The following is a 115,343-nucleotide window of genomic DNA, read 5'->3' as shown; positions in this document are numbered from 1 at the left end:
TGCGAAATAATAAATAGAAACCATAAACCTGTTTTTTACGTAGTAATCATATTTCTACCGAGGGGAGATCAAATTTCTATGAATTTAGCCGTCAAGCTGATGCAAAAATTCAAAGACCGCGATACTCAGAATAAGCTGAAAGTCTATCAGGATAAAGCGGAGCTCATCAGGAAACGGAATTTGGAAGCATGGGACGACGGGCAGCTTCAAGCGGAATCCCTCCGGCTGCAAAAAGAAGCACGATCGGGCACGCCTTTGGATGAGCTGCTTGTTGATGCTTATGCGTTAGTCTGCGAGGCAGCGAAAAGAAAGCTCGGATTACAGCCTTACAATGTCCAGATTATGGCTGCTATCGCCCTGCACGAGAGATTGTTGATCGAGCAGCATACCGGTGAAGGAAAAACACTCTCTGCTGTTATGCCAGCTTATCTAAATGCGCTGACCGGCAAAGGCGTTCATGTGCTGACATTTAACGACTATTTGGCAAAGCGGGATGCGGAGTGGATGGGCCCGATCTATCGGTTCCTCGGGTTAACCGTAAACTCGGTTCAAGCGGGTATGAGCCTGTCCGAGAAACGGGAAGCTTACGCCAAGGATATCACCTATGTTACAGCTAAAGAAGCGGGATTCGATTATTTGCGCGATACAATCGCACTAAGCGAAGCCGATACCGTGCATCGACCTTTCCACTACGTCATCGTCGACGAAGCGGATTCGCTGCTCCTCGACGAAGCGCGGGTGCCGCTGGTCATCAGCGGCGATTCGGCCTCTTCCAGAAGTGACGGCTTTCGTTTCGCAGAAGTGGCCCGGCAGCTCAAGCAAGCAGAGCATTACGACTTCGACGAGTTCCAGCGGAACGTATACTTAAATGAAGCAGGTGCTGCGAAAGCGGAATCGCTGCTGGGATGCGGCAATTTGTACGATAGCCATAACAGTCACTTGCTGACATCATTAAATTGCGCGCTGCATGCGGAATCGTTATTAAAGAAAGACGTCGATTACATCGTCCGGGACGGCAAAATCGAGCTGATCGAAGAATATACCGGCCGCGTGGCGGAGAACCGGTATTTGCCGGATGGGCTGCAAGCCGCGCTTACGGCCAAAGAAGGGCTGTACTCCGTAGCGGGCGGGAAAATTCTCGGGACGATTACCATTCAACACTTCATCAGCCTGTATCCGCAGATTTGCGGAATGACGGCTACCGCGCATGCTTCCGCAATGGACTTCGAAGATATTTATGCGCTGCAGGTCGTGCAAATCCCGCCGAACCGGCCGAACATCCGGATCGACCACCCGCACCGGATTTACACCCATAAAGAAGCCAAACTCAAGGCGCTCGTACAAGAAATCACGTCCGTCCATAGGTCGGGACGTCCCATTCTCATTGGTACGTCAAGCGTCGAGGAGTCTGCCATGCTGGCAGAGGCGCTAGCGGCTGCCGGCGTACCTTGCCATGTTCTGAATGCGAAAAACGACGCGGAAGAAGCCGACATCATCACCAAAGCGGGAGAAACCGGCGCCGTGACGGTATCTACAAACATGGCGGGACGCGGCGTCGACATCCGGCTCGGCGGCGGCGACCCCGCGCAAGCAGAGGCAGTCGCCAAGCTGGGCGGGTTGTACGTGATTGGCACCCATGTGAACGAAAGCGTGCGGATTGACGACCAGCTGCGCGGACGTTCCGGCCGCCAGGGCGACCCGGGTGCTTCCGTTTTTTATGTAAGCTTGGAAGACGAGTTGCTGCTTCGCTTCGGCATCCATACAGCAGTTCGCGTTCCCAGACAGGATGAGGCACTTGAAGAGCCGGTGCTCAGCAGCAAAATCACAAGTATTCAGCGTATTGTTATGGGCCAAAACTTCGATATCCACAAGGAACTGAACTGTTATTCGGATATGGTGGAAGATCAGAGGCGAATTCTATACGCGGAGCGGCTCCGAATTTTGACAGGCGAGCAGCCCCTCCGCCCTGCGGAGCAGAGGGTACGGCTTTTTTATATCGACGAGTTCTGGGCTGACCATCTTGCATACGTTTCTTACCTTCGCGAAGGTATTCACTTGGAGAGCCTTGCCAGCCGCAATCCGATCGACGAATTTCATGCGCAAATCACCGAAGCCTACGAGCAAATTCCTTCTAAAATAAACAGCGCGGCGGAGAAGATGCTTGAAAGGCTCGGAGGTTCGAATGACCCGGCAGAGTGGGAAAAGTTCGGTCTGAAGAGCCCTGCTTCCACCCGGACTTATATTATCAGCGATCAATACCTACAGAATAAGCGCAGCTCATGGACCGCAGCGACCGTAATGGCTTATTGGATTCGCAAGATTTTGAGGCCGGTACTCAAGTTGTCAAATTATTGATGCAGCGCAGCTTTTTCAAGGGTATCCGCGTTGCCGCCCGTTTACTGCACGAAAAAACGGCTGTCGTTTGTGGCATTCCACTAACCTAGACAAAAGGTTTCAGATAAGTTTCTAAGATGACTATAAAAATATGACGATATATCTTCAATTTTTGGTATATTTAATTTGTGTAAGTAATAACATTAATGAAGGGAGTTGTTTGAGGAAGTGAAGAATGAAGAGGTAACTGCTTTTATTGAGGGTATGGGTGCACCTTGGCAAGCTGAACTTTCGGATCGGCTGCGGGAGATGATTCACCAGACCATTCCCTCGGTTGAAGAGCGCATTCAATACAAAAAACCCCATTTTCTTAAAAACGGCCACTATGCCGCGGTGATTTCCCCGTCGAAGGATGCAATTGCATTTATGATCATGAATGCGACTGGACTGGATTTTCCAAAGGGCTTTGAAGGTCCACCGGAACGCAAGTGGATCAAGATTAGAAAAGGAGATTCTCCGGATTACACATTGCTCTCCTCTCTGCTCTCTCAGTCCTCCGAATCGCTCTAACGCAGAGCAGCGATCCTCCAATAACAGGAGAATCGCTGCTCTCTTCTTTTACTGTTTCAGCATTACCTACGAATCCAGCAATACGTTTCATTAAATTTAATACTGCTGTCCTTCATCGTAGGATACGAACAGCATTCTACGTTGTATATCCATAAGCTTGCGAATTACCCAATTTGCGATCAAGGCAACTACAAATCCTGCTACGACATAAGAAATATATTGCTGAGATAATGTCCAGTCGATTTGGAACAAGGCAAACACACTATTCTCCAGAATATTCAAATCCATGGTTTGCAGAAAAACCTGATGTAGCACAGGCAGTGTAATCAGGCCGAGTGCAGCCGCTACCACAGTTATCATAAGTGAAAAGAAAACAATGCTGGACACGAACCGGCCCATGATCAGCATGATGTTACGTGCAAACTTCCCAGCATGAAAACCTAACTTCATTCGTTGCATGAAGCCCGCTCCCTCCACCTGCATATTCGATCGGTGTTCTTCACTTGGTTCAGGAATATCCAGCAACGATCTTACCAGCTCTTGCTCAAATTGTACGATGTAATCCATTCCCTTTGCTACTGCAAAAAATAAGGGGATTCCGATGAAAACAGGTGTTAACCCAATGGACAACGCCAGCCCTGTCACCATAAATACGAAATATACAATGGTTAGCGGCACAGATATTATAAAATACATAATGCTCCGGAATACCTTGGGATTTGTTCCACCTTTGCGAGGTTTAGATTGGGATTGTGCTGGAATCTGCACCGATTCTTGCGCTCCAATCGGCATAGTATACACTTTATTGTTCATATTGTCCTTCCTCTCACGTTTTTCACTTAATCATCATTATACGTGGTAAAGAGAAGGTTCAAAACAGTCTTCGGACTGGAGCCATACCAGACCAAAGGCTAGGATTTGTTTCGGTATTTGTCACGCTATCATATTTTATTGCCTAACGATCATTTTCTATGTCATACAACTGGGTGATCCCTTGATATGTAACTTCAATACGCAAGTCTTCATGCTTCAAAAAGGTCACTTTCCCTGATGGATCCACCTGTCCAACCTCAGGATTCAGCACCTTGTATGAGGCTGCGGAGGGGACAGAATAATCCATTCCATTGTCCATGGTTGCTACCGGATTGACGCGGAGATAAGAATCTCCCATCCCTGAAATTGACAAATAGTCGCTTACTTCCAGCTTCACCGCCTGACCGGGTGCCTTCCCGGCGAACATGATCAGTGGACTATGTACTCGTCTGGACCAGGAGATCTCGTCATGCTCGCCAATAGGATCCATCTGAAAAAATAAATCCTGCCCATATTTAAATCCCTTCGACAAAAGTAAATCTACCAGTGGATCAATTACCATTCCTTCCTCAGCTCCCATGTCCAGCCAAATCTTCACATCCGGCTTCCCGGTTTCTTGCACCCAATCGTCATACGCTTGTCCGTTAGCTACCCATGTGGAGGCGGACAGCGCACCGATCATCGAGAAAGTCTCGGGATGGTGATAGCCCATCCAGAACGCCTGCACTCCGCCAAATGACGATCCCATGATCATCCGGTGGTCCCTGTCTGGGATCGTTCTGTATGTTGAATCCGCAAAGGGAATGACGGTTTCAATAAAATAGCTGGTAAATTCCTCCGCCCCGGTTCCATCCGTAGGAATAGAATCATTAGGGAAAGGGACATACTCCTTCCCCCGGTCTGAGCCTTCGCTTGCATCGACTGCAATTACAATGACCTTCTCCATCTTGCCGTCGTTAACAAGCTGGTCTACCTTCTTGTCAACCAGCCACTCTTTATTAAAAGAACTGGTGCCTGTATTGAACACACTCCGCCCGTCGTTCATATACACTACAGGATAACGGTCTTTGCCGGTTTCATAACCAGGCGGCAGGTAAACAAAGATTCTCCGTTCCCCGAGCTTCTCTATGCTCACTGTACCTTTGGTTTCATCAGGAGCAGGATTTCCCTCAAGGGTTGGTGCAGGCTGAACAGCGGTTGGCTCCTTTTCTTTCATACAACCCGTGAGCGCTAACATTAATAATGTTATAAGTCCCCAGCAACTGCACTTGTAAATCCAATTCTTGATCATCTAATCTCCTCCGTTTAATTGTTCAAACGCTTTCATCAAATACAGGGGCTTCAAACTCACAGTATCCGGGCTGTACATTTGCGCCAGACTTTACGACCAGTTCCGCGTACTTGTCCAGCAATTGTTCAAAAATCTTTCATAGCTTCTCTTCCTCTACATTGTGGATGACTTCTCTCAAACCAATTTTGTATCTCTTATTTTAGCGCAAACGATTCCATCTGCCTATAGTTTATCTCCTTGCAGCAATGTGACGGTCTTTAAAGAACAGGTATGCCTGATTTTGTCGTCCGATATTACGTTCAGCTTGATCAAGCTTGCAATCTTCGCCGGTATTCTTGCCTGTCGTTGTTTACATTTCGTGTAATGTCTATATACTTATAATTTAGACAGAGACTCATTACATTCTGGAGATCAGCTCCGGCGAAGGAGGATAATTGTGAACACAACAATAAAAGTAGGCATTTCAGGGTATGGCAATTTGGGCAGAGGGGTACACCAGGCGATCGCACAAAATCCGGACATGGAACTTGTGGCGATATTCACGCGCAGAGACCCGCAGCAGCTTCAAACTCCCCCCGGCGTTCACTTTGAGCATATTTCTGCGGCAGATCAATACATAGGCCGTATTGACGTAATGATTCTGTGCGGCGGTTCAGCAACTGACCTGCCGGAACAGACTCCGCAGCTGGCGGCAATGTTCAATACGGTTGACAGCTTCGACACGCATGCCAAAATTCCGGAATTTTTCCAATCTGTAAATCAGGCAGCTCTTGGCGGAGGACGCTTAAGTGTGATCTCAACAGGCTGGGACCCAGGCCTGTTCTCCATGAACCGGCTTCTGATGGAAGCTGTGCTGCCCGAAGGACAGGAATATACATTCTGGGGGCCCGGTGTCAGCCAAGGCCACTCCGATGCGATCCGCCGCGTGCCGGGGGTGAAGGCCGGCGTTCAATACACCGTGCCGGTACAAGCTGTAACTGACGGCATCCGGGCCGGAGACACTCCGAAGCTGGAAACCCGCCAGAAACACCGCAGAGATTGTTTTGTTGTGGCACAGGAAGACGCCGACCGGGAACAAATCCGGGAAGCCATTGTGAACATGCCAAATTACTTCGCTGACTATGATACGACAGTAACCTTTATCACCCAAGAACAGCTTGAAGCGGAGCATTCCGGCATGCCGCATGGCGGGTTTGTGATCCGCAGCGGTGTATCCGGCAATGGAAGCAAACAAATCGCTGAATTCGGTCTGAAGCTGGAGAGCAATCCTGAGTTTACGGCCAGCGTTCTGGTTGCTTACGCTAGAGCAGCATTCCGTTTAAGCCAGGAAGGTCAGCGGGGCGCTAAGACGGTATTCGATATTCCGCTCGGTTATTTATCGCCTAAATCGGCAGAAGAGCTTCGCCGCGAGCTGCTGTAGGCTTTTGGTAGAAGCAGGTACTGCCAGCATATGAAAGTCATATGAACAACAACAGACCCGCAGGAGAGCCGCTTCGATTGAATAGAAGCGGTACTCCTGCGGGTCGTATTTTTGTAATGGCTATGTACCAAGACAGGTTTTAGACGATTCCCTGAGCCAGCATGGCATCAGCAACCCGCAGGAATCCGGCAATATTTGCACCGGCGAGAAGGTTGCCGGGAACCTCATATTCCTCAGCGGCCTCTACTGCACTGCGGTATATATTTTTCATGATGGACTGGAGCTTCTCGTCAACCTCTTCAAACGTCCAGTCGATACGCATGCTGTTCTGGCTCATCTCCAACGCTGAGACGGCCACCCCCGGCATTAGCAGCTTTAGCCGGTGCGAATAACACATCATTGTCAAGGAACAGCTGGATGGCTTGGAGCGTAGAAGGCATGTTAGCTCCTTCACCGATTGCCTTGACTCCGTTATTAATCAGTTTCCGGGCGGAGTCCTCGTCCAACTCGTTCTGAGTTGCACAGGGAAGCGCGATATCGCAGGGCAGGTTCCAAATACCGGCGGATCCTTCAATATACTCCGCATGAGGGTGTTCTTTGACATATTCGCTGATTCGCAGCCGCTGTGATTCTTTCAGTCTTTTTACCGTTTCCAGATTAATGCCCAGCGGGTCATGAACATATCCGCCCGAATCACTGCAGGCTACAACCCGCGCTCCCATTTGCTGTGCTTTCTCGATGGCATATATGGACACGTTGCCTGAACCGGATACGACAACCTGACTGTCCCGGAATCCGAGTTCTTTTACTGCCAGCATCTCTTGGACGAAGTATACACAGCCGTAGCCTGTAGCTTCTTTCCGTACTAAACTTCCGCCGTACTGGAGACCTTTTCCGGTGAGCACACCTGATTCATGCCCTCCGCGTATACGTTTGTATTGTCCAAACATATATCCAATCTCGCGTGCACCGACTCCGATGTCGCCAGCGGGAACGTCGGTATCCGGTCCGATATGCCGGTAAAGCTCGGTCATGAAGCTTTGGGTAAAGCGCATGATTTCCTGATTCGACTTTCCTTTGGGATCAAAATCCGAGCCACCCTTGCCGCCGCCGATGGACAGGCCTGTGAGTGCGTTTTTGAAGATTTGCTCAAAGCCAAGAAACTTAACGATACCGGAATACACCGAAGGATGGAAACGGATACCGCCTTTGTAAGGACCAATGGCACTGTTGAACTGAATGCGAAAACCTCGGTTGACCTGTATGCTGCCGGAATCGTCCACCCATGGCACGCGGAAGGTTACGCTGCGTTCCGGTTCGACAAGACGCTCAAGAATACCATTCTCCATATAGCGGGAATGCCGGGCCAATACGGGAACGAGTGTATCCAGGATTTCTTTGACAGCTTGATGGAACTCGCGTTCATGAGGATCCCGGGCGATAACCTGATTGTATATCCCTTGTACATAATCAGCTGCCGCTGTGGATGATCCTGAAATAACAATTGACACTTCTTTACACTCCCTTTAACTAAAGTTTAGCTTACCAATAAAATTATTTACAAATTTATAGAAAAAATTTAATAAGAATTTTAAAGAGAATTCTATAGAACCTGACATCATTTTGCCAATCAAATATTTTTTAGCGGGTAATTAAATAATTCTATAAATCTTACACCCGATGTAAAGAAAGAAGTCTGTTGCAGGAGTGATACGGGAAGTACTTCAGAATTTAAAAGAGGAGCTGGAATCTTGAGGGAAAAGGAAAACAAGACGCATAAACACGTTATTATTTTCTCCATCATTGCGTTAAGCTGTGGATGGATTGGACGTCTGGTGGACCAACAAGTCGGAACAGATCAGAATGGCAGCCTAGGACAGCTGTTATGGATTGTGTCTCCCCTTTTGACGATGGTGATTATGCGCAGCTGGATGGGTGACGGATGGAAAGATTTCGGCTTAAAGCCCCGATTCAAGGGAAACCTGCTATTGTATGGATTCAGTGTACTGTTTTATCCCTTGATGACTGTCGCGATTGTCGGAATCGGCTTAGGACTGGGGTGGACAGAAATATCTCCTTCGTTCTCCACCTTCTTAACAGCATTTGGCATGGCTCTCCTGCCGGGTTTTATCAAAAATATATTCGAAGAGTTTGCCTGGAGAGGTTATCTGGCTCCTAAGCTGTTCACACTTGGAATCAATCGCTTCCTCGTCCATATTACTGTTGGAATAGTATGGGGGGCGTGGCATTTCCCTTTTTTGCACCTGTTTCTCGATACCACAGAAAGCATGATTACCTATATCCCCCGTTTGATGATCGGCATGATCGCCATGGCGATACTGTATGGCGAAATTTTGTTAATGACCAAAAGCGTATGGCCAGCCGTTCTTATGCACACGATGGGAAATGCCTTCATTGATACATTGATTCTGAAAAAATACATTCAGGTACATGAGAGTTACAACGTAGTAGGCATGCCCAGCCCGGAAGGAATCCTCGCTATTGCTTTGACGGGGCTTGCCGGTCTATGGATGTATAAGAGAAGAAAAAAAATGACGACCTGATACTCTCATCCTGAATTTCCAACCCAATTATTCTAACTTGTACAACGACTCAAGCTGATGATTGAATGTAAAGAAGCCCGCGTCTCAACGCGGGCTTTCTTGTTGTGTAGTGTAAAAACGGACGGAAGCGGGTTTATTTCGTCCTGTAACGGAACAAAAGCATGCATATTATTGGGCCGATTTTGCCAGGAATTCATCGATCTGACGCTGAACCTCCGCGATTATTTTGTCTATGCCGGCGGCCTTTATCTGTTTTTGAAGATTTGACAGCCCCTTGTCTACATCCTTCACCGTGCCATATTCCAGCGGAATGCCGTATTGCAGCATCACATTGCCGACGTTCGCGACTTCCGTCTTCACCTTGCTGTTATCGAACACGAAGGTTTCCAGCGGATAGTGGAAAACCTCCCCCTCCCATTTTTCGGTCAGCGCGTTCGCTTCATCCGGGAAGGAAGCATTGTCCCGGTTCAGCGGCGAGTTAAAGCACCAGTTGGAGAAGCCGGTGTAATTAGCGTTCTTCTCCGCGTTCGTGTACTTATCATCTCCGACTGGATTGTAATGCACACCGGAGATGCCGCTCATGATCAGATCGTGCAGTTCCTTGTCGTTCTGCAGAAGATCAAGCATCATCAGAGCCCGCTCGGGATTCTTGGAGGTGGCGTGGATAGCAACCCCGTTCTGCGTGGAGACGGCTACCGACTTCTTCTTGTCCGGTGTTATGTCAGCCAGCGCCAATTCATATGTCGAATTCTTCTCCCGCATGTCGGTCATCAAAGAACCGAGTGTGCCCACATTGTGTGTAATCGACGCCGTCTTGCCTTCCCGGAACTCCTGCTGGTGATCCAGCTTACTATTTAGCGCGCTCTTCGACCAGGTGTTGTGCTCTGCCAGATCTTTATAATAGTAAACCAATTCCTTGAATTCCGGTGTTTCGTAGACATTGAACACTTTACCGGCGGGATCAGTCAGCTTGAAGCCTATCGGCAGATCCAAGTCAAGCATGTTCCATTCGTTCTGCTGCTTCAGCAGCACCCGGTCCAGATTGTGGAACTTCCAGTCTCCGGTCTCCGGTGTGAACGGAATTACACCCTTCTCCTTCTCGGCGATGGTCTTTAGATAGGTAGCGTAGGTTTCCGGGCTGTTGATGTCCGGAAGGTTGTATTTCTTCCGAAGGTCCTCCCGGTATAAAATCAGCTTCTCGACCGTTTCCCGCGGTTCTGTGGCACCATATAGAGCTTGCCGTTCACCTTCGCCTGGCCCCAGCTTACCTGAGGCATCGCTTCCCAGGTCATCGGAGCGTACTTCTTCAGCATGTCGTCGGTCAGTTCCAGGAAGCCGCCTTTGATTGCCTGATCGTTGTAGCCTGCCCAGTTGGCCGCGTAAATGAGGTCAAAATCCTCGTTGGCAGCGAGTTTGAGCGGATATTTCTGCGCCCAGTCTGACCAGTCCAAAAACTCGCCTTCAAGGGTCGTGTTAATTTTCTCCTTCAGCTTCTTGTTGATCTCCCCAAATACTGCATCATAGTCGACCGGCTTTGGCCCCACAAAGATCATCTTCAGCGTGACAGGCTGGGATGTATCCACTGTGCCGGAATCTCCGGTAGCCTGCTTATTGTCTCCCGCCCCCTGCGCCTCAGCTGCCGAAACCTGCGGCTCCGTCTGGCTCCCTCCGGCGTTACTATTGTTGTTGCCGCACGCATTGAGCAGCGACAGCATTAGAATACCGGACAGCAGTGTCAATCCTCTTTTCTTATTCAATCGATTAAGCCCCCCACGAAATGTAATCGCTTTCAAATATAGTATAGAGAAAATCCGCTTCGCTTCTAATATAGGCCATCAACGATTATACATACTTTTGCAACGACTTTTACGGCGTTTTATTGTTCTGTTTCCTTCATTAACCATAATTTTACTATCCGGGGCGTTCACATTATCATATAATTATCATTTAATAATTTGAACCTTACCTACTCTTATAACAATCTGGAGGATTACGTAATGGCAAGACCTTTATTTGCCCGGCTGCAAGGGAACAGCCGGGGCTGCCTGGCCTTCGAGCCCTTTTTCCTGATCCCTTTCAGCATGTTCTCCACCTATGCCACCCTTTATATGTACGAGCTGGGGCTGACGGAGCTGAATATCGGCTGGATTACCACCATTGGATTGATTGTGCAGGTGTTTTCTTCTTTGCTCAGCGGATATTTAACTGACCGCCTGGGACGCAAGCGGGCTATTTTATATTTTGACCTGCTTAGCTGGAGCCTGGCTACATTATTATGGGCCTTTTCGCAGAACCTGTGGTTTTTTGTGGCGGCTGCGGTCATAAACGGCTTCCAGCGTGTGCCGCATATCGCCTTTTACTGTCTGATTGTTGAAGACACAAGGCCCGCCGACCGGACTTATGTGTTCACATTGCTGCAGATCATCAGTGTGATCGGCGGGTTGTTCGCACCGCTGGGCGGACTGCTGGTGAACCATTACGGAATGGTCCAGGGCATGCGGATCATGTATGTGCTCGCGTTTCTTTTCATGACCTTTCAATTCGTGGGCCGTCATTTAACCACCCGTGAAACCGAAGCCGGGATCAAAAAACGTCTGGAAACGCGTGAACTGGGACTCAAGCAGAGTATGGTCGAATATGGCGGCGCTTTCCGTGAGCTGTGGGCGGACAGCAATCTGCTGCTCATCTTTGGTGTGTACATCCTGTTTAACTTTCAGGCGACGCTGAAGACCACCTATCTGTCGCTGTATCTGGCAGATTATTTACGGCTGGACAGCGGCATCATTTCCCTGTTTCCGGCAGTTTCCTCCGTAATCATGCTGCTGACACTTTGGCTTCTTATGCCCAAAATCCCGGACCAAAGTGCCAATCGCTCCATGATGGCAGGGTTTGGTCTCTCCGCTCTATCGAATATAATGCTGGTGTTATACCCTTCGTCCAGTCTTCTTTGGATAGGGTTCAGCACCATACTGGCAGCAGTGGGACTCATGATCAGCTCACCTTATTTGGAAGCTGCCGTGCAGAATGCCATCGACGACGATAAACGGGCCAAAGTTTTTTCCATGCTCTCCGTGCTGATCCTGCTCTTTACTGCACCTGCAGGCATCATCGGCGGCTGGGCGTACAAGCTGGACCCGCGTATCCCCTTATGGCTGGTTACAGCAGCATTTGCCGTCTCCTATCTGCTGCTGCATCTTTACCGTAGACGGACTGACCGGAATGGCCATCATCCGCAGCAGCCCCAAACTGGAGGCTAAAAAGAATGATTACCTACCGTTTAACCGCCAAGCAATAATTCACATTATCGAATGCCGTGATTGGGTGGGCAGGCTGGCTGTCATTGTAGGCTTGAAACAGCTGACCGGTAATTTCGGCTGGTGTCAAATGCTGATAGATCAACATATTGACGTCTTCCAGCATGTGTTCCAGCTCCTCATAGGAATAGCTGGCCTGCATCGGTTCACCTGCGCGCGCGGCCATCATCACCTGCTTCTGCGTGCGTTCCCCTGCATGTGGAGTGAATGTATGCTCATCGGGATAATCAAAGACAATACTGCTGCCGCTTGGAAGCAGCTTCGTTACGGCTGACAAGAATTGCTTAAACACATCTTTGGGCAAATAGTAGGTGATGCCCAGCAAGCTGCTGAAGCTGATTACACTCGGGTCAAAAGCACGGCAGTCCAGCATCCGGCTCGTCCAGTCCCGTTCACTGAAGTCTACTGGAACATAGTGCAGATTGGACGGCTTATTGGGGTTCAGAGCCGATACGCGTCTGCGTTTGTCCTCAGCTGTGGCAGGATGATCCATCTCAAAAATTTGCAGCTTCGATGCCCACTCCGGCTGCCGGTAAGCGAAGGTATCATACCCGGCGGCAAATATCAGATACTGCCTTGCACCGTGCAAAGTGGCAACCTCAAGGGCCTGTTCGGCAAATGCAGCCCTGCCAAGCGGTGATGGGGACAGCTGGTGGTCAACGACTCTGCGCAGCGCCTGCTCCTGTGTGCCCTCAAATTCCGGCAGAAAGAACGCAATCCCTTGTGACATGTTGCTGGCAATACCCTCGTATTCCTCATCGGTTAACAGTTGTCTGGCAAGTGAATCATCAAAAACTTTGATCTGATTATGCTCCGCGTGATACGCTCTGGAGAATGCGCTGACGAGTGCAGTTAAACTTTCTTTTTTCACTATTCTTCACCTCATTTCTGTTGTACCATTCAGCCTGCTCATGAAACAATACTTGATTTTTTTGTTATTTTATGGTATAATAAGAGCTATGAAAATATAAGTTTCACACTTCCGCCACATTGTAGGCGTTTTTTTATGTCTTTCAAAATGTCAATATCAAAGAAGCCCCCAGCACCACTTTAACAGTAGTTTTGGAGGCCGAATATCTATAGAAAACTCTCCACAATGAACTTGAGCTGTGCCTCCAATGAAATCGGATCATTATAATAGGAGCCCTTCTCATCAATGAAGTAAACCTGTTTATTTTTCACTGCCGGGAGCGATTTCCATATACTGCTTCCATACACGACATTTGCATCTCCGTCATCCCATCCCCAATTGCTTGTGAAGATGTAATCTCCTGCATACTCAGGCAGCAATTCAAGCGATAAATTTCCGCCGAATCCCTCGCCGTCAATCAGTGTCTTCTGGATAATATCTGGGGCCTTTAGCCCAAGATCTCCGTAGAGGATCTCGCCGCCTCTTCCGCCCTTGTCTCCCCAGGCATAGATGCCTTTTGCATAAGGCTGAAGAATCGATACGGTTTTATCGCCGACAACCTTGGTGATTTGGGGCTTAACCTCAGCAATTTTGGCATCCCACTCTTCAATCCACTGCTGTGCCGCGTCTTCCTTGCCAGTGATTTTTCCAAATTCCAATAATAATTCCTGTGGAGTGCCCGCCCCATACTTAAGTCTGACCACTGGAGCGATTTGCGCCAGCTGCTCATATTGAGACTCTTCGATGTAGTCAAAAGTGATGATCAGATCCGGGTCAAGCTCCAGAATGGCTTCAGCATTCGGCTCTGTGCCAATATTGATGATATTATCCAGGCGGCCTTCATGGAACGGATTTTTTAATGAATCGTCGGCTGCAGCAATCGGTTTGACATCCAACACGAGCAAATTACCAATCGCACTTCCTGTCAGATCAATAATCCGCTCTGGGTTCATTGGAATCGTTACCTCTCCTTTACTGTCCACATAGGTCTTGGTTGCTGCAGCAGCATTGCCTGCGTTGGAGCTCTCTTTGGCTGTGCCTGCCTCCTGATTGATTGTATTCACTGCCTGTGTGCTGTTGCTGTCTGTACCGCGGATTGCCTGATTCGGTGTATTGGAGCATGCACTAATCAACAATGTAAAACATAACATTAACGCCGCTGTGGCAATCGACGCCGGTTTCGTTCCTCTTTTCACTGGTAATCCCCCTCTTTTGCGTAAATGATAATAATTCTCATTGCTTTTGATACTATAGCACTGGGAATTATCCGCTACAAGGGCAGATTTCGGATGATAAACAGGCGATTTTGGTACAGGCCCTTCTCCCTTAAATTGCAATTTGAATTGTGCCGGAGGCAGTCCGTAATGCTTTTTAAAATTCCGGCTGAAGGTATGCGCATCAGGATATCCTACCCGCTCAGACAGCTCCTGCAGGGGATAATTACTGTGCAATAAAAGGTTCGCGGCAGCCTCCATGCGAATTTGCGTTAATACACGAATCGGACTTTCATTCATCCGGCTCTTGAACAGCTTGCTTAAATAACTGACACTGCAGTCAAACAGCTCTGCCAAAATTTCCAGCGTGACCGGCTCCATATAGTGCTCCTGCATGTAACGAAGCACCTGGGCCAGCAAATCAGGCGGGACCGGTGCAAGTCCTTGATGCTGCATCTGCCATAACAGCTCATGAATGAATTGAAGAAACAGCGTCCTTGCATGTAAAGAATGCAGCGGATCGAATGTCACCCAGTTTTCATACATTTGCTCCAGCCTGCTCAGCAGCGGCAAAGGATAGAGCGGATCAAAGCTATATTGGCACTTAAACGGATCATCCCGTTCGAGCTGAAGCAGCAGTTTGCTGGACGAGGGCAGTAGCAGAACCGCCTTATACAAAATAAGAAAATATTCAAATGATTCCTCTGCTTTAATATGAAGTACGGCACCACGGCCTCCATGCATAATCTGATTCCTTCTCAATGTGAGCCGCATATCATCCATCTGCACACAGGCATGTCCCTGATAAGCATATACAAAAGCGCTGGCCGGCAGTTGGTAGTGTGGAATTTCTGTTCCCGGCTCCAGGCTATTGCTACGGATATCCAGCACTTTAATCGACGCATGATTCCACAGCTTAATATGATCGTTCAAGTTCATCTCAGCACTCCGTTTATCAGTTATTACTCAAAGTATAATTGATAAACATTCTCATTCACAAGAGTTATCAGTAAATCATCCGGACGTGTTCCTCTTCATTTCTCCCCCTTTCCTGTCGATAAATGTAGAATACACATGGAAAAGTATGGAGGGCATATGAATAATAACCGCAGAACCGAACCTTTTCGATACACTCTTAAAGAACCTGCCACCTTTGATCTTCATATCCTTACGATTAACGGAATTCCGGTTCCTCCAAAACCCGTCAGTGCCGTACTGTATGACATTAGCCGTTCGGGGTGCCATTTGGCGTTTCCTCTGAATGTTAATCCTGAAACTAACCTGGTACGTGTCGGCATGGAGATGGTCCTAGCCTCAGAGTCTATGTACATAGAAGGAACCTTGAAATGGAACAGAGAGCAGAATGGCACTTTTCATTACGGTATTCAATTGGATATTCCTGAAGAGGACCGTGATCGTCTTCCAGGCGTACTGCGCAGGCTGGCCGGGGAAGGCAAGATATTGGTTCGTTGATTGTCAGCAAAAAAGGAGCATTCCCTTAATGGGAATACTCCTTTTTTCATTCTTATTTAAACGATAGAGATTCCACAATCTTATCCGTTTCAGCCTTTGACTTCTCATCTACGTATGTAAGAATAAGGTTGAATGCATACCCGTCAATAATCGTGCTGTAATATTCCTGGTTGACTACCCCGGCTCCAGCATCGATCGAAGCCTTCATCAGGTCCATATCTTTGCCGCCGACTTTAACCGTCTTGATGTCTTCGAATTTATAAGGAAGCTTGCTGTCTACCATCAGCTTTTTCGAAGATTCCAGGTAGTCCTTGCCGTTTTTAATCCCTTGGAGCATGCTTACCTTCTCGGCAACAGCGATAGCGGAAGGCCCGTTTTTACCTGAGTCTAACGGAAATTCTGAAGCCATCAGCAGATTTAGGGTTTTGGTTTTCGCCAGATCAAGCATTTTACTCTTGGCTTTATTGCCTCCGGCAACAACTTCCTGTCCTGCCTCCATAAGCTTCATCATTTGGTCTGCGTCCTGATACACCCATTCTTTGGGGAATTTAAGGGACAAACCGAAATAATCATTCGTATAAGAACCACTTTCAGTCACACCTAAGCTGACCTCTTTGTCTTTCCCTCCGCATGCTGTAACCAACATTAACATTAACAGCATTGCCATTGATAACAAACCAATTTTCTTCTTCATAATACCCTCCTGATGATTCTCTCTTTGTAAACACCAGAAAAGTTTAACATGTAATGTTAACATTTCCACCTATATAAAACTATAGGGAAGCTACAACAAAAACATGCGGGTTGCAACTGAAACCGCTTCCGAGCTGGATTGAACCCCTAATTTTTCAAAAATGATTTTTTTATGGTGGTTCACGGTGCACTCTTTTATTTTTAATTTGGAGGCAATCGCTTTTCCTGTCAGCCCTTGAGAAATCAGTTCAAGAACCTTTAATTGCCGCTCACTCAGCGGCTTGGAAAGCTGTTCAGCAGCCTGGTTAGCGAGTTGGCCCTGGTAACTGATCATCATATCGGCCGGAATCAGCTTGGCAATTGCGATCAGTTCGCTTTTCATATCGGCATTAATCGTTGAAACATCAAGGTAACCTAACGTTTCATTTCCTACATTTAAGGGAACCGAAAAACAATGCCAATTTTGAAAAAGGGGGCTTTCATGCTCTTCAGGGGTAAATATACGGGACAGCCCTTCGCAATGGCCTCTGATATCGCATTAACCCCACAACTATTTTCAGCAAAATACATTCCCAAACAGATTGGGGATTGGCTGACAATGGCTTCCAGATTACGGCTGTAATCCATCGCAAGAAGAACGCCCTCCTCATCTGTAAGAAGAAATAAAAATGTACCGGAAAGATGATCCTTAATATTGAATATACAGTCCTGAAAAACTTCAATTAACAGTTGATTCGGGGCGCTTGGCCGGTTAGATTGCTGCATATTCGATAACAAGTAGTCTTCTTTATCAAGCCGGCTAGATGCATCGATGGTTGTAATCATTACTCTATTTCTCCTTCCATTAAAACTGATCCAGATTAAGGCGGATTTTTTATAATTATCGGATCAACTAATGGAAAAATTGAATTTTCTGAATTTTGCTTTGTACATATATAACTTTGAACATACGACTTTTGGCATATTCAGCATCTCTGGCAGACTCTTTTAGTCATCAACCAGGAAATATCCACCTATATATCAGGTCATTAAGTCCATGAAATAAGTTCTGGAAACCCCGGATTTCTATTAAATATTACTTTTAGACTATTTTTTCATGACCTCTGAACTGTCCTATTTCCAAAAGCTTCGTATGCCCCGTTTGTTTTCAGAGCAGCACCACAGAATTGACCGCCCCCCGTGCGCATTGCACCAGTGTTTCGTATAACCGGGCGGACAGTAAAGTATAATCCTGCTCCCGCTCATGCAAGTAGGCGGAATACGGGGGATTGTCATTCCAGGAGCCCATGCCCCCGAATACCCAGGCTTTGTAGACCGCATTCAGCAGAATGCGCGCCTGATCCTTGTAAACCGCCGGTAATTGGAACGGTGGCTGAGCTGCGGGAGCTTTTCCCTTCAGAATGTCCCTGGCAGGTTCAAAAAAGTTATTCGTCCAGAACTGCTCCCCGATCCCATCGGCCAAAGCTCCAATCTCACGCAGCACTTCTTCCAAATGCGCCGATATATCAGCCAAAGGAAGGAACTCGCGGGAACCCTGTTGTCCGTCAGCAATCTTCTGTTCAGTATAGGTCACTTTCCATTTCGTACGTGAGCGGTACTGATCCATCCGCCACTCAGCCTTCCAGAGAGATTCCCCGCAGGCTCCGAGTGAAGTAACTCCACCTGGTGCTCCATTGCCGCTAAACCCGCTGCTGTTCCAGGCAGCTGTTGAAGCCGTACCGTTTAACATCAGCCGCTGGCAGCCGTTGTTTTTCAGCTCTGCTAGCCACTCCGGCCAGTTCCAGCTCTGCCCGCCTCCTTCCGCAAGGAAGCGTACATCTAAAAAACCGGTATGCTCCAGTTCACTATTGGATGCATCCGCTCCACTCATCAGATTTCCATTGCCCAATGCTGTAATCAATAACAGCTGATGCAGTTCTCCATTCATATTCTTCTCCCCGTTCTGTACACAGCCCGTTGAATGAATCAGCCGCAAGCGTGCAATCCTCAACATCCAAATTGCCGGAATGCACTTAAAGATGCTGCTCCACATCTAAATTCCTCCTGCTGTATACGTTACGATTTTAACCTATTTGGTGTTCATTATTAAAGGGTGTACCGCGGCTATGCCTGAGAAGCTGGGGTATCGGCCATCCGCCACCTGAGCTTATACAGTTCGGGCAGCACTACGCCGAGCAGCACCAGGACAACCCCGATCCACTGCAGCCCGCTGACCTGCTCATGCAGTACGAATGAGGACAGCAATACGGCAACGGGCAGCTCAGCGGCACCGAGAATGCCCGCCATGCCCCCGCCGATATGCGGGACCCCAATCGCAAACAAAACCGGCGGAATAAATGCCCCAAACAACCCCAGCAAGAACCCAAACAGCAGCAGCTGTCCCCACAAAAGACCGTTAAAGAGGAAATACGGCGGGAAGAGAATGCATAACAGCAGCAAGCCGCCGGTAACCATCCAGGCACTCCGGTACGCCGGATGCGCGGAAGGAACGGCTTTGCCGCTGAAAATAATGAACATGGAATAGCTTACCGCAGACAACAATCCAAGCGTCAGCCCAAGAACGTTGAAATGCGATGCGCCCTTCTCTATGATTCCTGCCGCGAGCAAAGTTCCGCCAAAGAGCAGCAGCAAGGTCAGCAGCGTCACCTTATCGGGGCGCTGGCGTTTGCTGATGGCCTGAATCAGCACGCTGATCCAGGTGAACTGGAACAGCAGAATGATGGCCAGAGAAGCCGGAATATACCGCAGTGACTGGTAATAGACCAGGCCTGTTACAACCGTTGGCGCTCCTGCCAGCATGAGCAGAATTCTCTGCTTCCAGGTAAGAGCCGGTGATGCCTGCCGCGCAGCAGCAGGTGTGACACCTTGGCTGCGCTGTTTGCGCGTCTGCCTAACCTTTGTATATAAGGCCAGCAGCCAGGCCAGAATGCAGCCGGTCAACAGCTGCGTACCGACCACTTCCCCAAGCTGGTACCCCTCTCCGTATGCCAAGACGACGATGGTCGATAATATGCCGTAGCTCATGGCACCTGCTAATACAGATAATAAATATTTCAAATCTTTCATTTAAATATGCCTCCTGAATCACTTGAATAAGCCATTACACGCAAATAATCCTAACTCCGGGGACGAGGACCATAAGCATGGCCCTTGTCATCGTAGTTAGGAAGAAAAGGCTTCCTGTAGAAACCCTCGCCCTGTTGACGCCTGACGGCTGCGAGGTTATACGAGAACAGTATGTAATTGTACGCATAACGACTGTACATATGTTACATGGCAAGTAAGCTGCTGTCAACCTTTAACTTCTTTAAATTTGTGTATTTTGATTTAGAAGCTCTAGCAGCTTCTTCAGCTCCTTAAAGGCCTGCGGCCTATCGCGCTGCGGATTTATTGCTGCAATCAGGCCATCCGTCACCGGACTACCGCCAAATAGATCACGGACAGCCCCAAGCGGCAATTGCTGAAGTCCGCTGAAGTAATCCATCGCCCATTCTATGTAGTCTTCAGGTGTCTCATAAAGATAGCTGAGCAGGAAATCGGCCCCTCCGCTCTCCGCTTGCCTTTTGTCCAGACGGTCCAGCTCTCTCCATTCCCCGCACATCCACTCCGGACTGCCGTTCTCTTGCCACAGACAAAAGGTTACATCTTCTGCTTCAAGTGTATCACCGCTGCTGCGCAGGGCGGATTGCAGGTTGTCTGGTAATCCCTCATACATCCCTGGCCAAACCTCATATTCATCCTGCGCGTGCGGACTGAGTGGAGATTCATGGTCAAATCCTTTAATCACGCAACCATCGGCCGTAAATAGTACGTACAGATGATCCCCGGCTCCATTCTCGACAATGCCAAGCTGCACTCCCGGCTGAAAGTCAGGGTCGTAACGATGCACGCGCAGCCACTCCTCCTCGCAGCAAATAACGTCCATCACCGCCAGCAGAATCATCTGTCTGCGCAGATTTTCCGGATCAGGCAGCTTTGTAAGTGTCCAAGGCTTCATTATATCTCCTCCTCGTTCATTGTTACGTTTCCTGATCATATACGATTGCTAAAATTGAACTTGCGGATATTGGCCCGTGATAACTTTTCAGCGAACCGGCCGACAATGGCGAGCAGCAGATCCAAAGACTGGAGCGGGGCAACGCGCTGGGACTCTAGCACCATCCATTTGAGTCTGCGAATCTAACATGATAAACTAGTTCCCGACCACATTCTGGGAGGGAAATCATATGAGCGAAGAAGAATTGAACGCAGACGGCTGGGCGGCCATAGATGAAGCCCTGGAGCAGCTCTATGGAGAACAGGAGCAGAAGCATTACGGGACCGCGATACCCTACATGCTTGGTGGGCCGGATCCGCTGAATGGAATCAGCGTATACGAAGTACGGGAACCCCTTCCGCATTGGCACTTTGTAACCTATGGCTTCTCGGAGCTCTATGAAAAAGAGTCGGAAGATCCTGAGCACAGCGGCTACGGTTTTGAGCTGACCTTCCGGCTGTTCAAGCCCGCGACCGAGGATGAGCCTCCGGCCTGGGCGCTGAATCTGCTGCAGAACCTGGGCCGTTATGTGTTTAACAGCGGGAACGTGTTCCGTTCCGGGGATTACATGGATGCCAATGGCCCTATCGCTCTCGAAGCGGATACGCTGCTGACCGCGCTGGCTTTTATTGCAGACCCGCTGCTGCCGGCAATAGACACTCCTAATGGAAGGCTAGAGTTCATACAGCTGGTGGGCATTACTAACGACGAACTGCTGGCTATGCAGGTCTGGAATACCCTTGGCGTCCTGGCGGAGATGACGGAACACCTTCCGCTCTATATGACCGATCTGCAGCGGGATTCACTGCTGAAGCTGCCGGCAATCGCTGAGGCTGTACGGCTGGGCAGCGAAAACGAAGGTTCCAACACGGGAGCCTTGTATGTGGACCAGTTGGCTTGGGAGAACCCGGCAGACGGTTCTGTCCATACCTTGCAGCTGGGAGCCAAGCAAGCCGAAATCGTCGGAAAACTGCTGCGGGGCAGACTGCTTAAGGGGCGCACCCTAACCTTGGCCGGTCCTGAGATCTCGGTCAGCTTCGAGACTGGCGACACGCCCGGCTTCGAAATTCGCGGAGAACTGATTATCCTTAAGCTGGATGAGGCTGCAGGAGCAGCTCTTTCGGAAATTTTCCGGCCGTCAGCAGGACTTTATCCACTTCCCGGCTGGCCAGAGCTCGCAGTCCGGATCGTTCCCACGCATATCACTGACAGTGAAGGAACAATCGTCAAGACGATTGGCTGAGCAGGTTGATAGGACTCCTTAGCGTAAATGGCCGACTCTTGTATTGAAATTAAGCTAAGTTCATAAGTGACTTGGAACTCCGCTCTCCCCCAACCGGGAGAGCTTTTCTGTTGTTAAGGAGAGACGGCAAATTCCGAGACACAAGTGTCGTCATACTTAGAGCCTGGAGTGACTTCTAATATAGTGAACGTAATGCTGGTTGTTACTTTATCTTTTGGCAGTTCTAATGCAGTTTCCTTCGTAAAATCAGCAATGAAGGAGCTTCCGTCAGAGAAGGTTATTTTTGCTTTGCGCACACTGTTGTTTTCGAGATAGGCGGAGACAGACTTTCCATAGCCCGGCAAAATTTTAAAGCTGCTGACTTTAGTCTTTTTGGGGAAGCTAACGGTGAAGCTTTGTCCGATTCCGCTCCCCTTCACCCCTTCGCACCAGCAAGTGGCCGTATCGCCGTCGATGATTTGACTTGCAGTATAGGAGCCTGCTTTCGATTTTGGCAAGGTGGAGGATGCCGTAATTTTTGACACCTCCATTTTGTCGGCAAAATGATAGGCTTCCGACCATACATCCTTGATTTCTGTTACCTTATAGGTGTGCAAATTCACCTTATATTCGGTCAAAAAGATCCCCCTTACATGTATACTCACATAAACAATCCAACTTTTTTGGCTTTCATTGTCTGCAGCGGGGAAATCGAATTTCACCAGATTGGATTCTTTGCATTTGCAGTATTGGGATACAACAGCTAAGGCATCCTCAGGCTCGTGAACCCGGTTCCCGTAAGGATCACGGATAAAAATCCGCTGCTGAGCAAAAATCTTGTTCATTTCGGAGGGAAGCACTCCCATACGAAGATTGATTGTGCCGGATTTGAATTCGATGATCCCCTCGCCATGAGCGGTCTTTGGATTTTCATGGCCGCTATAGTCCAGATATGTATACTTGAATTTCACGGGTTTCTGTTCTTCCACTGTAATCGGTCCCGCCGATTGAAAGCTGTAGTTTTCAAAGTCATCCCAGACTGAATACTCCAAAGCAGCCTTGCCCGTATTCTTGTCAAAGGTAAGATTAAGCGTACCGTCGAGATCCTCGGACTCAACAAATGCTTTGTCCACCCACTCGCCTCCGTAAGACTGACTCGATGAACCGGCAGCTGGAGACGCCGCATACAAACTGAAGTTGAAAAGGGAATAAAACGCCACTACGGTAATCAAGACTTTAATCATCATTTGTTTTCGAATTTTCATCGCCATCCTCGTTTCTTTTCTCAAGAAGTAAAGATTCGACAACCTGCAGCAAATCCCTTCCGGTTCTTGATCAGGCCTTACAGCCTGCCGCAAGCTCAGCGGTTATCCCCCCTTGGGCTTTGATTTACAGCTTTTGGGGCATTTTTGTATTTGCATAATTATGCATGTCTTTCGGCTCTTTCCAAATGCACAAAGCAATTAGTATGAGCGTAAAATAATGGTTCTTTCGCTTCATATATTTTCCACTCCCAAATCCGATATCTTTATTAGGTATTGTTTTAGTTCCACCATATCATCTACAGAGGAGTCGTCAAATGAAGAAGATTCAAAGGTTAATCACAAGAATAGGGCTTACGCTGCTTGCAGGTGTATTGATTGGCGGCGGAGTTCTAGGGTCAGGAAAGATGACTCCGCATGCTACGGCAGCTGCTGCCGGGAATGGGTATGTTTATTACAATTCGGAAGATGCTTTATACCGTGTACCGACCGCTGGCGGGACTGCCCAGAAGCTCTCCGAGAATTTCTCGGGAGACTATTTGGAGGCAACAAGCAAATACTTGTATTTTTTTGAAAGTGATGACTTATCCAAACTGCAGCGCCTGTCTCTGACGGAAAATAATGCGCTGATCAGCAGCTTTGCAGGGGATAAGAACATATTGTTTTACCAGATTGAGGGAGATTACCTGTATTTCCTGGATGATAAAGGCGTGATCTACCGCTCACCGGCCAATGCGGCAGATGACAGCCAGATCAAGCAAATCGCCAATAATGCAGATACGGAATTCCCGGATTCTTTGTAGTGAACGGGCGCATTTACTATAATGTATTGAAGAATGGAACCAACACCTGGGCAGCCTCGAAGTCCCGGGACGGCAGCGGAAACGTGCAATTTATTGCCCAAGGCGCCATTCCATCTTCTGATTATATCTATTCAACTCCTACAGGAACCTCTGTAATGGTCGATATTAAGCCGGCAGAAACTTATTACTCCCTCAACTCTATGGTTCTGTACACCCTTCCGCTGAACGGCGGAAATCCCAAAGCAGTAAATGCCAATAACCCGCTGGATGCGAACGCCACCTACTCAGGTTTTTGGACCAATAACTACTATATTTACAATAAAGGCATCACGGTAGATGACGATGATAATTACGTATACTCCAAGAGCAAAGGGTATGCAATTGATAAATCCGGAAAGATTTTTCAACTGAGCCAGACTGGGATTGTTGGTATTACAGAAATGGGCGGAAACAAATTTGCCTATGTCGATGGCAATGGAAAAGCCTCCATCAGCACTGTAGCAAACGGTAAAGTAACCAGCACGAAACCGATCGCATTAACAAATGTGACGAATCTGTTTAAGGTACAGAATGGCACAGCCGCCGGTCAAGTCGTGCTTTTTGCAGCAAGCGGAACTTTCGCTCTGAATGCAGATCTCACCTTAACCAAATTGAACGGTGTGACTTGGGATAACAGCGCTATCTATGAAAGTGCAACAGGCATTTACTATTTTAATGGAGAAGATAACGAGTGCCTTTATAAGATGAGCGCCGACGGCAAAACGAAGTTGAAGCTCTCTGATGGACCTGTGACTGAGATTTATACCATTTCCAGCAACTAAAATCATCCAAATCCTCATAACACGTAACATCCCGTCAGCCGGAGCTTCGATTGAAGCTTCGGCTTTTTTCATCCTTGACGAACCCGGCTTCATAAGGTAACATTCCCCATATAGCAGAACAACGCTGAAAAAGGGTAAGTAGACATATTACGCTTGGACTTGCAGAGAGCCGGTGGTTGCTGTGAACCGGTGTCCGGGATATGCTCGAATGGCCTTTGGAGTTGCTTTTCCGAACCACCTTTAGAGGGTGTAGTAGGGAAATGCCGGGAGTCCCGCCGTTATCACGGGAACGGTCTCGAGATGTTGAGTTACAGTATCTCCGCACCGTAATGCGAAGGCTGGAAAGTCTGCACCTGTGTGCAGCTTAACGGTCATTTAAGGTGGCACAGCGACAACCTCGTCCTTATCGGACGGGGTTATTTTGTTTTTAAGGGGGTGATGGCCATGGAGGATGGCTGGTGGCGGCGGATCACAGCTCAATTTCACAAGCTTCTCAGGAAGGTATACAACGAATTTAGGAGGATGTTCACTTATGACAGAACGTGTATTGACAGGAGACCGGGTGACCGGAAAGCTCCACCTTGGCCATTATGTCGGCAGTCTGCAGAACCGGGTGCTTTTACAGGAGGAGTATGAATCCTTTGTATTTCTGGCCGATGTCCAGGTGCTGACGACCCACTTTGAACAAAAGGACTTGATCCGCAGCCACATCCGCGAAATGACCCTTGATTATTTATCCGCAGGGATTGACCCGGAGAAGTCCACCATCTTTATTCAGTCGATGATTCCCGAAATCGCTGAGCTGACTATATATTTCTCGATGTTTGTATCCGTCAATTCGCTGCGCCACAACCCTACGATTAAGGCTGAAGCCAAAGGCCGGGGACTTGACGAACTGTATTACGGGTTCCTGGGGTATCCGGTCAGCCAGGCTGCAGACATCACCTTCTGCAAGGCAACGATTATTCCTGTGGGAGACGATCAGCTGCCGCATCTGGAGCTGGCCCGCAGAATTGTGCGCCGATTCAACGAGCTGTACCAGCCTATACTGGTAGAACCCCAGGCTTTGATCAGCAATACCCCAAGACTTGTAGGTACAGATGGAAATGCAAAGATGAGTAAAAGTCTGGGCAATGCCATCGCGCTTGATTCTACTGCGGAGGATATCGCCTATAAAATAAAAAGAGCGCTCACTGACCCCGCCCGTGTGCATAAAAATGATCCGGGACACCCGGAGATTTGCCCGATTTATGCTTATCACAGCGCCTTCCAGCCGGGACATCTTCCCGAGATACGCGAAGGCTGTGAACGCGGAACCATGGGCTGCTCAGCCTGCAAGGAGCGCATCACTATGGCATTGGAGCAGCTGATTGCGCCCATGCGTGAGCGCCGGGCCTATTATGCCGCGCGGCCGCAGCTCGTGGACGAAATACTGATCACCGGAACAAAGCACGCCCAGGGGATCGCCAAAGAGACGATGAAGGAAGTCCGTGAAGCGATGAAGCTCGATTATTTCAGCCCCTCAGCTATGTAAGGAGGTGTCCTCTGATGCTGACTCTGCCGGGGCACTTATTCTTAAAGAGAAAATAAAACGATAAAAAGCGGCCAGTGAGCGCCTGGCATCCTACCTGAGGATGTCCGCATCACTGACCGCTTTTTTTGCAATTGCGGTGCTTATGGTTTATCTAAGCTTACATATAAATGTCTACAACCGTGCCCTCTGCGCTGCGCAGCCGGTCAAATTCGGCCCGCTTGATCCGCAGTCCGCCCAAGCGGTATGGATTGTTCAGCCGTTCTGCCTGAACCTCCTGGCCGTTCACCTTGACGTGGCTAAGGACGCCTTGGGAGCAATGGTAGACAAACGCCGCAGGCGCACCGGCGTAATCGAAGTCCAGACGGGTACCGTCCAGTTCGTCCGGCAATACCGGATCAATAATCAGATCCCCGCCGTCCTCGCGGATGCCCAGCACATTCGAGATCAGCTGGTTCATGTAGATCCCCGGACCGCTGGAATATATTCTCCAGCCGCCTTTGACCGGAACGGAACCGTCACGCAGCCCGGCAAAGCGCTCCTGCGCCTCATACCGGTTGGCGAATTTACCGTCCGAGCTGCTGAAATAAGCATTGCTCTGCCGCAGTTCCGCATTTGGTACCGCATCACGGATGCCGATCGGGTTAATGACGGCCAACCCTTTCCATACCTGATCCCGTTTGCCGGTCTTGGCCATCGCTTCTACAAAGCGGATATGGGCATGCACATATTGCAGGCCAATCTCACGGCCAAAATTCGCCGCCTGTTCCGCACGTTTGAAGTGCAGGCTGACACCTCCGGCATACTGTGCCGGGTGATTCATCAGACGCACACCGTCCGGACAGAGGAACTGCTCCTGGATCAGCTTGTAGTGCTCTTCCATCTGCTCCGGAGTCAGCAGCTCGCCAATCATGCTGCGGGTCATCGGCAGCAGGCGGTACTGGATGCCGGTCTCCTTATCTTCAGGATGCAGCAGCAGCTTGGCAGCAGCCGGATCTTCGAAATACAGGAAGCCGGGAATCACATCCGTACCCAGCATATAGCGGTTGAAGTCTCCCTTGATTCCTTCCGCCAGCTGACGCAGCTCTCCAGACCATGCGGCGTCTACATTCTCCAGAACATTTGACAGCCCCAGCACAGTCTGATACGTCAAGGCAACTGTCCAGCTGCTGACCATGTACTGCTTAAGCTGGGCATTGGCCGGCTGCAGCGTATCGTCCCAGTCCCCGTCGCCGTAGGAAGACAGATAGGTATCATGCAGGAAGTTAGTTTTGATATAATTCAGTTCCTTGAGCGCATGTTCACGCAGCGAAGCGGTTTGTTCCGTAAAATCGAAACTGTGCTTGCGCGTATACGGAAGCTGCACATCCAGAACAGCGTAATCTTGAGTCGCCCGCAGATAGTCGCCCAGCACTTTCAGCGGCCAAACGATGATATCCCCGTGGCTCTCCTCCTGTTGGATGTGCGTATACTTGTCGAACATAAACCATTGCGGCCAGCTGCCGTCATCCTCATACTGATGGGCAAATACCGTCAGCAGGATTTCCCGCACCTGCTCATATTTGTGGGTGGCCAGGAAGTATTCCACAGGACCCTGGCAGACATCACGGGTTCCCCATGCCGCACCGCCGTACTGTTCCAGACCATGAGGCACTGAATAGTGAACTAGCATGTTGTGGGTATACCACCAGGCCAGCGCGTTCACCTTGAAGAGCTCGCCTTCTCCCCCGCCGGGCTGCGTCAGCTTGAAGCCATTCATCACTCCGGCAAAAAATTCACGGTACCGCGTAACCTCTGTTTCAAAAGAAACCGGATTAAGCGGACGTTCTTTGCCCTCCAGCAGCCCCTGCAGAGTCAGAGTCCATTCCTTGCTCGCCTCCAGCTCCATAACCACGAGCGATGCGCTGCCCTGAGCGGGACCATCCACCAGGAAGGACTCATCTCCCAGCCGGTAAACTGCACCGTTCAGTTGCATCCGGTAGGCCAGTTCAGGGTAGACTTCCGCACTTGTTCCCGACTTCGCCGCACGGAAGGTCAGTGTTCCCTCCGCTGCATCCTGAACTGCTTCATAGGGAACCTCATATTCCGCTACATTCATGGTAATCTGATTAGTGATCAGGAAGCGGTAAGCGATGCCGCCGGCAGAACGGACATGCAGTCTGATCTCCGGCTCATCCATGGTAGTGTAATTGGTAATTACCAGGGTGTCCGAGGCCGTTTTGTAATACCAGCGTACATAATTGAAGCCGATCTCGTACAGGGAAGGCATGGTCAGCAGATGATATTGATCATCTGTATATACATAAATGCGCTGTCCCGAAGTTTTGAAGATATTCAATGCACTGCGGGCATTGGACATCATTTTATTGAAGTTGGTATTGCCGATAACCACTTGTGAATTGAAGATACCATACATATAAGAGGTTGTCGTAATAACTTCGGGGTTCAAACGGGCATTATCCCCGCTCATCAGAATATGGCCGTGCGGACGCTCCACAAGCAGCTCTTTATCTTTGAGCACCACATGCTCATAGCCTTCGGTGAAGAAGGCCAGAAGCTTGCCGCCTGCCCGTTCCTCCTGGAACTTGTGCGGGAACAGTGCATCCAGCTCGGCATCGGTCAGAGGCAGGGTCTGCAGCGGAGCACCGATCCGGGAATTTACGGATACACGGTTCAGCCATTCCCCCTCAGCAGAGATGCTGCCGAAAGACTGGACTTGCTGCCAAGCCTCCTGCACAGACGCTTTATACTCCAATTCCGTAATTGCAGCCGGGTGATCCTCCCGGAACAGTCCGTAGAATGTGAACCGGGCCTGCCCGTCCAGCTGGACCTGCGGAGACTGCAGCGCGGTGAAGGCAAATTCATACTGGTACACTTCATTTGCAAGCTTGGCCCGGGACAAAGCCTCCGGCTCATTGGTCGCTTTGTAGGACAAGCCGAAAAACTGGAAGCCATCGGTGGAAAAACCCGCAGCGCCGTTCAGCAGTCCCTGCTGAAGATACGGAAACTTCCCGTCCTGCGGCTGGTTCTGGCGGGAGCATACCACATAGCCTTTTGTTGTATCTTCAAAAACGCTATGGTCAATATATTGGGACAGATAAGCCTCATTGCTGGTAACAGCGCCGGGGGATGCTATCCCTACATCCTGGGTATAGATCACATCCAGAGGCACTCCGGCCCCGTCGATGGTGACATCCCAGAACCATACCCCGTTATCCGCCATCGAAAAAACAACCTGATAACGGATCGCGTTGTCCAGGCCTGTACCAGCCTGATCCGCTGCGATCTCCCCCTGCCACAGCAGGCGTTCGCCGTCCTGGCGGAACCTGCTGGCAGATTTCACGCCGAGCAGCGGAAACGCCTGGATTCCACCGGACAGATGAAGCCTTGCATATAGATTGCCCGGTGCTCCGTCCACGCTGCTGGACAACAGCTGGTTGATCATCATTTTGCCGCCGAAAGCCTGGTACAGGTCACCGCTCTCCAAAAATGTAAAAGTTAAATCTCCCTTTTGAATCGACAGCTTGGTACTTGGTGCAGTTGTCAATTTCTATTCACTTCCTTATCTGCTGCGGTAATAGTCCGCTGTTATATTTGAAGTTCACAGTCTTATCTAGGTCACGGTTATTATGCTAAGCGGAACGTGGCTGACTGGGTGTCACGGCTATTGGCACCGACATATACGGTGAACATACCGGGATCACTGCTGAATGTCAGATCACTGTGGTGATAGCGGAGCTGGGACTCTTCAATTTGGAAGACAACCTCCCTGCTCTCTCCAGGATGCAGCTGCACCTGTCTGAAGTCCTTAAGCTCCTTGACCGGGCGTACGGTCTCGCCGGACGTATCGCGGATGTATAGCTGTACAGTCTCGGTTCCCGCCATGCTTCCGGTATTCGTTACGGTTACTCTCGCTTCAAGCGGACGGTCCGCGGACATAAGGTCTGAAGACAGTGAGAAGCCTTCAAAGGCAAAGGATGTATAGCTTAAGCCAAAACCGAAGGGCAGCAGCGGTTCGTTAGGAATATCGATATATTGTGAAATATATCGGTTGTCCGTGTGTTCAACAGGTTTCGGCCGGCCCGTATTGTAAGCATTGTAGTACACAGGAATCTGACCTGCCGAATACGGGAAAGACATAGACAGACGTCCGGATGGATTCACCTTGCCATATAAAATATCCGCCAGCGCCGCCCCGCCTTCACTTCCCGGGAACCAGGCCTCCAGCACCGCGTCCGCCGCATCATACACGCCGTGCAGATCCAGCGGACGCCCGTTGAACAGAACGGCCACAACGGGCTTACCAAGCTTCTTCATCTCACGGACCAGCTCAAGCTGCGCTTCCGGCAGCCGGATATCACTGCGGCTGCCGCCTTCTCCGCTCATTTCGGATGATTCACCCAGCGCCAGCACAATGATCTCAGCAGCCGCAGCAGCCTTAACTGCCTCTGCCAGTCCTGCTTCAGTAATCGTGTCAATGCTGCAGCCTTCAGAAATCACCACATGGCCGGGATCACCGCTGACCTTTTGCATGGATTCGCCAAGCTGCACCGCAGTTTCTTGGGAACCCTGCCAGGACCACCAGCCGAGAATATCGCCGCTGGCAGCGAACGGGCCAATCAATGCTACCCGCTGCCCGGCCTGAAGCGGCAGAACTCCGTCATTCTTGAGCAGTACGCTTGATTTCTCAGCCAGTCTCTGAGAGACTTTCCGGTGTTCTTGGCTGTACACAATTTGCTGCTCCAGCTCAGGGTCTGCTCCGCGCATCGGATTCTCGAACAAGCCCAGCTTTTCTTTCAACGCCAGAATCCGCAGCACAGCTTCATCGATCAGCGCTTCATCCACCAGCCCCTCCGCCACAAGCTCAGGCAAATGGTTCACATAGCTGGTGGTCATCATATCAATGTCGACACCGCTGGATATTGCTTTGAAGGCAGCTTCTTTTTCATCTTCTGCTGCACCATGGGCAATGATCTCCTTGATCGCTGCCCAGTCGGAGATCACGACACCGTCGAAGCCCCATTCATCACGCAGCAAGCCGCGCATTAGGCTGCGGTTGCCGGTAGCCGGAATGCCATTCACGGTATTAAAGGAGGTCATTACCATTTCAACGCCTGCGTCGACCGCTGCCTTGTATGCGGGCAAATAATATTCCCGCAGCTGGCGCTCCGAGAGATCAACCGTATTGTACTCACGGCCGCCTTCGACCAGTCCATACGCCGCAAAGTGCTTCACACAGGCCGCTACACGGGATACATCATCCTTAAGATTATCCCCTGAAACCCTTGGACAAACGCCTTCGCAAACACAGCATTCAAATAGGGATCTTCTCCCGTGGATTCCATCACACGGCCCCAGCGGGCATCGCGGACCAGATCAACCATCGGGGCAAAGGTCACATGAAGCCCGGATACCGCTGACTCACGCGCTGCAATCCCGGCGCTTTGTTCTGCGAGCTCAGGATCCCATGAGCAGCCAATCGCCAGCGGAATCGGAAAAATCGTTTTGAAGCCGTGCACAATATCGGCCATGAACAGCAGCGGAATACCGAGTCTGCTGCCGGCCAGGTGTTCTTTCTGCACAGCCATCATTTTCCTGGCGCCTGCGATACCCAGTACAGAGCCAACTGCACGTTTGGTGTCATACTTGATGCCCAGCTCTTCCATGGGTCCCGTAATCTCCGATTCATCCCCCGGTTCATCATAAAAAGGGGCAGCCAGCTGCAGCAGCTGGGCAATTTTCTCTTCAAGGGTCATATGTTTCACATATTTATGGTACAGATGTTCAGTCATGGGTTTCCCCCTCCAATGAAACGAAACGTTTCTCTTTCTCTATCTCTTTTATAATATGGCGTTATATCTTATATCATCGAAATAAATCATAAACGTTTCGCTTTGTTTCGATAACCCGCCGCTTTTAGCGGGAAACCTGGAAATATTACTTCTGAGGCAGGACGGATTGGCGTTCCACCAGTTCAATCTTAAGCTTATAGAAATCGTTCACGGTATCTCCGTTCAGCATTTGAAACAGCAGATGGCTGGCCAGAGAACCGGATTCGTACATCGGCTGACGGATGGTGGTCAGCGGGGGCTGGATGTATTCAGCCAACTGGATATCGTCAAAACCGATCACCGAAATATCCTCCGGCACGGAAATTCCGCCTTCCTCCAGAGCTTTCATTCCTCCCACTGCCATTTCATCATTCGCGTAAAAGATGGCTGACGGCAGTTCCCCCTGCATCAGCATCATCTTAGTGGACTTATATCCGCCTTCACGGATAAATCCGCCGTTCAGCTTCCACTTGGCTTTCTCCTCAAGCCCGGCTTCGCGCATCGCACGTACAAACCCCTTATACCGCAGCGCATTGTCATAGGAATTGGCCGGGCCGCTGATGTAGGCGATATGCTGATGACCTTTATCGATCAGATAACGGGTAGCACTATAGCCTCCCAGCTCTCCGTCGACCACAACATTGATCAGTCCTTCACCGGCAATCAGCCTGTCCATCACCACAATCGGAAACCTTGAGCTTCCGGCAGCCTGAAGAATTTCATCGGTAATATTATGAGCCAGCACTATAGCTCCATCCACTCTTTTTTCCAGAAGAAACCTTACTGCCGTAGAGTCTTTCCCGCCCATAGAGCTGCAGGCTATAAGATCATAGGAATTGGATAAAGCCACATCCTGAATGCTGCGGATAAGTTCTGAATAATACGGCCCGGATAAATCCGTCAATATGAGGGCAATCGTGTTCGTGCGGCTTCTTTTCAAATCCATGGCAAAACCATTTTTCTGATAATTCAGCTGCCTTGCGGCCTCAAGCACTTTTTCTCTGGTCTTGGCGCTCACCTTGCTGTCGCCGCTCATTGCGTATGATGCGGTTGACAAAGCTACCCCTGCCAGCTTGGCCACATCCTTGATCGTTGCCATTTCATTCAATCCTTCCCGAGACATGCAAATATGCTTCTCTATATTATTTTATGCCGGAGATGGTATATCCTTCTATGATATGCTTTTGGAAGAAGATAAATATAATAATAATCGGCACGACCATGAACGCGGCTCCGGCCATCTGCAGTCCGAACTCGGTTCCGTATTGGCCTTTGAGCAGCGACAGCCCTACGGATAAGGTATACAGTCTCTCATCATTGGCAATAATCAACGGCCAGAGGAAGCTGTTCCACGCCCCAATAAAGGTAAGGATACCCTGTACGGCAAAAACCGGCTTCACGATCGGCACCATCAGCTGGAAGAAAATCCGCAGCTCGCCCGCCCCGTCCAATCTTGCCGCCTCCAATAAATCGATAGGAATCGTCGTCATGAACTGCCGGAACAGGAAAATTGCGAACGCCCCCACCAGACCAGGCAATACAATCCCCGCCATCGTATTCACCAAATGCAGCTGGTTAATGATCAGATAGGTTGGAATCATCGTCACCTGTCCAGGGATCATCATCGTCGCCAGAATAATATAGAAAAACTTGTTTTTACCGGGAAAATCAAATTTAGCAAAAGCATAACCGGCCATCGCGTTCAGAAACAGCCCCACAAAGGAGCAGAGCACGATAATCAGTGTATTTTTCAAATAGATCACAAAGTCCATTTTCACGAACAAATCCCGGTAGTTGGAGAATGTCGGGTGGCTCGGAAAAAGTGTTGGCGGAATTACAGTAAATTCATTCTCAGGTTTAAAGGACGAGCCGATCATCCAGATGAACGGCACCATCATCAGCAGACCTCCGATAATGAGCAGCGCGATCATCAGGCCCTTTTCGATATGTTTCATTCTTAATGCCATGCCTGTTCCCTCCTTCTTAAGCTGGCAGCCCGCAAGCTGATGCTTAATATTCCACTTCTTTCTTTTTGACCGCGAATTGAATGAGCGTCACAATAATGATGATGATGAACAGCACAAACGAGCCGGCAGCCGCATAACCAAACTTGCTGAGCTGGAAGCCGTTGTTGTAAATGAAGAGTGCCATCGACATCGTTGCATTGAGCGGTCCGCCCTTGGTCATTACCAGCGGTTCTTCGAAGAACTGAATCCAGCCAATCAAAGTCGTAATGGTCACAAAGAAAGTAGCAAATCCCAGCAAAGGAACCGTGATGAAGCGCAGCTTCTTCCAGCCGGTCGCCCCGTCAATCTCAGCCGCTTCATAATAAGAGCGGGGAATGCCCTGCAGTGCCGCCAGAAAAATAATCATATTAAGCCCGATGGATTTCCAGAACGCCAGCAGGATCAGCGATAATTTCGCCAGTGTCGGGTCCTGGAGCCATTGCTGCGCCGGAAGTCCAAATATAGACAGAATATAGTTGAAAAGACCATAGCTGCCGTTATACAAGTATCCCCATACTACCGCCACGGCCACAATGTTGGTGATGGACGGCATATAGTAGATGACACGGAAGCTTTTGAACAGCCAGCCCGTTCCGTAATTGAGCAGCAGGGCGACTCCCATGGAGGCGGCCACCACGAGCGGTACCCCGATCACTACATAAATCATCGTGTTGTACATAGACTTCAAGAAGACCGGGTCTTTGAAAATATTGATATAATTCGCAAAACCCGCACCGCTGATACTCGAATAATCCGCAAGCCCGACCAAATCCATATCGGTAAAGCTGATGAACAGCGCGATAATAATTGGAATAATGGAAAATAAGGTCAGCAGGATTACGGCAGGTGCGATAAACATATACGGGTATTTATTTTTATGCCACTGCTTCACAAATGAACTCACAATTGCTCACATCCCTTCGCTTTCTTGCACTTCTTCGCTGGATAAGAATGAACGCACACACTGCCGGGACCTCTTATCGGGAGATTCCGGCAGTATGTCTGGCAAGGTTAATGCTGTACGGTCACTTACTTGTTGCCGAGCAGTTCATTAGCTTTGGCGTTCAACTTGTCGAGTTCGGTTTGCGTATCCGCACCGCCCACCGTAATCTGTTCGAAAGAGGCCATAGCCGCTTTTGCAATTTCTTCATATTCGGTGACCATTGGAGCAGGACGGCTGTTCTCAAGCTGTTTGCCGAAGGCTTGGATCATCGGGTCCTTCAGAGCATCATTCTCCCAAGCAGCCTTAAGTGCAGGCATGGAGTTGGAGGTTTCATAGAATTTCAGCTGTGCATCCTGTTCAGCCATGAAGGCAATGAACTTCGCGGCTTCATCCGGATTCTTGCTGTAGTTGAAGATGGACAGGTCCGCACCGCCAATAGAGGAGGTGTTGGTTTTCTTCGCAGGCAATGTGGTTACAGCCCACTTGCCGTCAATCTCCGGCGCTTTTTCTTTCACGGTCTGAATCATCCAAGGACCGCTGATGAACATTCCCATGGTGCCATCCTTAAATGCGGCAACGGTATCCAGATCAGTGCCTTTAGGGGACAGGCCTTCATCATAGAAGCTCTTCAGAAAATTAATAGTTTCCACATATGCCGGCTGATTGAACTGCGGCTTACGGTTGCTGTCAATCAGCTCGCTTCCGTTCTGCCAGGCAAAGATTGCGGTATAGATCGAATCCTTCGCTTCGATTGGAAGTGCATAATGTCCGGCTCCGCCTTTGGCTACCAGCTTCTTGCTCGCATCCTTCAGTTCATCCCAAGTCTTGGGACCTTCAGGATAGCCAACCTCACCCAGCAGGTCCGTGCGGTAGAACATTGCCCGGGTTTCAACATAGAAAGGAATAGCTACTGTCTTGTCTTGATATTTGGTCGTTTGAACAGCTCCGTCGAAGAAGTTTTCCGCTTTCATGCTTGGGTATTTTTCGATATAAGGTGCCATATCCTTCAGCGCACCGGCAGCTGCAAATTCAGGAATCCAGGTTGTGCCCATTTGAACTACGTCCGGACCGTTCTTGGAAGCTACGGCGGTCAGCAGTTTGTCATGTGCATTATCCCAAGGGATAGCTTGTACTTCCACTTTGATGCCGGGATTCTTTTCTTCATACATCTTGGCAATTGGTGTCACGGTGTCGGCAGTACCCATGAACCACACCTTCAATGTTTTGCTGTCGCTTGATGCGGATTCATTATTGGAGCTCCCGCAACCTGCTGCAACCAACGAGAATCCCAATAATGCTGAAGTAATCACTAAACCTGTTTTTTTCTTCATTCTCTTTCACCCCTGTTTTAGTGTGTGCGTAATTTCAAAAACTATGAATTAAGCCCTTACATCGAAACGTTTCGATTAATTTCGAAAAAAAATTCGAGTTCAGCTGTGAAATTAAGGATGGAATACAGAGCCCACAGTCTTAAATTACCCAGATTAGGAGACCTGAAACCACTTTTTCTACAATTTTCCTCGAAAAGGAATAACTTTTCTAAAAATAATCGGTTGTTCGTGAAATCTGTTATCGAATCGTTTCGATAGCCCTATTATATGACTTGTTGTTAGCGATTTCAAGTAGGCCGCCAAAAAATTTTTTTGTGGACACATGTTATCAACGATAGACCAAACTCTTTTTATACTGGAATTCTCTATTCTGCAGCAATACATGCAGCTATAAAGTTGAAATATATATTTCAGACATAAAAAGAAAGTTGGAATGAGATGAACATCGAAACAGCCCTTACCACACTGGAAGAAGCGTATATCATCAAGAATATGTATCCGTTATACCTGCATGATTTGTCCGGGCATTACGGGCTTACTGACGGGCCTGTTCTTAATGGGCATGGCATTTTTGAGGACAGCCCTGAGGTGCGGACGCTGGCTGAACAATATGATGTACAGAACATATGGTGGGAGAAGCCGGGCTGCCTATATCCGTTTCTGATCCGGGCTGACGGTCTTCCTGCGGGCTTCGCCCTGGTGGCTACACCGCCCCACTGCGCCAAGGGAGTTGATTATTTTATGAATGATTTCTTTGTGCTGCGGCCTTACAGAGGCCAAGGTTATGCGCAGCAGGCCGCACTCCAGGTCTTCAGGCGTTTTGCAGGCGTCTGGGAGCTGTTCACCAATCCCGCAGCCAAAAATGTTATCGGCCAGAAATTCTGGCGCAAAACCGTTTCTGGTTATACAAACGGAATTTATGAGGAAAAAGCCGGTGATACCTTCGATGGATATAAGCTTTCGTTCCGGTTTAACAATGCGAAAATAAAATAATAGCCGCCATTTCTGGCGGCAGAACATTAACCTGGGCTGGAACGAGCGGCTGCCCGCAGCCCTTACTTTTTATTGTAAATTTTAAGCTGAATATCCGGTTTGTCAAAGGAATTGCGCTCTTTGATCTTCAGCTCAAGCGACTCCGGGTCATTCAGCCAATTGCTGGCGAACGAATATTCAAAACCGTCCTCCGTACCATTGCCTGAAACCGGACTAAGCTGTACGGACTCCCCCTGAACCTTCGATGTTATTCCCTGAAAAAGAGTATTCTCAAGGATGCCCTCCCTCGTTTCCCAACCGTTCTCTGCCGGATTCTTCAAGGTTACTCTTGCCCGTATAAGGAGCGGAGACATTTCCACCTGACTGAGCACCACATCATGCCCGTTCAAGGTGAACGGCAGGTTGGGCTTCACGATCCGGGTCTTGTATTCCTGAAATTTGGGATCAAGCGCAAAACGGACCTTCAAAACCGGAGAATAATGCATGTCTGCCATGATTGTCCCCGTTCTCCGGTCGGCCAGCTTGCCGGGATTCACTGAAGCGATTCTGAATTCTGCCTCCAGCTGCTGCGGAAAAGGTTCCGTACGATCCAGCTCCACAACGCCGCGCCCGTAAAATACATGGTTTTTCTCCGGTTCCGGGATCGTCACATTACCGCCTACCTGCCCTGTTGTGTTCAGATAACGGTCCGTGGCACTGTCTTTCAGCTTTGCACTGTTAATGCTGTAAATCTCCTGCTTGTCATCGGTAGCTGCCGTGTATAAGTACATGATCTTATTTTCGTCTGCCGTAATGGCATTTAATGTAACCGAATATCCTTCAGCTTCTGCTTTTTGATTCACCATCTGAATGTACTTGTTTTGAATTGCCGAATCCAGCGTAGGCTGGTCCAGACTGGATATGGCGTTCTCTTTGAACACTTCAAGCTCACCCCAGTCCACTGACTGGCGGGTGCTGACAGGCTGCGGAGAATGTAAATAAGGAAGGATAAAAAGTACGGCTGCGGCAACCACGGCTGCAATGACACTGAATCCCATACCTCTGGAGAATACACGGTTTTTCATTCTCTGCTGCCCCCGCTCCATCCCCGCCTGGATTGCCGATCTTAAGGCGGCACTACCAACATCCTTATCCGGCTCTCCCTGCATATACACGGCATCGGCCAGCAAAGCTTGCTCTTCGCTGCTACTGGTCATTCCATTCACCCCGGTTCTTCATAATCGTTCTAAGCTGCTTCAGTCCTTTATGCTGCCAGGTTTTGATTGTTCCTTCCGGCTTTCCGAGCAAGTCTGCGATTTCTGTCAGGGTCATATCGTTGTAGTACTTCAGCAGCAGCACATGACGGTATTTCGGCTTCACCTGCTCCACAGCCCACAGCATTTCCAGCTTGCTGCTGCTGTCCTGCATGACGGGTTCCCGCATTGCTGCTTCGGGTGTCGGGACAGATCTTCTCCGCCTTCTTTGCTCGTCGATGCAGACATAGATCAGAATCCGGATTATCCACGGTTTGAACGCCTGCGGGTCCTTCAGCGTAGCCCGTTTGATCCAGGCCCGGCAGGTTGCCTCCTGCACCGCCTCCAGCGCATCACTCCGGTTCCGCAAATAACTGTAGGCGATGCGGTACAACTGATCGCTGTGCTCCATTACCGCATCATAAAAGGCGTTATCCTCCCGCAGTACAGCGCCCGTGAGCTTTTTCATTTCAGCGTTGGGACTGATCATTCATTCCCCTCCTTGCTTCTCTGTATATATTTAAGACGGGGAACCGGGCCAAACCGTTTTGGCAAATTAAATTTTCCGTAAAAAAAGCTGCAAAGCCCACCCTCAGGTGAGTTTGCAGCCTTGGCCCCGCACTAAAAATATTACATGTACTCTACAGCACCCAGTTCCCTTTGCGGAAGACCGGCTCGATCGTGCCATCGGCCAATTCGCCGTCGATATCGAGCTCAGCGGAACCGACCATAAAGTCAACATGCGTTAGGCTTACATTGGCTCCCCGTTCCAGCAGCTCTTCGCTGCTGAGTGAGGTTCCGCCTTCGATGTTTGAAGGATATGCGCTGCCGAGCGCAAAGTGGCATGAAGCATTTTCGTCGATTCCGGTGTTATAAAAAACTGTATTCAGACGTGAAATAGGAGAATCATGCGGCACCAGCGCCACTTCACCCAGATAAGAAGCTCCTTCATCCGTTTCCAGCAGCGAAGTCAGGTGCTCGCGCCCGGATTCAGCATCATAAGCCGTGACCTTGCCATCAGTAAAAGTAATTGTAATGCCATCCACCAGCCGTCCGTTCAAATTAAGCGGAAGTGTACTGCTGACGGTGCCATTAACTCCCTTGCGGTGCGGCATCGTATAGATTTCTTCGGTCGGCATGTTGGCTACAAAATACACTCCGCTTGCATTCTCGCCGCCGCCTCCGCGCCAGAGATGCCCTTCCGGAAGCTCCACATGCAGATCTGTTCCCGGAGCGCGGTAGTGCAGACTTTTATAGCGTTTGGCATTCATCCGGTCTTGGGATTTCTTAAGGTCGGCAATATGTTCGCGCCAGGCGGCTACAGGGTCCCCGCTGCCTACACGGTTCATCTGGAATACAGCTTCCCACATCGCGGCTACCCGCTCCTCCTCCGGAAGACCGGCATACACCTTATCCGCCCAGGCTTTTGTCGGCGCCTTGATCAGCGACCAGCTGATTTTGTTATTGCGGGTGTAGTTCTGGTACTTCTTGCGGGCAACGGCTGCAGCTTTTACTGCAGTGGACACCTTGGAGGAATCAATGCCCCGGAACAGTTCCGGATCTGGCACCTTAATATGTAAAATAGCCCCGCCCTCTTCGGCGAAGCCCTCCAGCATATCGGCCTGCCACTGCGGGTAATATCCAAAAGAATCGTCCGCCGCCTTCTCATACCGAATTCTTGTGACTTTTTCGTCGTCCCAATCTACAAGCACATATTTGGCTCCTGCTTCATAGGCTTTGCCCACAATCAGGCGGGTAAGCTCTGCCGTCTCCAGCGGCGAATGAATCATCAGCACTTGGCCCGGCTGCACATTCACTCCGACCCGGACAACCAGGTCCGCATATTTCTCAAGCATCACATCAAAATCCATCATCGCTTCATGTCCTCCGTATCTATAATTGCTGTTGCCCCATGCGAAACATCCCCGTTGCCTGAAGCAGTCGGGGATTTCGTATCCATTGCCATTTTAACGCAAAATTCACAGGGTTGCGAGTCCAATCCGGAGCTTCTCTATCCGCCTGTACCGGATAACCGTCCGGCATACTTAATGAAACTGAACCGGGCGCCGCCGAGCGGGGAGCTGGAATAGGTTAATTCACCATCCAAATTCGCGGCAATCTGCCGGCAAATCGTCAGGCCGAGGCCTGTAACCCCGTTGGGGCCGGTGTAAAACCGCTGAAATACCGCTTCCCGCTCCGTTTCGCTCAATCCATTACCGTCATCGTCAATATGTATTGCCCAGCAGGCACCGGGGTAACCGGATTCGATTTGCACACGGATGTGACTTTAGAATAACAATTGGATACGGATATTCTGTGAGATAACTATGAAAAAAGTATATGATTGCACACATCTGCCCAGCATTGATCCTCCGCTACTTCTTATCCACCTGCAAAAGAGTAATGGTCTTAAGTACATACGTATGGGCGATTTTGTCTTCATCAATAATGTTCAGCTTGGCCAGGCTGGCGATCTTGGCCGGGTCAGCTTTGGAGAGCAGCCGCCAGACCTCAGGATCGGCTAACGTCTGAAACAGCTTCTCGTCATCGTATTCTTTGCGGTTTTGCGTAATCAGCTTCACTCTGTAGCCGCCGATTTCACTGTCCGCCTCCCCTTTTTCCGTGCAATAGGCCAGGATGTCTTGCCGAAGCCCGCTGAGTTCCTTTTCCATTTCCTTATGTTTGGCTTTTAGTTTGTAATATTGCTGAACCTTCTTCTCCATACTGCTTCACGCTCCTCTCCTGACATATGTATGCCGGATCGGTCCAAATCATTAGTTGCACTCCGGTTCTATGAACATTATAATGTGAGAATTGTGCTGTTTTGCAGTGATTCCGGCGATAAGCATCGTCTAACTCCCAGAAGGGGTCTGCGGCGCGAAGCAAGGATCACCTGAAGCTCAATATTTGCAACAATTATCTCATTCACGGCAGGTGGACCATGTTTCAATCCTATCTTTTCCCAATCTCATATGCATTCATGTCTTTTCCGGTGGCAGCTCTCGTGTTCACACTTCCCTTCCTTGTGGTTCAATACAGGCGGCATGGCTATATCAACAAGGTTCGGGCGGTTGTCCTGTATCTGCTGCTGCTCTATTTGCTGAACGCCTTCTATCTGATTATGCTTCCGATGCCGGCTTCAAGGCACAATGCAGCGCCTGTCGGCAGTATTATTCAGCATGTCCCGCTGCAATTCATCCAGGAAATCAGACGGAATTCCAATATCGATCCGGGGAATTTCCTTTCGTATTTCAGTATTTTCCGTCAGCCTGATTTCCTTCTGGCTGCGTTCAACGTGGTGCTGACTGTTCCGTTCGGCTTGTTCTTGGGCTATTATTTCCGGACACGGTGGGTGGTGTGCATCCTGCTCTCCTTTGGGCTTTCCCTGCTCTTCGAGGTGACACAGATTACAGGGATATACGGATTTTTTGACCACCCTTACCGGATCTTCGATGTTGACGACTTGATTACCAACACCCTTGGGGGAATTTTAGGTTACCGGATCGCGCTCTGGATCTCCGCACTGCTGCCGCGTATCGAACAGCTTGACTCCAAGGTGGACTACTCTGCCAAAAGAGTCACGTATACACGCAGAGGCATTGCCTGGATGCTGGACCTGCCCATCTGGATGATACCGTTCCTGACGCTTCATTCGTGGGGGCTGCAAGGGGCTTACTGGATTGCGACAGCTGTGTATTTTGTTCTGCTGCCCTGTTGTACGGGCGGGCGGACCTTCGGCAAGTGGGTCGTGCGCATCAGCATCAGCAGTCAAGACGGCCGCAGCCGCTTATGGGGCCTGATCGTAAGATATGTTCTGCAGTACGGGGTTCTGATCGGAGCAAATGTCTTTCTGACTACACCTTCCACGCTGACCAGCCTGCCCAGTCCATGGACAGGAATACCGTACAGCCTGGTAATGCTTCTGGACTTTATGTTCCTCGTTCACCTCATCATCCGCATCTTCAAGCGAAATCCGGTGCTGCTGTATGAACAATTGAGCAAGACGCAAAACCGGATTACCTGGCCCGGCAAGCAGCAGACATCAGCAGAGAATCTTGTGGAGGATTCCATCTAAGCTGAAAGGGAGCCTCATGAAGGCTCCCTTTTCCATGTCCGGTGCTGGTATAATATAGTAGATCTAGTTCTTATACTTGCTATCAAGGGAGAAGTGATTATGGAAAATATGCTAATTACCAGACCATTGCCAAGAAGCCTGCCGGAAGCGCAAGGGATTTCGTCAGCAGCCATTTCTGCTTTTCTCAAGCACATGGAGGAACAGCGATTGGGGCTGCACAGCTTCATGCTGCTGCGCCATGGGTCTGTCGTAGCGGAAGCCTGGTGGTCACCATATCGGCCGGAGCTGCCGCATTCATTGTTTTCACTCAGCAAAAGCTTCACCTCGACAGCTATAGGCCTGGCGGTGGCAGAGGGGCTTTTGACGGTGGAAGATAAAGTGGTGGCCTTTTTTCCTGAAGATGCGCCAGCCGACATCAGTCCCCATCTCGCAAACATGAATATCAGCCACCTGCTGATGATGGGAACCGGCCATACGGAGGATACCACCCCATATATGGTGAACAGCGAAGACGGCAACTGGGTCAGAGCGTTCCTGCAGCTTCCGGTCGGGAAGACACCGGGGACCCATTTCCTTTACAACACTGGTGCTACGTATATGCTGTCTGCTATCCTGCAACAAGTAAGCGGTCTCACTTTGCTCGAATACCTGGAACCCCGCTTGTTTGCACCTCTGGGCATCCATAATCCGGCCTGGGAATCCTGTCCCCGCGGAGTCAATAAAGGCGGATTTGGATTAAGTGTCACTACCGAAGATATTGCAGCATTTGGTCAGCTGTATTTGCAGCAGGGTGTGTGGAATAACCGGCAGCTGCTGCCCAAAGAATGGGTGGCCGCCGCTGCCTCCAAGCAAATCGACAATAATGACGGCAGCCCGGGGGCAAGCAGCAGCGATTGGTCTAAGGGCTATGGCTACCAGTTCTGGAGATGCCGCCATAATGCATACCGTGGTGACGGAGCTTTTGGCCAGTTCTGCATTGTCATGCCGGAACAGGATGCTGTAGTTGCCATAACCAGCGGCAGCAGCGACATGCAGAGTATTATAAACGGAGTATGGGATATTCTGCTTCCTGGCATGAGCATGGAACCGGAGGCTGTGGAGAGTGATCCCGCTGCACATGCGGAGCTTGCTCAGCTCCTTGCCCATTTTAGCATACAGCCTGTGCAGCTGCAGAAGGCTTCAGCGCTTGAGGAAGTCCTGAACGGAAAAGTATACCGGTTGAAAGATCATCCGCAGCAACTCGCTTCCCTGGCGCTTTCTTTTACCGCTACTGAGGCTGTGTTAACCTTACAAGGCAAGTACGGTGAACAGACGGTCACGCTTGGCAGGGGCGAATGGGCAGAAAGCTCTGCCAAAATATTGGATCACAATAATAACCTGATCATGGCAAGCTTCACCTGGACGGATGAGAATAAACTCCAGATGACTCTGCTGCTCGTGGAAACTCCCTTCTGTCTTACTTTTGAAGTGGCTGTCAGAGAAGCTACCATTGTCCTTAAACAGCAGTTTAATGTTTCCATGTCCGCTGAGGATTTGGAAGCAGAATTCGTTGGCCGCTTGGCATAGGATGAGACAGCAGCGGAAATGCAAAGGACCATGCACCGTTTTACGGGTTGCATGGTCCTCTTTTTTATCAATTTACACAGATAATTGCGGTATATCCTCAAGCTGCAAAACCACCGGACAATGATCGCTGCCCATTACATTGCACTCGATTCCCGCCATCTTAAGCTGCGGTGCGAGACGCGATGAGGCCAGGAAGTAGTCAATGCGCCAGCCCACGTTCCGCTCCCTGATCTTCGGCATATAGGACCACCAGGTATAAGCCCCTTCCTGATCGGGGTGCAAATGTCTGAACGAATCAATGAAGCCTGACTCCAGGAGTTCGGTCATCCTTCCCCGCTCTTCATCCGTGAAGCCTGAATTGCCACGGTTGGCCTTGGCATTCTTCAGATCGATCTCCTGGTGGGCCACATTCAAATCTCCGCAGACCAGCACAGGTTTGCGCTTATCCAGCTCCTGCAGGTAGCTGCGGAAGCGGTCCTCCCATTCCATTCTGTAATCCAGTCTCGTCAAATCGCGTTTCGCGTTCGGAGTATAGACATTGACCAGATAGAAATCGGCGAATTCCAGGGTAATCATCCGCCCCTCAGGCTCCGAATCCACTTCCATCCCGTATCTTACGGAGAGCGGCTTAATTTTTGTGAAAACAGCCGTTCCCGAATACCCTTTTTTCACCGCATAATTCCAGTACTGTTCATACGCTTCTCCCAGATCCAGAAGAATCTGCCCCTCCTGAAGCTTAGTCTCCTGCACACAAAAAATATCTGCCGCAGCCTCTTTGAAGTAATTCATAAAGCCTTTGCTAACGCAGGCTCTCAGCCCATTCACATTCCAGGACACCAGCTTAGTCATCTAGATTCTCCTTACTATTTACAGAATTACTTCCAGTGTAACATATTACAAGCTTCCGGATGCCTGCCTGTATGCTATTAAATTGTGCTAATCTCCTATGATATTTGTCAAAGCAATCATAGAGTAACCGAATAGAATATTCTATCAAATGAAAAGGAGGTCGTTACCATGGCTATCTTGTTACCGCAACAATTCTTCAACCTGGCACCCTCTGTAGGTAAATCCTACTACGAGAATCTGGATGGCATTCTTAACGGTTCTGTAACTGTAAACAATGCATCGGCATTCCCTGTGAATCTTGTCATTTACCGGGTCAATGCGCCAACCGTAACTTATGTTATTCCTGGATTGAACAGTCTCACAATTACCGTTAACGCTTTGCAGGTTGCCGCTCTTCTGAGCACAGCTGCCGGTGCAGTCTTCGGCACGATTGAAATTGCAACATCCGATTTCTAAGAGAACGCAGAGTATCCCCCTCATACTCTCTCATTATCATTCCTCCGCTCAAACATCCCCGTCCGCTTGCCGGACGGGGATGTTTTTATGAATAGTAAATTAAGCTTCCTAGAATTCATTCCGGGGCATAGCTCCCGTGTAGATGGATTGCGGACGGAAAATCCGGTTATTGGCGGCCTGTTCCATAATATGAGCGGTCCAGCCGATGATTCTGCCGGCAGTGAAGGTAGGTGTGAAAATATCAGGCGAAAGCTCAAGTGCCTTCAGAATAGCGGCGGCATAAAATTCGACATTGGTGAACAGCCGGCGTCCAGGCTTATATTCTTCAAGGAGACGGATAGCAGCAGCCTCCACATGCAGTGCCAGATCAAAGGAAGGATCTGTACCGATCATTTCCTGTGTTGCAATCTGAAGCGCTTCTGCGCGCGGATCTTTGGTCTTATAGATCCGGTGGCCGAAGCCCATAAGCTTGTTTCCGTTCTCCAGAGCATTGCGCAGCCACGGCTCTGCCCGCTCCTTGCTTCCGATAGCCTCAAGCATGGAGATCACCTCATAAGGCGCTCCGCCGTGCAGCGGGCCTTTCATCGCTCCGATCGCTCCGGCGACTGATGCATACATATCCGATTCGGTAGACAGCACCACGCGGGCAGCGAAGGTTGAAGCATTCATGCCGTGCTCCATGCACAAAATCTGATAAGCACTGAGTGCCTTCACATGGGCCTCCGTTGGTTTTTCTCCGGTCAGCATGTATAAGTAATTGGCGGCATGGCCTAGTTCCGGCAACGGTTCCAGAGGTGTTAAGCCGTTCAGTGTACGGTATCTGTAAGCAATAATGGTCGGCAGGATAGCTGCAAGTCTTACCGCCTCCCTTTGTGCCGGCGGCCAAGCAGTATTCCCCTGTTCTCCCAGGGCGGCAACCGTACTTTGCAGCACCAGCATCATCGGAACGGAAGCGGGCAGCAGTTCAATGATCCGCCGGATATACTCAGGCAGCTTACGGGAGGCGGCCATTTCGTTCTTCAACTGCTCCAGCTCCACCGCTGATGGCAAGTACCCGTTCCACAGTAAAAAGGCCACTTCTTCGTAGCAACGTGTCACTGCAAGCTCTTTAGCCCAATACCCCCGGTATACCAGATACCCCCTCTCCCCATCGACCAATCCGATGTCGGTTTCTCCTGCAACTACGCCTTCTAATCCGGTCACTTTTGCCATTATTTTGAGCTCCTTTTCCGATTCCATAGAAGTAATCATCATATTAGGAGTATAAACGTCAAATTCAATATTGCATATTTATAGTTTTTTATGAATACATAAATAATTTTTATTGGCCCTAAACCTGCTGTTCCATCAGCTGCCTGAGCTTGGCTTCGGTATTGGAATCCCCTGCCGGGGTATAGATGCTGCACCGCAGATCCGTACTGCCGTGAACTTGAAGCGAGGTCAAATGGAACAGCATTTTTCCTGCTTTGGCATGACGGAATTCAAGGACCACATCCGGGGCAGAACTGACCCGGCTCTCCTCCCACAGCGGATGGAACTCCGGATGCCGCTCCTTCATCTCTGCGATGAAGTCATCATACCAGCGATCCTCCACATATTGGCCGTAATAGGCCCGAAATATGGATAGATATCCTCTGACGAACTGCTGCCAGTTCACAGCCAGGCGCTTGAACTCCTTCCGCACGAACAATAGGGAGATCATATTCCGCTCCTCCGGCGGCAGCTTGGCGAAATCCAAAAAAACATGCGCCGCAGCGTCATTCCAGCCTACAATGTTGCAGCGGCGGTCGGAAATAATGGTCGGGCAGTTGGTCAGCTCGTGGAGGATTTTCTGCAGGGAAGAATTGATTACGGAGTGCTCCGCCTGGGGCGGATAAGGAGCCGCCCCGGACCCGTTCTCCAGCGCAAGGGCAAATAAATAGCTGCGTTCATCTTTGGTCAGCTGCAATGCGCCAGCAATACAATCCAGGACAGATGGCGATACCTTAATATCCCGGCCTTGCTCCAGCCAGGTGTACCAGGTATTGCTCACTCCGGCCAGCTGTGCCACCTCTTCCCTCCGCAAGCCCGGTGTCCGCCTGCGCGTGCCCTGGGGCAATCCGGCGGAAGCTGGAGAAATCGCTGCACGCCGGGCTTTTAAAAAATCCGATAACGCCTGAAGCCTTGTCTGGGTAGACATAATCTATACGCCTCTTTCTGATCCGATGTTTAGAATAGTAGTAATTATACTATGATAAACGACAACTTGTAATAGGATAAATTAAGTGGAAAAATAAACACGTAAACAAACTGCATTCGGAGTCAAGAATACTGGCTTCATATACATGTTAAGGAGGATAATTATGGAACGCGTTGTGATTACCGGCATGGGCTTAACCTCGCCGCTCGGCAATACAGTAAATCAATTCTGGAGCCGCTTGGTTGCAGGTGAATCAGGGATCTCTCCCATTACCACATTCGATACCACACATTTCAAGGCAAAAATCGCCGGAGCTGTACAGGATTTCGATTCTGAGGGCCGGTTCGGCCGCAAGGAGGCCCGGCGGATGGACCGGTTCAGCCAATTCGCATTAGCTGCTGCAGAAGATGCGTGGGCCCAGTCCGGGCTCCGGTTGGACAAAATTAACCGCGAACGTCTGGGCGTGTATGTAGGCTCCGGGGTCGGAGGGATTCAGACCTTGATGGAGCAAAATGATGTGCTGCGCTCCCGCGGACCGGAAAGGATCAGCCCCACGCTGATCCCGATGCTCATCTCCAATATGGCCGCAGCGGTGATCAGCATCAAGCTGGGGGCGCTCGGCCCTACACTCTCTCCGGTGACTGCCTGCTCCATTGGCAATACGGCAATTGGCGAAGCGTTCCGGCTGATCCGCTACGGCGGTGCCGATGTGGTGATTGCCGGAGGGGCCGAAGCGGCCATTACCGAAATATCGCTGGCCAGCTTTGGAAATGCGACTGCACTGTCTACGAACAATGACAACCCGCACAAGGCAAGCCGCCCTTTTGATATGAACCGTGACGGATTTGTTATCGGGGAAGGCAGCGGCATAGTCATTCTGGAGGCATTATCCCATGCTGTGCGGCGGAATGCCGTAATTTACGGTGAGGTAACCGGCTATGGCGCCAGCTCGGATGCCTACCATATGGTAGCAACCCATCCGGAAGGTATCGGAGCCTATCAGGCGATGAAACTCGCATTGAATGAGGCTGGGGTGACGCCGGGGGAAGTGGATGTGATCAGCGCCCATGCCACGAGCACGCTTGTCGGTGACCGGTCCGAGACACAGGCGATCAAAAAACTGTTCGGAGACCAGGCCTACCGGATTCCCGTAACAGCCAATAAATCTATGACCGGACATGCCCTGGGTGGAGCAGGGGGCCTGGAAGCCATCGCCCTGGTTAAGAGTATTCAAGAAGGCATCATCCCTCCTACTATTAATCTGGAGGAGCCGGATGAAGAATGTGACCTGGATTATGTGCCGAACACCGCCCGCCAGGCGGACATTAACCTCGGGATCAGCAATTCCTTTGGCTTCGGCGGCCATAATGCTGTTATTGTGCTGCGGAAGTATACAGAAGGATAAACAGACAAGGCGAAAAAACAAGATTTTGGGCAAAATAAGGGCTCCTCAGTCCGCTTCAATCCGCGGATGGAGCCCCATCCTCCTGCATCGCTTATATCCTCGGAGGCATCCAGGATCTACGCATTTTTTGACATTGTATAATTTCCTACTCTTGGCTTCCCCAGAGAGACACCTTCTGCCGAAGCTGCTGTAAATGTCATTACCTGACTGCCGGCGGCTTCACTCCATTCCCGCAGGAATACTCCGCTGTACATGACTCCGTCAATAGTCAGCTCAGCTGAATGATCCCCGGCCAGCTTCCAGGTTCCGGCAACCGCACCCGTGATCTTCCCGTCAACGGTGAGTTCAATTGGCTCTGATCCCGCAATGTCAGCCGTGATATCCTTGCCGTGATTAATGAAGGCATACCCGCCGCTGATTTCCTTAGCCGTGTACTTTCCGATTTTATCCCCGCTGTAGCGGTGCGGAGCGACAACCGGCCATCCTTCCTTATTCATGAACATTTGATGAACACGCACTTCATGCTCCTCTCCCCTGTCTGGAAAACGGGTATGGAAAATAAGATAATATTGTCCGCTCTTATCATCGTAATAGGCCGAATTGTGGCCTGGGGAGACATATCCTGTACCGCTGGCCTCCGGGTCATCCTCTGTATTCATGAATTGGAAGCTGCCCATCAGCTTCATTCCGTATGGAGAGTACGCCGGATCATCGAACAGTTTACCTGGTGTGCCTTGCGCATCGATCATAGCTTTGCCTTCCGAGTCTTCGAACGGCCCATCCGGATTCTTGGAGCGGGCAACACGGATATTATATCCGCCGTTCGCATCAAGTCCGCCATAAGAAAGGAACAAATAGTAGTAACCGGTTTCAGGACTGTACAGCATATACGGGCCTTCAATCCTCGCATGGTTGCCGCCAAGCAGCTTCTTGCCATAACCCTGATCCGGCAGCGGGAACCCTGTCCTCGGGTCCAGCCCAAGAATAAAAATCCCCCCGGAATAGGAGCCGTAGACCATCCACAGCTTGCCGCCCTTATCAAAAAACACATCAGGGTCCACCACATTCGGCTTCACTGCGGCATCATATATTTCTCCGTCATCCCCGGTGCCAGCCATGCCGGATCTGAGAATAATTCCCTTGTCCTTGTACGGCCCTTCAATCTTGTCGGAAACAGCAATCCCCATCGCCGACAGCGGGGAATCTCCTCTGCAGGCATCATAATACATATAGAATTTTCCGTCAGAGAGCTGAATGACATCAGGCGCCCACAGCGTGTCAGACTGGGCCCAGCTAAGGGTTTCGCTTAATTCCTCAGTTACGTTGGGGATAAGCACATTCCCGTCGTCCACACCTGAAGAGAGCCGGGTCCAGGACATCAGATCTTTGGATTTGGCGGAGGCCAGGTGGGAGCCGAACACATAATAAGTTTCAGCAACCTTGATTACAGACGGATCATGAACGGAGACATTACGGAATTCCGGAGTATTGCTGCTGCATGCAGTGATCAGGGATAACGAGACCAATGATATAAAAGTTCTGTTTTTCATCCTTCAACCTCCTTGTATACCCTTACATTCTGCTCATAAACTGTAAAATAGTCAATACTTTTATTTAGAAATATTCGTTTTATTTTATATTTATTTAAAATTATTACACATCCGCAGCCGAATCATCAGCGCTTAAGTAATCCAAGTTTTATATTTTGTCTGCTTTCTTATAAAACAAAAAAGCGCCAAGCCGGCTAAACGGCTTGACGCGATTAATCTATTACAGCGTATTAATACTCGCTGGGATTGTTAACCAGTACCGGCTCAGCATATGCATTGCTCAGTACGCGATGTCTCTTTTTGACCACTTCCGGCGGTTCCACTGCAGGTGCCAGCGGGTGCATCAGCCAGGATTTCACCATATGCGTATCCGACACCTTGTACATTGGAGGCTCTTTCTCCATGTCGATTTGCATTGCATACGTGCTGCGGAGTGCAAAAGCATCGCCCTTCGGCGGCTTGATCAGATCCGGCGGCGTTCCCGGAATGGCAGTCAGCAAAGAGCCTTTGCTCTCCAGACTCGGCATAGAAGCCAGCAACCCCCAGGTATACGGATGTCTCGGATCATAGAAAATTTCTTCAGCTGTCCCCATTTCAACAATTTGGCCGGCATACATAACTGCTACACGGTCTGCCATTCGGGCCACAACCCCAAGGTCATGGGTAATGAAGATAATCGCGGTGTCGATTTTCTTCTGAATATCCTTCATCAGATCCAGGATTTGCGCCTGAATAGTCACGTCGAGCGCCGTAGTCGGCTCATCGGCAATCAGCAGCTTGGGATTCGCTGCCAGCGCCATAGCGATAACTACACGTTGGCGCATCCCGCCGCTGAACTCATGCGGATACTGCTGGAAGCGCCGCTCCGGTGAAGGAATACCCACCAGATTAAGCAGCTCGATAGCCCGTTTGTATGCCGCATCTTTGGAGATTTTTTCATGCTTGAACAGCACTTCAGTAATTTGCTTGCCGACCTTCATCATCGGATTCAGCGAGGTCATCGGGTCCTGGAAAATCATCCCGATCTCTTTCCCGCGGATCTTCTGCATTTGCTTCTCATTTTTACCGATCAGATCCTGCCCTTCGAAGAGAATCTGTCCGCGTTTGTATTCACCCATCGGCTGGGGAACCAGCTTCATTACAGCCTGCGAAGTTACGCTCTTACCGGAACCGGATTCGCCCACGATCGCCAGTGTTTCCCCTTTATTGACATGAAAGCTTACACCACGGATCGCTTGAACCTCGCCTCCGCGTGTTCTGAATGATATAGCCAGATCTTTTACCTCTAAAAGGCGCTCCATCCTGTCACCCTCTCAATTTCTTTTCAAATGCCGATAACAATTCTCAATACTCAAAAAAACACGCAATAAGTATTATATTATCTATCTTTGTATCCATACGTCAAGAATTTTCTGAAAACCGGAGCTTCGGCAGCAAGCGTGTTCATTCCGGCTGATGGCGCTGCCTGCTCTTCACCAACCTCCAGACGATTGCCGGGGCCAGCAGCGCCATCAGCAGCAGAGACCAGCAGACATCCACCCAGCTCACAGTATTTTCTTTTAGCAGGCGGTAGAAAGCATACGAGGAGTAAGGGAGTGCGATCAGCACCGCCGTAACCACACCTGGTGTGTAAATTTTCAGAATCATACTTTGTCCCAAATGCGTAAACACATGCAGCAGAAAAACGGCTAGCACAGCCAGATACAGCCAGTAAAATGAAAAAAGACTGCGGTACAGGTGACCGCAACCACCACAATATACACAAACAGCACGTCTGCCGCAAAATTTCTGGTTGTCATACGCAGCATAGAACGATATGGGTTCCACTTTCCAGGAGGAAGAGCCGCCTCCACTTTCGGGCCATACTTGATCCCCCAGGACTCTACCGTAAGGATTTCTTCGAAGTCATGAAACATGAACAAAATGGGCAGCAGCCATAATAAGCTAACTTGATCGATATGCAGATTCAACCAGTGGATCACCGTTGCACCACGCCTCCCTTCACCATTACAGCCTGTTAAGCGGCAGATTCACTGCTGCAAAGTACAGGCAAGAAGACCGGCGTCTCCACGGAGAACCGGCCTTCGACTCTAATCATTATACTTTTATATTATCGTGGCCCACAAACTCCTTCAAAGTCTCCTGCAGGTTCTCGAAGGCCCAGCGGATATGATTCTCATCTTTATATTGCCGGGAGTAGCACTCGATAACCAGAATCAGGTCAAGATACAAGTCATACAGCCTGATGCGAAGCCGCTCATTCGGACTGTCAAACGTGGCCCCGTATCCCTCAAAAAACGCCGGAGAATTCTCAAAGTGCCGGAAGTAGTACTCCATCAGCACATCCCCCCACAGCGCACGTTCCCAGTCAATGATTGAAACGATCACACCATCTTTGACAAAAATATTCCCATTCCACAGATCCCAATGAATCAGACGCGGTTCGGTCACCTCTTCGAGAGCCGGTAAAAATTTCTCCAGGCCCTGCTTGATCTCGTCATAAGAAGCTGGCAGTACAGCCCCCAGTCTCTGGCCATCGTCCAGCACATTATGAATCATCGCGGTGAAGGTCTCGCGCCATGTTCTTGCAGCGGTATCCGGCGGCTGTCCAAAAAGACCAAAGCGCTCTCCCTTAATCCCGTTGATCAGGCGCTGATAACGTCCCAGTTCCCGTTCAATGGAGACTCTTACTTCGTCCTGGAGACTTTCTTTGACTTCAATGTAAGGATATCCTTCAACCTTTTCCATGAAAAAAAACGGGCTTGGAATCAATTTCAGACTCTCATCAAAGCCGTAAACCGCCGGAACGGGCACAGTGCCCGCAGCCAGAACCAGGCGCAGTGCCTCTACCTCGGCGCGCATGATGTCTTTTTCGTAGCTCAGTGTTTCCGTCTCTGCTGCGGGCGCAACCTTCAATATTACAGATCTGCCGTCCGATAGTTCAAGATCATAAGCTGCATTAAAAAAGCCGCCCGTCAGCTCCTTGCTGCTGATGATGTCTGTGTCTGTTCCAAAAGTGCTTGCTGCTAAGGCTCTAAGCTGCCGATCATCCAATTTGACCTTGGTGAAGCTTTCCATTGACTCTAGACCCACCACATATCGGCGAGCGGTTCTTCAATCAGCACCTGGCGCAAATTATGCACAGCCTTGGAGAAGCCTTCCTCGACCGACATCAGCCCGTCCTCATGCTCAATGCTGACCACATAGTCGTAGCCGACAAGCCGCAGTGCGCTGATAATATCTGCCCATACCTTCACATCATGTCCGTAGCCCACCGAACGGAACTGCCACGCACGGTCCAGCATATTGGTGTAGGACTGCATGTCGGTCAATCCGTACATATTCACATTTACCGGATCAATTACGGTATCCTTGGCATGGAAGTGATGAATCGCGCCTTGGCGTCCAAGGATATGAATCGCCTGAACCGGATCAATCCCCTGCCACCACATATGGCTCGGGTCCAGATTCGCACCGATCACTTCGCCCGCAGCCTCTCTAAGGCGGAGCAGAGTAGCCGGTGTATGCACCGAAAAGCCTCCATGCAGCTCAAGGCCAATTTTCACATCATGCTGCGCTGCGAATGCGCCCCACTCCGTCCAATATGGAATCACTTTATTCTCCCATTGCCAAGCCAGAATTTCCTGGTAGTCGTTAGGCCAGGGAGCTACCGGCCAGTTCGGGTATTTGGCATCTTCATGGTCGCCCGGGCAGCCGGAGAATGTGTTAACTACCGGAACACCAAGCTTCTGCGCCAATTTTACCGAGTTTACAAAATCCTCATGATCCTTGCGGGCAAGCTCTTTCTGCGGGTGCAGCGGATTGCCGTGGCAGCTCATGGCACTGATCATCAGGCCGCGTGACTCCACAGCGTGCTTGAACTCTTTCAGTGCTGTCTCATTCTCCAGCAGCAGTTTAGGATCGCAATGGCTGTTGCCGGGGTTGCCCCCCGTGCCGATCTCCACTGCTTTTAGTCCTTTGGAAGCTACATAATCCAGCGCGTCCTCCAGCTTGCGACCGCCGAAAAGCACCATAAATACGCCAAGTTTCATTGCTCTGCCGCCTCTCGTTCATGATAATGGGTTCTTTTCAATACAAATCGAAGTCCTTAATGGTCTGATTGGTTTCCGCTGCCGCAAATATCGCTTCGATCAGCTTCAGCACGCGCAGCACCTCGGGATTTTTGACAATGGGCTCAGCCGCGCCTTCAATGACATCGGCAAAATTGGTATAAAAGCTGGAGGCCAGCTCTGCAGCTGGCGGCAAAGCTTCAGTTATTGTTGCTCCCTCTGACGGAGGCGCCATCGTTTTGGTCAGACCCACACCGGCGCGGATTGGAGTAGGCTCCAGTTTTTCGCTTTCCTGGTTGCGGGTGACGATTCGTCCCGTTAAGGACCAGTCTTCAATAACTCCTGTGCCTTCCGTCCCCTTGACATACCATCTAGGCAGGGTAATAAAATTCGTCGTGCCTACTTCAACGATAGCTTTGACGCCATTCTCAAACTGCAGGACGGCCTCGAAGCCGTCGTCCACTTCATTCCCCAGAATGAAGCTCAAGCTGCTGCTCACACTGGCCACCTTGCTGTCAATCATGAACAGCAGCTGATCCAGGAGATGAACGCCCCAGTCCAGCAGCATGCCGCCGCCCTGAGCCTTCACATGACGCCAGTCGCCGGGTATGCCATTGGCCCCGTGGACACGGGATTCAAGCTGGAACAATGAACCAATCGTTCCGTGGTCGTACATTTCCTTGATGACCCTGAAGTCCTCATCCCACCGCCGGTTCTGATGGACCATCAGCACACGTCCCGCTGATTCAGCCGCCTGAGTCATTTCAATGAACTCATCCGAGGACATCGCGACCGGCTTCTCGCAGATTACATGCTTGCCGGCTCTGAACGCAGCGAGAGCGATTTCCTTATGCACATCGTTAGGCGTTGCAATCAGTATGGTTCCAACCTTCGGATCTGCCAGAACTTCTTCATAGCTGGCATAGGCGGTATACCCCGCTGCCTCGGAAGCACTGCGCCGTTCTGCGAGCAGATCGAATGTTCCGGCCACCTCCAGCCGGCCATTCTCCTCAATCAATTGTGTGTGATAGCTTCCCATTCCGCCATAACCAACGATGACGATCGTATGCTTGTGTGAACTCATGGTCTCCACTCCTGTTTTGATAGATCTATACAACTGAACTGAAGATAAATGCAATCGGCTGGCCGTAACTAGAGTAAGTGTCTGGACTTTCCCTTCGTTACTTCAGCCTGATCGCAGTTCTCCAGTTCAGTTGTATAACTTTGTTACCCGTTATTTGTCTGAGCTTCCGTCGAAGTACACCGCACGGCCTGTGCGTGCGGATTCATAGATTGCTTCAAGAATTTGTGTAACTACCAAAGCCTGTTCCGGTTTAACCACCGGTTCTTTGTCTTCGCTTACGGCTTCCAGCCACAGGCGGGCTTCACGATCGGATTCGCTCTCCGCACCTCCGCTGTAAAAGGCAACGCCGCCGGAGGACAGATCTACTTTGGTTTCGTACAGACGGCCGGCACGTTCTCCGTTCAAACGCAAGCCGTCCTTCATATCCGCACCGCCCTCGGTACCGGCAAGGAGGGTTTGGGCTTCACGGAACTCCGATACATTCAGCGCCCAGCTGGATTCCAGGGAGATTGTAGCCCCGTTCTCCATAGTAATGAAGCCAAAAGCAGAATCTTCCACCTTGAATTGCTCCGGGTCCCATGGACCGAAGGCATTTGCTGCATTTTTCTTCTGTCCCAGCTTGTGGAACGTGGAGCCTACTACCATACGCGGCTTATAATTATCCATCAGCCATAGCGTAAGATCAAGCGCGTGTGTCCCGATATCGATCAGCGGGCCTCCGCCCTGCTTCTCTTCATCCAGGAATACCCCCCACGTCGGAACAGCACGGCGGCGCAGCGCAATCGCCTTACCGTAATAGATATCGCCGAGCTCGCCACTCTCGCAGAGCCCCTTCAGATATTCACTGTCCGAGCGGTAACGGTTCTGGTAAGCAATCGAGAGCTTTTTGCCTGTACGGCGAGCTGCTTCGAGCATTTCCTGAGCCTGTGCCGTTGTTTTGGCCATTGGCTTTTCGCACATTACATGATTGCCGGCCTCCAATGCAGCTATTGAAATTACGGAATGGCTGTCGTTAGGTGTACATACATGAACGATATCGAATCCGCCAGCGGCCAGCATCTCACGGAAATCTGTGTATACGGCTGCATCCTCCGTACCGTAAGTTTTCGCCGCCTCCTGTGCCCGTTCCTCTATGATGTCGCAAAAAGCCACCATTTCTGCATTGTTCTGACGGGACAGGCTTGGCATATGTTTGCCGTTTGCGATACCACCGCAACCGATAATAGCAATTTTGAGTTTGTTAGACATGAACTTTTCCCCCTTGGTTGGCATATGCTCTAATCCATTTCATACTGTCTGCTACACTTTCAAGCGGTGAACGGCTGCAGAAATCCTGCTCCACTACTGCCCACTCTGCTCCTGCGGCATCCGCCGCCTCCAGAATGGCCCCGAGCTTAACTTCCCCTTCGCCCAGGACGACGGTCTCAGCCGAGCCGTCTTCACGTTTTTTCATATCCTTCAGATGGATAATCGGCAGACGCCCGGCGTATTTGTGAATATACTCTACCGGATCATAACCCGCATAATACACCCAGCAGGTATCCATTTCCACTTGCAGCAGATCCGCAGGCACTTCCTCGAAAATGCCGTCAAACGCGGTGCGTCCGCCAAATTGCTCTTTGAATTCAAAATCATGATTATGATAAGAAAGCACGGCGCCGCGGGCGCTGCATTGCTCCCCGATCTTCCGCAGATTAACGGCAACCTCTTCCCAATTCCGCTGCTCTTCAGTCAAATAAGGCACGATCAGGTTACGGTTGCCAATAGACAGATTGAAGCTGATTTCCTGCTCCGTGTCATTCAGCATGGCATCATATGGACGATGCGCGCCGAGCGCGATGAGTCCTGTTTCCTGCAGCAGCGCATTCACTTGCTCTGCTGTCCGGCCAAAATAGTGGAAAAACTCCACGCCGGCATATCCAAGCTCCGCGACCTTGCGGATCGTCCCTTCGAAATCCTGTTCCAGTTCTTCTCTCAGCGTGTACAGCTGCAAGCCGATCTTAAGCATGTTCGTCTCACTCCTACTAGGTCTGGATTTACTTACACTTCGATTTAAGCTTCATATCGTCCCCGAAGGACCCACATGATGCACCTCACATGAACAAAAGGGCTGCAAGTACCTGGCTGTCCAATATCTGTAACTTTAACCCTCTGCTTCCACTGAGATTGTCTATGTAGCTATCAGAGCCGTTATAAAGCCCCCTTTACTTCATTTATACGTTTTTTGCTCAGGTACATAGTAATATGAAAGCGTATATAATAAAATGAAGAATATGATTAAAACATGAACAATCTGCTTATCATTTTAAATCTTCATTATGATGCCCTGGAGGACCTATGACACAAACTGCACCCTGCCATGTACTATCCGCCGGATTCTCTGTCCACCGCAAGCCATTTCATATGACGGGCGGTGACAGTGTCTATTATTATCTTCTGCGCCTGCAGACCGAAGGCCGCAGCCGGACAATGGTCAACGGCGTTCTGACCACCGTGGAGAGCGGCGACCTGATGCTGTTCGCTCCGAGCGACCCTTATTACCTAAGCATCGACAAAGAGAGCTATCCCGTAGGCAAGCCGCGGATTGAAAGCGGTGATTATCATATCTTTTGCGGAGGACCCTGGATTGAGGAATGGTGGACCCGCAAGCAGCGGCCGCTGGTGCTTCCAATGCCGCTCAGCGACTATTTTCTTGGCCTCTTCCGGCAAATCGTGCTGGAGCAGCGCCGCCTGTCCAACCCCTCGCCGGAAATTTCAGCCTGTTATCTGCAGATATTATGCCTGGAAATTGACCGGCTGATGTCTGAACAGCCTGCAGTGTCGCCCAAAGGCTATCTGGCTTACCGTATGAAGCAATATGTAGAGGAGCATGCCGCGTATCCGTTCCGTCTTGAGGATGTGGCTGGGCATGTGGATATCAGCGTCTCCCGGGCGGTTCATCTGTTCAAGGAGGCTTTTGGGACAACCATTGTCAAGTATGTCAACGACGTCAGGCTGGATATGGCGCGGGAACGGATTACCTTCAGCCCGATGCCGCTGGAGCATGTCTCCGAGACCTGCGGCTTCGCCAACTACACTTATTTTCACCGTTTGTTCCGGAGCCGGTTCGGGATGTCTCCCAAGCAGTACCGCGCATACAGCCGGCAAGCAGAAACGGCCTCGCTGCCGTAATACAGCCTGCTGCGCTTAGATTGCCCAATCAAAGGTATTTTTACCTTTGATTTCGCTCTTCCGGAATCTTACAGAGGGAGAAGTCGGCTTTTGCTCCCCCGGATATGCAAAAGGAGCGCCATCCTGAAAGATCCGCTCCTTGTGTTTGACCTTATTCAGTTTTTGCTGCTTGCTCGGGGTGACCCGGACATGCTGGGAAATGGCTCCGTAATGATCATTGAGTCTGCGGTTCCGTTCCGCGCACCAGGTGCCGGAGCGTTCTGCCTTGAGCAGAGCTTTTTGTGTTTTTGTGCGTGCCATAGGGCAACACTCCTCTTTTAGTGAATTCGATCAGCATTCCCTTTTCTGAATGTGCTGATATTTTAATTTTAACATAATCTCAGGGGAATTACCCGGTAAAGTTGACTATAATCATCCCGCCTGACAGTGTCCGCTTGCACAAGCAGCTGCGGGTACAGTATCCTTGATGGGTACAAGCATCCTTCAAAAAGAAGGTTCCATGGAACATTGCGGTCGTCCGTGAATTATTACATTTATTAATGTGCAAGGTTATATGGGTCAAAGCACCCGCAAGGAGATCGAATACGCCCGGCTGGCGGGCAAAACAGTGGAATACCGGGAAAGCCTGTAACTGTAACTTATGGATGCGGAGGGAAATGAATGAAATACGACGTATTATATGAAGGTGCTTTTGCCATGCTAAAGGTCCATTTGAATCCGGGTGAAAGTGTCAAAGCAGAGATGGGGGCTATGGTCGCCATGTCGCCGGGCGTGGAGCTCAGGGGAACCGTTGACGGCGGCCTGATGCGGGGGCTGGGCAGAATGCTCAGCGGCGAGAAATTTTTCTTCCAGGAGCTGACGGCAACGCGGGGACAAAGTGAAGTGCTGCTCTCTCCCGGCGCCATCGGTGATATTCAGGCCATCGAGCTCGACGGATCGTACAAGCTGTATGTGCAGAAGGACGGCTTCCTCGCCGGAACGCATGGCATTCAGGTCAATACGAAGATGCAAAATCTGGCGCGCGGACTGTTCTCCGGGGAAGGATTTTTCATTATTGAAATCAGCGGCAGCGGCACCGTGTTCCTCTCATCGTTCGGGGCCATTCATGCAATCAATCTCGGACCGGGCGAAGAAATGATCATCGATAACGGGCATCTGGTGGCTTGGCCGGGTTATATGGATTACAAGGTGGAAAAAGCCGCCTCCGGCTGGCTCAACAGCTTAACGAGTGGTGAAGCGCTGGTCTGCCGGTTCCGGGGCGAGGGCGTAGTACTGGTGCAGTCCCGCAATCCGGGCAGTTTTGGAACATGGATCAAATCTTTTGTGCCCTCCAGACCTTAGACCTAATAAAAACGGCATTCCAGAGCACAGTATACGGGCTCTTGAAATGCCGTTTTAGGGTGTGTACATGCTGCCGTCTACGTTCTCCGCCTTGTATCTGCAAGCGTCATGCCTGCAAGCTGGCTTAAGAGACAGCCTGACATGACTTCTCCCCTTTGCAGCCGCTTCGTTTGCATGAATTGTAGGTGCCTTTGAAATCCAGCCGGTGATCGGTAACGTTAAAGCCGTATTCCCGTTCCAGGCGCAGCTCCAGCTCAAGGAGCCAATCGTCCTTGATTTCCTCCAGCCTGCCGCACACATTGCAAATCAGGTGATGGTGCATATGGGCATGATCATCCCCCCGCAGATCATAGCGGGCCACGCCATCCCCAAAATTCATCTTCTCTACAATATGAAGCTCACACAGCAATTCCAGGGTACGGTATACTGTTGCAAGTCCAAGATGCGGATAGCTGTTCTTCACCAGCATGTAGACCTCTTCCACGCTCAAATGATCCTTCTCATTATCCAGCAGAACTCTGACGATAGCCTCGCGCTGTGGCGTTAATTTATAATGATGCGCAGCAAACTGCTGACTGATATTAGCAATCGGGTTCACGTGTAGTCTCCCACCTTTCCGGAAGCGCAATCTGAGATTAATTAGTAATCGTTACGATATAAGCATAACAAAAATATCCACCAAAGAAAAGAGCCTGACACCATTATAACATTCCGTACCGGTAATAAGCACTAGAGGAAATACCCTTACCGCAATGCTGTTTCAAAAATCCGTGTAAGGGTTAAACTTTCATAGATGTTAAATTTAATTGCCTGCAACCTTTCCATATTCTGAGTCGTCTGAGGTGTTGAACAAGGCTAAGCAGCCTGAATCCTACAGACAAAGGTGGAAATATAATGAACTTCAAAAAAAGCGCTTTTGCAGCGGTGACCAGCGTATCGCTTCTTACTTTTTCACTTGCCGGACCCATCTTTGCCGCAGACAGCAGCTTTAAGGATATCAACAACGTAACCGGCAAAGACAAAATTAATTCCCTGAAGGAGCAAGGATTGATCAAAGGCATCTCCGACACCCAGTTCCTGCCCGGCTCCAAAGTAACAACGGCTCAAGGAGTCCAGTTTATCGCTGGAGGTCTTCAACTGAGCCTGGCGGCTATCGACTTCAACAAGGCTCCACTCGCCAGCAGCACCTTCAGCAAGGTAAAAGACAATGCCTGGTACGCGGAAGCTTTCGTCAACGCACATTACAACGGGATCGAAATCGCTGCGGATATTGATCCCTCGAAGCCAATGACCAAGGAATTATTCACCAATCTGCTGGTCCAGGGCATAGAAAAGGTTGGCAATCTGCCGATGATCAATATTGTCCCTGCAGATATCGCCGACGCTGACGCCTTGGAGCCTTCTTTTCAGGGCAGCATTCAGCGCTCGCTGAAATACAACATCAACACACTGGATGCAAACGGCAAATTCAATCCGAAAAAACAAATCACCCGCGCCGAAGCAGCCGTTATGCTCTACAACGCACTGGATTACCTGAAATCCAAAACAAATACCGCGCCACAGAGCTAGAATAGGCTCTGCATTCCACACCCGCTCCCCTGGGTATGGAATGACGAATTGGCAATCAAGTAGAAACGGCTATGCCGTCCTTATTAGGACGGTACCCGTTTCAGCGAGAAATAGAAGGATAATTTATAGCGTAAAGCATATAAATTCTTATATTTCAAAAAGGCAGTTCCGGATTTTCCCGGACTGCCTTTTTGGTGTTCCATACTGTGATTTACTCTAAGGTCCAATTATATTTCCTCACCGCTAAGGCGGTTCAGGAACTGCAGCGCGCGCGGATGGGTTGTATGCTCCAGCACCTGCTCCGGTCTGCCCTGCTCCAGAATTACACCGCCATCCATCAAAATGACCTGATCCGCCACATCCGCAGCGAATTTCATCTCATGGGTGACGATGACCATCGTCATGCCTTCAGCCGCAAGCTGCTTGATTACCTTGAGCACCTCGCCTACCAGCTCCGGATCAAGCGCCGAGGTGGGCTCGTCGAACAGCAGCACCTCCGGCTCCACGGCCATCGCCCGCGCTATGGCTACGCGCTGCTGCTGGCCGCCGGATAATTGATGCGGATAGGCATCCGCCTTGTCCGCAAGGCCAACCTTCGTCAGCAGCTCGATGGCCCGCTTGCGCGCCTCCTCCTTCGTGCGTTTTTGGACGGTAACCTGGCCCTCCATCACGTTGCCCAAAGCGGTCATATGCGGAAACAGGTTGTACGACTGGAAGACCATCCCGGTCCGCTGGCGCAGGGCCAGCACGGAACGCTGCGGGATTTTGCCTCCCGCTGTGAATTCCAGCTTCATATCGCCCAGGGTCAGGCTCCCCCTGTCCGGCTGTTCCAGAAGATTAAAGCAGCGCAGCAGGGTTGTTTTACCGGAGCCTGAAGGACCGATTATAACCAGTACCTTGCCGTGCTCCACTGTAAGATCGACACCCTTCAGCACCTGGAGGGGACCAAAGGATTTATGCAAGTCACGAATTTCAATCATAGGTGCTCCTCCTTATCTTGCCGAGTAACGGTCAAGCCGCTTCTCCAGGTAATTTTGCAGAACCGACAGCACGGAACAGAACAGCAGGTAGAACAAAGCGGCTTCACTATAGAGCAGCAGCGGTTCATAGGAGGTCGCCGTAATCTGTTGGGCTGTTTTGAAAATTTCTACATAAGTGATAGTCGCGGCAAGCGAGGTGTCTTTGACCAGGCTGATAAAAGAATTCGACAAAGGCGGAACCGAAACACGCGCTGCCTGGGGAGAATGACTCTCCGCAGCGCTTGGCCCCGGGTCATCCCTACGGAGAACGCAGCTTCCCACTGGCCTTTATGTATGGACAGAATTGCAGCCCGCACAACCTCAGAGGAATAAGCCCCTACACTGAGCGTAAACCCGATTGTTGCGGCAATAAACGGATCAAGGATAATCCCCACCGCCGGCAGCCCGTAAAAAATAATAAACAGCTGTACAAGCAAAGGCGTTCCGCGGATAATCCAGACGTAGAACCGGGCGATCAGCTTCGGCAAAGTCCAGGGCGACAGCCGGATAAGTGCGGTAAAAATGGCCAGCAGCAGGCCCAGAATAAAGGAGACTACTGCGAGCGGAATGGTAAAAGCCACCCCGGCTTTGAGCAGGGGCAGCAAGGAATCGAGGAAAATTTGTATTTTACGGTCATCCATTGATCAGACATCCTTCTTCGGACTTCGGGCGGCCGGAGCCGCCTGGTCCATGCGTTATTATTTGGAAACGTCGGCACCGAAATATTTCTCGGAAATCTTCAGGTACGTGCCGTCACTTTTCATAGCCGCCAATGCTTCGCTCACTGCCGCTACCAGCTCATCGTTGCCCTTAAGGAAGACAGCAGCGCTCTGGGAACCCTCGGCGATTTCGTCGACAACCTTAATTTTAACATCCGGCTTCTGCTTCTTCAGATCCAGGTAGGACAGCCCGTCATTCACGGTTGCATCAATCCGGCCGGAGGTCAACAGGTCAATCGCCTGGTTGAAGCCGTCGGTGACCACAAGCTCCGCACCGTTCTCACGCGCGATATCGGACAGATTGCTGGTAAGGGACTGGCCGGCTTTTTTGCCTTTCAGATCCGCAAAGGTCTTGATGTCTTCATTCTTCTCACCAACGATCAATACCGCCTTGGAGACAATGTACGGATCGGAGAAATCATATTTCACCTTGCGCTCATCCGTAATCGAAACTTCATTGAAAATGACATCAAAGCGTTTGGCATCCATCCCGGCAAAAATGCCGTCCCATTGGGTTTCGAAAAATTCCGGCTTCACTCCCAGCCGCTTAGCCACCTCTTCAGCGATTTCCACATCAAATCCGGTAAGCTTGCCCGAGGCATCATGGAAAGTAAACGGCGCATATGTGCCTTCGGTTCCGATGCGCAGCTTGCCGCTTGCTTTGATTGCATCCAGGCTGTTCTGTTCAGCGGGAGCTGAAGCTTCTGCAGTCGGAGCCGCGGAGGACCCGGCTGTTGTATTATTTCCTGCCGCATTGTTGGTATTATTGCCGCATGCCGCTACCAGTACCGCCGTAAGCAGCATCAGGATAGTCAGACTTAGTTTTTTCATAAATAGTTAGCCCCTCTCATCATCTCTGTATATTCCGGCTTTCCCGGCAAATTGAATAGTAACACCAGCATGTCAGCGGAGTCAAGAACTTTTCCGATTATAAACATCGGAATTATATTGTAAACGTTTTAATGGTTACTTTCTTGCAGATTCATGTGCCGGATTGTGTTAGTTTGCCCAAAAAACCTGCTAAATCCGCCAGCGTTAAAAAGAACCTGGTTCAACGATCTAACGCTTCTGAGTCCGAATCTTCAACCAGCGAACCTGACCTTCCTGAGCTTTGATCCTTTGACAACACGCCTGAATATGCTATATTAATTAGCAATTGCGAATTCAATATTGACCTGCTATTTCACTAGGGGAGTCTGCCGACTGAGATGAAGCGTGAAGCTTCGGACCCTTGGAACCTGATCTGGATCATACCAGCGGAGGGAAGTGGAACAGAAACGATCAGCGGTGCCGCTATACGTCTACTGCCTGAACCTTTCAGACCCATTTGTCTCCACTCGGAGACCGGTGGGTCTTTATTGTGTTGCCGCGCAAATGAAAGGAGGTTTAGCACATACGAATATGATCTCAATGACGGACCTGTCCTATTCTTTCGGCACATCTCCAGAAACTCCGGTATTCAGCGGACTGTCAATGAATGTGCGCCAAGGGGAATTCATTTCTCTGGTCGGTGCCAGCGGCTGCGGTAAAAGCACACTTTTCAAAATCATTGCCGGATTGCTTCAGCAGACCGGCGGTGAGCTTAATGTTCCTGGAACGATATCCGCCGATCCTTCCTCACGCCTGGGCCGGGTTGCCTATATGCCTCAGCAGGATCTTCTGCTGCCCTGGAGAACCGTGCTCGACAACTGCCTGCTTCCCTGGGAGCTGAACAGAACAGGCAGCAAAACGGAGGCGGTAAGGCGTATCCGCAATATGCTGGAGCGTTTTGGCCTGGAAGGTACAGAGCAGCGTTATCCGCACGAGCTGTCCGGCGGAATGCGCCAGCGGACCGCTATGCTGCGGACGCTGGCTGCCGGCCATAAGCTCATGCTTTTGGATGAACCCTTCGGAGCGCTGGATGCCATCACCAAACGCGGGCTTCACCGCTGGCTGCTGGAGCTGTGGGGCAGTCTGGAGCAGACCGTGCTGTTCATCACCCACGATCTGGAGGAGGCGCTCCTGCTCAGTGACCGGATCTATCTGATGTCCGGCGGCGCTGGCGGCGGTGTTCAGGAATTCCTGGTAGATCTTCCGCGCCCCAGACATTACCGCTTGAACTATGACCCGCATTTTGTTGCTTTACGGGCGGATTTGGAACGGAGGCTGTATGAGACGTACATATCTTAGAACATTTTTACGCGAATATGGTCCTTTCGCCCTGCTGGTGCTGCTGACTCTTGCCGCCTGGGAATGCGAAGCCCGGTTAAAGCTTGTCCCTGCCTTCATTCTTCCGGCCCCTACGGCCATATGGACGGCAATGCTGGAGCAGAGGCTGCTGCTCTTTGGAGAACATTTGCCCGCTACGCTGCAGGAGGTGCTGCTGGGTTTTGTGCTGTCCGTGTGCTGCGGTGTGCTGCTGGGTACCGGAATGCATATGTTCTCTCCGCTGGAAAAGGCGCTGTACCCCTTGCTGGTCATCAGCCAGACGATTCCGCTGATCGCGCTCTCCCCATTTTTATAATGTGGTTTGGCTATACCCTGTGGAGCAAGGTGGCGGTGGTGTTTCTGACCGCTTTTTTTCCGGTCGTCATCGGCACTTATGACGGTTTGCACAAAAGCGGTGTGGTGTACAAAGAGCTACTGCTTACACTAGGTGCAAACCGCTGGCAGATTCTGCGGAAAACCCAGATTCCCCCGGCACTGCCCTCGCTGTTTTCGGGACTCAAGCTCTCTATTGTCTACTGTGTGATTGGCGCAACAATCGGGGAATGGCTGGGCGGTAGCCGGGGACTCGGGTATTTCAGCCGCCGGATGGCGGGCAATCTGCAAAGTGCAGAGATGTTCGCCGCAGTGTTTCTTTTATCCGCACTCGGTATCGTTCTGTTCCTAAGTATTAAGCTGCTCGAAAACATTATTTTGCAGAAAAGAGGCATACATCGATGAACATCTTTCCCTCAGAACATCCAGTTAGTAAAAGAAAGCGCCCCTTGCTCTCCCTATCGCTGCTCCTATCTCTTGCCCTTGCGGTAAGCGGCTGTGGAGGGGACAACCATGCTGCTCCAGCCAGCTCCGCTTCAGCCAATCACGTTGACCAGCCCCACAAGCTGACGATTATGCTCGACTGGTATCCGAACGCCGTTCACTCCTTCCTGTATGCCGCGCAGCAGAAGGGTTATTTCGAAGATGAAGGTCTGGCTGTGGATATCCAGATGCCTGCGGACAGCAATGATGCCCTGAAGCTGGTAGCCGCCGGCAAAGTCGATCTGGCCTTAAGCTACCAGCCGCAAGTGCTGATGGCCCGGGGAGAGCAAATTCCGGTGAAGTCCGTCGCCGCCATCGTCCGGCATCCGCTGAACCATCTGATGGTACCGGCGGACAGCGGGATCAAAAGCCCGAAAGAGCTGGCAGGGAAAAATGCCGGATACTCTTCGATTCCCTTCTACGAAGCCATGCTGAAAACAATGGTCAAAAGCGATGGCGGCGATCCGTCCGCAGTAAAGCTGACCGATGTGGGTTTTGATCTGATTCCGGCCATTTCGGCCGGACGGGTGGACGGAATTATCGGCGGATTCATTAACCATGAGCAGCTGATTCTGGAAAAGGAAGGGCATCCGGTCATTTCGCTGAACCCTACGGATTACGGCGTTCCCGACTACTACGAGCTGGTTCTGGTGGCAAGCGATCCGGGCTTGCAGAATGCTGAAGGCTACATCGGGAAGTTCATAGCGGCGGCACGCAAAGGACAGCAATTTGTTGCAGAGCACCCGCAGGAGGCGCTGGACCTTCTGATGGCCCATGAGGAAGCTACCGCCCCCCTGGACAAAGAAATCGAAACCAAAAGCCTGAAGCTTCTGCTTCCCTTGATGGATGCCGGCGATGAGCCGTTTGGCTATCAGGACCCAGCCTCATGGGAGAAGGTTAATTCCTGGCTGAATGAGAACGGACTGCTGCATGGCGGGGTCAAGACGCAGGACGCTTTTATCAATTTGTGAGGTGTGCTGCATTTTATACAATTGATTGACTTTAGATTAGCCATTTACTTTTGAGGAGGAATCATCATGTCTTTCTTAACCAAAGTGCGGGAAAACAATCCGCTGGTGCACAACATTACTAATATTGTAGTCGCGAATTTCAGCGCCAACGGGCTGCTGGCGCTGGGGGCTTCGCCTTTTATGGCTGACGCGCATGAAGAAGTTGCGGAGATCGCCGCCATGTCTGGTGCTGTTGTGCTGAATATCGGCACATTGAATGATTACGCCATTGAATCGATGCTGCTGGCAGGCAAGGCTGCGAACCGCCATAACGTGCCGGTCGTGCTTGACCCCGTGGGCGCAGGAGCCACTGCTTACCGCACCGAAGTTACCCATAAGCTGGTCAGCCAGATGCAGATTACCGCGCTGCGCGGCAATGTCGCCGAAGTGGCCCATGTCGTCGGCGAGCGCTGGAGCATCAAAGGCGTGGATGCCGGAGCCGGCGACGGCGATGTGACCGCTTTGGCTGTGCAAGCCGCGCTGAAGCTGAAGTGTGTTGTTATTATCACCGGCAAGGAAGATGTCGTCACAGATGGCCGCACCACCTATGTGGTCAGCAACGGACATCCTGTTCTGACCCGGGTTACCGGCACCGGCTGCCTGCTGAGTGCAGTTGTCGGTGCGTTCCTCGCGGCCAGCGGCGGAGCCTGGCTTGAAGCTGCTGCCGAAGCGCTATCCTTCTATGGAGTTGCCGCTGAAATTGCAGCAAACCGGACGCGCCAACAGGGAGTTGGCAGCTTCCAGACCGAGTTTCTGAATCAATTAGCCCTCGTGACTCCGGAAGTATACGCTGAACGCTCACGTGTACAGCGCTTGGAACAATGATCACAGCTTCGCCAAAGGAGAATCTGCTATGACTAACCATCCTATGACTAATGTTTTCAAAGCTTTGACTGTCGCCGGATCTGACAGCGGAGGCGGCGCCGGTATCCAGGCGGATCTCAAAACCTTTCAGGAGCTGGGTGTATACGGCATGTCTGCGCTCACCGCAGTGACCGCTCAGAACACCCTGGGGGTCCAGGGTGTGTATCCGCTGGAGGCGGAAGCCGTTGCCGCACAGCTTGATTCCATCGGGGCGGATCTTACACCCGATGCCGTTAAAACCGGCATGCTGTTCAGCAGCGGGCTCATCCGCACCGTTGCCCAAAAATTCCGGCAATATGGCTGGACTAAGCTGGTAATCGATCCGGTCATGGTTGCCAAAGGAGGTTCTCCCCTGCTTCAGCAGGAAGCCGTTCAGGCTTTAATTGCTGATCTGCTGCCGTTGTCCTTAGCCATTACTCCCAATATCCCTGAAGCGGAAATTCTGACCGGGATGAAGATTTCCGGCATGGCTGACCGCGAAGCTGCGGCCAGGCTTGTCCACGCCATGGGACCGCGATATGTGGTACTCAAGGGCGGCCACGATGAGGAAGGTGCCCTGGTAACTGACCTTCTATATGATGGTGAGAAGTTCATTTATTTGCAGAGTCCCCGGATTGCTACCAGGCACACACATGGAACCGGCTGCACCTTTTCCGCAGCCCTCACGGCCGGACTGGCACAAGGCCAATGGGTCCCGGAGGCGGTTCATACTGCCAAAGCGTTTATCCAGGCGGCTATTGAAGACGGAATCAATATTGGTGCCGGAAACGGCCCGACGAATCACTTTGCCTACCAGAATAGACTAAGGGGGCAGCGCTAATGCAGCGGATGGACAGCGAACATGTACGCAGACTGCTGAAGCTGTACTTCATCATGGGCAGTGCGAACTGCCTGAAAACTCCACTGGAGACACTCGTTGAAGCAATGGATGGCGGGATCACTTTATTCCAGTACCGCGAAAAGGGCAGCACAGCTTTCACCGGGCAGGCGTATGTTGAGCTTGCACAGCTGCTCCAGCAGAAGTGCCGGGAGCGCAAGATTCCTTTTATCGTAAACGATGACATTGATCTGGCCGTTGCCCTGGACGCAGACGGCGTACATGTGGGGCAGAAGGATGCCCCGGCACGTTCCATCCGTGAGCGGCTGGGAGCGCACAAAATCATCGGTGTCTCCGCCCATAACCTGAAGGAAGCACAGCAGGCGATTGCCGACGGTGCCGATTATCTGGGAGTCGGACCGGTGTATCCTACTTCCTCCAAGGACGATGCTGAAGCGGTTCAAGGAACAGGAGTGATTGAGGAGCTGCGCCGCAGCGGACTTACCATTCCACTTGTGGGGATCGGCGGAATCACAGCGGCCAATGCACGGCCGGTAATCCAGGCGGGTGCCGACGGAATCTCTGTGATCTCCGCAATCGCCGGAGCTGCCGACATTCGTGGTGCCGCCCGGAATTTTCTGCGGGTGATTCAGCAGTAGCAGCGAAGCTGGATGCCCACAACCTAAAAGCACAGCTGCCGGTTACGATACGGCGCTGTGCTTTTTTCTGACGTCCACATCCTCTCAGCGCCATCTGCCCATCGCAACGGTGTTGTAGTACTTTCCGTCAGACAGCAGCTTGTCGTTCTTCAGAAGACCTTCCTCTGTAAACCCCAGCTTCCGGTACAATGCGATCGCGTTCCTGTTGGTTTCCAGGACGTTTAAAGTCAGTTTGCGGAGGCCGCAGGCCGCAGCCCAGGCAATAGCTGCCGACAGCATATGGCTGCCTATGCCAAGCCCCCAGTATTCCTGAAGCACGCCTATGCCAAATTCCGCCTGATGCGCCATGCGTTTCTATTTTCATTATGTACTCCCTCCCTCTCTATGGTCATCTGCCCTGCATACTTACCAATCATAAACCTGCACGCAGCTTAGTCAATATTATACAGCCTTGACATAGCCGCCTGATTAGTTTACTTTATAAACAGTTTACAGAAGTAACTTTTTTATCAAAGGAAGGTGCAGCATGGCGGATCGGGAACAAACCATAGAAGTGTATCAGTCGTTTTTTGCAGTAGCCCGTCAGCTTAAGCGGCTCGCTCATCAAAGTGCGGCTAACCTTGGGCTGACTGTTCATCAGATCGGCATTCTGAATTTCCTGAGGCAGCACCCCGGGCAGACCCAGAAAGAGGTTACAGAACGCCTGGTGTTCAATAAAAGCCGGGTCAGTCTGCAAATCGACGCCCTCGCGCTTAAGGAGCTGGTCACCCGTTCAGTTTCCGAGCTGGACCGCAGGGAGACAAGGCTGTATCTCACGGAAGAAGGCGAGGCGTTATGCCTCCGTTATAACGAGGAAGCTTGGTCCCATAAGGTGCTGGGAGAAGCTCTGGAGCAATTCTCGGCGCAGGAGCTGGAACAGCTGATTCACATGAACAAGCTGCTGCTGCTGCATCTGAACCCCTAAATCTATAGAAGCCGGTGATAGGATGTCCCAAGGTTTTGGAACGAACGGCGGTCATGGCCGCTTAAAATTCGACGATGAGAACAAAAAAACTAATCTGAGCAAAGCGCTATTGCTGCGCATAGCCGGATATTTCATTCCTTACTGGAAGCAGACGCTGCTCGTGATGGCGGTGCTGATTGTGTCTGCTGTCCTTGGCCTGCTGCCGCCCTTGTTTATTCAGCAGATTATCGACCAGGCTCTGCCGGATAAAAATTTCCGGTTGCTTGTTCTGCTTGTGCTTGCTTCACTGGGAACAACGGTCGTATCCGGATTGCTGGGCGTGCTGCAGAATTATTTGAATTCCTTTATCTCGCTGCACATTGTCTACGATATGAAAAATCAGATGTACCGCCATCTGCAAAAGATGCCGCTGCAGTTCTACTCCGGGGTCCAGCAGGGTGAAGTGATCACGCGGATGACCAGCGATATTTCGGGAGTCCAGGGTGTGTTCAGCAGCACCGTGGTCAATTTTGCCAGCAATCTGTTCATTCTGGTCTCCACGGCGGTAACGTTGTTCATTATGAACTGGAAGCTGGCTCTGCTGGGAATCTTTGTGATTCCTTTGTTCGTAGTTCCTACACGCAAGATGGGCAATCTCAGCTGGAAGCTGGCCAAGCAGACCCAGGAGAAAATCTCTGAGCAGAATCAGATCGTCCAGGAAACGCTCAGCATCAGCGGGTATCTGCTTATGAAGCTGTTCACGAAAGAATCTGCGGAGTATACCAAATTCCAGACAGTCAACTCGGAAGCCACCAGCCTGCAAATCCGGCAATCGATGGCCGGCCGCTGGTTCATGATGGTTCTGTCCACGTTCACCAGTATCGGTCCGCTTCTGATTTACTTGTATGGCGGGTATCTGTTCATCCATGGGGAGCTGTCTATAGGGGCCATCGTAGCCTTTGTCGCCCTGCTCGGCAGGCTGTACGGTCCTGTGATGCAGATGACCAACCTGTATGTAGAGATCAAGCGCTCAGCAGCGCTGTTTGAGCGGATTTTTGATTATTTCGATATGAAGCCGCTGATTGTCGATCAGCCGGAAGCCCGGTTCATCAGCGCTGAGGGCAGAGATATCACGTTTCATGAGGTTTCTTTTGCCTATCAGGCGGATAAAACAGCGCTGCACGGAATCTCGTTCACTGCCGCTGCCGGCACCCTCACCGCGCTGGTCGGCCCCAGCGGAGCGGGCAAAACAACCATTACCAATCTCATCCCGCGCCTCTATGAAACGGATTCGGGTGCCATCACAATTGGGGGCAGCAATATCCGGGACTTCACACTGGAATCTCTTCGTGCGCAGATCGGCCTGGTGACGCAGGACACTTATCTGTTCAACGGGACGATCCGGGAGAATCTGATGTACGCAGACCCCGGAGCCAGCGAAGACCGGATCATTACCGTCTGCCAGGCTGCATATATCCATGATTTTATTATGAGTCTGCCTGACGGGTATGACACCGTGGTGGGCAACCGGGGCGTCAAGCTGTCCGGAGGCGAGAAGCAGCGGATCTCCATCGCCCGTGTACTGCTGAAGAATCCGCCGGTCATCATCATGGATGAAGCTACCTCTTCCCTCGATACTGCCTCGGAATATTATATCCAGCAAGCTATGCATACCCTGCTCCAGGGCAAGACAAGCATCGTGATCGCCCATCGACTCTCCACCATCATGGCGGCGGACCAGATTCTCGTCGTGCAGGCCGGGACCATTGTCGAGGCAGGGACGCATCAGTCGCTTCTTGAACAGCATGGGGTATACAGGGATTTATACGACAAGCAGTACGAGCCCAAGGTGTTGACTTAATAAGTCTGCATCCAAAAAAAATCCGCATTGTGCCAATGCAGGGAGCGGCACAATACGGATTTTCTTTTACTTAGGTATATGGGTAAGGCCGTGTTCCAGAGGTTTGAGTTTATCCATCCATCCGTTAACCGGTTCGTATGAACCATTTTGGATTAGCTGGCTGTAGGTGTCCACAAATCCGCCGTCTCCAGCCGTTTGTCCCGCCCACTTATAGAACTCGGGGAATTTCGCCTGAGCTTCATCCAGCCGGTCCAGGAGCAGATAAACATCGATCAATGCCTCATAATTATTTTCTGTGGGGGCTGACTTATAATTCTGTTCCTTCAGCGGCAGCTGGTCTTTATAATATTGCAGTGTTCTGGCGGTGTCCGGGACATATTGGTTATCCTTGAGTTCATAAACCGCAAATAAAGCAGGACCCAGCGGCATCTGGCCGGAATAAGGGCTGGCTAACAGCTCCAGCTTGCCGTCCTGATCGGCATCCTCATATTTCAGCAGAACATTATCATGTACAGTAACCTGCAGCACACCGCTTATTTCCTCAAGAACAATAAATGCCGATTCCGGCCGGTTGTCCGCCAGGCTGAACAACAGCGTCGGCCGGTCATTTTGCAGTAGCGCTTCTGCCCAAACCTTCTTGGCCTCATCAAAGCTGTACCCTCCTTCAAAAACCAAACCCTTCGCTTTACTGTCAAAAAGGATCTCACCGTTCTTGGCAACCACAAACTGCGTGTAGTTGAATTCACCGCTGTTCCAGTAGTAAATCTCGTAGTTGTCATTCTTAAGCGCAATAGAGTCTTTGTGAACAAACCCCTTATATTGATCCTCAATCCGGGAAGCTGCCGCAGCAGAACCTTCCGGAGAGGGAAGTGACGTTACAGCCGGTGAGGCCAGCGGCGAGGGTGATGCCAATTCAGCAGCCGCAGTAGCTTCGTTCGAGTTTGTATTGCCGGAATCCCCTGTACCTCCATTTGATGAACAACCGGCAAGAACCAATAAAATGACCAAAATACTGACAATCCGCATGTGCGCAGTCCTCCTCCAACATTTCTATATTTACTAATCTTCAGAATGGTTTAACAATGCAAAAAGTCCCGCCAGTTCGGCCTGCTCCAGATGCCTCCACTGCCCTCTCTCCAGCCCGCTCAGTACAATATTCATAATCCTGATCCGCTCCAGCCGGAGCACCCGGTAACCCAGCTCCTTGCACATCCGGCGGATTTGCAGATTCAACCCTTGCTTGAGCACAATCCGAAATTCAGTATCGCTGAGCCTGCCCGTCTCGCATGGCAGAGTCCGGGTGCCCAGGATATCCACGCCGGCAGCCATCCTGTGCAAAAACTCATCCGTCACAGGTTTGTCTACGGCAACCAAGTATTCCTTCTCATGCCCGTTCTCTGCATGCATCATCCGGTTCACGATGGAGCCGTCATTGGTGAGAAGGATCAGGCCTTCCGAATATTTATCGAGCCTGCCCACCGCAAAAATCCGGGACGGGTATCCCACAAAATCAATAATATTCCCTTCTACCTCACGGGAGGATGTGCAGGTAATGCCTGCAGGCTTGTTAAGTGCCAGATATACCAGCTTTTTTGTGACCATTGTGACCGGCTCTCCGTCGACGGCTACAAGGTCCCCCGGCTCCACTTGCGCACCTTTTGTACAAGGCTGCCCATTGATCGTAATCCGCCCGGCAGCAATGAATCTGTCGGTCTCCCGGCGCGGATAAAGCCCGCTCTCGCTTATGTACTTGTTGATTCTCATGACAGGCTCCGCTCTCTTGCTTATTGAACAACATCTGACCGGCGCGTGTTATCCCTACAGGTCCAAATCAGATGCCATTGGATGATGATCTATGAGCAACCGGCTGTTTACTTGCTGCTCCCGGTTTGTCGTGCACTGCCGCCCTTTGCCGCGGCTCTTTTGCCGCCAGGTCCCCCGGCAGGTCTACCTTTGGCCGCCTTCACAGGCTTAGCCGTTTTGTTCCAGCGGGTCCAGCCTTTGCTCCCTGTGCCTCTGCCTGTGCCGCCGCCTTTACTTTTTGCCACTTGATCACTCCACCCGGTATTTAGTATTCGGCTTGCCTTCATCTATCTTACCATTTCATGCACAATATGTCAGGTTCATACGCCAACAGCCTGCCGGAGATCCTCCGGCAGGCTGTTGCTTAGCCCAATATTTATGCGGAATTATTTCGGCTGGATATATCCTTCAGCTTTGAGCAGCTCGGCGATCAGCACCGCGCCGCCGGCGGCGCCTCTTACCGTATTGTGGGACAGGCTGACAAATTTATAATCATACAGCGAATCCTCGCGGAGTCTGCCGGCCGAAATGCCCATGCCGTTCTCGATGTCGCGGTCCAGCTGCGTCTGCGGACGGTTTTCCTCTGCGAAATAGGTAATGAACTGCTTAGGGGCGCTTGGCAGGCCGAGCGCCTGCGGACGGCCCTGAAAGCTGTTCCAGCGTTCCAGAATCTCTTCCTTGGACGGTTTCTGCTCAAAGGAAGCGAACACAGCGGCCATGTGGCCGTCAGCAACCGGCACACGGATACACTGGGTCGTAATGACAGGCTGCTCGCTTTTTACGATGCCTTCATCCGTCACATTGCCCCAGATCCGCAGCGGCTCCTGCTCGCTCTTCTCTTCTTCGCCGCCAATATAAGGGATAACATTATCGACCATTTCCGGCCAATCGGCAAACGTCTTGCCTGCCCCGGAAATCGCCTGGTAGGTTGTAACTACAACCTTCGAAGGCTTGAAATCCTGAAGCGCATGCAATGTAGGCATGTAGCTCTGAATCGAGCAGTTGGGCTTCACGGCGATAAAGCCGGTTTCCGTACCCAGACGTTTACGCTGCTGGGCGATCACTTCCAGATGCTCCGGGTTGATCTCAGGGATCACCATAGGAACATCAGGCGTCCAGCGGTGCGCCGAGTTATTCGAAATGACTGGAGTTCCTGTGCGCGCATAGGCTTCTTCCAGCGCCTTAATTTCTTCCTTTTTCATATCAACGGCACAGAAAATCAGATCGACGTCCTTAGCCACTTCCTCCACCTTGGAGGCATCCTGAACCATAATGCTTTTGACGGCTTCTGGCATTGGAGTGGACAGCTTCCATCTGTTTTTGACCGATTCTTCATAAGTCTTGCCTGCCGAGTTTGCACTTGCAGCAATAGCCGTCACCTGAAACCATGGATGATTCTCAAGCAGTGCAATAAAACGCTGGCCCACCATACCGGTACCCCCGACGATACCCGCTCTCAACTTACTTGACATAAGCATTTCATTTCCTTTCAAGCAGCGCCTATCGATAGGTGCTTTTTAATAACCGATTATAAATGATATATGCAGCTTACACAATATGTGATTGTAAAGTAGAGGCATTTGGAAAAAAATATCGGCTGTCAGGAAGCCCCGAGACGTTTGGCCAGCTCGCCGAGATCCTGGCCCTTAAGCGCTCCTTCTACGAGTGCGGGCAGCAGGGCCGGCGTACAGGCGAAGCAAGGTGTACCGTCACGGGACAGCTGTCCGGCCAGCCGTTCATCATAGGAGGGTTTGCCTTCATCTGACAGCGCCAGCAGCGTCATCGTGCGGACACCCGATTCGCGCAGCCCGCGCATCCGCCGGACCAGCCCGGCCTGATTGCCATTCTCATACAGATCCGAGACGATAATAAACAGCGTCTTCTTCGGTTCTTCAATGAACTGCTCGCAGTACTTCACCGATTTGTGGATATCCGTTCCCCCGCCAAGCTGAATCCCGAAAAGCATATCCACCGGATCATTCGCACACTGCTCAGTCAAATCCACGACTTCCGTATCGAAGACCACTACACGGGTGTTCAGCGCCGGAATGCTGGCGAAGATGGAACCGATGACCGAGGCCCAGATAATCGAGCTGGCCATCGATCCGCTCTGGTCAATATCAACAATAACGGTCCATTCCTTGCTCCGGCGCGCCCGGTCAAAATAATAAAACCGCTCAGGAATAATCAACCGCCGCTCCTGGTTATAATGCTTGAGGTTCCGCTGGATGGTCAGCTTCCAGTCCAGCCCGCTGAGGGACGGCAGCGGAGAATGCTGCCGCTTGTTCAGCGCCCCGGTAACGGCGCGGCGGATATCGGTCTCCAGCAGCTTGACCAGGTCATCCACCAGCGCCTTAACCAGCATTCTTGCGGTGTCTTTGGTCTTCTCCGGGATTTTGCCCTTCAGTGACAGAAGCGTGCCTACCAGCTGGATATCCGGCTTCACCGCCGCCAGCAGCTCCGGCTCAAACAGCAGCTGCTTCCAGCCCCGGCGTTCCATCGCATCGCTCTGGATAATCGATACCACATCTTCAGGGAAGTAGCTGCGCACATCGCCAAGCCATTTGGAGAGATGCACGGCGGCATGGCCGGTCCCTGCCCCTTTGCCTCTGCCGCCAGAAGAATTGCCGGAGCTGCTTCCCCCGCCTGTCTCATCATAGATGGCGGCAAGCGCTGAATCCATGATCATTTCCTCTTGAGTCAGACGGAGCTGTCCGCCTTCGCTATAGCCTGCAAGCGAGGCTTCGGCTTCCTGGCCCAGAATCAGCCGCCAACGGGTCACTGTGCTCTCTTGCTTGTAGTCGCTTCTCATCTACAAATCCCCGAAGTCAAAATCATTCAAATCGTCCAGCATCTTGACTTCCTCCTCCTTCAGTTCTCCGGTAAGAATCTCTGCTGCCTGCTCCGTATCCACCCCCCACAGCTCGCCGAGCAGCTCGGAGATCATCGTTTTCTCCCTTGGCGAGAAGGTACCGAACGCCCTGCGCAGAAATACCAGCGCCCGCTTGAATTCATCATCCTCCAGCGCATTGATATAATCGTTAAGCTGCTCCCAGAGGCTCATTCTGGACAGCAGTCCATACCGGTTGCGCATCGACAGGCCCTCAAACCAGCCCGCCCCGAGATCCGCCGGGATGCCGGGAGACAAGCGGCGCGAGACTTCGGATGCAACCTCTTCAGCAGAGACCGCTCCACGCTCCATCAGAATGGCACAGGCGAACCCGGACAGCCGCGGGTTGCGGTCATCCCGCTCTGACAGATGCAGCAATTCCTGCAGCCACAGCGCTTCATCCACCGTTTCGCTGTGGTCCAGCGAGATGGCGTTCAGCTCGTTCATCGCCACAATCATCTGGCCGGCGGCCTCGTCATTGCAGCCGCTGGCATCCGGCAGGAACAGGCAGCCGCGCCGGAACAGCTCCTCCAGCAGCGGCGTGAGCGGCAAGGTGTCCACCCTGCGGATGTCACCAAAGCCGATGATCGTTGCCAGCTCACGGGCAGCAGCGGCAATGCCGACTACATCGCGGCTGTCGACAGCCAGCCCCTGCAGCACCCGGCTGGCCTCCTCCATCTGCGCCGTCATTCCGCACTCGCAGGCGATCCGGATAAGCACCGAGGCCTCAGCGATGGAACGGCAGGCCTGCAGCTTCTCGCGCAGCATATACGCAGCAGCAACTTCAATGGTCTCTCCAAGCAGTGTCGATTCGACGACCTGGATCTCCACCTCCGGCGACCACTGGATGATCCAGTATTCCGCCCAGGTCGCCGCGTCTTGCCCGCTGGGCCTGTTCTTGGCAAAAGTAATGCCCAGCAGCTTCAGCCTATGGAATAACATCGACCGGTTCAGGTCCAGATAGGCGGCTTCCTCGCTGGACACTCTGCGGTTCTCGCGAAGATCGAGCGGCAGCTCGGTGGCTACCGTCGATTTGTACTTCTCCAGCTTATATCGCTTGAGCAGCCGGTTCAGATCGTCCTGGATGGGGGTCTGGCTGACGCCATCGGCCAGATGGCCGATGGCTGTCCCCACATCCACCCTCGCCAGGGCGTCGGCGATCACGGACAGCTCGCCGTGGCCCAGCAGCGTCTGCGCGGCGTCCCGTAAATCGCGCAGAGTAGGCGCGCTCCCGCCGTGCAGCGCAGCCAGCGACTCCGCCAGCCGCACCGCCTCGATCACCTCGGCGGTAGAGCGGTGAGTCCCGCTGCTGCGCAGATGGCTTGCCACCGTAGACAGATAGAGATGCGCCAGCTCCTCCGGCCTTCCGGCCGCCATCGTCTCCCACATCATCTCAAAGTACTGCGGAGCTCCATTCCCCGCTCCGTAGCCTGACATGGTGGAGAGCTTGTAGTAGGAATACGGCATCAGCGTCAGCTTGGTGCTGCGCGAAGGCAGACCTTCCAGCTCCTTGTCGTTCAGAACATCAGATAGATCGGCAAGTGCAGAGGCATGGTACGCTCCGCAGATGACCACAATTTTGTCCGGCGCATGACCGGCTGCAATGGTCTCCCGGATCTGCCGCCGCATATAGGCTTCGCGCAGTGCATTATACGCATGCTCCTTCGGCTGCTCTTGCTGCTCTCTGCTCTCGGAGAGCAGGCGCATTTCGGCGGAGAACGAAAGAATGGCCGCGCGGTACGCTCCGGCATTCGCGTTATGCTCGTAATTGCGTTCCCAATACATATCGTAGTCATGCTCGCCGGCAAGCCGGGCAATCCGGCTGTACACTGATTCCTGTTCCTTATCCCCTTCTGTGAAAGGCCCGCCCGCCTCATCTGCTTCAGGCTTCACTTCTTCCCGCCCGGAAATGCCATCCCGCCGCATAGCATCCTGCAGGCTTAATGTTACCGAGGAAGGAAGATCAATAAACGCCGCCTCCGCCCCGTTGTCCCTGGCCCATTTCATGCCCTGATATTCCGGTGAATAGACCGCTAACGGCCACAGGGCTGTACGTACCGGCAAATCCTCCGTGAAAGCCAAGATGGCTACCGGAGGTTTCGTAGAGCGATGCGTCAAATGGCGGATTTCATCCGTGGCATCGCTTGGGCCTTCGATCAGCACCGCCGTCGGCTGAAGCTCATTCAGGTATTCCAGCAGATGCTTCGCGCCGCCCGGAGACAGGTGCCGCACTCCGAAAATATGTACCCCGGCTTCAGCAGTCGCTTTCACTCGTTCATCTCCTTACAGGCCTGGTAGAGACCGCGCCATTCCGCTCCTTTTTCTTCATCACATTATCCAGATATTCCTTCCAGACCAGCTTGTCTTTGTCGTCATCCTTGACAACTGCCCCTTGAAGCCCGGCGGCAAGGTCGCGGTCCGTCAGCTCGCCGTCCCCGAAGCTGGCGGCAAGCGCCATGCTGTTCGTCAGCAGCGAGATGGCCTCGGCGGTGGAGATGACCCCTGCGGGAGTCTTCACCTTCTCCTTCTTGTCCAGCGTCATGCCGCTGCGCAGCTCGCGGAAGATCGTCACAACCTTAAGCAGCGCCTCATCCGCCGGAACGGCTGCCCCCAGATTATAGGACGATGCAATCTCTGCGACCCGCTTCTTCACGATGGACAGCTCGGTTTCGATATCCGTAGGTGCAGGCAGCACTATAATATTGAAGCGCCGCTTTAGTGCAGCCGACATTTCATTAACTCCGCGGTCTCTGGTATTGGCGGTGGCAATGATGGAGAAGCCCTTGCGTGCCCCTGCCTCCTTGCCAAGCTCCGGCACAGAGATGGTCTTCTCGGAAAGAATGGAGATCAGCGCATCCTGCACTTCAGAGGCGCAACGCGAAATCTCTTCAAACCGGGCAATTCCGCCGTCCTCCATAGCCCGCATGATCGGGCTTTTGACCAGCGCTTCCGGGGTAGGACCATTCGCCAGGAGCATGGCATAATTCCAGGAATAGCGCACATGCTCTTCACTGGTACCGGCCGTGCCCTGCACAACATGTCCCGAATTGCCGTAGATGGCCGCCGCCAGATTCTCCGACAGCCAGGATTTGGCCGTACCCGGCTCGCCGATCAGCAGCAGCGCCCGGTCTGTGACCAGTGTGGCGACCGCCATCTCGATCAGGCGCGTGTTGCCGATGTATTTGGGTGTTATGACCTTTTTGCCGGCTTTGCCGCCTGCGATAAAAGTCAGCACGGCACGCGGAGACATCTGCCAGCCAGCCGGGATATTGCCTTTGTCCTCCTTGCGCAGCGCCTCCAGTTCCTCCCGGTATAATACCTCTGCCGGCAGCCGCATATAATCCTTAAGCTGTTCTTGTTCCGTTGTCATGGACACCTCTCCTTTGCTCAAATCATTCTTCATTTATATTTATGCCTGACTCTTAAGCTGATGGACCACATATTCCAGCTGGGCCCGGCTCTCGTAATATCTTTGATTTGGAATAACTGCTTCCAGCCGGCCGCTGTAGCTTGCCGGAAAACGCAGCATTTGCTGGAACAGAATATAATCAAATCTGTAGGGAAGATAGCTCTTTCCATTCTCCAGCACGGATATCAGCAGTTCATGCAGTTCAAGGTCCGGCATGCCCGAACGTGCAAGACCCGTGAATATATTCGGAAAAAAGTCATAATTTCTCTGATTATGCTGCCAGTCCTTCTGCTCACTCAGCTTGTTCAGCAGATAGCGGCGGGCTTCTTGATGACCAGGACGGGCAAAAGCGCATACCAGTTCCGGCACATCCCTATGAATGAACAAATCCAGCCAGCGCGGGTCCCAGGCTGCCGCAATTTTCTCAGGAGCAAGCATTGCCGTTTCACGGTACTGCCGCTCTCTCTGCGGGTCCCAGGCTGCTTCATACCATACTTCCTCCGCTTGCATAACCTGCTCTTTGATCGTATCCATAAGCAGTTTGTTCCGCCGGGCAGAATCCTTGGTGACGACAGCCTTCAGCTTGTTAATCACCGTGCCGCCAAATTGCTTGTACAGCTCCTCCGGTGACATCAGCTGCTGTGCTGCCCGGAAATAATGGGGGAAATAGCGGGAGTCGAGTTGTTCCAGCTGCTGCAGCTCCCCAAAGGCCGCTTCCGTACCCGCTCTCTGTTTGTACCAAGCCGCTTCATTAATTACAGCTGTGAAGCCCAGGGACGCAAAGCGCCCATGATCCTGGATCACATAGCTGTATAGCTCATCCAGCAGCGGATTCTGCAGCCCGGATAACACGTTCGTAAACGGCCGGATATTGTTCCACAGCTGTTCCGCCTTTTTCTTGTCCTCGTTCTTCTGCGGTAATTCACGCAGCTCCTGCATATATAGAGCGGACAGCCTCTCCACGAGCGGAGCGGAAGAACAATGCACCAGAGCATCCGCTGCCAGCTCCCGGTCCTTCTTCCCTGCAAAAGCTTCAAACAGCCGGTCCTCGCCCTGTGATGATCCGCCTGTCGCCAGCGCTTTATACGCCGCCTCACGGATGACTTTTTTCTTGTCTTTGCTCCACTCCAGCAGATTCGGGAGGTATGCGTCATGCCCTCCGAGGCATTCGATCGCCGCTGCCCGGATATCGTCGCTGCCGTCTTCAGCCGCCTTGAAGATCTTTTCGAGCACTTCCGTTCCGCCTGCCTTGGCGATGACCTTCAGCTTGCGGACTTCGCTCTTGCCGCCCGTCAGATTAAGGCCTTCAATCAAGTATCCGGTGATGGCAGGACCATATGCAGGAAGAATATTGTTCATGGCAAACTCGGCGATCTCTGAATAGGGATCATTCAAGGCTGCAATAGCCAGCGGAAGCAGGCGCAGATCCTGAAACATGCCATCCTTAAAGGCTTCAATTACAATCTCATACCTGCCGCTGCCTGTTGTGGTCAAGGCCTGCCGCACTGCGGCCAGCTCCCTGTACGGGAGCTTGGTGTCGAGAGTGAAGTTTCGGCTGCGAAGCTCACCGGGAGCTTCATCAGGTGTGCTGACCCCTTGGGTATACAGCACCGATTCCAACAGCAGCGTCAGCTCCTGCAGCCGCACTGCGGCAGGTGCTCCGTCACCTGCACCCGGTTCCACCAGAGAGGTGATGCCCTCTCCGAGCCGTTTGAAGACTGCCGCCCGCTCACCGAGCTGCTGAAACTGCGGAAGCAGCCGTTTCAGGCGGAAATCTCCGGCAGCCAGTTCACTGCCGGCGATATATAGTCTTCTGACTTCTTGATGTAGCTCTTGCAATAATGCTGTACTCATGGGCTGTCCTCCTATAGGAATATATAAGAACGTATACGTATGTGCATGCTAGTACAGAAGCCGGGTAATGGCTCCGTCTTGGATAATGGTCAAAGGCTGGGCAACCAGCCGCCCCTGATCCAGAAGATGCTCGAACATCACCAGCACGCAGCAGTCCTTCATTGCAGAAGCAGGCAGGAACGGCAGCAGCTCAAGCGTCCCCTGGGGCAGCGAAGGAATGTCGTCCAGCACCAGCTGGACTCCGGCATCATCAGTGAGCACATACTGGCCGCTCCCCGTCACTCCCAGACTGGCCGCATGCAGCAGCATGACAGGCGTTTTATCGCTGAGCGGATTTTTCAACTGATTTTTGACCTTCTTAAGCGCTTCTGCATATGAACGGTTTGCACTTGCCGCAACCCGCTCCAGGTCTTTAGCTTCGACAGCCCTTGATGTCATTTCTTCATACCGGACCCGGACATTCATATCGCCGGGGTAGGTGTACAGAAGCGGAATCCGCGCCAGATCAAAAAAGCTGTCTTCCTCCCGCATCAGCTTTGCAGCCTTATAAGGACGATAGTTGACAGTCCGGTGAATCGCACCGCTTGCCGTCTCCAGCCAATAGCCAAGATCCACGAACTCCTGACGGGCCGGATCATCGTAGCTGTAGAATGCCAGCTGCAGAAGTTCAACAGATTCCTTGACCAGACCATACTCTTTCAGCTCAGACAGCTGCCAGGCATGCCCCAGCCATTCGTCGATGGTGGATTCATGATCGAGGGCAAGCTCAGGGTCCCCGGCTCTTGTGGTCAAATAGACCCGGGCTTTCTTGATAAAAGCATGAAGCCTTGTCAACTGCTCCATGGCATATGTATAACTCACTTCCCGGTTTTCTCCCTTGCCCAGAAGCAGGGCGAAGCGGCGAAGCTGTGTCTGCGCTCCCGATAAATAGTAGTTGCCCATCTGCTTTACATGCTCTTGAACGGTTTTGAGCGTTTTGCTGTCGATGGTGGACAAGCCGCCGCGGATCAGAGACAGCACCAGCTTTTCCAGGAGGTCCAGACCTTCGAGCTGTGCGTTTATTTTTTTCTTCAGGGCAGATTTGTTGACCTTCTTGGGCTTGCTCTCTGCGCCTCCGGCAGCTTGCTTGGCTTTGTTTTCTTCCCGTTTTTCCGCTTTTTCGCGTTTGGAGGAAATATCCTCGGGGACAGGCGCAGGAGTGAAAGCCTGTCCTTCCACGTAGGCATAGAGCAGGCCTAATGCGTGCTTGCAGGGAAATTGCCGGCTGGGACAGGTGCAGCGGAACACCGGGTTATCCGGTGAAATAAAATCTACGGAGCACTCGTAAGGGGTTTTCCCGCTCCCGGCGCATTGTCCAAAGAGCAGTTCTCCATTCTCAGAGGTATGCAGCCGGATGAAGCTCTTCTTGCGCACCAGGCCCTGGCCGTTCTTGATGGCGGCCGCATTGGGTGCGAGCGAATCTACATAGGATGTTGTAAGTTCAGGCAAACTAGGTTTCCTCCCGACTATATTAGGTGAAAAGCGCACATGCCTCTCATTACCCAAATCCGGGGATAAGATCACATGTTTGCATTTATCTTAGCAAAAATGCTCTCTGGTTCCAATCCGGCGGATGCTCAGGTGGGAAAAACAGGAATAAAGTCTTGTAAAGGGAATTGTCTTGACAACATCTGATAGTTTCCACTGGAAATAAATCACCAAAGTAACCCGGAGCTTGCTGGAGAATAATAATTTCCGCAACAAAAAGTTCGAGGAGGAATCCCTAAATGAGAAAATTGTCTGCTGCAATAATGTCATTTGATTATTATTTTCACGAAACTGGACGGTGAACTATGACTCTTATGAAAAGAAGCTGTCTCATATCTGCTGTTATTTTTCTGTTAGTATCCTTTCAATTTTCCTCTGAGAGGGCTGCGGCAGATCCAAACGGATCAGATCATGAGCTGAAATCAGAGCTTGAAAATATCTATGCTGAAAGAGCCAAAATACTCATTAATGGCAACACTGGCCGTTTGGAGAAACGTTATCTTATGGAACAGGCCTTAAGTAAAAATGCCTTCCGGCATGAACGCAATAGAACCGAATATATGAATACATGGGCGGACAAGCGGAATATCAAATTAATCCATGCCGACAGCAGCATCCGGATCATCCGCCGGACCATCAGCGGAGATACCGCCAAAGTGTCTCTGGTGCAATCCCTCAAAATCGCCTATGTATACAACAAAAAAATTATCCCCGAGCAATTCTTCGGCGTCGGCACAAGGCATTTCATGACCTTGAAGAAAAGTAACGGGAATTGGAAAATCGCCCGCGAATGGTATTTGGACCCGCTGGATGAGAACCCCAGCAAAATCGCGGAAAAACCAAAGGGAGCAGCTCCTTCAGTCAAATCCAAATCCGATCAAGATGAGGACAAGAACTTCAATCGCACCCGGGCCGTCGCATATGCCAATAAATATGCCGGAGCAGCATGGGGGGCTGGAAATCAGCATCACTATAATAAAAAATACCTGGATTATACCGGCAAAGGCGGGGACTGCACAAATTTTGCCTCACAGGTGATTGGGGACCCTGAAGAGGGCGGAGGTTTGCAAATGAAAGGCGGCTGGCGGTATTTCTATAAATCCGGCGGCACTCAGACCTGGGTACATACCGATTCCCTCAGCAGATTTCTCTTAAGGTCAGGATACGGAAAATTGATTGCCAAGGGCAATTATCAGCAGATTATGTGCCCTTCGAATAAATATCCCGGAGGGGCCGTTTCAGAGCTTCAGCCCGGGGATTTAGTAGGTTATATCCTGCGGCACGATGATACTGACCATTTCTCCGTGATTGTCGGATTTGATGATTCCGGTTATCCGCTCGTCAATTCCCACACCGCCGACCGTTATCGTGTCCCTTTTGATCTGGGCTGGGACGAAGATACCAAATACCAGCTTTTTCACATTAAAGGCTGAATAAATCAGGCTTGTCAGCATAACAGAAAATCATTGTCATAAAATAATCCATATGATATTGGTGTTATGCTGGAGGACATATGAATGGTTCCCGCCTGTTAAGACAATCTGCAATCAGAGCTTTTGCTTTGTTTATCGTGAAGCTCATCGGATTGACCGGCCGTGTGATCTTGACAAGAATTGTGGGTGCAGAAGGAATTGGTCTCTATCAAATCGCCTATTCCTTTTACGGATTTGTGCTAATGTTCACAGGGGGATTGCCGACAACCTTGGCTATGGCAAGCGCTAAAAAACCTGCCCAAAGCTGGAGTCTGCTAAAAATAATATCGCTTGGTGTTATTTTATTCGGAGGAATTGTCAGTCTGGCGGTTTTTTGGCATGCTCTGGCTATCTCCAGGTTTCTTGGCAATCCCGGCCTGGAATATTCAATCCGGAGTCTCGCTCCTTCACTGTTTGCCGTGCCGCTATTGGGATTGGTAAGGGGATATTTGCAGGGTCACAAACAAATTGGGGTTATCGCGCTGTCTGAGATCATCGAGCAGGCTTCCAGAATTTTTTTCATGCTCCTGATCGTCTGGCATGTCCTGCCCCTTGGGATCAACCGCGCTATAGGTTCAGGGCTTTATGGCACTTTTATAGGCGCATTATCCGCCTTTTCCTTGCTCACTGTCTATATTTCTGTAAATAAAACAAGCCTCCCTTACAGCACCAGTTATTCAGTCCAGTCTCTTCCCATCTTTTGGTTCATTCAATCTTCACTTATGATCTCTGCAACTCGGCTGATCATTCCCGCCTCCGAATTTATAGACGCTGTGCTTATCCCCAACCGGCTGCTTGCAGCGGGCTACAGTACTTCTGAAGCGACCTCCATGTATGGAGTGATTTACGGAATGGCCGTCATTGTGGCCTATGCGCCCACCCTTCTGACCGGAGCCTTGTGCCACACCCTGTCCGTGCAAATTGCGGCGGAGTGGCAGCAGGGAAATACGCAGAGATTTAATAGTCTTTCCGCTACAGCCTTCAAAGTATGCTGGTTATGGGGAATTGCAACAGCGTTATTTCTAAAGGGTAATGCCCCGGAATTATCGTTATTTATTTTCAATACGGAAACAGCCGGACCGGCAATCAAATATTTAGCAGCCATCCCCCTGTTGGTAGGCTTCCGCGAAATCTCCACCAGTATTTTGTGGTCGCAGGATATCAGGAAAAGTCCATTTTATGGACTCCTTACAGGAATCATCTGCGCCACTTCTGCCCAATATTTTCTGGTGGGAATTCCCGGTTTCGGCTATAAAGGTGCCGCAATTGCTATACTTTTACTGGAAGCCGTTGCTTCTTTATGGAACTTGCAGGCTTTACGTTTCAAGATAGATCAGCTAAGCACCATCTTATTTGGCCTGCTATGTGATCTCATTGTTCTATCTGTCGCGTTGTTCGGAGTCAGGCAGTTATCGCAATCTTTTCCTGGAACGCCAGCGGGCTTTGGGAGATTTCTGTTTGCAGCCCTCTTGTATTTTCTTGTTGCAGGATTTTATATGTATCTTCGCTGCATGCGGAAAAGAAAATAAATCACAGGGGCTGATATCCGCTGGTCACTTAAACCAGCCCTTCTCCTTAAAGCGGGTAATGGCCTCTATCCGGTTGCCGACATCCAGCTTGTCAAGAATGACCGAAATATAGTTGCGCACGGTTCCGGTTGTGATATACAGCTGGCTGGCGATCTCCTTCGTATTTTTGCCGTCGGCGATCAGCCCCAGCACTTCCTTCTCCCGCTGGGTCAAAGGATTGGCTTCACCGCTGTAAGCCTCATCCATCAGCTCGGGAGCATAAAGCCGTTTGCCGGACATCACGCTGCGGATCGAGAGGGCAAGCTCCTCGCTCGGACTGTCTTTCAGGAGATAGGCATCCACTCCGGCCTTAACGGCGCGTTCAAAATACCCCGCACGGGCAAAGGTGGTCAGAATCATGATTTTACAGCCTGAATCCTTCAGGGCTTCAGCGGCTTCGAGGCCGCTCATGGCCGGCATTTCAATATCCATGATGCAAATATCCGGCTGATGCTGCTGCACCAGCTTGACGGCCTCCTCCCCGTTCGCCGCCCGGCCTACAACCTTCATATCATCCTCCAGGTCGAGCAGGGAGGCGAGAGCCCCCAGCAGCATGCGCTGATCCTCAGCGATTACAATTTTGATCATAGCCCCTTTACCTCCTTCAGTTCCGGCTGCTTAAAAACATTTGGCACTCTAATGATGAGCGTTGTACCTTTGTCCTGCAGCACATCCATACTGCCGTTCACAAATTCAAGCCGTTCCCGCATCCCCTGCAGCCCGTGCCCCTTGTCATACAGATTGCTTCCCTCAATCCCGGTACCATTATCTTTGACCTTGATCAGCAGATCCGTCCGCGAGGGTTCAATCAGCACCTGGCAGAGTGTCGCACCGCTGTGCTTCACTACATTGGTAACGGCCTCCTTCAGGCACATGCTCAGCACGTTTTCTGTGATTAACGAGGTATTAACAAGCTTCGGGTTGCCCTCCAGCTGGAACTCAATCTCTGCCGCCTCCAGCAATTGCCGGATCCGGATCAGCTCATCCTCCAGGCGGATTCCGCGCATTTGCGTAACCATCTCCCTGACTTCCTTGAGCGCACTTCTCGCGGTCTGCCGGACATCGTTAATTTCAACCGCAGCCTGCGCCGGATTTTTGTGGATCAATTTGCCGGCCAGATCGCTTTTGAGGCCGATGAGCGACAGCTTCTGTCCCAGCGTATCATGCAGATCCCGGGCAATCCGCTGCCGTTCCTCCATAATAACCAGCTCGGAGATCCGTTTGTTGGCATCCTCCAGCTGCCCCTGCAGCTTGTCCTGATTGTTGCGGTTGTAGGTGGTCGCAGGCAGCAGCACTACAGCGATCATGCTCACCAGCACGAACGGAAGCTGCGAAATGAAAACCCGGTTACCTGTAATCATCTCATAATTGATCGCAGCAATGGTCGTCAACAGATGAATCGAATACAGCGTGAAAAAACCGGCTCTTTTCTGAATATTCCCGATAAAAAAAGCAATAAATAACGCAAAATACATATACCCGAACAGCAGCGTCATTGTGATCGAGACAAGGATCTGTACAGTGGTCCAGAAATAAACCACCCAGCCTCTGGATTTGAACGAGAGGACGTAACAGGCAAAAAATACAGCAACCATCACAATTCCATATACCCACTGGTTTTGGTCCACTGAGGCGGAACGGAAGATGAAATAAAACGGCAAAATGTAAAAAACAACCCATACATAAGGGCTGAGACCCGTACTTTTATGAAAAATATGATGCCACTTCTGCATGTCAGCCATCCTTTTGCCAGCAAGATTGTACCCTCATTTTAGCATAAACCCTTCAAGTTCCCGCAATATCCCGCAAAAAGAAAAAGAGCAGCGTCGGCATTGGCGTTCTCCGGCTGCTTCTTTCTCCAACCCTATATTACTCGCTTTGGAACCCGGGTTTGATCATCTTCAGACCATCCGCTGCCGGCTTCGGCTGCTTCATTCTGGCCTTGATTTCCTTGAAGCCGACGAACCCCTTGTTCTCTTCATCCCATAAGCGGAAATGCAGCGCCTTCAGACTGGTTCCGATGGTAATGGTCGTGGCATGCTTCAGCGGTTCAGAGGCATTATGTGCCAGCTCCAGATTATAGTTCGGCACCTTCGGGCTCAAATGATGGACATGGTGGAAGCCGATATTGCCCGTAATCCATTGCAGCAGCTTGGGCAGCTTGTAATATGAGCTTCCTTCTACTGCCGCTGATACATAACTCCATTCCTCTTCATGCTCGAAGTAAGAATCCTCGAACTGATGCTGCACATAGAACAGCCAGATGCCGAGGCAGCCTGATACAAATACGACCGGCAGCTGCACCAGCAGAAAAGCCTGCCAGCCCATCGCCCAGATCAGCGTACTGTAAAGTAGCGCAATGGATACATTCGTCAAGTACGTATTCATCCGTTCCTTGCGTCTTGCGCCTCTGGCATTGAAGCGGTATTGAATCAGGAAGACGGCGATCGGGCCGACTCCGAACATAATCAGCGGGTTGCGGTAGATGCGGTAGTACAGCCGTTTCAACGGCTTTGCGGCTATATATTCCTCTACAGTCATAATCCAGATATCCCCGATCCCCCGCTTGTCGAGGTTGCTGCTCCCGGCATGATGGATGGAATGGCTGTGCTTCCACTGGCGGTATGGGACAAGCGTCAAGACACCCGTGAGGGTGCCGATGATATCATTGGCTTTGCGGTTGTTGAAGAACGAGCCATGGCAGCAGTCATGGAAAATTATAAAGGTACGGATCACAAACCCCGCAGCGGGGACCGCGAACAGAAGCGTAAGTCCGTAGGATACCTGCAGGCTGAAATAAGCAGCCATCCATAGAACCACAAGCGGAACAAGTGTATTGATTAATTGTCTAATGCTTGCACCCTGGTTTGTTTTTTCAAAGGGAGCCATGCTTTTTTTCAGGCTGGAGAGCTGGGATGTCTGGCGGGTAGTCATCTTCTTCATTTCCTCCTCTGATGTGTCCCGTAACGGATACATTCATCTGTCTTTAGTATAGAGAAGGAAATGTCATCCCAGTAAGGCATAAACATCAACGATGCAGTATGACATATATCATACCTTACGATGGGTCCATAGGATGAACAACCCACACAGGTAAAGTCTTTGTTTTTAGGAAAATGATCTAAGTATCGGGATGACACTTGATTTGATCTAGAAGCAGCAACAAGGTGATAGACGATGTGTGGATAATTCCCACTATTACTGAGCTGTAAATAGAATTTAAATCATTTCTCCTTCAAACAAGAGGTAGAATGATGTTCTCGAATTGACGGAGCATGTAGGATTAAATCGGCTTGTTTGAGACCTAAGTGTCCTACCAAAAAAGCCTCGGCCTGTGGTCTCTGCCTCCATTGTAGAAGCTTCGGATTCACAAGCCAAGACATTTTCATTCATGGTAGTGGCTGTCAGGCCATGTTAGTTTGGGACATCACCTGTTTTTTGCCTATTAATATTTTTTAATTTTTACGTGATCTTAGTGTGATCAGCATTATCAGTCCAACACATACAATTAAAGTAAAAATAACAGGAATATTAAAGAAAGTATTTGTACTTTTAATTTTCTCGCTTGCTATCGGTTGTCCTGAGTAGTTAGCTTGGTCAGAATTGGACGATTTTTCATCGCGAGAATTAATTACTTTTTCCTTAAGGTCAGTAAAACTCGTATTTTCTCCTTGTTTCAATGTAAGAGCTGAATTTTCCCTTAACGGAGTAAACTGAGGATCCTGCTCACTTACAATTCCTGCTACATGGGTGGAGATATCGTAAATTAATTTTGCATCTCTAAGCTGACGCTGTTGGATGGTAGATTTAAAAAGCTTCTCAAAATCAAGGTCACTTGAAATTCTTAATACTTTCCATACACCCGCTGAATCTGCTTCAGCGAAGACTATCCCCGCTGGCTTAGAATTCACCGTAATCGGAAATATATATCCTGAAAATTTTAAAGAGCTCTCTATCGAGTTCGCGGCTTTAATATATCGTTTGAATGAAAAACATAATAAGGATATCCATCACCTAATGTAGCTAAGTTTGCATCATCAGATTCTTCTAAACCAAACTGTGTCTTCTGCTGTTCTATGGATGGAATATACGATTTAAAATCATCTTCAACACTCTTTTTAATCTCAGGAGGGATCTCTGAAGCCTCGGCGTAAGCACTACCAAAAATTGATATACACATCATCATTAGGACAACAAATAACCCAAGTGTTTTTTTTCTCATTATTTAGCCCCCTAATTAAGATACATAAATATTATAAACAGACTCATTCCAAAAAAATGAAGAATTGTTCAAGAAATTCGAATAGCTCATAATATTATAATTTGAATTTCCTGGCCAAGGATCAATATAATAGAGGTCTTGTTTGCTACTGTTCGTATCTTCATAATAACCTCGAATTGTATACATATGACCACCGCCAGATTTCCAAATGATGCCTGAAATTATGGGTTGATTATTACTAGTTTGATTCGCAACAGTTTGAAAACTCAAGGAGCTTCCCGTCGTAGAACTAACATTCCAGTGCTGTAAACCCTGTTTCACATCAGCTACTGTACCCGCTTGGTTAACCACACCACCTTTTACATAATTAACAAAGTCACTCTGAGTGGGCGGAGTTCCTAAAAAATCGATAACCCCAACGGAGGACGCAACCCAGCACCAATTTGTCTGTTCTTGTTTAACAACTGGAACCGATAAAGTAATGTATGATACATAAGCCGAAACAGAACTGCTAACCATTAAAGCGGCAGTAATAGCTAGAATAAAAGTAAAAGAGCTCTTCTTTATTTTTCTCATTATACTCATACTTTAACCTCCTAGAATTATTCATAGGTTAATTTGACAGTCGGCCGACTGATCCAAAATCCTACGAGTCAATGGTATGTCAATTCCTTTTTTTAGGTAAATAGGTATAAAGTATTCTTTTTAAAATATATTAGTTTTTTCTTTTTATTGGTATTTTCTAAAATTACGCTTTTCTCCAAAGTAGGCTCAAAACCGTGACCTGCAGGAAAACCAGGTACGCAGATAAAATACCAAAAACCGCAGGTAAGGTCGCGATGACCGGTTCCTGCGGTTTGTTCTGCATTCATGTCTACAGAGATACGAACCAATTCAATTAACCTGCCGGGAATTTTCCTCACGGTATTCCGTCGGTGTTTTGCCGGTGGCTTTTTTGAACACCTGTGTAAAATAACGCGGGTCCTGGTAGCCGACTAACGGCGCAACCTGATAAACCTTAACATTGCTGTTCTGCAAAATATATTTGGCTTTCTCCATCCGGCAGTGTGTAACGAACTCCAGGAAGGTATAGCCGGAGATTTGCTTGAACAGCGTACAGAAATGGCTGATGCTCAGATCCGCTACCTCCGCCACCTCTTCTATGCTGAGATCCTTGTGGTAGTTGGCTTCTATATACCGCATCGATTTTTCGACCACGCTCCGGCCATCCTCGCGGGTGGCTGACTTATTGCTTCCCAGCATCCACTTGCTGAATTCCATTTTCAGTGCCGCGATCATCGCAGAAAGTGTGCCCAGACCGTGCAGCCTGCTCAGCAGCCCCTCCAGCGACCAGTCTGTATGCATATTGAGGTGCTCAAATTGTCTGTACAGGACGACAATCATCTCCATGATGAGCCTCTCGGCCAGCTCCTGCGGAAGCCCCTGGGCTTCAATGAAAGCTGACATTTCATCAAATAAGGACAGCATCCGTTCCAGATTCACCGTCCGGATACTCTCGATGAGGGCAAGCTCCAGCTCCTTCGGATATTTTACTTCCCGGCTGCCGCTCGCCGCCGTCTCCTCATTGATGAACACTCCCGCCTGACCTGAATAAAACCGCTGGTACAGCGCTTTGCAAGCGAGCGGGTATACCGTGCTTAACTGGTCAATGCCCCGGGTGATGCGGCTGATGCCTACCGAGCATTCCAGCTTGGAATATTTCCTGATCCCGGAAATCAGCTGCTCGCCCAGTTCTTTGCTGACACTGCCAAGACTACCGGGGAAGAGCAGAATCCACTCCCCGTTATAGAACGGGAACACGGACAGCACTCCGTTCTCCAGCGACCATTCCTCCAGAATGTTCCTTACTGCGAACAGCCAGAGCCGCTTCTCCTCCACGCTCCACTGCGCCGTCAAGGAAGCGTAATTATCCAGCCGGACCACGGCCATGAAATACTCGCCCTCCAGCTCGCTGTTCTCCAGCCACTTCAGATGCTGAAGCGGACGCGGATTGCCGAGTGTGAACTCGGCATACATCCGCTCGCGGGCCAGCATGGACAAGGTCTGCACCGAGAGCATCAGCTGCTCATTCTCCTTCTGGCGCTTGAGCCTGGCTATGGCCCGGGTCAGCATTTCTGTCAATTCGTCATGATCGATCGGCTTCAGCAAATAGTCAAAGGCCCCCTGGCGCAGCGCTTCCCGGGCATACTCAAACTCTCCGTAGCCGCTGATGAAAATAAAGATCAGCTTGCTGCTGCGCGGCAGCACCTCCTTCATCAGCGCGATGCCGTCGATGACCGGCATACGGATATCGCTGATGATAATCTGCGGGGCCGTCTCTTCGATCAACTGCAGCGCCGCTTCTCCATTCCGCGCTTCCCCCGCAATGGCAAGGCCCAGCTCTTCCCAAGGGATGGCGACCTTCAAGCTCCGCAGAATGATCGGCTCATCATCCACCAGCAGCACTTTGTATTTCTCCTGTGTTGCACCCATTTTAAGACCCCCCCAGGCTTATTGAATGGCCGAGCTCAGAATCAATTTCCAATATTGTCTCGATGCAGCCTGCAGCTCCTTCAGCGCCGCATCCCCCTGCAAGCCGCCGTCAATCATTTCTTCAATGACACTCAGGAACGTTTTTTTAACCTCGGGCGACAGAAGATTGTCATAAGGCACGAAGCTCTGCTGATTGTTCTCCATCAGCTCCATCACTTGGGCAAAAACCGGCCCTGTTTTATTCGGGTCAAAGGTAATGCGCATGGACGGAATTCTCAGCCCTTCATACACAATCCGCTTCTGAGTCTCCTGGGTATAGAGCGCCTTCATCAGCTCCAGCGCTGCCTCCCGCTTCGCACCTGTCAGACTGGAGGACAGTCCGATCCCTATCGTATATCCGCCGGCAATGGAGGCTTTCTCACCACCGTCCAGTGCGGGGAACGGGATGACTCCCACCTCGTTCTGAAAATCCGCCGGCGCGTTCTCCCCGGAGAACAGATTAATATCCCAGTTGCCGTTCAAATACATAGCGGCTTTGCCGCTTGTGAACTGGCGGACTGCATTTTCCGTTGAGGTATTATTGGAGTCCGGGCTGAACGCATTCTCATGGACCCATTGACCGAAATGCCGGAAGGCCTGTTTATAATAGCTGTTCCCGAAGCTGGCTCCATCCTTGCCCGTAACCAGCTTCTGAATCAGGTCCGGACCGGCGTACCGGTCCATTAAATAATGGGCGAATATCCCTGCGGGCCAGCGGTCTTCATTGCCGAGCGCAAACGGAATGTACCCCTGCAGCTTCAGTTGAACGATCGCCGAGTCCAGTTCTGCCAGCGTCCCGGGCACTTTAATACCCAGCTTATTGAAGACCGTCCGGTTATAATAGAGCGGCTCCGCATTGCCTTCAATCGGCAATCCGTAGATATGATTGTTGAACGTCCACAGGTGCAAATCCTTGAACTGGTCCTTCAGGCCGTTCTCCTGTGCAAAATCCGTCAAATCCATCAGGCGGTTGGAGCGCACATAAGGTTCAATCTCTGCGCCTCCGAACAGCACGAACATATCCGGGGGCGTGCCGGTAACCATCTCGCTTTTCAGCTTCTGCTCACGGTGTATCGTCTGGTCCAGCCCCTCAAAATTCACTTTTACATTAGGGTGCGCCCCCTGATACTCCTTCACAACCTCCTCAAAAATGGCGAGCAGCGGCCGGTCATGCTCCTTGATCCAGAAGTGCCGGAAGGTCAGTGTAATTTTTTCCTGTGAATTATCCTCTATCGGTTCTCTGCCGCCTTGCATAATGTACAGGACCGCTCCGGACATGAGAACAATGTACAACAGAATCCAGCCCCATTTGGTCAGCCATCTTTGCACCATCTGCTTTTTGGTCATCCCGTCCGCTCCCTTCATGGCAGAATTCTCGGAATACGGATGCAAATCGTTGACCCGAAGCCGGGGGAGGAGCAGACCACAATCCCGTAAGGATTGCCGAACCGGATATTCAGCCGCTCATGCACATTTTTGAGTCCAACCCCGCTGTCGCTGTATTTTTTCGGATTGGTCCGTTCCTTATTCCATAGACTCATCAAGGTGGCAAGCTCAAAGCCCGGTCCGTTGTCCTTCACGATGATGATCAGATCCTTTCCCGTCTCCTCCGCAGAGATTGTAATCACCCCATGCTCCTCCATCTGTTCAATGGCATGGTACAAAGCGTTCTCAACAATCGGCTGAACAATAAGCTTCTGTGTCATCAGATTTTTTAGCGAAGCCGGAAGCTCCAGGGCATAAGAGAACTTGTCTTCAAAACGGAATTTCTGGATATCCAGATAATGGCGGACATGCTCAAATTCCATCTGCAGCGGAATCAGCTCCTGATTCTGGCTGATGCTGATCCGCAGCAGCCTGCCGAGCGAGACGACCATTTTACTGATATCGCGGTTGCCGGCCAGCACAGCCATGGAGTTAATCGATTCCAGTGAATTATAGATAAAATGGGGATTAATCTGCGCCATCAGCGCCTGCATTTCCGCTTCCTTTTTACGGCCCTGCTCGGTCTGGACCTGTTCGATCAGTTCGCTGATCTGCGAGCTCATCCGGTTAAAGCCGTCAATCAGCGAATCGCTTTCATCATCGGCACGGGCCGGTACGTTAATGGGTGTGAAGATGCCCTGTTTGACCCGCTTCATTCCGTTCACCGCACTATTGATGCTGCGCACCAGCCTGCGAATAAAATAATGGTCGAACAAAAAGGCGGAGATGAGCGAAACCGCACCCAGTATAAGCGCAATATTGCGGATCGACACAGACTCTGAAGAAATCAGATTCATCGGTGTAATCGCTGCCAAATACCAGTCTGCATTATGTGAAGGCAGGAAAGTAATCAGTGATTTCTCCCCTGATAATTGTCAATGTAATAGTCCTGCTCCCGGGTGTAGTTCTCCTGTAAAAAGGGAAAATCCGTCCGCTGTCCGATGTACTCACCGGATTTGTTAAAGACGATATTCCCCTGCTTGTTAACCAGCAGAATATCCCCTTTTTTCAGCGTTGCGGCTTCCCAGAATATCTGATCCAGCAAATCCGGCTTCACATACACCACCAGATAGCCGATATCCTCCAGCGAGTAATAATCCTTAATGATTCTGGCCTGCACCAGCACCGGCTCGCCTGAGGATTCCGAGCCGTTCTCTCCGGGACCGGACCAGACAGGGCGTCCTTCAGCCCCCTCCATCGCCCCATACCAGGTCTGCTTCCGCATATCCGCAAAAGACATGGGCGCATTGTACTGGTACAGCAGACGGTCCTTGCCGTACAGGCTGAACGAGGTGATCATCGGATGGTTGATCAGCAGGTTGTTGATCTCCTGCTTGCGGTCATAGGTCAGCACAAAATCCGGCTGCTTCAGCGACTGCTGAATCGCCGGCTGTGTGATGGCCGAATTCGTAATCGATGAAATTTCACTGAGCGCGAACTTCAGCTTGCGGTCCGTTTCCAGAAGCGAAATCCAATAGAAGTTGCTGGACTTCTTCTCCATGGCGTTGGAGAAGTTAATATAAGTAACACTGCCCATCACAATGACGGGGATGAACACGAGAAGAATAATAGCGAACAATATTTTGCGGCGGAGCTTCATAATCCTACCCTTCCTCCTGCTGTCCTCTGTCCTTATTATTCTTCACGGCAATCCTTATTTCCTGTTAACTCTTGACTGCACCCGAGGTCAGTCCGGCAATGACCCAGCGGCTGAACAGCAGGAATACCACCAGCAGCGGCAGGGTTGCTGTAAAGGTCGCGGACATGATCATTCCATAATCCAAGCCGTCACGTGTAGTGAATAGCTGCTGCAATGCAATCTGAATGGTGAAATGCTCTTTGTTCTTCAGAACGACGAGCGGCCAGAAGAAATCATTCCACACCGTCATAAAGTTCAGAATGCCGAGTGTAGCCATCGCCGGCGTAATGACAGGTATCGCAATATTCCAAAAGATGCGGAAATGGCCCCCGCCGTCGATGCGGCCTGCTTCGATCAGCTCCGTATGTACGGCTGTGGAAATGTACTGGCGCATCCAGAAGATCCCGAACGCGTTGACCATCGCCGGCACGATCAGTGCCTTGAAGCTGTCGATCCAGTGCAGCTTCGCCATAATGACATACGTTGGCAGCACACCGAGCTGCTGGGGTACGAACAATGTGGCAATGACGAAGTAGAACAGCACGTTTTTGAATGGGAATTCGTATTTGGCGAATGCATAACCGGCCAGTGTGCAGAAAAACACGACCGAGATGGTCACCATAGAGGCTACAAACAGGGAGTTGCCCAGCGCCTGGAAGAAATCTGCTTTATCCAGCACACGCTTGAAGTTGTCGATGAACTGGTCACCAATGGTCAGCAGCGGCGGCACATGGAACACAGCACCTTTGTCATTGGTACCCACCACAAACATCCAGTAGAACGGGAAGGTAGATACCAATGCGCCCAGAATCAGCAGAAGATAGAACCAGAACTTGCCGAAGAGGCCAAGATCGTCCGGATTTTTTTTGAACGTACGCAGTGTGCTCACGCTTTTTTCCCTCCTGTATCTCCGCCCATGCGGCTGGAAGCCAGCATATTAAGCAAGGAGAAAATAATCGTGACGAGGAACAGCAGAACTGCCGTAGCTGCCGCTGTGCCAAAGAACCCATTGCGGAAGGCTTCACTGTACAGATAGGTAACCATCGTTATCCCTTCCTGCCGTGTAGAGCCGGTTCCGGACTGGCCCAGGAAGACATAAGGCTCGGTGAAGAGCTGAAGAGCGCCAATCGTGGACAGCAACGTAACAAAAACAATAAATGGCCGGAGAAGCGGCATGGTGATGAACGTAAACTGCTGTCTTCGGTTCGCTCCGTCGATGCGGGCAGCTTCATACAAATCTGTCGGGATGCTCTGCAGACCGGAGAGGAATATAATCGCGTTGTAGCCCGTCCAGCGCCACATGACCATTGTGGAAATGGCAATTTTGACGCCCCACCAGCCGGAGTTGAAGGCCACGCTGTCCAGACCCAGTCCATTCAGCATCCAGTTGATCATCCCGTTATTGCCGAACAGGGTGCTGAATACCAGCGTAACGGCGACGATTGAAGTGATATTCGGCATAAAATAGAGAATCCGGAACGTTTTTTTGAATTTGGTCATGCCGGAATGCAGCAGCACGGCCAGCAGCAGCGCCAGAATGATCTGCGGAACGGTTCCCATAAGGCCCATAATGAGCGTGTTGGAGAACGAAATCCAGAAGGTGGGGTCGCTCGTCACCAGATCATAGTTTTTCATACCGACGAACTTCATGGGACCCAGGGCATCCCATTTGAAAAAGGACAAATAAATCGTAAAAAAAATCGGGTACAGTCCAAATATCGAGAACAGAATAAAGAAAGGAGAAATAAAGGTATACGCAGTAATACGGCTCCGTCTTTGTTCAGTCAAAAAAGGGCGTTTGCTCTCGGCATGTGGACTCGCGAGTACGGGCTCAGCCATGTCACACCTCCAGGGAATATAACGTTTTTAAATCCGGACTCATAGAAGGTGCTTCCCTCCTGAGTCCGGACGAGCAATGATAACTCAATTAAAGACTTAGCCGCGTTCTGCCAGAGTTTTCGCCTGCTTCACGGCTTCATCCCACTCTTTGGCCGGGTCCGCTTTCTTTTCCAGCACGTTTTTCAGTGCATTTTTGAAGAAAGTATCGGTCTGGTCATGCAAAGGTCCGTAGTATACAGGTTTTACACGGTTTGCCGATTTACCGAATTCAACTGCAGTCTGCTGACCGCCGAAGAAATCATCCTTGAAATCCTTGAATGCAGGATCTTCATAGAGCGCTGGAATAGAAGGCATCAGACCTTTGGTTTTGAACGATTCGAGCTGATTGTCCTTGTTCACGAGCCACTGGATGAAGTCATAAGCTTCCTTAGGATGCTTGCCTTCCTTCGGCAGCGTGATGAAGGAGCCGCCCCAGTTGCCTGCACCTTCAGGAAGCTGGGCAATTTTCCACTTGCCGGAGGAGTCAGGAGCATTGCTCTTGATATTTCCCGCCATCCATGCAGGTCCCATAATAACGGCAAAAGAACCGTCATTCATGCCTTGGCCCCACTCAGGAGACCACAGCATGAAGTTGCTGATCCAGCCTTCCTGAATGCCTTTGACTGTGAAATCATAGGCTTTCTTCACCTGCGGATTGGTGTCGCCGATAAATTTGCCGTCCGCTTTGCTGAAATAAATTTCATCATTGGATTGGTCACGCAGCGCGTTGTAAGTCAGGTCGGTCAGATCGACAAAGGGCTTGCCGATTTTATCCTTATACGCTTTAGCTACTGTGGCGAATTTATCCCAGGTATCGATGGCGGCACCGAAGCCGTCAGGGTCCTCCGGCAGTCCGGCCTTTTTAGCCAAGTCTGTGCGGTAGTACACAACGGTTGGACCAATATCTGTCGGGAGGCCCAGCTGGAAGCTGCCGTCCACGGACGAGGCTTGTTTCCATTTCCAATCCAGATAATTGGCTTGAATGTCCTTCGCACCGTAATCATTCAAGTTGTAGAATTTATCCTGCGCACTCAGGAAACGTTCCATGAAACCGATTTCAAGTTGGAAAATATCAGGTGCTCCCGAACCTGCGGACAACGCTGTCGTCAGGTTGTTGTGGTGAGCGGTCTGGTCCCCGGTGTTCTGAATCTTAATCGTAACGTTCGGATGCTCTTTGGTATACGCGTTCGCCAGCTCTTCATAGTTGACGTTGCCCAGTGTCCAGAAAGAGAGCTCAATCTTCTCAGCAGGATCTGCTGCCTTGTCTGTAGCCGGAGCATTTGTGCTTGCTTCCTTGTTACCAGAATTTTCTTTGGTAGTGTTGTCCTTCCCGGCGTTATTGTTCCCCCGCATCCTGCCAGTGAACCTACAAGCAGAACGGCAGCCAGTGACAATGCCAGGTGCTTTGCTTTTCTCATTCCTCTGTACCCCTTTCAAAGGTTTCTTTTACAAGATTTAGTGTACAGCAGGGAATTTGTTTTTTTGAGGAGGCAAACTTCTGATTTATGGTGGAAATCCTTATGAATTATACTTTGTCAAAATAATTACTCCAACAACCTTCATCAAGACAACATTTCGATTTTTCAAATATAGAATCCTATAACAACCGTCACCGCTGCAAAAAATACCATTCACTCTAAGGGCTATTTTCAGTTCACCACTCCTTTAAAACATAATACCCCGCCAGAAATGGCGGGGTACGGTACTCCTGTTATGTTTATTTCAACATTAATGCTATTTTGCAGAATATTCGTCTACGCTGAAGGTTAGGATTTTATCGAAGATTACGTAATCTTTTCGGCTGGTAAATGGCCCCTTGTTATTGTCGTGCTTGTCAATGGCATACGATGCCTTCCCTGTACCGGCTTGCTTATTCTCATACCATGCAATAAAGGAATTTACTTCTTCCATGCTCAGGTCAAACTCTTTTTCAAGGCCGGTGTTCATCGTTACGACCAGGATCGCTCGGTCGCCTGTTGGTTGCTCTGGAGTTGGAGACGGGGTTACAGTTGGTGTTGCTGTTGGTGTTGGTGTTGGTGTTGCCGTTGCTGTTGGTGTTGGTGTTGCTGTTGCCGTTGCTGTTGCTGTTGCCGTTGCTGTTGGTGTTGGTGTTGGTGTTGGTGTTGGCTCAATGGTTGGTTCTGGAGTGACGGTAGGCGTTGGTCCTGGTGTTGAATTATACATTTCAAATGCTCCAAGGGTTACAGCGGTAGTACCATTGTTCATGGTAATATTCAATCGGTACTTTTTATAAGCTACCCCATTCTCGAATGAGAACACCTTTTTGACACCTTTAGCCCAATCCGATATGTTTGCCTGTTTATCAAGTACTACCCAATCAGTTCCATTCCAACCTTCAAACGTCCAATCACGAGGACACTCTTTGGCAAAGCTGACGTCTTCTCCACGTGGCATCAGTTTATATTTATTAACTACGACTGAGGTCTCAAACTCATATGCGATCCACCCAGCCTGTGTTACATTGGATGCCCATCCAACATCATTAGGTTTACCGTCAAAAACACTAAAGGCTTGGTGGTTGGTACTCCAAATACTACTAGCGCTTGCAATTCCAGAAGGAGCCGTGTTAGAAGTCATAACAGGCACTAAATTCACTTCTTCAGTAGTAGCTGCAGTGACTAAAGGTTTAGCCAGTATTACAGTGAAAATTATACAAGATACAACAAGCAAAAAGATCTTCTTCATATGTATTCTCCTTTTAATAGTATACATCAAGCCTACACTATATAAAGGCGAACAAACAGTCTGTTATTCGACAGAAATTTACAATACACTTAAGAGTTATTGAGGAAATATGTGGATTGAAATCAAAGTTATGAACTCCATATCTCTTGTAAGGAAAATTTTCCTGAACGCAAAGAAATACCCCACCATTGCTGGAGGGGTAAGGTACTTCCGTTACGTTTTTTTTAGCTTGGCTGGAATAATGTGTAATTCTATTTTGCAGAATATTCATCCACGCTGAAGGTCAAGATTTTATCGAATATCACATAGTCCTTTCTACTGCTGAAGGGCCCTTTGTTGTTGTCGTGCTTGTTGATTGCATATGAAGCTGTTCCTGTACCGCCCTGCTTATTCTCGTACCAAGTAATGAATGCATTCACTTCGTCCATGCTCAGGTCAAACTCTTTTTCAAGGCCGGTATTCATCGTTACAACCAGGATTGCGCGGTCGCCAGTTGGTTGTTCTGGAGTCGGTGTCGGGGTTACTGTTGGCGTTGGCTCAATGGTTGGTTCTGGTGTAGCAGTAGGTTCTACTGTGGCAGTCGGTGTTGGTTCTGGTGTTGCTGATGGGGTTGAGTACAAGTTGAACTCTGCAATATTTAATGATAACGTTCCTCGTTGGCAAACATATACTTTTTTGACATTAGGAACTGGAGTAGTAAGATTATAAACTCTATTATCGCCAGGTATTACACCACCTATACTCCCCGATAGTTCGTTACCATTTGAATCCATAAATACTATAGAAACTGGAGCTTTATTATCGTAGTTAGGTATAAGCATTTTATATGCATTTATTGTAACAGGACTACTAAAAGAATAGACTAAAGTATCCACAAGGCTACTATCGCTTCTTTCGGTTATTAAAGTAAAATATGTTGACTCATTGTTATCTGTCACTGCTGGAGTCGATCCCTTGATGTTAGTAATACTTGTTGAAGTGCTTAATGCAACTCCATCCAGTAATCCCACTGGACTTTCAGCAGCTTTAATTAAATTAGGTGTAACGATTAGGATAAGTAAACATAGAACTATGAAACCAATTACTTTCTTCTTCATTAAATCCATCTCCTTTAATATGTATGCACCAAGCCTACACTAAATAAAGGCGAACAAACAGTCTGTTTATCAACAGAAATTTACAATACACTGAAGGGTTATTGAGGAAATGTATGGATAGAAATCAGGGATATGCTCTATATCACTGGTAAGGAGGTTCTCTTTCTATTACAAAAACTCAGGGATACGTCATGGAGAGAAACTGAAACAACCAGGCTTCCATATCACGATGCAGGATTTCTGCCGGATTTGTGCCGATCATATCATAATCGTCATTATCAGTTATATCTCTTAAAACTGTTCATGTAATTTCATCTCATAATTTTGTAATTTTAGTCACATACACATAATGGCATTTTATTGTATTTTTTTGTTGGGATAATTTTCTTTATTTAGTTTTTTATCCTAAAATAATGATTTGGAGGGATAACAATGTTAAAGGGAAGAAAGTTTAAAGGCATGATGGTAATGTTACTGTCGGTATGTTTGGTATTTGTTTTCAGTAGTTCAGTTTTTGCTGCACAAACAAACACAGGAACATATTCCTTCACAGGAAAGTCTGAAGCAATTATTACTTATACCAACATTACTAATCCTAGTATTAATGTTACGACAACCCCGACATCCGGTACTTCTGACCTTATTGTTCAACTCCAACAAAATATAAATGGAACATGGACAAATGCTGTTTCAAGCTGGAATAGTGGGACAACCACTGATACTTGCGCTTTGAACTATAATGGTACAGGTACTTTCCGTATTGTATTTACTACCAACAACAATACTTCAACATTGCAAGGGTCATACTCAATAACTAAATGGTGATTGGGATGTGTATCAAAGAGGATCTCTACTCGATAGAGATTCTCTTTTTTTATACTTGTATATTTTATGTCCTCCTTGGGTGGATTGATATGTACGTAGTTGTTGACTCTCTAGAAAGAGATGCAGAAGTTTCGCCTGTCGCTTACGCCTTATACTCAGTAAGTGTCTCCGAAGCTAACCCAAATGCTGTACAGGTCCCCTTGAATCAACTTAGGGCTGACGAGACATTCCACGCCCTATGGATTAATCCGCTGCACACAGGTATACTGATTTTAATTCCCGCCCCCTTATCCATGCATAAGGGCAGGCGTGGAACCCATAAGTCCTTCTAATTTATCAAAGGAGAGTATTTTTATATGCCTATCAACCGCCCTTTGCTGACCGACAGCGATTTCCAGGAAGCCGTTGACCGCAAGCTTCCGGTTCGGGTCTTCGAGGATGATCATCTGGTGAATTCCGGGGCAACCGTCATCCGGTTCACCGATTCGGATGTAGTGATCCAATCCCGGGTCAGCGACTTAGCTTATTATTCCCGCAGCACCTGCCAGTTTTACGAGGTCAGACCTTAGTTTAGCTTGCCTGTTAGAAAACTGCACAAAGAAGCCGGACAATCCGACCTTGGGGCGGATGATCCGGCTTCTATCTTTTGCATCATTATAGGCTGCGCTAAAAATGCTTCTGTTATTTCTTCATCCCGCTGTGGGCCTTCAGCTTCTCGTTCAGAATTTCCTGAAAGCTCAGCGTTGTGTCATCGGACCTTTGCGGCTTCGGATCGGTCACGGGCTGAGGTCTGAAATATTGATGGTTGAAAGCCATAAGATTATGTACTGTCATACTCATTTAAGTTCAACCTCCTTGGAATAGGTTCGACCATATTTGCGTACCTCCGCATCATCTTAACCCTTATATACCCCGTGTTTTCCAATCCTAAACAGTTTTATTTCACATTAAGGAAAAAAATAATAAAACAGCAGCGCCATACCTTCATCAAATAACGAATTCTTTGGAATTCCGCAGCGCAAAAAATAACAATCATAAATATAGGCTGTTATGGTATAATTACCCTGCTCTGCACTCCAATATAGGATATGAGTTCGGAAACACAAGTAACGGAGGGAAATCATGTTCAAATTTTTCGGTTTCTTGCTGCTGTACCGCCTGGTGGGCAATCCTTTTCTGGCCCTAATTATTCTGCTGGTTATCCTGTATTTTCTGGACCGCCGATATGTTGGCATACTTCCCAGCTTCACCAAGCCATTCCGCCGGAGCCGGCAGATTTCCAAGCTGCGGACCACGATTTCACTGAATCCAAATGATGTATCGGCCAAATTCGATCTGGCCAGACTGCTGATTGAGCGCAAGCGTTACAGTGAAGCCAAGGAGCTGCTTGTACAAATTGCCGACCGCTATGAGCAGTCTGCCGAATACTGGGTGGAGCTGGGTTATGCGAATCTGAAGCTGGGGCATCTGCCTGAAGGCGAGGCACAGATGCTGCAAGGGCTGGAGATCAACCGCAAGGCCCAATACGGGCAACCCTACCTCCGTCTCGCAGAAGTATTCCGCAATATTGACCACAACAAAGCCCTGCAATATGTAACCCAGTTTCAGGAGATTCAATCCTCCTCCAGTGAAGCGTATTATCTCGCAGGTTCCATGTACAAGGCGCTGGGGAGAAAGGAGGATGCCAAACGGGCTTTTAACGAATCGACTGCCGTTTACCGTTCACTGCCCAAATATAAGAAGCGCCAGGAGCGCGGCTGGGCGCTGCGCAGCTACTTCGCTAAGATGCGATAGACCTTTCTGCTACATACTATATAAACCAAAAGAACCTCCGGCCAGCACGGGTAAGTGCACCGGAGGTTTTTGGGTTATTGTACGGGTATAGCCATTTCAAGCTAAGGAATATACAATTTAAAGCCGTCTGTTCCTGATCATTCAGCAAGTGAAACCAGATTACATATCCAGTGTTTTCGGTGTGTCAGCAGAGGCTGAACCGCTGAACGGCCACCAGTTCGCCCGGCCGAACATGCGCACCATTACCGGCACGAAGAACGGCAGGAACACCAGCGCGTACAGCGCCAGACCTGATAGTACGACCGTAGCGATCTGCATCATCGACAGTACCCCGGACGGATACATCGAGGCGAATGTTCCGCCCAGAATGACTACTGCTGACAGAATTACCGTCCCCATGTTCCGCATGGCGTGCAGGATCGCTTCACGCACATCCCAGGTTTTGTTCTCATTGAATCGGTCCATGAGGAAAATGCTGTAGTCAACCCCGAGTGCAATCAGCATCACAAAGCTGAAGAATGGCGTCGTCCAGGTGATTCCTGAATAATCCAGCAAATGCACGAAGATGGCCTCGGTCACACCCAGTGCTGTGAAATAAGTGATCAGCAGCGAAACAATCAGGTACAAAGGCATAATAATCGAGCGCAGCAGCACGACCAGGATGATGAAGATACCGCCCAGCATCAGTACTACTGTCCGCATATAATCCTCATTGGATATTTTCTGCAGGTCGCTGTAGGTGCTGCTGACCCCGCTAATGGCTGTTTCTGCATTCTCCAGCTTCGTGCCTTTCACGGCACGGTCTACCGCTGCCTGGATATCCCCCATGCTGTCGATTGCCTTTGCGCTGTAAGGATTGGCAGCGAATACCACATCCAGAGTCATCACTTTGCGGTCAGAGGACAGATAATTATCAAATACCTGCTGAATGCCGCCCTCTTTCAGCGCCTCCTCCGGCACCAGGAACCCGCTCAGCTCATCATCCTTGGCATTCTGAATCTGTTTGAGGTAATCCTGTGCAGAATTTAGCCCGCCTGTGATCTGCTTCAAGCCGTCGGCACTGTCGCTGAGACCGTCCGTCAACTTGCCGATTTGTCCGGTAAGCTGTCCGAACCCGTCTGCCAGCTGCTGCTGCCCTCCCTGGAGCTGATCCAGACCACTGGAAATCGAAGGTATCTTATCTACAATCTGTCCTTGTCCGGCTGCCGCCTGATTCAATCCGGACTGCAGCCGGCCGATGCCGGCCACCAGCTTGCTAAGTCCCTGCGCCAATGCCGTCTGGCCCGCTGCCGCTTTGGCATAACCGGCATTGGCTTCGTTAAGGCCCGCTGCGGCACCCTTCAGCTGCCCGGAAATCTGGCCCAGACCGCCAGCCAGCTTTGCTGCCCCCGTTCCGCTCTGTGTTACGGTGCCTTTAATCGTCTGGTAGTTCACATCCTGCAGAAGATCAGGATGTGCGGCCTCAAGACCGGTAAAAGATGCATCCAGACCGGCCAGCGCCGAGGCCACCCCTTGAAGCTGGGTTTGAAGCTGCCCAAGCCCCCCATTCAGCGCAGTCAGACCTGCACCGATTTTCTGGTAGCCTGCCAGCAGCGATGCATTGGCATCGGCCAGCTGCTTGGCGCTGGCCGCCGCCTGGGCCAGCCCTGCTTTGATCTCACCGGCTCCTGAGGAGCCGCTTTTGATGCCGCTCTCGATGCGCGACAGGCCGTCGCCCAGCGCATCGATGCCTTTTTTCAGCTCGGCCGTGCCTTCAGTCAGCTTCGCACTGCCCGATACGGCTTCATTCAGCTTAGGCTCGTTCCCTTTAAGCTGCTTGCTGGCTTCCTCAAGACCTGATTGAATCTTGGTCAGCCCTACATTGCTCTGGCTGAGGCCGTTGGTGAGCGCAGCCACTTGAGTCGGGATCAGGAAGTCATTGATTTGCTCCCCGGTTGGACGGGACATGCTGCGGACCGCTTTGACGCCGTCCACCTTCTCCAGCTCACGGCTGATCTTCTCCGCTAACCCCATGTACTCGGAGGTATCCATGCGGTCATCATTTTTGATCACAATCTTGCCGGGCATGGACTCACCCGGACCGAAGCTGTCAGAGATAATGTTGAAGCCTTTGACCGAGGCATAGCCGGGTCCAATTTCATCCATGCTGTTGAAGCTCAGCTTGCCGCTGTAGGTCAGCAGGAAAGGAACCACCACCACTGCCACAATCAGCAGCGCCGCCCAGGGTCTTTTTCGAGAAAAAGAACCCGCTGCGCCCCAAATCCGGCTCTCACTGTGCTCCAGCTTGCTGCTTGACGGCCAGAACAGCTTTTTGCCCAGCACCGCCATGAAGAATGGAACTACGGTCACAAGCGCCAGCAGCATTACGGCAATCCCTACCGCCACCGCCACCGCAGAACGGTAGAGCATGAACTTGGACAACCCGATGGCCAGGAAACCGACAAATACGGCAAGCCCTGAATAGAATACCGTACCTCCCGCCTTGCGGTAAGTAGAAATAATGGCACTACGGGTGTCCTCCGCAGAGGCCAGCTCTTCCTTGAACCGGCTGATCAGCAGAATGCAGTAATCCGTCCCGATCCCGAACATTACCGCAACCATAAAGATCTGCGTAAAGGTCGATAAGGGGAAATTAAACCGGTCCACCAGGAAGGCCACTATAGACTGCGATACAATATAGCTGAGTCCCACGGTCAACAGCGGCACAAACGGTGCGACGAAGGACCGGAACACAACGAATAAAATCAGCAAAATGAAGATAACGGTAATGTATTCCGATTTCTTCAGCCCGGCTTCCGAACTGACAATGGTATCCTCGGTAATAAGCCCCTCACTGGTCAAATAATGATCTGCACTGACGCCGCTAAGCAGCTTATCCACCTGGTCCGGCAATTGTTTGACAGCTTCCTCCCCGCCGTTCACCATCAGTGCGGCCATGATCGTTTTGCCGTCCTTGGCGATAAGAGTGTCCTTCAATTCCTCCTGGGAAAAAGGATCGGTGATGGAGTTAATTTTGAGCGCCACCTTCTCCGCCGCAAGCTTCTCGACCCCTTGTTTAATGCTCTCTGTATCTTCAGCGGCAAGCCCATCCGGCTTGTTAAAAACTAACGCCACTTGATGCAGCGTCTCCCCGCCCTTAGCGTCGGCGACCTCCTTCATGATTTCAGCAGCCCTGGTAGAAGTATAGCCGTCCGGAACGGAAATCTGCCCCTTCTCACGCACCAGGTCAGACATGCCCGGAGCAGTCATAAATAACACAACCGCTGCGGCAAGCCATACGGCTATAATAGCCCATCTTGCTTTAAGTATGGTCTTCAATTGTTTCTCCCCCTGTCTCCTGCATTAATAAGGCCAGCTTCTCAAACATCGTGATGAATTTCTCGATATCCTGCTCCTCAAAGTGGGAGAAATAAGGAGAAATAACCTCCTGTACCTGCTTCTCTGCCGCATGATAGGTGCTTCTGCCCTTCTCAGTCAGCGACAAATAGACTTGCCGGCGGTCGTTCTCATCCCGGGTCCGCTCAATAAATCCGGCTTCCGCCAGCCTATTGATAATCGCAGTAATGGAACTTTTACCCACTGCAACTGCCTCCGCTAAAAAAGTGGAAGTACAAAGCTCCTGGCTGTTGATCAGCCGCATAATCAGAAATTGATCATTGGTCAGGCATTCAGCCATGTTGTCTTTGATCTGCGCATTAATCTGCCGGGTCACCCCCATATAAGCATCTATGTAGCGGTCAATCCAATGCTGTGGCTCTCCTTTCATAGTCCCTCACCTCCCCGCATTGATAATAGTTCGTCTCTTGAATAGTTTCACAGTAAAACTATATGAGCTGCTGCCCAAAAAGTCAATCCATTTTCAGCATCGGGTCAGAAGGACAAATCAATATCACGACAACAACTCCCGCAAAAGATTTACAAGAGCAAAGCACCTTACGGGTGATAATCACTCACCTGAGGTTAGTCCTAACGGGACATTGCTTGTTGTACAACCTCACGGTTTACTATTGGCCTAAGAGTGCCAGATTCAAAGGTACTTTTACCTCTTATTCCAACGTACAGTGGAGCCCCTTGCTTACCTGTCATCCAGCTTTCATGATCCGCTTTTTTTACATTGTATTGTTTCCATCAATAAAAACATACCAGCCTTCGACGCCTCAACAAAGGCATTTCTGCCGTTGTTTCCGGCCCACATTCGACCTTTAGCCGAATCAAACAAAAAAAGCCACCCCGCATTATAGCAATGCGAAATGGCTTGCGCCTGATGCTGCCGCTGCGCTCTAAGCACATTCAGACAGTGTTCCTTAATCCTCATCCTCGTCTTCTTCAACCTCATAGACACAGCGGAACATTTCAATGCCGGCGGGACTCTCCCCGAGGCTGTAAACCATAAAGCCCAGGTTCCGGTAAAAATCTGCGGCAATCTCGTCTTCCGTCTCCGCCAGCAGATACCGCGGATTGCGGGCAGCCAGCAGCTCCAGAATGATCCCCCGCGCATAGCCTTTGCCCCTGTTCTCCGGGAGCACAGCGATGTGGCGGATCTCCAGCGAGCCATCTTCGGTTTCCTCAAAACCTACCAGTCCTATGAGCAAACCTTCCTCTTCCCATCCAAAAAGCTGCAGCGCTGCCTTGCTGCCATACTCCACCGAGGTGCGCCACAGCGCATCCGGCTCATCGATGACGGCATAAGCCAGCAGCTCCTTCACTTCATCCGTATCCGTACGCTGTTTCAAATCTACCAGCATTTGCAGACTTGCTCCTCTCCATAGTTCCGCTATATCCTCATTTTGAAGCTCATCACTCCGGCTTACCTTTTACCCTTTAAAAACACGCTCCACAGCAGGATGTACCCGCACAAAACGCCCGCCAGATTAAGCAGCAAATCGTCAATGTCAAAGCTGCCGACCCGAAGCAGCATCTGCATCGTCTCCAGCAACAGTATGCCCAAGGCTGAGACGAAGAGCAGCGAAATGACAGAGCGCAGGCTTTTCCTCAACAAAGGCAGCAGAACACCAAATGGCACAAAGACAATAACATTGCCCAGCAGATTAATTAGCCTTCGAGGGAAAGAAACTCCGTTATCCAGATCAAAGTACAGTTTAATGGTACGCAGCGGCTCCAGGTTATAGCGGAAAGGCCCGTCCGTGTGTACCGACCGTCCAAACCCGATAAACATCCAGTACACCAGGGCGGCACTATACGCGATTAGCAGGATCAGCAGCATTGCCCTGCCTAATCCCCTCGGCTGCGCCGGTGTATGCCTCTTTCCGCTCCTCGGGCGGGGGTTCCCCTGCTTCCGGCTGCTACTCGCCGTGTTCACGCTCAATAATTTCAATGCTGCCATCCTGTTTGCCGATAATCGCCAGAGCAGCAATGCCAATGAACAGCCCGTGTTCAACCACACCGGTGATGTTCTGCAAGGACGCCGCGAGTTCAGATGCTGAAGCAATCGTTCCGAACCGGCAGTCCGCAATGTAATTGCCATTGTCGGTCTTGTACAGCCCGTCCCCGCTGCGCCGCAGCTCCACTGTGCAGCCCAGCTTGGCCAGATCAGCGACGGTCCATTCCCAGGCAAAAGGAACAATCTCCACCGGGAGCGGAAATTGCCCGAGCGTACCGACAGCCTTGCTCTCGTCCGCCACCACGATCATCCGCTTGCTGCCCCGGGCGACGATCTTCTCACGCAGCAGCGCCCCGCCGCCGCCCTTGATCAGCTCCAGGTCGTGATTCAGCTCATCGGCCCCGTCAATGGTCAAATCAAGACCATCAATATCACCGAAGCCGACCAGAGGGATACCCAGCTCGCGGGCCTGCTCTTCCGAGGCTACAGAAGTTGCTACAGCGGTGATCTTCAGCCCTTCTTGTACGCGTTCACCCAGCTTGCGGATGGCCCAGTATGCTGTAGAACCGGTACCCAGCCCCACCTTCATCCCGTCGACCACATATTCCACTGCCTTTTCGGCTGCGAGCTGCTTCACATTGATACTCATTTTTATTACCCCCATCTATCCGTTATAATGTCTCGTAGTACTATTAACCATTACTGCCAGGAGGTTTCCCGTATGAGAACTGAACAACAGATCCAGTCCAAAATTAACGAACTGACCCTGCAAAAAAGGTCCCTTGAATCCCGCCTGGCCCCGCTGCCCGAGGGCAGCCCCCAGCGGGAACCGCTGAATGCCCAGCTGAACCGGCTTGAGGATATGCTCCTGATGCTGGAATGGGTGCTGGATGCACCAGCCGGGAAATACCACGCGTAAGGCGCAGGTCAGGACAAGCTTTTGCCGTAGCAGAGACTGTCAGGATCGCCTATATAAGGGCCAAACAAGTCAATCGGCCGGTAGCCGTGCTTCTCATAGAGCGCAATCGCTTCCGGCTGCTTGATGCCTGTCTCCAGCCTGATCTCTCTGCAGCCCGCCGCTCTCGCTTTCTGCTCCAAATCCAGCAGCATGCGGTTAGCAATCCCCTGCTTGCGGGTATCCGGGTCTACATAGAAACGCTTCAGCTCCATCACCGATGAATCCGGGTCAAGCGGCCGCAGGCCTCCGCAGCCTACCGGCTTGTCTCCTGCATAAGCCACCACGAAGGTCATTTCCCGCACTTTGGGGTCCGAAAAATCAACAACATAGATGGTTTCATGCGGATACCTTGCTTTCAGTTCGACATCGAGACGGTCAATTAACGCCCTCAACTCCCTGCTCTCAGGCTCCACCACTACAAAATTCACTTCGCTATTCGAGATCATCCCGTGCCTCGCTCTCATCCGGTTGTTTCGCCAGCTTCCGCCGCTTTTCTTAATTCATTATATATCACTATAGCGTTTTAGTGTTTCCTCATATAAATCGGCGTTATCCTTCTCAAAACAGATAAATTCGATCCGTTGCAGCGGCAGTCCTCCGGAATCGCGTTCCTTAACATAGTCAACCACAGTCCTTAGCGCAGTTTGGCAGGCCAGGGCTTTGGGGAAATTATAAACTCCCGTGCTGATGTTCGGAAAAGCAATGCTCCGGGCCCCTTGGGTGCATGCGGCATCCAGACTGTTCAGGTAGCATCTGGCTAAAGTGGCAATTTCACCAGCGTCTCCCCCTTTCCAAATCGGTCCTACTGTATGTATGATCCCCAGCAGCGGAAGCTTCCCGGCACATGTAACGGCTGCTTCACCGGGCAGAATCCCGCCTTGCTTGCGGCGGATCGCTGCACACTCCTCGGCAATCTGCGGTCCGCCTGCACGGTGAATCGCACCGTCCACCCCGCCGCCGCCAAAAAGGCCCGAATTCGACGCATTTACAATCATGTCCCCCTGCCAGGACGTAATATCCCCTTGGCAGGCGGAAATGGCCACTTGGTTAATGATGATTAGCATGTCCCGTTTCCTCCTTCACGGCCGTTTCCAGACGGAGGATGAGCTCCTGTTCCCCCTTGCTGGCGGCCTTGTCCTGGAACGAAGCCGGGAAAATCGACTCACCCCGCAGGGCAGACTGCCGGATACTGCCGAGCATCCAGTTCTGCGCGTCCGAGAGCGCCATTTCTCCGCTTCCGGCAGGAACACGGCAGAGAGCTATGGTCTTGTCGACCTCGCCGCTCGCTGGCTGCCCTTCGGTGCGGGCGCGTACGGTGAATTGGAACAAAGGAACTGCTTCCGGCCGTTCTTCATTATAGGAAAAGGCCTGATAATAGACGGAATACATTAAACTGCTGATACGCCCCGCTGAGTCATCAGCCTCCTGCTGGGCAATCAGCCTGCTGTTCTGGTAAGCCATAACTCCGGCTGCAAATAATAGAAAGACAATAACTCCCGCGAAAACCATAAACATATCTGACACCTGCCGTTTCAGCTGGATATGGGCAACACCGCTTCTATATTATCACGTTATTATCACGTTGAGAACGTGTCAGGGAATGGGCCTATGCGCTGAATTAAACAATTTCGCCCGCCAGCCTATAAAGTTATTTTGAAATATTCATATTAACAGTTGAAACTTCCTGCAGCTTGATCCATAATGAAGTGGTGTTGAACGTTTGTCAATCCATATCAAACCAAGGGAGGATACCACGAAATGAAGTTTTTCTTGGATACCGGAAATATTGAGGAAATCAAACGTATTACCCGCCTCGGATTAGTGGATGGCGTAACGACAAATCCGTCGCTTATCGCCAAAGAAGGCAGACTTTTCAAAGATGTAATCAAAGAGATCGTCGCCATTGTGCCAGGCCCGGTCAGCGCCGAGGTTATTGGTCTGAAGGCTGAAGAAATGCTGAAGGAAGCTTACGAAATTGCAGAATGGGCTCCGAATGTTGTCATCAAGCTGCCAATGACTGAAGATGGTCTGGAAGCTTGTTATGAATTAACCAAAAAAGGCATCAAAACCAACGTTACCCTCATCTTCTCCGCAGCACAGGGCCTGATGGCCGCCAAAGCCGGGGCTACCTATATCAGCCCGTTCGTCGGACGTCTGGATGATATCGGTGTTGACGGCATGAAGCTGATCTCGGATTTGAAGACCATTCTGACCAATTACGGCCTTCAATCGGAAATTATCGCCGCCAGCATCCGCAATATTGCCCATGTAGAGCAGGCAGCCATTGCCGGAGCGCATATCGCAACCATCCCGGGCTCACTCCTGCCTTCCCTGTGGAAGCATCCGCTGACAGACAACGGTATCGAACGTTTCCTGAAAGACTGGGAGAAAGTTCCGCAAGCCTAAGTATAGGTTCAAATATTGATTATAAGCCTTTTCCCGCAGCTGCGGGGAGAGGCTTTTTTGAATTCCATACAGCCTTTATGTAAGCACAGAGCAGCCGTTTCTGCTTGTCAAACGTTGACAGAATTAATTGTCTTAAATATAATTGTCATAACAATTATTTTGAGAGGACGAACTGCCATGCCGCATACTTCACCCCAGGAGTTCCTCGGATTTCTGCTGGGCTCAACACACCGGAGGATTTCCAATGCATTTGCCCGGGTTCTGAAGCCCTATGACATCACCCCGGAACAATGGTCTATTCTGCTGATGATCTGTGATCGTGAAGGCATTAATCAGAAGGAAGTTGCCGCCGCCGCTGCCAAAGACCAGCCCACTACAGCCAGAATCGTAGAACTGCTGCAGAAGAAAGGCTTCATACACAAGATGATGAGCCCTACCGACCGGCGTGCCTTTCAGCTCTATGCCACAGAGACTGGCAAGTCATTGATTAAGCGTACCGTATCCCTGGAGCAACAGACTATTGCTGCGGCGGTCAATGGACTCCGCCCCGAGCAGATCGAAGACCTCCGCTCCATGCTGGAGCTGATCTACCACAACACCGGAAATACTCATCAAGAATAGGAGACAACCCCTTTGAATCATTCATCTGAACGACTATGGACACCGTCATTTATAACTCTCACCCTTTGCAATCTGCTGCTGTTCATGGGCCTGCAGATGACTCTCTCCACCCTCCCGGCTTATGCCGAAGGAATGCTGCAAGCTTCTTCTGTACAAGTCAGTCTTGTGACCAGCCTGTTTGCACTGAGCGCTATCGCATCCCGGCTGTTCTCCGGCAAAGCGATGGAAAAAGGCGGCCGCAATCTGCTGATCTTCATGGGCCTGGCCGTTTCCATAATTGCGGTAATCGGCTATTACTGGGCAGGAAGCATTCTTGCACTCCTGCTCCTGCGGATGCTGTTCGGAATAGGCTTCGGCATGGCCAGCACCGCATTTCCGACGATGGCCTCCGACATTATCCCGATCCGCCGGATGGGCGAAGGCATGGGCTACTTCGGCCTGTCCACAAGCCTAGCCATGTCCGCCGGCCCGCTGATCGGACTCAGCCTGCTGCAGGGGC

At 50.6% G+C, this 115,343-nt stretch carries 104 protein-coding genes, 7 pseudogenes and 1 riboswitch (1 of these 112 running past the window's edge); of the genes and pseudogenes, 36 read left to right on the top strand and 75 right to left on the bottom strand.

From position 1 onward, the window contains the following. Positions 1-78 precede the first annotated feature (78 nt). Both JI735_RS23365 and JI735_RS23360 read left to right on the top strand, forming a co-directional pair. Positions 79-2,355, top strand: a complete 2,277-nt coding sequence (locus JI735_RS23365) for a preprotein translocase subunit SecA (protein WP_039839078.1) — start codon at positions 79-81, stop codon at positions 2,353-2,355. A gap of 243 nt (positions 2,356-2,598) precedes the next feature. Then, the gene (locus tag JI735_RS23360; protein ID WP_039839098.1) at positions 2,599-2,904 is read left to right on the top strand and encodes a DUF1801 domain-containing protein; all 306 of its coding nucleotides are present in this window, start codon (positions 2,599-2,601) and stop codon (positions 2,902-2,904) included. A gap of 96 nt (positions 2,905-3,000) precedes the next feature. Here JI735_RS23360 and JI735_RS23355 read toward each other — a convergent pair whose 3' ends face one another. Both JI735_RS23355 and JI735_RS23350 read right to left on the bottom strand, forming a co-directional pair. Further along, on the bottom strand, positions 3,001-3,717 hold the full coding sequence (locus tag JI735_RS23355) for a sensor domain-containing protein (RefSeq protein ID WP_051052280.1): 717 nt from the start codon (positions 3,715-3,717) through the stop codon (positions 3,001-3,003). A gap of 142 nt (positions 3,718-3,859) precedes the next feature. Continuing rightward, positions 3,860-4,933, bottom strand: a complete 1,074-nt coding sequence (locus JI735_RS23350; protein WP_157771507.1) for an alpha/beta hydrolase — start codon at positions 4,931-4,933, stop codon at positions 3,860-3,862. Between the two features lie 511 nt (positions 4,934-5,444). Between JI735_RS23350 and JI735_RS23345 the strand changes: the two genes are divergently transcribed. Beyond that, entirely contained in the window at positions 5,445-6,428 is a 984-nt protein-coding gene (locus JI735_RS23345; protein ID WP_039839085.1) for a diaminopimelate dehydrogenase, read from the top strand. Positions 6,429-6,567: 139 nt separating this feature from the next. Here JI735_RS23345 and gdhA read toward each other — a convergent pair. Next, positions 6,568-7,939 (bottom strand): annotated as a pseudogene (gdhA, locus tag JI735_RS23340) (NADP-specific glutamate dehydrogenase). Positions 7,940-8,179: 240 nt separating this feature from the next. On the opposite strand from gdhA, the gene JI735_RS23335 reads away from it, so the two are divergent. Further along, positions 8,180-8,992 carry a CPBP family intramembrane glutamic endopeptidase gene (locus tag JI735_RS23335; protein WP_039839088.1) on the top strand — a complete coding sequence of 271 codons (813 nt, stop codon included), beginning with the start codon at positions 8,180-8,182 and terminating at the stop codon, positions 8,990-8,992. 168 nt (positions 8,993-9,160) lie between these two features. On the opposite strand, the gene JI735_RS37485 is transcribed toward JI735_RS23335, so the two are convergent. Beyond that, entirely contained in the window at positions 9,161-9,994 is an 834-nt protein-coding gene (locus tag JI735_RS37485; RefSeq protein ID WP_325175538.1) for an ABC transporter substrate-binding protein, read from the bottom strand. A 188-nt stretch (positions 9,995-10,182) separates the two neighbouring features. Beyond that, complete coding sequence (locus JI735_RS37480; RefSeq protein ID WP_325175537.1) at positions 10,183-10,749, bottom strand: hypothetical protein; 567 nt, start codon at positions 10,747-10,749, stop codon at positions 10,183-10,185. A gap of 240 nt (positions 10,750-10,989) precedes the next feature. On the opposite strand from JI735_RS37480, the gene JI735_RS23325 reads away from it, so the two are divergent. Then, complete coding sequence (locus tag JI735_RS23325) at positions 10,990-12,249, top strand: MFS transporter (RefSeq protein WP_039839101.1); 1,260 nt, start codon at positions 10,990-10,992, stop codon at positions 12,247-12,249. A gap of 13 nt (positions 12,250-12,262) precedes the next feature. On the opposite strand, the gene JI735_RS23320 is transcribed toward JI735_RS23325, so the two are convergent. Together JI735_RS23320 and JI735_RS23315 are read right to left on the bottom strand one after the other, a co-directional pair. Continuing rightward, positions 12,263-13,177: a class I SAM-dependent methyltransferase gene (locus tag JI735_RS23320; RefSeq protein ID WP_202676483.1), complete on the bottom strand. Its 915-nt coding sequence runs from the start codon at positions 13,175-13,177 to the stop codon at positions 12,263-12,265. Positions 13,178-13,383: 206 nt separating this feature from the next. Then, positions 13,384-15,369 (bottom strand): AraC family transcriptional regulator, encoded by a 1,986-nt coding sequence (locus JI735_RS23315; RefSeq protein WP_039839103.1) that lies wholly within the window; start codon positions 15,367-15,369, stop codon positions 13,384-13,386. Between the two features lie 156 nt (positions 15,370-15,525). Here JI735_RS23315 and JI735_RS23310 point away from each other — a divergent pair, with 156 nt between their 5' ends. After that, positions 15,526-15,903, top strand: coding sequence for a PilZ domain-containing protein (locus JI735_RS23310; protein ID WP_039839104.1), 378 nt, complete (start codon positions 15,526-15,528; stop codon positions 15,901-15,903). A gap of 52 nt (positions 15,904-15,955) precedes the next feature. Here JI735_RS23310 and JI735_RS23305 read toward each other — a convergent pair whose 3' ends face one another. The 6 genes from JI735_RS23305 to JI735_RS23285 form a co-directional block, all read right to left on the bottom strand. Then, positions 15,956-16,597, bottom strand: coding sequence for a hypothetical protein (locus JI735_RS23305; protein WP_233183035.1), 642 nt, complete (start codon positions 16,595-16,597; stop codon positions 15,956-15,958). Between the two features lie 90 nt (positions 16,598-16,687). Next, positions 16,688-16,978 (bottom strand): response regulator transcription factor, encoded by a 291-nt coding sequence (locus tag JI735_RS36200; RefSeq protein WP_233476023.1) that lies wholly within the window; start codon positions 16,976-16,978, stop codon positions 16,688-16,690. A 53-nt stretch (positions 16,979-17,031) separates the two neighbouring features. Then, positions 17,032-17,421 carry a hypothetical protein gene (locus JI735_RS36195; RefSeq protein WP_233476022.1) on the bottom strand — a complete coding sequence of 130 codons (390 nt, stop codon included), beginning with the start codon at positions 17,419-17,421 and terminating at the stop codon, positions 17,032-17,034. A 322-nt stretch (positions 17,422-17,743) separates the two neighbouring features. Next, a complete protein-coding gene (locus tag JI735_RS23295) occupies positions 17,744-18,589 on the bottom strand; it encodes a hypothetical protein (RefSeq protein ID WP_233476021.1) in 846 nt (281 codons plus the stop codon). Positions 18,590-18,699: 110 nt separating this feature from the next. Further along, the gene (locus JI735_RS23290) at positions 18,700-19,662 is read right to left on the bottom strand and encodes an EamA family transporter (RefSeq protein ID WP_202676482.1); all 963 of its coding nucleotides are present in this window, start codon (positions 19,660-19,662) and stop codon (positions 18,700-18,702) included. Between the two features lie 241 nt (positions 19,663-19,903). Further along, positions 19,904-20,593 carry a dimerization/docking domain-containing protein gene (locus JI735_RS23285; RefSeq protein WP_039839110.1) on the bottom strand — a complete coding sequence of 230 codons (690 nt, stop codon included), beginning with the start codon at positions 20,591-20,593 and terminating at the stop codon, positions 19,904-19,906. Between the two features lie 229 nt (positions 20,594-20,822). On the opposite strand from JI735_RS23285, the gene JI735_RS23280 reads away from it, so the two are divergent. After that, on the top strand, positions 20,823-21,875 hold the full coding sequence (locus JI735_RS23280; protein ID WP_039839112.1) for a suppressor of fused domain protein: 1,053 nt from the start codon (positions 20,823-20,825) through the stop codon (positions 21,873-21,875). 113 nt (positions 21,876-21,988) lie between these two features. On the opposite strand, the gene JI735_RS23275 is transcribed toward JI735_RS23280, so the two are convergent. Further along, a complete protein-coding gene (locus tag JI735_RS23275; protein ID WP_157771508.1) occupies positions 21,989-23,119 on the bottom strand; it encodes a discoidin domain-containing protein in 1,131 nt (376 codons plus the stop codon). 314 nt (positions 23,120-23,433) lie between these two features. Here JI735_RS23275 and JI735_RS23270 point away from each other — a divergent pair, with 314 nt between their 5' ends. The 3 genes from JI735_RS23270 to trpS all read left to right on the top strand — a co-directional run bounded on the left by JI735_RS23270 (position 23,434) and on the right by trpS (position 26,274). Continuing rightward, positions 23,434-23,919 carry a DUF5050 domain-containing protein gene (locus JI735_RS23270; protein WP_202676481.1) on the top strand — a complete coding sequence of 162 codons (486 nt, stop codon included), beginning with the start codon at positions 23,434-23,436 and terminating at the stop codon, positions 23,917-23,919. Continuing rightward, positions 23,919-24,740 (top strand): hypothetical protein, encoded by an 822-nt coding sequence (locus JI735_RS23265; RefSeq protein ID WP_202676480.1) that lies wholly within the window; start codon positions 23,919-23,921, stop codon positions 24,738-24,740. The genes JI735_RS23270 and JI735_RS23265 overlap by 1 nt, the downstream gene beginning before the upstream one ends. 532 nt (positions 24,741-25,272) lie before the next feature. After that, on the top strand, positions 25,273-26,274 hold the full coding sequence (trpS, locus tag JI735_RS23260; protein ID WP_039839116.1) for a tryptophan--tRNA ligase: 1,002 nt from the start codon (positions 25,273-25,275) through the stop codon (positions 26,272-26,274). A 157-nt stretch (positions 26,275-26,431) separates the two neighbouring features. On the opposite strand, the gene JI735_RS23255 is transcribed toward trpS, so the two are convergent. The 6 genes and pseudogenes from JI735_RS23255 to JI735_RS23230 all read right to left on the bottom strand — a co-directional run bounded on the left by JI735_RS23255 (position 26,432) and on the right by JI735_RS23230 (position 36,382). Then, positions 26,432-29,818 carry a GH36-type glycosyl hydrolase domain-containing protein gene (locus JI735_RS23255; protein ID WP_039839118.1) on the bottom strand — a complete coding sequence of 1,129 codons (3,387 nt, stop codon included), beginning with the start codon at positions 29,816-29,818 and terminating at the stop codon, positions 26,432-26,434. A gap of 80 nt (positions 29,819-29,898) precedes the next feature. After that, positions 29,899-32,063: pseudogene (bglX, locus tag JI735_RS23250) on the bottom strand (beta-glucosidase BglX). 145 nt (positions 32,064-32,208) lie between these two features. Further along, complete coding sequence (locus JI735_RS23245) at positions 32,209-33,201, bottom strand: LacI family DNA-binding transcriptional regulator (RefSeq protein WP_039839161.1); 993 nt, start codon at positions 33,199-33,201, stop codon at positions 32,209-32,211. A 43-nt stretch (positions 33,202-33,244) separates the two neighbouring features. Continuing rightward, positions 33,245-34,069: a carbohydrate ABC transporter permease gene (locus JI735_RS23240; RefSeq protein ID WP_039839121.1), complete on the bottom strand. Its 825-nt coding sequence runs from the start codon at positions 34,067-34,069 to the stop codon at positions 33,245-33,247. Between the two features lie 43 nt (positions 34,070-34,112). Further along, entirely contained in the window at positions 34,113-34,967 is an 855-nt protein-coding gene (locus tag JI735_RS23235) for a carbohydrate ABC transporter permease (RefSeq protein ID WP_202677682.1), read from the bottom strand. Between the two features lie 170 nt (positions 34,968-35,137). Continuing rightward, complete coding sequence (locus JI735_RS23230; protein WP_039839123.1) at positions 35,138-36,382, bottom strand: sugar ABC transporter substrate-binding protein; 1,245 nt, start codon at positions 36,380-36,382, stop codon at positions 35,138-35,140. Between the two features lie 438 nt (positions 36,383-36,820). Between JI735_RS23230 and JI735_RS23225 the strand changes: the two genes are divergently transcribed. After that, positions 36,821-37,375, top strand: a complete 555-nt coding sequence (locus tag JI735_RS23225; protein ID WP_039839125.1) for a GNAT family N-acetyltransferase — start codon at positions 36,821-36,823, stop codon at positions 37,373-37,375. Positions 37,376-37,437: 62 nt separating this feature from the next. Here JI735_RS23225 and JI735_RS23220 read toward each other — a convergent pair whose 3' ends face one another. From JI735_RS23220 to JI735_RS23200, 5 genes are all read right to left on the bottom strand, one after another. Next, entirely contained in the window at positions 37,438-38,571 is a 1,134-nt protein-coding gene (locus JI735_RS23220; RefSeq protein WP_039839127.1) for a DUF4179 domain-containing protein, read from the bottom strand. Next, complete coding sequence (locus JI735_RS23215; protein WP_039839128.1) at positions 38,561-39,097, bottom strand: sigma-70 family RNA polymerase sigma factor; 537 nt, start codon at positions 39,095-39,097, stop codon at positions 38,561-38,563. The genes JI735_RS23220 and JI735_RS23215 overlap by 11 nt, the downstream gene beginning before the upstream one ends. A gap of 151 nt (positions 39,098-39,248) precedes the next feature. Further along, the gene (locus JI735_RS23210) at positions 39,249-40,481 is read right to left on the bottom strand and encodes an aminopeptidase (protein WP_039839130.1); all 1,233 of its coding nucleotides are present in this window, start codon (positions 40,479-40,481) and stop codon (positions 39,249-39,251) included. A gap of 137 nt (positions 40,482-40,618) precedes the next feature. Further along, the gene (locus JI735_RS23205) at positions 40,619-40,882 is read right to left on the bottom strand and encodes a sensor histidine kinase (RefSeq protein WP_039839132.1); all 264 of its coding nucleotides are present in this window, start codon (positions 40,880-40,882) and stop codon (positions 40,619-40,621) included. A gap of 100 nt (positions 40,883-40,982) precedes the next feature. Beyond that, a complete protein-coding gene (locus JI735_RS23200; RefSeq protein ID WP_039839135.1) occupies positions 40,983-41,330 on the bottom strand; it encodes a hypothetical protein in 348 nt (115 codons plus the stop codon). 257 nt (positions 41,331-41,587) lie between these two features. Here JI735_RS23200 and JI735_RS23195 point away from each other — a divergent pair, with 257 nt between their 5' ends. Beyond that, a complete protein-coding gene (locus JI735_RS23195; protein WP_233476020.1) occupies positions 41,588-42,682 on the top strand; it encodes a VanZ family protein in 1,095 nt (364 codons plus the stop codon). A 99-nt stretch (positions 42,683-42,781) separates the two neighbouring features. Next, positions 42,782-44,248: a serine hydrolase domain-containing protein gene (locus tag JI735_RS23190; protein WP_051052283.1), complete on the top strand. Its 1,467-nt coding sequence runs from the start codon at positions 42,782-42,784 to the stop codon at positions 44,246-44,248. Between the two features lie 72 nt (positions 44,249-44,320). Here JI735_RS23190 and JI735_RS23185 read toward each other — a convergent pair whose 3' ends face one another. Beyond that, the gene (locus tag JI735_RS23185; protein WP_039839138.1) at positions 44,321-45,097 is read right to left on the bottom strand and encodes an exodeoxyribonuclease III; all 777 of its coding nucleotides are present in this window, start codon (positions 45,095-45,097) and stop codon (positions 44,321-44,323) included. A 168-nt stretch (positions 45,098-45,265) separates the two neighbouring features. On the opposite strand from JI735_RS23185, the gene JI735_RS23180 reads away from it, so the two are divergent. Further along, a complete protein-coding gene (locus JI735_RS23180) occupies positions 45,266-45,553 on the top strand; it encodes a hypothetical protein (RefSeq protein WP_039839140.1) in 288 nt (95 codons plus the stop codon). 108 nt (positions 45,554-45,661) lie between these two features. Here the strand turns inward: JI735_RS23180 and JI735_RS23175 are convergent, their stop codons facing one another. Further along, the gene (locus JI735_RS23175; protein WP_085979322.1) at positions 45,662-46,765 is read right to left on the bottom strand and encodes a citrate synthase/methylcitrate synthase; all 1,104 of its coding nucleotides are present in this window, start codon (positions 46,763-46,765) and stop codon (positions 45,662-45,664) included. A gap of 118 nt (positions 46,766-46,883) precedes the next feature. After that, positions 46,884-47,732 (bottom strand): helix-turn-helix transcriptional regulator, encoded by an 849-nt coding sequence (locus JI735_RS23170; protein WP_039839143.1) that lies wholly within the window; start codon positions 47,730-47,732, stop codon positions 46,884-46,886. Positions 47,733-47,895: 163 nt separating this feature from the next. Here JI735_RS23170 and fabF point away from each other — a divergent pair, with 163 nt between their 5' ends. Then, positions 47,896-49,137 (top strand): beta-ketoacyl-ACP synthase II, encoded by a 1,242-nt coding sequence (gene fabF / locus JI735_RS23165; RefSeq protein ID WP_039839145.1) that lies wholly within the window; start codon positions 47,896-47,898, stop codon positions 49,135-49,137. Between the two features lie 116 nt (positions 49,138-49,253). Here fabF and JI735_RS23160 read toward each other — a convergent pair whose 3' ends face one another. The 8 genes and pseudogenes from JI735_RS23160 to JI735_RS23125 all read right to left on the bottom strand — a co-directional run bounded on the left by JI735_RS23160 (position 49,254) and on the right by JI735_RS23125 (position 57,849). Beyond that, positions 49,254-50,687, bottom strand: coding sequence for an arabinan endo-1,5-alpha-L-arabinosidase AbnB (locus tag JI735_RS23160; RefSeq protein WP_202676479.1), 1,434 nt, complete (start codon positions 50,685-50,687; stop codon positions 49,254-49,256). Between the two features lie 230 nt (positions 50,688-50,917). Further along, a complete protein-coding gene (locus tag JI735_RS23155) occupies positions 50,918-51,988 on the bottom strand; it encodes an ABC transporter ATP-binding protein (RefSeq protein ID WP_039839149.1) in 1,071 nt (356 codons plus the stop codon). 142 nt (positions 51,989-52,130) lie between these two features. After that, positions 52,131-52,603, bottom strand: a pseudogene (locus tag JI735_RS37475) (HXXEE domain-containing protein). Positions 52,604-52,784: 181 nt separating this feature from the next. After that, positions 52,785-53,765 carry a phosphotransferase family protein gene (locus tag JI735_RS23145; RefSeq protein ID WP_051052284.1) on the bottom strand — a complete coding sequence of 327 codons (981 nt, stop codon included), beginning with the start codon at positions 53,763-53,765 and terminating at the stop codon, positions 52,785-52,787. Between the two features lie 5 nt (positions 53,766-53,770). Beyond that, on the bottom strand, positions 53,771-54,739 hold the full coding sequence (locus tag JI735_RS23140) for a sugar phosphate isomerase/epimerase family protein (protein WP_039839154.1): 969 nt from the start codon (positions 54,737-54,739) through the stop codon (positions 53,771-53,773). 37 nt (positions 54,740-54,776) lie between these two features. Further along, positions 54,777-55,841: a Gfo/Idh/MocA family protein gene (locus tag JI735_RS23135; RefSeq protein ID WP_039839156.1), complete on the bottom strand. Its 1,065-nt coding sequence runs from the start codon at positions 55,839-55,841 to the stop codon at positions 54,777-54,779. 150 nt (positions 55,842-55,991) lie between these two features. Next, on the bottom strand, positions 55,992-57,089 hold the full coding sequence (locus JI735_RS23130; protein ID WP_046503256.1) for a Gfo/Idh/MocA family protein: 1,098 nt from the start codon (positions 57,087-57,089) through the stop codon (positions 55,992-55,994). Continuing rightward, on the bottom strand, positions 57,082-57,849 hold the full coding sequence (locus tag JI735_RS23125) for a sugar phosphate isomerase/epimerase family protein (protein WP_039839173.1): 768 nt from the start codon (positions 57,847-57,849) through the stop codon (positions 57,082-57,084). The genes JI735_RS23130 and JI735_RS23125 overlap by 8 nt, the downstream gene beginning before the upstream one ends. Before the next feature lie 329 nt (positions 57,850-58,178). Between JI735_RS23125 and JI735_RS23120 the strand changes: the two genes are divergently transcribed. Continuing rightward, on the top strand, positions 58,179-59,012 hold the full coding sequence (locus JI735_RS23120; protein ID WP_039839174.1) for an AraC family transcriptional regulator: 834 nt from the start codon (positions 58,179-58,181) through the stop codon (positions 59,010-59,012). 15 nt (positions 59,013-59,027) lie between these two features. Here JI735_RS23120 and JI735_RS23115 read toward each other — a convergent pair whose 3' ends face one another. Beyond that, a complete protein-coding gene (locus tag JI735_RS23115; RefSeq protein WP_063822121.1) occupies positions 59,028-59,312 on the bottom strand; it encodes a hypothetical protein in 285 nt (94 codons plus the stop codon). A 360-nt stretch (positions 59,313-59,672) separates the two neighbouring features. Between JI735_RS23115 and JI735_RS23110 the strand changes: the two genes are divergently transcribed. After that, complete coding sequence (locus JI735_RS23110; RefSeq protein ID WP_039839176.1) at positions 59,673-60,353, top strand: TIGR00266 family protein; 681 nt, start codon at positions 59,673-59,675, stop codon at positions 60,351-60,353. Positions 60,354-60,477: 124 nt separating this feature from the next. Here JI735_RS23110 and JI735_RS23105 read toward each other — a convergent pair whose 3' ends face one another. Next, positions 60,478-60,951: a Fur family transcriptional regulator gene (locus JI735_RS23105; RefSeq protein WP_039839177.1), complete on the bottom strand. Its 474-nt coding sequence runs from the start codon at positions 60,949-60,951 to the stop codon at positions 60,478-60,480. 296 nt (positions 60,952-61,247) lie between these two features. Here JI735_RS23105 and JI735_RS23100 point away from each other — a divergent pair, with 296 nt between their 5' ends. After that, positions 61,248-61,922 carry an S-layer homology domain-containing protein gene (locus JI735_RS23100; protein ID WP_039839178.1) on the top strand — a complete coding sequence of 225 codons (675 nt, stop codon included), beginning with the start codon at positions 61,248-61,250 and terminating at the stop codon, positions 61,920-61,922. A gap of 227 nt (positions 61,923-62,149) precedes the next feature. Here JI735_RS23100 and JI735_RS23095 read toward each other — a convergent pair whose 3' ends face one another. The 3 genes and pseudogenes from JI735_RS23095 to JI735_RS23085 all read right to left on the bottom strand — a co-directional run bounded on the left by JI735_RS23095 (position 62,150) and on the right by JI735_RS23085 (position 64,491). After that, positions 62,150-62,902 (bottom strand): amino acid ABC transporter ATP-binding protein, encoded by a 753-nt coding sequence (locus JI735_RS23095; RefSeq protein ID WP_039839179.1) that lies wholly within the window; start codon positions 62,900-62,902, stop codon positions 62,150-62,152. Between the two features lie 12 nt (positions 62,903-62,914). Continuing rightward, positions 62,915-63,582: pseudogene (locus JI735_RS23090) on the bottom strand (amino acid ABC transporter permease). A gap of 57 nt (positions 63,583-63,639) precedes the next feature. Continuing rightward, complete coding sequence (locus tag JI735_RS23085; RefSeq protein ID WP_039839182.1) at positions 63,640-64,491, bottom strand: amino acid ABC transporter substrate-binding protein; 852 nt, start codon at positions 64,489-64,491, stop codon at positions 63,640-63,642. Positions 64,492-64,838: 347 nt separating this feature from the next. Further along, positions 64,839-64,942, top strand: a riboswitch (TPP riboswitch). Positions 64,943-65,061: 119 nt separating this feature from the next. Between JI735_RS23085 and JI735_RS23080 the strand changes: the two genes are divergently transcribed. The 7 genes from JI735_RS23080 to thiE all read left to right on the top strand — a co-directional run bounded on the left by JI735_RS23080 (position 65,062) and on the right by thiE (position 70,013). Further along, entirely contained in the window at positions 65,062-65,829 is a 768-nt protein-coding gene (locus tag JI735_RS23080; RefSeq protein WP_051052285.1) for an ABC transporter ATP-binding protein, read from the top strand. Then, a complete protein-coding gene (locus JI735_RS37470) occupies positions 65,810-66,163 on the top strand; it encodes an ABC transporter permease (protein ID WP_325175536.1) in 354 nt (117 codons plus the stop codon). Before JI735_RS23080 ends, JI735_RS37470 begins: the two co-directional genes overlap by 20 nt. Next, positions 66,163-66,585: an ABC transporter permease gene (locus JI735_RS37465; RefSeq protein ID WP_325175535.1), complete on the top strand. Its 423-nt coding sequence runs from the start codon at positions 66,163-66,165 to the stop codon at positions 66,583-66,585. The genes JI735_RS37470 and JI735_RS37465 overlap by 1 nt, the downstream gene beginning before the upstream one ends. Beyond that, positions 66,582-67,634 carry an ABC transporter substrate-binding protein gene (locus JI735_RS23070; RefSeq protein WP_051052286.1) on the top strand — a complete coding sequence of 351 codons (1,053 nt, stop codon included), beginning with the start codon at positions 66,582-66,584 and terminating at the stop codon, positions 67,632-67,634. Before JI735_RS37465 ends, JI735_RS23070 begins: the two co-directional genes overlap by 4 nt. Positions 67,635-67,700: 66 nt before the next feature. After that, positions 67,701-68,498, top strand: coding sequence for a hydroxyethylthiazole kinase (thiM, locus tag JI735_RS23065; protein ID WP_039839189.1), 798 nt, complete (start codon positions 67,701-67,703; stop codon positions 68,496-68,498). Positions 68,499-68,526: 28 nt separating this feature from the next. Then, complete coding sequence (gene thiD / locus JI735_RS23060) at positions 68,527-69,357, top strand: bifunctional hydroxymethylpyrimidine kinase/phosphomethylpyrimidine kinase (protein ID WP_233183006.1); 831 nt, start codon at positions 68,527-68,529, stop codon at positions 69,355-69,357. Beyond that, complete coding sequence (gene thiE, locus JI735_RS23055; protein ID WP_039839191.1) at positions 69,357-70,013, top strand: thiamine phosphate synthase; 657 nt, start codon at positions 69,357-69,359, stop codon at positions 70,011-70,013. The genes thiD and thiE overlap by 1 nt, the downstream gene beginning before the upstream one ends. 84 nt (positions 70,014-70,097) lie before the next feature. On the opposite strand, the pseudogene JI735_RS23050 reads toward thiE, so the two are convergent. After that, positions 70,098-70,367 (bottom strand): annotated as a pseudogene (locus tag JI735_RS23050) (GNAT family N-acetyltransferase); the annotation flags it as partial. Between the two features lie 172 nt (positions 70,368-70,539). Here JI735_RS23050 and JI735_RS23045 point away from each other — a divergent pair. Continuing rightward, entirely contained in the window at positions 70,540-70,977 is a 438-nt protein-coding gene (locus JI735_RS23045; protein WP_039839193.1) for a MarR family winged helix-turn-helix transcriptional regulator, read from the top strand. 22 nt (positions 70,978-70,999) lie between these two features. Continuing rightward, positions 71,000-72,817 (top strand): ABC transporter ATP-binding protein, encoded by a 1,818-nt coding sequence (locus tag JI735_RS23040; protein WP_039839194.1) that lies wholly within the window; start codon positions 71,000-71,002, stop codon positions 72,815-72,817. Positions 72,818-72,883: 66 nt separating this feature from the next. Here JI735_RS23040 and JI735_RS23035 read toward each other — a convergent pair whose 3' ends face one another. The 9 genes and pseudogenes from JI735_RS23035 to JI735_RS22995 all read right to left on the bottom strand — a co-directional run bounded on the left by JI735_RS23035 (position 72,884) and on the right by JI735_RS22995 (position 84,261). Next, positions 72,884-73,843: a hypothetical protein gene (locus tag JI735_RS23035; protein ID WP_039839195.1), complete on the bottom strand. Its 960-nt coding sequence runs from the start codon at positions 73,841-73,843 to the stop codon at positions 72,884-72,886. Positions 73,844-73,876: 33 nt separating this feature from the next. Next, the gene (locus JI735_RS23030; RefSeq protein WP_039839196.1) at positions 73,877-74,581 is read right to left on the bottom strand and encodes a pseudouridine synthase; all 705 of its coding nucleotides are present in this window, start codon (positions 74,579-74,581) and stop codon (positions 73,877-73,879) included. Positions 74,582-74,688: 107 nt separating this feature from the next. Beyond that, positions 74,689-74,907: a DUF3934 family protein gene (locus tag JI735_RS23025; protein WP_051052289.1), complete on the bottom strand. Its 219-nt coding sequence runs from the start codon at positions 74,905-74,907 to the stop codon at positions 74,689-74,691. Between the two features lie 99 nt (positions 74,908-75,006). After that, positions 75,007-76,092, bottom strand: coding sequence for an aspartate-semialdehyde dehydrogenase (asd, locus tag JI735_RS23020; protein ID WP_074647715.1), 1,086 nt, complete (start codon positions 76,090-76,092; stop codon positions 75,007-75,009). Positions 76,093-76,220: 128 nt separating this feature from the next. Further along, entirely contained in the window at positions 76,221-77,432 is a 1,212-nt protein-coding gene (locus JI735_RS23015) for a VWA domain-containing protein (RefSeq protein ID WP_039839200.1), read from the bottom strand. After that, entirely contained in the window at positions 77,433-79,781 is a 2,349-nt protein-coding gene (locus JI735_RS23010; protein ID WP_202676478.1) for a DUF5682 family protein, read from the bottom strand. Continuing rightward, positions 79,778-80,880, bottom strand: a pseudogene (locus JI735_RS23005) (AAA family ATPase). The gene JI735_RS23010 and the pseudogene JI735_RS23005 overlap by 4 nt, the downstream one beginning before the upstream one ends. Before the next feature lie 39 nt (positions 80,881-80,919). Continuing rightward, positions 80,920-82,773, bottom strand: a complete 1,854-nt coding sequence (locus JI735_RS23000) for a HEAT repeat domain-containing protein (protein WP_039839215.1) — start codon at positions 82,771-82,773, stop codon at positions 80,920-80,922. A 48-nt stretch (positions 82,774-82,821) separates the two neighbouring features. Continuing rightward, entirely contained in the window at positions 82,822-84,261 is a 1,440-nt protein-coding gene (locus JI735_RS22995; protein ID WP_039839217.1) for an SWIM zinc finger family protein, read from the bottom strand. 542 nt (positions 84,262-84,803) lie between these two features. Between JI735_RS22995 and JI735_RS22990 the strand changes: the two genes are divergently transcribed. Then, positions 84,804-85,733, top strand: coding sequence for an amidase domain-containing protein (locus JI735_RS22990; RefSeq protein WP_233476019.1), 930 nt, complete (start codon positions 84,804-84,806; stop codon positions 85,731-85,733). Between the two features lie 80 nt (positions 85,734-85,813). Then, positions 85,814-87,301 (top strand): oligosaccharide flippase family protein, encoded by a 1,488-nt coding sequence (locus JI735_RS22985; protein ID WP_039839221.1) that lies wholly within the window; start codon positions 85,814-85,816, stop codon positions 87,299-87,301. A gap of 24 nt (positions 87,302-87,325) precedes the next feature. Here JI735_RS22985 and JI735_RS22980 read toward each other — a convergent pair whose 3' ends face one another. The 15 genes and pseudogenes from JI735_RS22980 to JI735_RS36185 all read right to left on the bottom strand — a co-directional run bounded on the left by JI735_RS22980 (position 87,326) and on the right by JI735_RS36185 (position 102,899). Beyond that, complete coding sequence (locus JI735_RS22980; RefSeq protein WP_020433992.1) at positions 87,326-87,928, bottom strand: response regulator transcription factor; 603 nt, start codon at positions 87,926-87,928, stop codon at positions 87,326-87,328. Continuing rightward, entirely contained in the window at positions 87,925-89,073 is a 1,149-nt protein-coding gene (locus tag JI735_RS22975) for a sensor histidine kinase (RefSeq protein ID WP_039839223.1), read from the bottom strand. Before JI735_RS22975 ends, JI735_RS22980 begins: the two co-directional genes overlap by 4 nt. Before the next feature lie 136 nt (positions 89,074-89,209). Further along, complete coding sequence (gene desA, locus JI735_RS22970) at positions 89,210-90,274, bottom strand: Delta(5) desaturase DesA (RefSeq protein ID WP_039839225.1); 1,065 nt, start codon at positions 90,272-90,274, stop codon at positions 89,210-89,212. Between the two features lie 521 nt (positions 90,275-90,795). Next, positions 90,796-91,251, bottom strand: coding sequence for a hypothetical protein (locus tag JI735_RS22965; RefSeq protein ID WP_039839227.1), 456 nt, complete (start codon positions 91,249-91,251; stop codon positions 90,796-90,798). A gap of 41 nt (positions 91,252-91,292) precedes the next feature. Continuing rightward, a complete protein-coding gene (locus JI735_RS22960) occupies positions 91,293-91,562 on the bottom strand; it encodes a hypothetical protein (protein ID WP_039839229.1) in 270 nt (89 codons plus the stop codon). Between the two features lie 15 nt (positions 91,563-91,577). Continuing rightward, a complete protein-coding gene (locus tag JI735_RS22955; RefSeq protein WP_051052291.1) occupies positions 91,578-92,147 on the bottom strand; it encodes a C39 family peptidase in 570 nt (189 codons plus the stop codon). Between the two features lie 92 nt (positions 92,148-92,239). Beyond that, positions 92,240-92,434 carry a hypothetical protein gene (locus JI735_RS22950; RefSeq protein ID WP_202676477.1) on the bottom strand — a complete coding sequence of 65 codons (195 nt, stop codon included), beginning with the start codon at positions 92,432-92,434 and terminating at the stop codon, positions 92,240-92,242. A gap of 22 nt (positions 92,435-92,456) precedes the next feature. Further along, positions 92,457-94,055, bottom strand: coding sequence for a response regulator (locus JI735_RS22945; protein ID WP_039839234.1), 1,599 nt, complete (start codon positions 94,053-94,055; stop codon positions 92,457-92,459). A gap of 18 nt (positions 94,056-94,073) precedes the next feature. Further along, on the bottom strand, positions 94,074-95,441 hold the full coding sequence (locus tag JI735_RS22940; protein WP_083886950.1) for an ABC transporter substrate-binding protein: 1,368 nt from the start codon (positions 95,439-95,441) through the stop codon (positions 94,074-94,076). A gap of 14 nt (positions 95,442-95,455) precedes the next feature. Beyond that, positions 95,456-97,179, bottom strand: a pseudogene (locus JI735_RS22935) (cache domain-containing sensor histidine kinase). 64 nt (positions 97,180-97,243) lie between these two features. Then, the gene (locus JI735_RS22930) at positions 97,244-98,107 is read right to left on the bottom strand and encodes a carbohydrate ABC transporter permease (RefSeq protein ID WP_039839236.1); all 864 of its coding nucleotides are present in this window, start codon (positions 98,105-98,107) and stop codon (positions 97,244-97,246) included. Next, positions 98,104-99,057 (bottom strand): carbohydrate ABC transporter permease, encoded by a 954-nt coding sequence (locus tag JI735_RS22925; protein ID WP_039839238.1) that lies wholly within the window; start codon positions 99,055-99,057, stop codon positions 98,104-98,106. The genes JI735_RS22930 and JI735_RS22925 overlap by 4 nt, the downstream gene beginning before the upstream one ends. A 96-nt stretch (positions 99,058-99,153) precedes the next feature. After that, positions 99,154-100,449: an extracellular solute-binding protein gene (locus JI735_RS22920; RefSeq protein WP_233476018.1), complete on the bottom strand. Its 1,296-nt coding sequence runs from the start codon at positions 100,447-100,449 to the stop codon at positions 99,154-99,156. Positions 100,450-100,830: 381 nt separating this feature from the next. Beyond that, complete coding sequence (locus tag JI735_RS36190; RefSeq protein ID WP_233476017.1) at positions 100,831-101,802, bottom strand: discoidin domain-containing protein; 972 nt, start codon at positions 101,800-101,802, stop codon at positions 100,831-100,833. A gap of 251 nt (positions 101,803-102,053) precedes the next feature. Continuing rightward, positions 102,054-102,899, bottom strand: coding sequence for a hypothetical protein (locus tag JI735_RS36185; RefSeq protein WP_233476016.1), 846 nt, complete (start codon positions 102,897-102,899; stop codon positions 102,054-102,056). Positions 102,900-103,331: 432 nt separating this feature from the next. Between JI735_RS36185 and JI735_RS22905 the strand changes: the two genes are divergently transcribed. After that, a complete protein-coding gene (locus JI735_RS22905; protein ID WP_157771509.1) occupies positions 103,332-103,724 on the top strand; it encodes a hypothetical protein in 393 nt (130 codons plus the stop codon). A 356-nt stretch (positions 103,725-104,080) separates the two neighbouring features. Beyond that, positions 104,081-104,293 carry a hypothetical protein gene (locus JI735_RS22900; protein WP_020431845.1) on the top strand — a complete coding sequence of 71 codons (213 nt, stop codon included), beginning with the start codon at positions 104,081-104,083 and terminating at the stop codon, positions 104,291-104,293. Positions 104,294-104,405: 112 nt separating this feature from the next. On the opposite strand, the gene JI735_RS22895 is transcribed toward JI735_RS22900, so the two are convergent. Then, a complete protein-coding gene (locus JI735_RS22895) occupies positions 104,406-104,564 on the bottom strand; it encodes a hypothetical protein (protein ID WP_020431843.1) in 159 nt (52 codons plus the stop codon). Between the two features lie 282 nt (positions 104,565-104,846). Between JI735_RS22895 and JI735_RS22890 the strand changes: the two genes are divergently transcribed. Continuing rightward, positions 104,847-105,518, top strand: coding sequence for a tetratricopeptide repeat protein (locus JI735_RS22890; RefSeq protein WP_039839251.1), 672 nt, complete (start codon positions 104,847-104,849; stop codon positions 105,516-105,518). A 159-nt stretch (positions 105,519-105,677) separates the two neighbouring features. Here JI735_RS22890 and JI735_RS22885 read toward each other — a convergent pair whose 3' ends face one another. The 5 genes from JI735_RS22885 to rpiA form a co-directional block, all read right to left on the bottom strand. Further along, a complete protein-coding gene (locus tag JI735_RS22885) occupies positions 105,678-108,836 on the bottom strand; it encodes an MMPL family transporter (protein ID WP_202676476.1) in 3,159 nt (1,052 codons plus the stop codon). Continuing rightward, positions 108,820-109,284: a MarR family winged helix-turn-helix transcriptional regulator gene (locus JI735_RS22880; protein WP_202676475.1), complete on the bottom strand. Its 465-nt coding sequence runs from the start codon at positions 109,282-109,284 to the stop codon at positions 108,820-108,822. The genes JI735_RS22885 and JI735_RS22880 overlap by 17 nt, the downstream gene beginning before the upstream one ends. Positions 109,285-109,822: 538 nt before the next feature. Continuing rightward, the gene (locus tag JI735_RS22875) at positions 109,823-110,263 is read right to left on the bottom strand and encodes a GNAT family N-acetyltransferase (RefSeq protein WP_020431828.1); all 441 of its coding nucleotides are present in this window, start codon (positions 110,261-110,263) and stop codon (positions 109,823-109,825) included. A 62-nt stretch (positions 110,264-110,325) separates the two neighbouring features. Continuing rightward, positions 110,326-110,742, bottom strand: a complete 417-nt coding sequence (locus tag JI735_RS22870) for a VanZ family protein (protein WP_039839259.1) — start codon at positions 110,740-110,742, stop codon at positions 110,326-110,328. A 79-nt stretch (positions 110,743-110,821) separates the two neighbouring features. After that, positions 110,822-111,508 (bottom strand): ribose-5-phosphate isomerase RpiA, encoded by a 687-nt coding sequence (gene rpiA / locus JI735_RS22865; RefSeq protein ID WP_039839261.1) that lies wholly within the window; start codon positions 111,506-111,508, stop codon positions 110,822-110,824. Between the two features lie 72 nt (positions 111,509-111,580). Here rpiA and JI735_RS22860 point away from each other — a divergent pair, with 72 nt between their 5' ends. Then, the gene (locus tag JI735_RS22860) at positions 111,581-111,778 is read left to right on the top strand and encodes a hypothetical protein (protein ID WP_039839262.1); all 198 of its coding nucleotides are present in this window, start codon (positions 111,581-111,583) and stop codon (positions 111,776-111,778) included. Positions 111,779-111,786: 8 nt separating this feature from the next. On the opposite strand, the gene JI735_RS22855 is transcribed toward JI735_RS22860, so the two are convergent. From JI735_RS22855 to JI735_RS22845, 3 genes are read right to left on the bottom strand one after another with little or no spacing between them, the layout of a single operon-like run. Next, on the bottom strand, positions 111,787-112,281 hold the full coding sequence (locus JI735_RS22855; protein ID WP_233476015.1) for a GNAT family N-acetyltransferase: 495 nt from the start codon (positions 112,279-112,281) through the stop codon (positions 111,787-111,789). A gap of 39 nt (positions 112,282-112,320) precedes the next feature. After that, positions 112,321-112,881 (bottom strand): macro domain-containing protein, encoded by a 561-nt coding sequence (locus JI735_RS22850; protein WP_039839264.1) that lies wholly within the window; start codon positions 112,879-112,881, stop codon positions 112,321-112,323. Beyond that, the gene (locus tag JI735_RS22845; protein ID WP_039839265.1) at positions 112,865-113,332 is read right to left on the bottom strand and encodes a hypothetical protein; all 468 of its coding nucleotides are present in this window, start codon (positions 113,330-113,332) and stop codon (positions 112,865-112,867) included. Before JI735_RS22845 ends, JI735_RS22850 begins: the two co-directional genes overlap by 17 nt. Before the next feature lie 243 nt (positions 113,333-113,575). Here JI735_RS22845 and fsa point away from each other — a divergent pair, with 243 nt between their 5' ends. From fsa to JI735_RS22830, 3 genes are all read left to right on the top strand, one after another. Next, positions 113,576-114,223, top strand: coding sequence for a fructose-6-phosphate aldolase (fsa, locus tag JI735_RS22840; protein ID WP_020431819.1), 648 nt, complete (start codon positions 113,576-113,578; stop codon positions 114,221-114,223). Positions 114,224-114,400: 177 nt separating this feature from the next. Then, positions 114,401-114,844: a MarR family winged helix-turn-helix transcriptional regulator gene (locus JI735_RS22835; protein ID WP_039839266.1), complete on the top strand. Its 444-nt coding sequence runs from the start codon at positions 114,401-114,403 to the stop codon at positions 114,842-114,844. A 12-nt stretch (positions 114,845-114,856) separates the two neighbouring features. Beyond that, positions 114,857-115,343, top strand: the beginning of a protein-coding gene (locus JI735_RS22830; RefSeq protein ID WP_039839267.1) for an MFS transporter. Its footprint extends 734 nt past the window's final position; only the first 487 of its 1,221 coding nucleotides appear in the window; the start codon lies at positions 114,857-114,859; its stop codon lies beyond the right edge, outside the window.

Origin of the sequence: Paenibacillus sonchi (assembly GCF_016772475.1) — a bacterium.
Lineage (GTDB): Bacteria > Bacillota > Bacilli > Paenibacillales > Paenibacillaceae > Paenibacillus_AQ > Paenibacillus_AQ sonchi.
Note: the sequence above shows the minus strand (reverse complement) of the source record. Positions and strands in the feature narration are given on the sequence as shown.

Excerpts from the sequence above, each read along its gene's own strand:
- JI735_RS23310 (WP_039839104.1), top strand. The coding sequence starts at position 15,526 with ATGAATAATAACCGCAGAACCGAACCTTTTCGATACACTCTTAAAGAA.
- JI735_RS23245 (WP_039839161.1), bottom strand. The coding sequence starts at position 33,201 with ATGGCAACGATCAAGGATGTGGCCAAGCTGGCAGGGGTAGCTTTGTCA.
- JI735_RS22860 (WP_039839262.1), top strand. The coding sequence starts at position 111,581 with ATGAGAACTGAACAACAGATCCAGTCCAAAATTAACGAACTGACCCTG.
- JI735_RS23365 (WP_039839078.1), top strand. The coding sequence starts at position 79 with ATGAATTTAGCCGTCAAGCTGATGCAAAAATTCAAAGACCGCGATACT.
- JI735_RS23290 (WP_202676482.1), bottom strand. The coding sequence starts at position 19,662 with ATGAAAGATTTGAAATATTTATTATCTGTATTAGCAGGTGCCATGAGC.
- desA (WP_039839225.1), bottom strand. The coding sequence starts at position 90,274 with ATGACTACCCGCCAGACATCCCAGCTCTCCAGCCTGAAAAAAAGCATG.
- JI735_RS22975 (WP_039839223.1), bottom strand. The coding sequence starts at position 89,073 with ATGCAGAAGTGGCATCATATTTTTCATAAAAGTACGGGTCTCAGCCCT.
- JI735_RS23080 (WP_051052285.1), top strand. The coding sequence starts at position 65,062 with ATGATCTCAATGACGGACCTGTCCTATTCTTTCGGCACATCTCCAGAA.
- JI735_RS22855 (WP_233476015.1), bottom strand. The coding sequence starts at position 112,281 with ATGAGAGCGAGGCACGGGATGATCTCGAATAGCGAAGTGAATTTTGTA.
- JI735_RS23130 (WP_046503256.1), bottom strand. The coding sequence starts at position 57,089 with ATGTCTAACAAACTCAAAATTGCTATTATCGGTTGCGGTGGTATCGCA.
- JI735_RS23220 (WP_039839127.1), bottom strand. The coding sequence starts at position 38,571 with ATGACCAGTAGCAGCGAAGAGCAAGCTTTGCTGGCCGATGCCGTGTAT.
- JI735_RS23015 (WP_039839200.1), bottom strand. The coding sequence starts at position 77,432 with ATGAGAAGCGACTACAAGCAAGAGAGCACAGTGACCCGTTGGCGGCTG.
- JI735_RS37465 (WP_325175535.1), top strand. The coding sequence starts at position 66,163 with ATGTGGTTTGGCTATACCCTGTGGAGCAAGGTGGCGGTGGTGTTTCTG.
- rpiA (WP_039839261.1), bottom strand. The coding sequence starts at position 111,508 with ATGAGTATCAATGTGAAGCAGCTCGCAGCCGAAAAGGCAGTGGAATAT.
- JI735_RS23115 (WP_063822121.1), bottom strand. The coding sequence starts at position 59,312 with ATGGCACGCACAAAAACACAAAAAGCTCTGCTCAAGGCAGAACGCTCC.
- JI735_RS22835 (WP_039839266.1), top strand. The coding sequence starts at position 114,401 with ATGCCGCATACTTCACCCCAGGAGTTCCTCGGATTTCTGCTGGGCTCA.
- JI735_RS22980 (WP_020433992.1), bottom strand. The coding sequence starts at position 87,928 with ATGATCAAAATTGTAATCGCTGAGGATCAGCGCATGCTGCTGGGGGCT.
- JI735_RS37470 (WP_325175536.1), top strand. The coding sequence starts at position 65,810 with ATGAGACGTACATATCTTAGAACATTTTTACGCGAATATGGTCCTTTC.
- JI735_RS36190 (WP_233476017.1), bottom strand. The coding sequence starts at position 101,802 with ATGAAGAAGATCTTTTTGCTTGTTGTATCTTGTATAATTTTCACTGTA.
- JI735_RS23360 (WP_039839098.1), top strand. The coding sequence starts at position 2,599 with ATGGGTGCACCTTGGCAAGCTGAACTTTCGGATCGGCTGCGGGAGATG.
- fabF (WP_039839145.1), top strand. The coding sequence starts at position 47,896 with ATGGAACGCGTTGTGATTACCGGCATGGGCTTAACCTCGCCGCTCGGC.
- JI735_RS36195 (WP_233476022.1), bottom strand. The coding sequence starts at position 17,421 with ATGATTACAACCATCGATGCATCTAGCCGGCTTGATAAAGAAGACTAC.
- JI735_RS23140 (WP_039839154.1), bottom strand. The coding sequence starts at position 54,739 with ATGAAACTTGGCGTATTTATGGTGCTTTTCGGCGGTCGCAAGCTGGAG.
- thiD (WP_233183006.1), top strand. The coding sequence starts at position 68,527 with ATGACTAACCATCCTATGACTAATGTTTTCAAAGCTTTGACTGTCGCC.
- JI735_RS23285 (WP_039839110.1), bottom strand. The coding sequence starts at position 20,593 with ATGAAGCCTTGGACACTTACAAAGCTGCCTGATCCGGAAAATCTGCGC.
- JI735_RS23155 (WP_039839149.1), bottom strand. The coding sequence starts at position 51,988 with ATGGAGCGCCTTTTAGAGGTAAAAGATCTGGCTATATCATTCAGAACA.
- JI735_RS23125 (WP_039839173.1), bottom strand. The coding sequence starts at position 57,849 with ATGCTTAAGATCGGCTTGCAGCTGTACACGCTGAGAGAAGAACTGGAA.
- JI735_RS23145 (WP_051052284.1), bottom strand. The coding sequence starts at position 53,765 with ATGGAAAGCTTCACCAAGGTCAAATTGGATGATCGGCAGCTTAGAGCC.
- JI735_RS22870 (WP_039839259.1), bottom strand. The coding sequence starts at position 110,742 with ATGCTGCTGATCCTGCTAATCGCGTATAGTGCCGCCCTGGTGTACTGG.
- JI735_RS23225 (WP_039839125.1), top strand. The coding sequence starts at position 36,821 with ATGAACATCGAAACAGCCCTTACCACACTGGAAGAAGCGTATATCATC.
- JI735_RS23100 (WP_039839178.1), top strand. The coding sequence starts at position 61,248 with ATGAACTTCAAAAAAAGCGCTTTTGCAGCGGTGACCAGCGTATCGCTT.
- JI735_RS23295 (WP_233476021.1), bottom strand. The coding sequence starts at position 18,589 with ATGTTGAGGATTGCACGCTTGCGGCTGATTCATTCAACGGGCTGTGTA.
- JI735_RS23180 (WP_039839140.1), top strand. The coding sequence starts at position 45,266 with ATGGCTATCTTGTTACCGCAACAATTCTTCAACCTGGCACCCTCTGTA.
- JI735_RS22950 (WP_202676477.1), bottom strand. The coding sequence starts at position 92,434 with ATGAATGCAGAACAAACCGCAGGAACCGGTCATCGCGACCTTACCTGC.
- JI735_RS23195 (WP_233476020.1), top strand. The coding sequence starts at position 41,588 with ATGTCTTTTCCGGTGGCAGCTCTCGTGTTCACACTTCCCTTCCTTGTG.
- JI735_RS23085 (WP_039839182.1), bottom strand. The coding sequence starts at position 64,491 with ATGAAAAAACTAAGTCTGACTATCCTGATGCTGCTTACGGCGGTACTG.
- trpS (WP_039839116.1), top strand. The coding sequence starts at position 25,273 with ATGACAGAACGTGTATTGACAGGAGACCGGGTGACCGGAAAGCTCCAC.
- JI735_RS22955 (WP_051052291.1), bottom strand. The coding sequence starts at position 92,147 with ATGAGTATAATGAGAAAAATAAAGAAGAGCTCTTTTACTTTTATTCTA.
- JI735_RS23135 (WP_039839156.1), bottom strand. The coding sequence starts at position 55,841 with ATGAGTTCACACAAGCATACGATCGTCATCGTTGGTTATGGCGGAATG.
- JI735_RS22875 (WP_020431828.1), bottom strand. The coding sequence starts at position 110,263 with ATGCTGGTAGATTTGAAACAGCGTACGGATACGGATGAAGTGAAGGAG.
- JI735_RS23190 (WP_051052283.1), top strand. The coding sequence starts at position 42,782 with ATGGAAAATATGCTAATTACCAGACCATTGCCAAGAAGCCTGCCGGAA.
- JI735_RS22940 (WP_083886950.1), bottom strand. The coding sequence starts at position 95,441 with ATGACCAAAAAGCAGATGGTGCAAAGATGGCTGACCAAATGGGGCTGG.
- JI735_RS23025 (WP_051052289.1), bottom strand. The coding sequence starts at position 74,907 with ATGAAGGCAAGCCGAATACTAAATACCGGGTGGAGTGATCAAGTGGCA.
- JI735_RS23200 (WP_039839135.1), bottom strand. The coding sequence starts at position 41,330 with ATGGAGAAGAAGGTTCAGCAATATTACAAACTAAAAGCCAAACATAAG.
- JI735_RS23210 (WP_039839130.1), bottom strand. The coding sequence starts at position 40,481 with ATGATGGATTTTGATGTGATGCTTGAGAAATATGCGGACCTGGTTGTC.
- thiM (WP_039839189.1), top strand. The coding sequence starts at position 67,701 with ATGTCTTTCTTAACCAAAGTGCGGGAAAACAATCCGCTGGTGCACAAC.
- JI735_RS22925 (WP_039839238.1), bottom strand. The coding sequence starts at position 99,057 with ATGGCTGAGCCCGTACTCGCGAGTCCACATGCCGAGAGCAAACGCCCT.
- JI735_RS23325 (WP_039839101.1), top strand. The coding sequence starts at position 10,990 with ATGGCAAGACCTTTATTTGCCCGGCTGCAAGGGAACAGCCGGGGCTGC.
- JI735_RS23030 (WP_039839196.1), bottom strand. The coding sequence starts at position 74,581 with ATGAGAATCAACAAGTACATAAGCGAGAGCGGGCTTTATCCGCGCCGG.
- JI735_RS23070 (WP_051052286.1), top strand. The coding sequence starts at position 66,582 with ATGAACATCTTTCCCTCAGAACATCCAGTTAGTAAAAGAAAGCGCCCC.
- fsa (WP_020431819.1), top strand. The coding sequence starts at position 113,576 with ATGAAGTTTTTCTTGGATACCGGAAATATTGAGGAAATCAAACGTATT.
- JI735_RS23000 (WP_039839215.1), bottom strand. The coding sequence starts at position 82,773 with ATGAGTACAGCATTATTGCAAGAGCTACATCAAGAAGTCAGAAGACTA.
- JI735_RS23095 (WP_039839179.1), bottom strand. The coding sequence starts at position 62,902 with ATGATTGAAATTCGTGACTTGCATAAATCCTTTGGTCCCCTCCAGGTG.
- JI735_RS23240 (WP_039839121.1), bottom strand. The coding sequence starts at position 34,069 with ATGGCATTAAGAATGAAACATATCGAAAAGGGCCTGATGATCGCGCTG.
- JI735_RS22920 (WP_233476018.1), bottom strand. The coding sequence starts at position 100,449 with ATGCGGGGGAACAATAACGCCGGGAAGGACAACACTACCAAAGAAAAT.
- JI735_RS22890 (WP_039839251.1), top strand. The coding sequence starts at position 104,847 with ATGTTCAAATTTTTCGGTTTCTTGCTGCTGTACCGCCTGGTGGGCAAT.
- JI735_RS23215 (WP_039839128.1), bottom strand. The coding sequence starts at position 39,097 with ATGATCAGTCCCAACGCTGAAATGAAAAAGCTCACGGGCGCTGTACTG.
- JI735_RS22895 (WP_020431843.1), bottom strand. The coding sequence starts at position 104,564 with ATGAGTATGACAGTACATAATCTTATGGCTTTCAACCATCAATATTTC.
- asd (WP_074647715.1), bottom strand. The coding sequence starts at position 76,092 with ATGTCAAGTAAGTTGAGAGCGGGTATCGTCGGGGGTACCGGTATGGTG.
- JI735_RS23280 (WP_039839112.1), top strand. The coding sequence starts at position 20,823 with ATGAGCGAAGAAGAATTGAACGCAGACGGCTGGGCGGCCATAGATGAA.
- JI735_RS23035 (WP_039839195.1), bottom strand. The coding sequence starts at position 73,843 with ATGCGGATTGTCAGTATTTTGGTCATTTTATTGGTTCTTGCCGGTTGT.
- JI735_RS23045 (WP_039839193.1), top strand. The coding sequence starts at position 70,540 with ATGGCGGATCGGGAACAAACCATAGAAGTGTATCAGTCGTTTTTTGCA.
- JI735_RS23235 (WP_202677682.1), bottom strand. The coding sequence starts at position 34,967 with ATGTTTATCGCACCTGCCGTAATCCTGCTGACCTTATTTTCCATTATT.
- JI735_RS23275 (WP_157771508.1), bottom strand. The coding sequence starts at position 23,119 with ATGAAAATTCGAAAACAAATGATGATTAAAGTCTTGATTACCGTAGTG.
- JI735_RS22880 (WP_202676475.1), bottom strand. The coding sequence starts at position 109,284 with ATGAAAGGAGAGCCACAGCATTGGATTGACCGCTACATAGATGCTTAT.
- JI735_RS23350 (WP_157771507.1), bottom strand. The coding sequence starts at position 4,933 with ATGAAAGAAAAGGAGCCAACCGCTGTTCAGCCTGCACCAACCCTTGAG.
- JI735_RS23185 (WP_039839138.1), bottom strand. The coding sequence starts at position 45,097 with ATGACTAAGCTGGTGTCCTGGAATGTGAATGGGCTGAGAGCCTGCGTT.
- JI735_RS23160 (WP_202676479.1), bottom strand. The coding sequence starts at position 50,687 with ATGAAAAACAGAACTTTTATATCATTGGTCTCGTTATCCCTGATCACT.
- JI735_RS23315 (WP_039839103.1), bottom strand. The coding sequence starts at position 15,369 with ATGAACTTGAACGATCATATTAAGCTGTGGAATCATGCGTCGATTAAA.
- thiE (WP_039839191.1), top strand. The coding sequence starts at position 69,357 with ATGCAGCGGATGGACAGCGAACATGTACGCAGACTGCTGAAGCTGTAC.
- JI735_RS23170 (WP_039839143.1), bottom strand. The coding sequence starts at position 47,732 with ATGTCTACCCAGACAAGGCTTCAGGCGTTATCGGATTTTTTAAAAGCC.
- JI735_RS22960 (WP_039839229.1), bottom strand. The coding sequence starts at position 91,562 with ATGAGAAAAAAAACACTTGGGTTATTTGTTGTCCTAATGATGATGTGT.
- JI735_RS23355 (WP_051052280.1), bottom strand. The coding sequence starts at position 3,717 with ATGAACAATAAAGTGTATACTATGCCGATTGGAGCGCAAGAATCGGTG.
- JI735_RS22845 (WP_039839265.1), bottom strand. The coding sequence starts at position 113,332 with ATGTTTATGGTTTTCGCGGGAGTTATTGTCTTTCTATTATTTGCAGCC.
- JI735_RS23110 (WP_039839176.1), top strand. The coding sequence starts at position 59,673 with ATGAAATACGACGTATTATATGAAGGTGCTTTTGCCATGCTAAAGGTC.
- JI735_RS36185 (WP_233476016.1), bottom strand. The coding sequence starts at position 102,899 with ATGAAGAAGAAAGTAATTGGTTTCATAGTTCTATGTTTACTTATCCTA.
- JI735_RS22985 (WP_039839221.1), top strand. The coding sequence starts at position 85,814 with ATGAATGGTTCCCGCCTGTTAAGACAATCTGCAATCAGAGCTTTTGCT.
- JI735_RS23175 (WP_085979322.1), bottom strand. The coding sequence starts at position 46,765 with ATGGCAAAAGTGACCGGATTAGAAGGCGTAGTTGCAGGAGAAACCGAC.
- JI735_RS36200 (WP_233476023.1), bottom strand. The coding sequence starts at position 16,978 with ATGAAAAGCGAACTGATCGCAATTGCCAAGCTGATTCCGGCCGATATG.
- JI735_RS23040 (WP_039839194.1), top strand. The coding sequence starts at position 71,000 with ATGTCCCAAGGTTTTGGAACGAACGGCGGTCATGGCCGCTTAAAATTC.
- JI735_RS22850 (WP_039839264.1), bottom strand. The coding sequence starts at position 112,881 with ATGCTAATCATCATTAACCAAGTGGCCATTTCCGCCTGCCAAGGGGAT.
- JI735_RS23305 (WP_233183035.1), bottom strand. The coding sequence starts at position 16,597 with ATGAAGAAGAAAATTGGTTTGTTATCAATGGCAATGCTGTTAATGTTA.
- JI735_RS23270 (WP_202676481.1), top strand. The coding sequence starts at position 23,434 with ATGAAGAAGATTCAAAGGTTAATCACAAGAATAGGGCTTACGCTGCTT.
- JI735_RS23120 (WP_039839174.1), top strand. The coding sequence starts at position 58,179 with ATGACACAAACTGCACCCTGCCATGTACTATCCGCCGGATTCTCTGTC.
- JI735_RS22945 (WP_039839234.1), bottom strand. The coding sequence starts at position 94,055 with ATGGGTGCAACACAGGAGAAATACAAAGTGCTGCTGGTGGATGATGAG.
- JI735_RS23230 (WP_039839123.1), bottom strand. The coding sequence starts at position 36,382 with ATGAAGAAAAAAACAGGTTTAGTGATTACTTCAGCATTATTGGGATTC.
- JI735_RS22990 (WP_233476019.1), top strand. The coding sequence starts at position 84,804 with ATGGAACAGGCCTTAAGTAAAAATGCCTTCCGGCATGAACGCAATAGA.
- JI735_RS37485 (WP_325175538.1), bottom strand. The coding sequence starts at position 9,994 with ATGCTTGACTTGGATCTGCCGATAGGCTTCAAGCTGACTGATCCCGCC.
- JI735_RS22900 (WP_020431845.1), top strand. The coding sequence starts at position 104,081 with ATGCCTATCAACCGCCCTTTGCTGACCGACAGCGATTTCCAGGAAGCC.
- JI735_RS22905 (WP_157771509.1), top strand. The coding sequence starts at position 103,332 with ATGTTAAAGGGAAGAAAGTTTAAAGGCATGATGGTAATGTTACTGTCG.